The sequence below is a fragment of the Stenotrophomonas sp. PAMC25021 genome (assembly GCF_004795795.1).
GTDB classification, from domain to species: domain Bacteria; phylum Pseudomonadota; class Gammaproteobacteria; order Xanthomonadales; family Xanthomonadaceae; genus Stenotrophomonas; species Stenotrophomonas muris.
The window spans coordinates 4,137,185-4,249,459 of record NZ_CP039255.1 but is presented as its reverse complement, the minus strand read 5'-3'; the positions used below and the strand labels follow the sequence as shown (position 1 = coordinate 4,249,459).

Genomic DNA, 112,275 nt, shown 5'->3' with positions numbered 1-112,275 from the left:
CATGGGGGCGGGGCACACGGCTGCGACCGCGACCCCCACGGGCACCACCGTCGAACGGGTCGCCCAGCAGGCCCTGGGCGGCACGCTGGGACGCAGCAGTGACGGCATGCTCGGCAGCAGCCTCGGTGGCGCACTGGGTGGCCCACTGGGCGCGGTCGGGAACAGCACCCGCGGCATCGGCGATACCGTGCGCGGCGCGCTCGCCCAGTTCCCGTTGCAGGGCCCGGCCCCGGCAGGTGGCAAGTGAAGCGGGCACGTTGGCTGCTGCTGGTCCTGTTTGCCACGCCGTTGATGGCGCAGGCCGACGACTACAGCGGCATGCTCGCCTACCTCGACGTGGCCCGCATCGACGGTCACGCCCTGGCGGGTGCAAACGGCGCCATCGCGTTGAACCAGGCGGCCGGTGACCTCAACCTGCAGGCCAACCTGCATGGCATCGCCACCGGCGAACGCGCCGACGTGTTGATCGGCAACCGGCAACTGCGGGCCGGCAACCGCGTGCTGAGCGCACCGGCGCACGCCACCGCCGTCATCGACGGCAACGCGCTGGCCGGTGCCAGCGGCATCGCATCCATCAACCAGGCCAGCGGCATCGCCAACACGACGCTCAACGTCGTCAGCGCGACGCTGGCTCGACAGGGCATACGCGAATCCGACGATACGGCCTTGGCCGCCGAAGGTTCCGCGTTGGCAGGGGGGCGGGACGACGCCGGTCGCGGCGTCGCGACCGGCACCCGCAGCGCCGGTGTCACCAGCACCGCGCTGCGGGGATTCGACGGGGTCCTGCAACTCAATCAGATCGCGGGCAGCGGCAACGACACGGCCAATGTGCTGGGCCTGGTCGTGCAGGACCGCCCGTGACAACCACCCAACCGATGCACCACCCGATGAGAGAGAGGGCACCATGAAAGCGACCGTCAAACGGACCATGCTCGCCATGGCGATTGCCACTGCCTCGACCGCCGCTGCGGCCAATGGCTGGGACAACCAGAACGCCAACGCGAACATCAACCACAACCACACCGTCAGCGAAACCCGCAACGACACCCACAACCACACCGACAACGACGTACGCAACCGCACCGTCAACGTCAATGTGCAGAAGCACAGCACCATCCAGGCCGACGAGCGCAAGGAAAAGAACAACCACGGCGTCGACGTGAACCTGGAGAAGGACCTGCGCCTCAGCACCGACGTCAATTTCTCCGGCGACCCCACCATCACCGGCGACATCGACCTCGACTCGGCGGCCATTGCGGTGATCGACAACCGCCAGTCGATCAGCAACAACGCCACCAGCAACAGCCTGGTCACCAACAGTGCGTCCATCGGTGACAGCGTGGGTGCCGGCGCCTCCGGCAACCTCGGCTTCAACGTGGTATCGGGGGACAACAACGCCCAGGACAATGCCGCGTCATTGTCCGCTGCCGATGCGTCCTTCAGCTTCGGCATGGCCGACGCCGAGGTGTTCGTCAACCAGGCCGGCTTCGGCAACGCGACCATGAACTCCGGCGTCACCAATGCCGCAGGTCTCGGTGGCAATGCCTTCGGCGGTGCGTCAGGCAACATCGGTGTCAACATTGCTTCGGGCAACAACAACGAGCAGAAGAACGCGCTCGCGGCCTCGGTCGCAACCACGGCGGTGGCGCAGTCGAGCATCAGCTCCAACCAGGTCTCCACCGGCAACACGGTCAGCAATGCCGGCTTCGTGCAGTCCTACACCGATACCGTGCAGGTCGGCCTGCATGGCGGCGTCAGCGGCCTGACGTGGGGCTATGGCGCCGGCACCTACCGCGGCACCGGCAATGCCTACCAGATGGCCAACTATTACCTGGATACGTGGAACGGCGCACTGCCGCACCCGGGTGGCAACAGTACCGGCCACATCGACCTGGACAACGAGATCCAGAACGCCACGATGAACCCCAACCGGCCGGGGGTGGGCGGCCTGGGCTTCGATACGCGTGAAAGCGGCACCAGCCAGTTCGTCGAACTGGGCGTGGCCGATCTGTACGCCAGCCTGAGCGGCACGGTCAGCACCACGCGCTGGGTGAACGTCAACGCCACCAACACGTCGGCCTTGTCCGGCAGTGCCTTCTCCGGCGCCTCCGGCAACATCGGCGTGAACGTGGCGGCGGGCACCGGCAACCTGCAGGCCAACAGCCTGGCCCTGGCCGTAGCCCAGCCCAGCACCGGCGGTGGTGGCGGCAACGGCGAGTAAGTGCACCACCCCGGCCGTCCGCCAATGGCCGGGTTCCCGGGAGCCCCTGTTCCTCCTCCCCCTTGGGGCAGGGGCTCCCTCCTGCTGCTGGAGAACGTGATGATCGGCCACCGTCTCTCGATATGCCTGCTGGCCTGCCTGCTGTTGCTGGGCGGTGCATCGGCGCGGGCGGGCGACGTCGGCTTCGCCAGCGTGCTACCCAATGGCGCACTGCTGCAGCAGAAGGTGGAAAGCATGCAGGAACGGCGCTACCGCAACGTGGTGCGCCAGCACACCGATTACAGCTGCGGGGCGGCCGCACTGGCAACCATCCTGCGCCATGCCTATCACCTGCAGACCGACGAAGCGACGGTGATCGAAGGAATGATGGGGGTGTCCGATCCAGCACTGGTGGCCGAGCGTGGTTTCTCGCTGCTCGACATCAAGCGCTACGTGGAATCGCTGGGCATGCGCGGGCGCGGCTATCGTATCGATGAAACACGCCTGCGCACGCTTCGCGTTCCCGGTCTTGTGCTGATGGACGTGCGCGGCTTCCGCCACTTCGTGGTGCTCAAGCAGGTGCGCGACGGTGTGGTCGAGGTGGCTGATCCCATCCTCGGCAACCGCAGCCTGGCGCTGCCTGAATTCCTCGCTGCGTGGCCATCGCGTGCCGTCTTCGTGGTGATCGGCAGCGATTTCGATCGCAACACGGTTCTGCTGCAACCCAGCGAACGGCCCAGTGCCCGCGCGCTCTACGCGCGACAGGGGCCGATCACCGATGCCGAACTGGTCGACTTCGGCTTCAGCCACGCCGACCTGTTCTGAAGGAGGTTCCGCCATGTTCCGTCACCGCCTGTTGATGGTCCTGCTGCTGGCCTGCCCCGCCCTGCCCCTGCAGGCGGCGGACGCGGCGCCCGGGCGCGGCCTGAAGGAAATCCCGGATCCCGAACTGAACCTGATGCGGGGCCGTTACACCGTGGGCGGCAATACTGTCGCCTGGTTCGGGGTGACGATGGTCTCGCAGTGGCAGGCCAGCAACGGAAGCGTGTTGCAGGGTGCGTTGACCCTGGGCATGGACTTCCGCGGCGGGGGCAGCCCGAAACTGAGCTTCCAGCCCAGCGTGCACGTCACCGCCGCAGATGCGCCGCTGCCGGACACGCAGGGTCGCCGCATCGACAGCAGCGGCCTGGCCAACGCCAGCGGCGTGGTGCAAAGCGTGCAGGTGGCCGGCGATGGCAACGTCGCCCGCAATGCGACCACGCTGGTGGTACGCAATGGCGCGGTGCCGGCCCTGCCGGGTGACGGTGCCCATTCGATCAGCGCACAGGCCGAAGGCGTCTCGGCCTCCGCGGTGCTCGACGGCAACCAGGCACGCCTGCTGTTGCAGGTAGATGGCCAGGGCCTGGTCCAGCAATGGATACGCAACGGCAGCGTCGGCCAGGGCATCGCCCTGGCCGGTGACGGCCAGATCGCCAGCAACCAGCTGCGGCTGGAGCTGGTGCGGGATACCGCGGGCGGCAACCTGCCGTTGAGCCAGAACGTGGCCCAGGCGATTGCGATGAACCGCGGCATGGGGCCGGGCCGGTAGTACCACGGCACGGCGTTGGGGGAAGCGTTCCACAACGCAGGACACGAACATGCACACCCTGATGAGGATCACCCCGTTGGCGCTGGCGGCGCTGGCGGGCACCGCCTTCGCCGCGCCACCCGCGGCGGATGATGGCGCCGACGTGCAGGCGCTGGCCAACCAGCTGGAGCAGCTCAAATCCAACTACGCGCAGGAAGTGCGGCGGCTGCGCGAACTGGACATGCAGGTGCAGGCGATGCAGGCGCGCCTGAGTGGGAAGGTTGGCCCGATGGCCCCGTCTACGACTGCGCCCGTCGAGCATGGCTCGACCCTACAGACGTCACCGGGCAGCGAAGGCTATGCCAGCAGTGCCGCCGAGGCGCAGCAGGCAAAGCAGGAATCGCGGCGCAGCGTGGATGATGTGAAACAGCAGCAGTCGGCGCTGTTCTCGCGCCGCTTCACCGTCGAGAACAGCCTCACCTACGCCCGCTACGACCGCAAGCAGCTCACCCTCAATGGCTTCCTGGCGCTGGATGCGATCTTCCTCGGCAACATCGCCATCGAGAACGTCGAGTCCGATTCGCTCACCTACAATCTGGCCGCGCGCTGGGGCGTCAGCCCGAACCTGACGCTCAACCTGGACGTGCCATACCTGGCGCGGCGCACCGTCTACCAGAAGGGCGGTGCCGGCGGTGCGGCGGCCGCGATCGCGCAGGAAGAAACCAATGGCAACGGCCTGGGCGATATCGGCCTGAGTGCGAATTACCGCTTGTTCGGCGAGCGCGGCTGGCGCCCGGAAGCCGTACTCACCGCCGGAGTGACCGCGCCCACCGGGCGTGCGCCTTACGGCCTGGACTGGAAAGTGATCGAGCGCGATGACGATGACTACATCCGCTTCGCCGTGCCCAAGGAACAACCGACCGGCAATGGCGTGTGGCAGGCCAACGTCGGGCTGTCGATGGTCAAGACAGCCGATCCGGCGATCCTGTTCGCCAACCTCGGCTACGTGCATTCGTTCCCGCGTGGTTTCAGTGACATTGACAGCAACCCCGACACGGTCAACCCGGGTGACGTGAAGCTCGGCGGCTCAGTCTACTTCGGCGCCGGCGTGGCCTTTGCGTTCAACGAGCGCACCAGTCTCAGCCTGTCCTTCAGCGACCGCATCAGCGCCCGCGCTTCCACCCGTTTCCAGGGCGGGAAGTGGATGAAAGTGATTGGCAGCGACGCCAACGCGGCGTCACTGAATCTGGGTGTGACGTATGCGCTCAACCAGCACACCACGCTGGTGACCCTGCTGGGCATCGGGCTGACCCCGGATGCACCGGACTTCACGCTGGCGTTCAAGATCCCTTACATGCTCTGACCCGCCCGATCCGGCGACGCTGTGGCCGACAGCCCCTCGCCGCCGGATCGCGCTGCCCACGCGCAGGCCCTGTGTGTGCTCCAGGGCAACGCGCCAGCGCTGGCGACGACGGCGATGATCATCAGTTCCGCCGTATTCACGCCGCACCTTCACGGTGATCCCACCGCATTCTCCGTCGATTCCGCCAATCCGGCGGCGGCGCCATTTCCTACTCTGGCCCCACGGTGAAGCCCAGGCCGCTGCAGGCAACGCACCGTGACACTGGATACCACGCACTTCCACCCTTTCGCAGGAGCAGGACATGGCATTTCCAACCGCGGTAAACGACCAGATCACCGATTCGGTCACCCAGGCCAACACCAAGGTGCTGGGCGACGCGCCCGCCGTGGCAGTGGGCAATCTGTACCAGGCCACCGCACAGGCGCTGGCCAATGCCGCCCACAACGCCACCAACGCGCAGCAGCAGTCCTACGTCACCGCGCAGTCGGCCACCACCATGGGCGTGGCCACTCTGTACTCGATCGATACCGCCACCGCGGCGGTAGCGAGCAAGGAAATCCTCAGCACCCGCGTCCGCGGCCTGGGCTCCTGATCTGTCGTTCCATCGCTGACCCGCCAACCTCAAGGAGATCGACATGGCATTCCCGACCGCTGTAAACGACCAGATCACCGATTCGGTCACCCAGGCCAACACGAAGGTGCTGGGCGACGCGCCCGCCGTGGCCATGGGCAATCTGTACCAGGCCACTGCGCAGGCGCTGGCCAACGCCGCCCACAATGCCACCAATGCGCAGCAGCAGTCCTATGTGACGGCGCAGGCAGCCACCACCATGGGCGTGGCCACGCTGTACTCGATCGACACCGCCACCACCGGCGTGGCCACCAAGCAGATCCTCGGCGCGTGATGCGCCGGCAGGCAAGGAGCTGAGCCATGGCATTTCCCACGGCCGTCAACGACCAGATCACCGACTCGGTCAGCCAGGCCAACCTGCAGGTGCTGGGCGTGGCGCCTGCCACGGCAATGGGCACGCTGTACCAGGCCACCGCGCAGGCGCTGGCCAATGCCGCCCACAACGCGACGCTCGCCCAGCAGCAGATGTATGTCACGGCGCAGGCCGCGACCACGATGGGCGTCGCGCTGCTCTACGCCGTCGATACCGGCGCCACCGGCGCCGCCACCCGGAAGATTCTCGGCTGATTCCATTGAGTGCCGGCAATCTCCGTTCCTGTAGTGCTGTCCACCCTAGGAGCTTCCACCATGGCATTTCCCACCGCCGTCAACAGCCAGATCACCGATTCGGTCTCGCAGGTCAACACCAAGGTGCTTGGTGATGCGCCGGCCATCGCAATGGGCAACCTGTTCGTGGCCACCAGCCAGGCGCTGTCCAACGCCGCGCACAACGCCACCAACAACCAGCAGCAGTCCTACGTGACCATGCAGGCGTCGACCACCCAGGGGGTGTCCACGCTGTATGCGATCGACACCGCCTCCAACGGCGTGGCCACCCGCGAAATCCTGGGCCTGCGCTGACGTGTCGGCCCGGCGTGACGCCAACCACCGCGCCCCCGCCCAGGGCGGCGTCACGTCGGGCCCCTGATCGATGGCCGCATCGCCTGCCACCGGCTACCTGCTGGCAACCACCAGCGCCGGATCCGGTGTGGCGATCGCCCTTGCCCCCTCGTTCGCGATGTCCGCCACCTACCTGGCGATGGCCGACAGCCTCGGCCTGGCAATGCAGAACGCGGTGGCCAACCAGCAACGCGGCCAGGTGACCGCCGGCGCAAGCCTGGCCCAGGTCCTGGCCCTGATCATCCAGAAGGGAGCCGTTCCGTCATGAGCAGTGAGAACACCGTCAACAGCCAGATCGTCGACAGCGTCAGCGCCGCCTCGACGTTGCTGGTGGCCCAGGGTCCGGCGCAGTCCTTCAGCATGCTGGACATGGTGATGCTGGAGACGCTGGGCACCGCCATGCACAACGCCGTCGCGCGCCAGCAGGGTGCAGGCATGGTCAGCAACGCAGCGGTGACCGCCACCTGCGCGAAGATGATCAACGCTCCCTGGCCGGTGCCGCCGCCCGCTCCGGAACCCCCTCCGCCGCCACCACCGCAGGTCATCCCCCTGCCCGGCCCGGTGCCGGCGCCCCCTTCGCCTGCGGCGGTGATCGCCGCGGCCACCGCAGAAGGAAAGACCGCCATCAGAGTCCTGCAGGCACAGACCCACGGTGCCACTGCCGACGCTGCGGCCGCTACCAGCAGCCTGCATGCACTCCAAACGCTTGCAGGCAATGCGGCAGCGCCCGCGCCCGGTCCTGCGCCCGGCCCCGCGTCCGGTCCGGATCCGGACGCAGGTCCCGCCCAGGATCCCGCGCCAGACTCCCCTTCCCCTTCCCCTTCCCCTTCCCCTTCCCCTTCCCCTTCCCCTTCCCCTTCCCCTTCCCCTTCCCCGGCAGACGACGCTGACGCCGGGGCCTGACAGACTGCAGGCCGCCTGCGGCCCCACCCGCCCATCAAGGAGCCCGTATGGACCCGAGGAACGTCAACGCCCAGATCATCGATGTGATCAACCAGGTGCAGACGGCCACCATGTCAGCGACCGTCGTGACGACCAGTGGTGCCGGCAAGGCCTACCAGTCGGTGGCCCAGTCTGCGGCGATCGCCGTACAGGATGCCGCCGACGCCCTGCGCAATGTCTCAACCATCGCGACCACCGCGGCCGGCGTGGCCATGGCCCAGTACCTGGCGACGGGGGACGAAAAGTACGCGAGGGTGCTCACGCAGGCGCAGAACATGATGCAGGGGGCCACCGCCGACTTCAACCGCGTCGGCAATGCCGCTGCGACCGTCCTCAAGGAATTTCCGGCCCAGTGAGGCCGCCAGGAGATCCACGCATGAGCATTTTCATTGCCGGTCGTTCCATCCCCCAGGCCAACCTGATCAGTCAATCCTGCAGGCAGGTCCTTCAGTTCATCGACGGCGGCGAGCACTGGTTGAAGTGGGCCATGGAATCGCACGAGCACCGCTACGCCTTCTCCGACGAGGGCACGATGCTCGATGGGGTGCAACAGGGCCTGCACGGTTCGCGCATGACATGGTTGCCGCGCACCGGGTTGCAGATCGGCCCGGTCAAGCTGCTCAGCCTTGGTGCCAGCGACCTCGGTGCCCTGCGCAACATGGAGTTTGATGACGAGACACGCCTGTCGCACATCGAGGCACAGCGAGTGCTGGAAAAACACCGGCTGCTGACCAACGCCGAGCTCGGCGCCTCGCGCGCGTTCCTGGCTTCGATCGGCGCGGCCGACGCACCCCTGCTGCAGCAGCTGGACTTTCGCGAATCGGTGGCGCTCCACCAGCTGGCCGGTGAGGTGGGCATGTCCGCCGCAGGGCGCGACGACCTGGCCGACGCTGCCGGCTTCGCGCTGCTGCACGCGCGCAGGCCCATCGAGTTTGCCGACTACTTCCGCTTCTACCAGCGGGTGAGCGCAGGAGGTGGCAGCCGCGAGCATCGGCTGACGCGTGCCACCCGTGCGTTGCAGCAGGTGCTGCCGATCCTGTTCGGCTTCCTGGACGGGCCGCAGCTGCCACAGTTGCCGTCGCCAGAGCAGGTGCGCGAGGCGATCGACGCAAGCCTGGCCGCGCACCGGCAGATCGGCTATGCCCGCATCTCGCTGGCCGCTCAGCAGATGGCGGCCTGCTTCGACGACGAACCCGAACTGCTGCAGGATGACAGCCGGTTGCGCGAGGCCGCGCGGTGGCAGCTGCGCGATGCGCAGGAATTCCTCAACGAACATCCGGTTTCCCGTGGCCGGCTCGGCCAGGACGGTGCCAGCGTGCAGTTCGCGATCGATGGTTCCAGAGCGAAGGCGCTGATACAGGTAGAGGACAATGTGATCACCCTGCAGGATTACCGCCGAACCCGCCGCTACCTGGGCGATGAAGCGCGGGTGGATTATCAGAAGGATGCAGTGTGAACCCGGCTCCGGCGCCAGATGGCGATGGCGTGCAGGCAGCAACAGAGGCCTTTGCTTCGGCAGCCGGCGCGGCCGTTGCTGCCGGACGCCTGGCGGCCCGGCAACAGGCGCAGAAGATCCTGGCCGATGCCCAGGCGGCATTGCGCCACATCCTGGGGGAGCGCAGCGACGGTGTTCCCCCCTCATCCCCAGCAGGAGCACCGACGATGACCTTCCCGACCCCGCTTCCCGGCAAGCCCACTCCCGCCCATCCGGCGGGCAGAACCCCGATGGAGATCGCCCAGGAACTGGCGGACGCCGCAATGGCTGCCAGTGAAGAAGGCATCCGCGCCGCGATGAAGGTTTCGCAACGCGCGGTCGAGGCCGCCGCCGAGGCCGCGCGACGCGCGGACGAAGCGGCCGAACAGGCCGTGCAGCGCGCTGCTGAAGCCAACGCGCGCTGACGCCGCATCTGCCATCCCAACGCCCCGGGCAGGCCCGCGCCTGCACCGGGGCAATGTTTTTACTGGTGCGGGCTTCGCCGGTAGCTACGCGGGCTGACCCCTACCGCGCGCCGGAAGCTCTTTTCGAAGTGGCTCAGGTCACCGAAGCCGACCTGCAGTGCGACATCGGTAATGCGCAGGCGCTGCCCATCCCGCAGCAGCTGCTTGGCGTGCTCGATGCGCAGTTGCTGCAGCAGCAGCTTGAACGTCGTGCCCAGCTCGCTGCGGAACAGGAATCCCAGGTGTGACTGGCTCACATGGGCCTGACGGGCAAGGTCGCCCAGCGTGAGCGGCTCTGCGGCATGGTCCTTCAGGTAGGCCAGGGCGCGTTTCAGACCGTCGTGCAGGCCTTCATGCGCTGCCCGCGGCGTATCCGGCTGCGCGGGCGCAGGACCGACGGTCTGCTCAACCGCGGGCAGCCGTTGCGGGGCGCGCCCGGCATCGCTGGCAACGTGGCCTGCAGCCAGATCCGGCGCGTGGCGTGCAAGATCCTCACGACGGATGCATCGGCCACCGGTCATCACCGCCAGCCGGACCACCACCCGCTCCATTTCCAGCAGATTGCCGGGCCAGTCGTGCGCGCACAGGGCTTCCAGCACATCGTCGCCCAGCACGCGGGGATTGAATCCATGCAGCTCCAGCGAACGCGCCGCCAGCGCGCCGATGTCCTCCACCCGTTCGCGCAGCGGCGGAATATCCACGGTCAGGAACTCCAGCCCGGCCAGCAGGGCGCGCGAGAACTGCTTCTCTCTCACCCGTTGTTCCAGGTCCGCGCTGGTCGACGCGATCACCCGTATCGGGCCGGCCACCAGCGCTTCAGCTTGAGCGGCAGGCAGCCCACGCATGCGATGTGACAGCTGCCCCTGCAGCGGCACCGGCAGTTCGTCGACTTCGTGGAAGTACAGCGTCCCGCCCTGTGCGCGCGCGAACCAGTCGCTGGCTTCGCCCAGCGGGTGAACACAGTTCACTTCGACAAACGGGCCCTGCCGGGAAGGGCCGCCACTGTGCAGGGCGGCGGCCAGCTCCATCTTCTCGGTACCAAACTCGCCGCGCAGCAGGACCGGCAACGGGCTGGCCGCCGCGCGCTCCACGAATTCATCCATCTGCTTCAGCGCCTCGCCGGCGCCGACCAGCAACAGCGGCCGGCTCAATGCCTGTTCGGCCCAGGCCTTGGCTTCGTAGCGCTTGATCAGATGCGCGCAACGCTGGGCAAACTGCTCCCCCAGCGCCAGGGCACTACCATCCAGCCGGCCCTTCTCGCCTTCCAGGTGCAGCTCGCCCAGCACCTCGCCGCCATAGCGGATGGGAACCCGCTGCAAGGAAACCTCTTGCCCGGACGCAGCTGGCAACCCCGCAGCTGCCCCTGCCACCGCACCACGCAACCGCACTTGGCCACCCCGCATCACCTTGTGCTGGGACAGCTCCTTCACGAACGCGCCCAGCAGCTCGGGCAATGACGGATAGGGCCGATAAGCGCGCTGCAGCATCTCACTGACTTGCCTGTGCATCGAAACTCCCCTTTGGAATGGCGACCCGATGCATCTGCAACGGGCGATCTCGCGATGCAGGCCCTCCGGCATCATCGCGGGATGCTGCGACGTCCACGCCGCATGCCGTGCCCGCTGGTCGCACCGCTGGTGCCGTGCACGCTGTCCGCTCCCGCAGTGCCGGGAACTGCCATCGCTGCTGGAGGTCGGCAAGGCGGACGTCGTCCAGGCCGGGGTCGTGCGCCACAGGGCGGCACTGCCTGTGACGCGGCGCTCCCTGTGTTCCGGCCATCGCGTCCCTGGATTATGGGAAACGAGTTTCCAGAAAATAAGCATGATAATGACGTGAATATCTGCGCCGGATATTTGTCGCCCGCGTTTCCGTGCACCGCGCACCGCAAAGCAGGTGAAGGCAAGGCGCCGGGATTCCATCCACGCTGATGATCAACGCGTCTGAGCGAACCAGGGACGGGAACGTATTGCGCCGCCGCGACGGCTGCACCGCCTGCTCGCCCAGGCCCGCAGGCCACCGCGCCTGCCTGCCGCGGCGCCGCCCCCGATCAATGACCCATCGACCAGCAGAAGATTGCGCACCACGCACGGGTGGCATGCCTTCCGCTGCACCTGGCCTGTCGGCATACTCGCGCTCCCGACCGCAGCACGATCAAGGAGATCGACCGCATGGACCGCACCCCGCCACCCGTGCCCCCCAGGAACTACCTGATGTGGGCCATCCTGAGCATCATCGCCGGCTTCTGGCCGTTCGGCATCGTCGCCACCGTCTACGCCAACCGCAGCACGTCATTGGTCGCCAGCGGCCAGATCGGCGCGGCCACCGAGGCTTCGCGCAAGGCGCTGCGCTGGATGATCGCCTCCTTCCTCACCCTGCCACTGTGCCTGGCACTGATGATCGGCTATGCCCTGATCGCGCGCGGCATGGCCTGAAAGCCTGCCGTCGCCGTCGCGCCATGATGAATGGCAGGCGCGCGCGGCGGTGGCGGCGGCCCATCCCGCTCCTCTATAGTCAGTCCAGCTCGGCAGGCATGGTGCCTGCCCTCGAATCACAGGGAGTTGGACATGGGTCTGGTACAGGCGGTGAAGGGTGCGGTGGGTGGTGTGCTGGCCGACCAGTGGAAGGACTTCTACACCGTGCCCACGGGCCTGCCCTCGACGGCGGCCCTGTTCGCGGCGGTACCGCGCGGCACCAATGCCGGCCGCGGCTCCAATACCAGCGGCTCGTCCAACATCATCACCAACGGCTCGAAGATCATCGTGCCGGAGGGCTACGGCCTGCTGCTGTTCCAGGACGGCGCGATCACCGCGTTCGTCGCCGAACCGGGTGGCTACGAGTGGCGTTCGGACGATCTGAACTCGCAGTCGATCTTCGCCGGCGACGGCCTGGTCAGCACGTTCATCAAGCAGAGCTGGGAGCGCTTCAAGTTCGGCGGCCAGCCGGGTTCGCAGCAGGCGGCGTATTTCGTGTCGCTGAAGGAACTGCCGGACAACCGCTTCGGTACCCAGTCGGAAATCTACTGGGACGACGGCTTCCTCAACACCCAGGTGGGTGCGGTCACGCGCGGCTCCTACACGCTCAAGATCGTCGACCCGATCCTGTTCGTGAAGAACTTCGTGCCGGCCAGCTACCTGCAACCTGGCCAGGTGTTCGACTTCACCGACCTGGACAACGCCGCCGCCAGCCAACTGTTCAATGAAGTGGTCGGTTCGCTGGCCCCGGCCTTCAGCCTGTACACGAACGACCCGGGCAAGGGCAACCGCATCACCAAGCTGCAGCAGGATTCGCTGGGCTTTGCACAGAGCCTGTCTGCCGCCGTCGAGCAGGGCTACCAGTGGAAGTCCGACCGCGGTCTGGCCATCGTCAAGACCGCCATCGTCTCGATCGAGTACGACGCCAACACGCGCGAACTGCTGAAGACCGTGCAGCGCGCCGATGCCCTGTCGGGTTCGCGCGGCAATTCCAACCTGCAGGCCAGCGTCGCCCAGGGCATCCAGTCGGCCGGCGAGAACGGCGGAGCGGCTGGCCTGGTCGGTGTCGGCATGGCCTCGGGCATGTTCGGTGTCGGCGGCATGCAGCAGCCGGTCGCCCCGGCTGCCGACGACCCGGTGGCCAAGCTGAAGAAGGCCAAGGAAATGCTGGATCTGGGCCTGATCACCCAGGGCGACTATGACGCCCTGAAGGCCAAGGCACTGGGCCTGTAACAGCAGGACGCACAACGAACATGTCCGATCCCCGAAACGGCCCGCCGCCGCTGCCCGGATCCGCGCCCGCGACGCCGCCGCCCTTGCCGGCGGCGTCGTTGGATGGGCCCGGTTCGCCGCAGGACGTCCCTCCCCTGTCCGGCAGCTTCCCGCTGGACACCTCGAAACTGCCACAGGCCATCCGTGATGAAGTGGAAGCGCCCGACCCGGTGGCCATCGATACGTCGGCCAGCGAGCTGAAGGACGGCCTCAACCGCTGCCCGAAGTGCGGTGCCACCGACATCCGGCCCAAGGCCGGCACCGACATCCTGGTCTGCCTGTACTGCCGTCACGAATGGCATGGCGCACGCGTCGAGGAAGAGTTCGGCCTGGGCGAGGCCATCGACCAGCTGCGCGGTACGGTCATTGCCTCTGGCGCACGTGACATCGACGCCGACACCTCGGCACTGATGACGTTCAAATGCACCGGGTGCGGCGCTGAAGTCACGGTCAATACCGAGAGTACGATGACGGCGCGCTGCCACTGGTGCCGCCATGTGTTCGGCGTCAACGAGCAGATCGCCAACGGCGCGGTGCCCGATGCAGTGCTGCCCTTCCATATCAGGAAGGACGATGCGGTCGCGCGCATCCGCCAGTTCGTCGACAAGCGCCGCATGTTCGCGCTGAAGGCATTCAAGGACCAGTTCACCCCGGAAAACGTGGTGGGCGTGTTCCTGCCCTACATGATCGTCGACAGCAATGTCAGCGCGGCCGTGGCCGGCAAGGGTGAGATCCAGACCCGGCAGTACACCGTGGGCAGCGAGAAGAACAAGCGCACCCTGTACGACGCCGATGTCTACCAGGTCGAGCGCCAGGTCGACTTCACGGTCGATGACCTGCCACTGGAATCCTCGGCCGAGCGCGGGAATCTCGATACCCGCGCCAACACCAACAACATCATCAACACCATCCTGCCGTTCGATACCAAGAACGCGGTGAAATGGAACGCCTCGTACCTGGCCGGCTTCACCTCCGAAAAGCGCAACCTGGATGTGGAAAAGCTGCGGCCGCGGCTGGAAGACCAGCTGCTGTCGATCGCCCGCGCACAGGTGGAAGGTTCGGTGAAGCGCTACAACCGTGGCGTGCGCTGGGAACAGGAGCAGCTGGAGGTGCATGGCACCCGCTGGGTGTCGATGTACCTGCCGGTGTGGTTGTACTCCTACCACCAGCCCGGCAAGAACGGCGGCATGCTGCACTACATCGCGGTGAACGGCCGTACCGGCGAAACCATGGGCAGCGTACCCGTGCAGCAATGGAAGATGCTGCTGGCGGCACTGGCCACCGGCACCGTCATTGAAGCCCTCGCAATTGCCTTCCTGGTGGCATCGACATGAGCGACGACAGTGGCCTCTGGCTGTTGGCGGCAGGTCCGGCCGGCGCAACCGCGCTGTACTGGGCGCTGTACCGCTATTACCGCAACACCGACAAATCGCACTCCTTCGAGCACGAGACCGCCATCGAGGCCAAGCCGGTCACCGGCTCGGACCAGCAGGTAGGCCGGGTTACCGGTACCGAGGAAAAGCGTATCCGCGGTGACAATGTGTATGAGTACCGGAAACGGGTGGTGCGGGTAAAGCCCGACCCGTAGCGCCAGGCTCCGCCTGGCTGCGGGTAGTGCCGGCCGCTGGCCGGCATTCCTTCGGTTTCTGGGCGCCAAGTGGGAGCCGGCCAGCGGCCGGCACTACCCTTCGCTGGGCTGCCGCCGCGCACACCCTCACACCGTCTCCCGCCCCACCGGTTCGATACTCGCGCGGTCCACCCTTCCGAGGATGCTGCAATGGCTGCCGTGCTCGCCCGTACCTGCCTGTCCGCGTTGTGCTGCCTGGCCCTGCCCGCCCTGGCCCAGGACGCCTCGTTCGGCTTCGGCGAACAGACCACCCACACCGACCAGACCACGCAATCCAGCAGCACCCAGACCCAGAGCAGTGGCGCGGTGACCACCCAGACCACCACCAGCGGCAGCTCGCAGTCCGGGTCACGCAGCGAAAGCAAAGAGATCGACGTGGGCTTCGGTTTCCACGACGACAACGACGACTGGGGCCGCGACCGCCACCGTGGCGGCCGCGATGTGCGCGACAGCGATCTGTTCGGCAGCTGGACGCTGGGCCAGGAGAACGGCAACACCTGCTCCATCGAGCTGAAGAACATCGAGTGGTTCGGCGGCTACAGTGCCTACGTGCCCGCCGGCTGCCCGGATGGCTTCTTCTCGGCCAACCGTTGGGTACTGTCGGGCAACCAGCTGCTGCTCACCGACACCAGCAACACCGTGTTCGGGCGCTTCCGCGCGTCAGGCGGTGGGCGCTGGACGGGCTACCGTGAATCGGATGGGGCGCGTTTGTACCTCAATCCCAAGGGGCACTGATCGCGCCGTGCACGCAATGGGCACGCGCTGATCGGGAAGATCAGGCGTCCGCCCCGCCCCGCCGCCGAAATGTCCGCTCCCACCGGTTCCCGTCTGGTCATCTATGCCGCCCTCGCGGGCAACCTGGCCATTGCCATCGCAAAGTTCATCGCTGCCGGCATCTCCGGCAGCTCGGCCATGCTCAGCGAGGGCGTGCATTCGCTGGTCGACACATTGAATGAACTCCTGCTGCTGTATGGGCTGCGCCGTGCCGGCAAGGCGCCAGACCCGGTACATCCATTCGGCTATGGCCGCGAACTGTACTTCTGGAGCTTCATCGTCGCCCTGCTGGTGTTCGCCGCTGGCGCCGGCGTCTCGGCGTACGAGGGCATCCAGCACATCCGCCGGCCGGAGCCGGCCACCAACCACGCGTTGAGCTACAGCGTGCTGGGCATATCCATCCTGTTCGAGGGGGCCTCCTGGTGGGTGGCGCTGCGCGAGTTCCGGCGTACCAAAGGCAAACTTGGCTACTTCGAAGCCTTCCGCCGCAGCAAGGATCCGTCCACCTTCACCGTACTGCTGGAAGACAGCGCTGCGTTGCTCGGGCTGGGCTTCGCGTTGATCGGCCTGGTGGCCGCGCAGGTGCTGGATATGCCGGTGCTTGATGGTGTGGCGTCGCTGTGCATCGCCGGCGTGCTGGCCGCAACCGCCTTCCTCCTGGCCCGTGAAACCAAGGGCCTGCTGGTTGGAGAGCCTGCCCACCCTGCGGTGGCCGAGCGGATCATGGCGGTAGCCGAAACCGATCCGGATCTGCGTCGCGCGAACGGCGTGACCACCATGCAGATGGGACCGGAACAGGTCGTGGCCATGCTCAGCGCCGAGTTCGAGGACGATCGGCAGACCCCACAGATTGAAGCCTGCATCACCCGCATCGAAACGGCGGTAAAGCGCGAGTATCCGGAGCTGGTGGCACTGTTCATCAAGCCGCAGACGCCCGAGGTCTACGCCGCCCGGCGCGCCACGCTGGCGGCACCGCCCGCGCCGGAATGACGCTGCGTCTGCGCCCGTTTCACCAGTCCAATGCCACAGTGCCACCAACATCTGCCCGAACCTGCCTCTACCGTGCCGGATTGGTTGCCCGCCTCTCTCCAGATCCTCCCGCGCAGCTTCTACCGGCGCCCGCCCGTCGAGGTTGCGCCCGAGCTGCTCAACAAACTTCTGGTCCGTGACGATGGCCGAACGGGTCGCATCGTTGAAGTCGAAGCGTACGCAGGCAGCGTCGATCCGGCGGCGCACTCCTATCGCGGGCAGACGCCGCGCACGGCCAGCATGTTCGGTGAGGCCGGCCACCTGTATGTCTATTTCACCTACGGCATGCACTGGGGCAGCAACGTGGTCTGCGGAGAGGTCGGTGAAGGCGTGGCGGTGCTGCTGCGGGCCATCGAGCCGCTGGCGGGCCTTGAGCGCATGCACGAGCTGCGCCCCGCCGCGCGCCGGGATCACGATCTGGCCAGCGGCCCCGGCAAGCTCTCGCAGGCATTCGGACTGGACCGCAGTTTCGACGGCGCCGACCTGGTGACTGGCAGCCATGGCATCGTGATCGCAAGCGATGGGACCCCGCCTCCGTCCGACCCGCTAATTGGTCCACGCATCGGCATCACCCGCGCTGTCGATTTCCCTTGGCGCTGGCACATCCGTGACAATCGTCACGTATCGATTCAGCCACGGCGTACTCCCGCCCCTGCGAGGAAACGATGATGACCCCGCTCGACAAACCACTGCGACGCGAACTGGACATCGATGGCCGGCCCCATACCCTCACCGTGGACCCCGAAGGCCTCAAGCTGGTCGAAAAGGGGCGACGCAAGGGCATCACGCTACGCTGGCAGGACCTGGTATCCGGTGATGCCGCACTGGCCACCGCCCTGCAGGCATCGCTCCAGCAACACTGAGCGGGCGCGGCCACCTCACATCGGCATCACTCTGCCATGGCGATACATAACGCCGTGCGCACTAGCGTAGCGCCAGCCAGCTGCCGCAACCGCCCTCGCTACCCAGCCCTGAAAAGCGCCATGGACGAAGCCGAACGTCTGCTCGAAATCGAACGACTGCACCTGCTGGATACGCCTCCCGAGCCGGTGTTCGATGCCATCGTCGCCGCCGCCCGCGCCGCGACCGGCATGACCATGGGGCTGATCACCGTGGTGGCCGAAGACCGGCAGTGGTTCAAGGCCAATATCGGGCTGGAGGCCGTCACCGGAACGGCCCGCGAGATCTCCTTCTGCACGCATGCGATCCGCCACGACGAGCTGTTCGAGATACCCGACGCGCGCCAGGACCCTCGCTTCTCGACCAATCCCCTGGTGACCGCCGGGCCGCGCATCCGGCATTACGCCGGCATCCCGCTGGGCTCGGCCCATGGTGCACGCATTGGCACGCTGTGCCTGCTCGACCCGATGCCCGGCGTGCTGTCCCCCTCCCAGCGCGAACTGATGGTGCATCTGGCGCGGGTCACCACCCAGGTGCTGGAACAGCGCAGTACCCTGATGGCGCAGGTTGGCCAGGCGAAAGCGCTGCATCGCGAGCTGAAACGCAGCGAAGACTTCCTGGAGCGGACCAACCGCGCCGCCCGGGTGGGCGGCTGGGAGATGGACCTGGTCACCAACGAAGTGCGCTGGACCCGCGAGACCAAACAGCTGCACGGCGTGCGCAGCAACTTTGAACCGACGCTCGACACCGCGCTGTCGTTCTACCGCGAAGACAGCCGCAACATCATCCGCGCGGCCGTGCAGCGTTGCATCGACGAAGGCACGTCCTGGGAGGTGCAGCTGCCAATGACCACCGCCGACGGGCGCGCGATCTGGACCCGGGTGGTCGGCAGCCGGCAACAGGTCGACGGCCATCCGCGCCTGGTCGGGGCGATCCAGGACATCACGGACGAGCGAGCCGCGCTCGACGCGCTGGAAGCGAGCGAGACCCGCTACCGGCGGCTGTTCCACTACAGCCTGGGCCTGATCTGCACCCACACGCTGGACGGGACATTGACCTCGGTGAATCCCGCGGCGGTGCAGTCGCTGGGCTTCGAGGAAAGCCAGATGGTCGGGCGCAGCCTGTGCGACCTGATGCCACCGGAAAAACGCGAGGGCTTCAAGGCCTACCTCGCTCGGATCCAGGCAAACCACACCGACGCTGGCGTGATCGAGCTGATTGCCGCCGACGGTACGCGCCACTACTGGGCGTACCACAACGTGCTCGACAGCGAGGCCAGCCCGCCCTACGTGCTGGGGCATGCACAGGACGTCACCGCGCTGAGGATGCAGGAGCAGCAGCTGCGCGAAATGTCCTTCAAGGATCCGCTCACGCAGTGCTACAACCGGCGTTACCTGCACCGGCTGGATGAACTGATTGATGAGCGCTGGGCCTGCGTGATGTTCGATCTGGACCACTTCAAGCACATCAACGACACCCAGGGCCACCGCCGCGGCGACGCCGTCCTGGTCGAGTTCGCCACCTTCCTGCGCTCGCCGCTGGGCAAGGAGGAGACGGTGGTGCGGCTGGGCGGCGACGAATTCATGGTGGTACTGGTCGCGCCCGCGGATGGCCGGTTGAGCGAACTGGAGCACTGGTACCAGGACCACGCTGCGCTGTCGCCCAGCGCTTTCTCGATGGGTGCAGCCATCAATACGGCCGGTGAGCCCGTGGCCAACACCATCCAGAAGGCGGACAGCCGCCTCTACCGGACCCGCGCGCGCGTGCGCCGCGAGCGGCGCGAAGGCCCCGCCGCGCGTTGATCACGCCGGCCGCACCGTCACCCACGTCGGCGCGTGGTCGCTGGCCTTCTCCTGCAGACGCACCCAACGGTCGACGCCAGCGTCCTTCAGTCGCTCCGCCAGTACGGGATTCAACAGCAGATGATCGATGCGCAGCCCACGGTCGCGCTCGGCATGTCGGCGGAAATAGTCCCAGAAGGTGTAGATCGTGGCGTCGCCGTGCACCTTCCGCAGCGCATCGGTCCAGCCCTGCGCGAGCAGCCGCTCGAAGGCATCGCGAACCTCGGGCTGGAACAGCGCATCGCGGCGCCAGGCCTTGGGGTCGTAGACGTCGGCTTCGGTGGGAATCACGTTGAAATCACCCAGCAGCAGCGCCGGGTGCGGCAGCTCGACCAGGCTGCGCGCGTGCCGGATCAGGCGTTCCATCCAGCGCAGCTTGTAGTCGAACCTGGGCCCGGGCTGCGGGTTGCCGTTGGGCAGGTAGAGGGCACCCACGATGACCCCGTGCACCGCCGCCTCCAGGTAGCGGCTCTGCGTGTCGCTGGGCTCGCCGGGCAATCGGCGGCGGCTCTCGACCGGCGTGGTCCCCCGAGCCAGCAACGCCACGCCGTTCCAGCGCGCCTCACCTTGCCAGAGCGCACCGTACCCAGCCTCCTCCAATGACGCAGCCGGAAACGCCGCGTCGGTCGCCTTCAGTTCCTGCAGGGCAACCACGTCCGGCGATTCCCTGTGCAGCCAGTCCAGCAGCTGTGGCAGGCGCGTGCCGATGCCGTTGACGTTGAACGTGGCAATACGAAGCGTCTTGCGTCGGGCCATGCAGGAAGCCTCCTCGGTGCCGGGAATGAGCATTCACTCTGCGCGCCCGGGCATGCACGGGCCGTGGATGCCACGTCATGATGCGGTGCCATTCGTTTCACGAACCGCTGCCACGCGCGACAGCAGGCTGGTCATCCGTGAACAGTGCCGGAGAAGCCCATGGCGGTGCGTCCGCTGCGCGCCATCTACCAGATCGACCCCTACCTGTTCCGCGACAGCGACGGCCGCGGCTGGGGCACGCTGGATGGCATCACGGAAAAGCTGGACTACCTGCAGTGGCTTGGCATCAGCCATGTCTGGCTGCTGCCGTTCTACTGCAACGCCGGCCGCGATGGTGGCTACGATGTCACCGATCACTACCGTATCGATCCACGCCTGGGCGACCAGGCCGCGTTCCAGCGCCTGGTCGATGCCGCCGACGCATGTGGCATCGGCATCATCGTCGAACTGGTGATGCAGCACACCGCCAGCGCGCACCCGTGGTTCGTCGCCGCGCAGCAGGGTGACCCGGCCTGGCGCCGCTGGTACCTGTGGAGCGACCACATGCCTGACGACGGCCTGCAGCCGATGTTCCCGCCGATCGAGGCCTCTGTCTGGACCTGGGATGCCGAGGCCGGCGCGTTCAACCGGCACATGTTCTACCGGCACGAGCCGGACCTCGACCTGGCCCATGCGCCGGTGCGCGAGGAACTGCTGCAGGTAATGACGTTCTGGCTGCAGCGCGGCGTGGCCGGCTTCCGCGTCGACGCGGTCCCGTACATGGTCGAGCGCGCGCGCCACGCGGACCCGCGCGACGACGGGCTGTGGCTGCTGGAGGCGATGCGCGCCACGGCAGACGCACAGCAGCCAGGGCTGCCGTTGATCGGCGAAGCGGATGTCCGCGCGTCCCGCTACGGTGACTTCCTGTGCCAGGGGCGGCGGCTTTCGCACCTGCTCGATTTCCACCTCAACAATCACTTCTTCCTGGCACTGGCACGCGGCGATGCCAGCGAAGTGGCGCGGGTCATGGCCGAGTACGGCCCGCACGCGCCGCCGGACACACGCATTGCCTGGCTGCGCAACAATGATGAACTGGACCTGGAGCAGCTGGAGCCGGATGAGCGCGAAGCGGTGATGGAACGTTTCGCTCCTGAGCGTGGCATGCGCATCTATGGCCGTGGCGTCCGCCGCCGGCTGGCACCGATGCTGGACGGCGACATCGCATGGCAGGCAATGGCCTGGGCGGCGCTGCTGTCGCTGGGCCAGGTGCCGGTGATCCGCTATGGCGAAGAGATCGGCCTCGGTGATTGCCTGGAGCTGCCCGAACGCAATGCTGTGCGCATGCCGATGCACTGGCATGACGGCCCAGGGGCTGGGTTCACCGACCAATCGCGGCATGCCTGGCGCGCGCCACCGGCGGACGGCCCCTACGGTTACCGCACGGTGAATGTCGAGGCGCAACGCGCGATGCCGGACTCACTGCTGCTGCGGGTGCGCGAGCTGCTGCAGCAACGCAATGCCCATCCCGTGCTGCAGCAGGGGCCACACACGCTCGACCCACCCTCACCCGCGCTGCTGATGCTCCGCTTCGGTGAGGCACCCCATCAGGCACTGGCACTGATCAACTTCGGCGACAACCCGGTTGAGGTGGACGTACCCCTGCACGGCCCGCTGCACACGCTGGTGGGCCACGGCGCCAAACTGCAGGGTCGTCGCTGCTACCTGCAGGGCCATGGCTATACGTGGCTGGCTGCCGAGGGTGCCTGAGTGCGCAGCGCAGGCAGTACGTGTTCGGCGAAGTCGTCGATGAAGCGTTCCTGCTCGCGGTTCACGTTGTGCAGGTAGATGCGATCGAACCCCAGGGACTGCAGCTCCTGCAGCCAAGCCCGATGCTGGCCCAGGTCTGCCGAGACATGCACGTGCTCGCGCACCACCTCGGCGCTGACCGATCGGGCCTGTGCTTCGAACTGTTCGGGCTGGTCCAGGCCTTCGGCCAGTTCCGGCGGCAGCACGTTGGCGCTCCACTGCTCCATCGCGCCTTCCAGCGCCGCCTGTTCGGCGCGCGCGTAGGAGAGCTTGGCCTGCAGGTACATCGGCTTGCCCCTGCCGCCGCCGTCCTCGAACGCCGCCACCACACGCCGCAACTGCGCCAGTGGCTGGCTGATGGTGATCAGGCCATCGGCCCAGCCCCCCATCCAGCGTGCGGTTTCCTCGGTGACGGCCGCCCCCAGCAGCGGCAGGGGAAGCGCCGGGCGACTGTAGAGCCGTGCCTGGCGCACCCGGAAGCCACCGTCGTGGTCGACCTGCTCGCCGCCCCACAGCCGCCGCATCACCTCGGCCGCATCGCGCAATGCCTTCTGCCGCTCGCGCTTGGCTGGCCACGGCTGGCCGGTGATGCGCTCGTTCAGGGCCTCACCGGTACCCAGCGCCAGCCAGATCCGGCCCGGCGCCAACTGCTCCAGCGTCGCCGCTGCCTGTGCCACCAATGCCGGGTGCTGGCGCAGCATCGGGCAGGTCACCATGCCCAGGGTCAATGCGCTCTGCACCGCCAGCGCGCCGGCCCATACCCAGCTGTGGCCGGACTGCCCTTGCGCAGTCGTCCACGGGTGGAAATGGTCCGAGCACATCAAAGCCTCGAATCCCGCCTGTTCGGCGCGCAGCGCCAGGCCCAGCAAGGTGGCGGGCGGGAACTGCTCATGCGATGCGTGGTAGCCGATGGTCATCACGGATTCCGTGCGGGGACTGGACACGATGGCAACACCCCTCCAGCTAAAACGGCGTCATGGAAACGAACACCTCCTGCATCGGGCATCGACGCTGGGCTATCGCCGAAGGCTACATTCCAGCCTGGAGCAACGGCCCGTCGCCGGAGATGCAGAGTCACGAAACCTGCTGCGTCCTCAATGCGGGCAACGAGGACGCGCATGTCACGCTGACCCTCTACTTCGAGGACCGCGATCCTGTCGGTCCCTACCGGATCACCGTGCCAGCACGACGCACCTGCCACCTGCGCTTCAACGACCTGCAGGATCCGGCGCAGGTGCCACGCGGCACCGGCTTCGCCACCCTCATCGAATCCGACCAGCCGATCATCGTGCAGCACACGCGGCTGGATTCACGGCAGCCGGCCAACAGCATCATGACCACGATCGCCCATCCGTTGTGAAGCACCGTGCGCAGTCGTCCACGCTGCCACGACACCGCGCCCTCCGGCCGTTTACCCGCGCCGAGCGAGACTGCCGCCAGGTTCCCTTTCGGAGAGTGACGATGGCCCTGCCCGACTACCCACGTCCGCCCTTCCCGGCGCAGCAGCAATCCTTCCCCGGCAAGACCGCGCAGATGCAGCCCCGGCCGGACCACGGCGAGGACAGCTACCGCGGCCATGGCCTGCTGCAGGGCAAGAAGGCACTGATCACCGGCGGTGACAGCGGCATCGGCGCAGCGGTGGCCATCGCTTTCGCGCGCGATGGTGCCGACGTCGCCATCGCCTTTCTTGATGGCGAGCAGGACGACGCCCGCCATGTGCAGCAGCAGATCGAACAGGCCGGGCGCAAGGCCGTGCTGGTACCGTGTGACATCAGCGACCCGGCGCAGGCGCGCTCGCTGGTCGACCGCGTGGCCAGCGAGCTGGACGGTCTCGACATCCTGGTCAACAACGCGGCCTACCAGCGCTACTACGAGCACTTCGACGACATCACCCTGGATGACTGGAAGCGGACGTTCGATACCAATGTCCATGCCGTGTTCAATCTGACGCGGTTGTGCGTGCCACACCTGCGCGGTGGCGGCGCGATCATCAACACCGCATCGGTCAATTCCAAGCGACCGACCCCGAACATCCTTCCGTACTCTGCGACCAAGGGCGCCGTCGCCAACCTGACGCTGGGGCTGGCGGGCCTGCTGGCCGAGCACCAGATACGCGTCAACGCCGTGCTGCCCGGCCCGATCTGGACACCGTTCATTCCGGCAGGCATGGCCTCCGAAGAGGTCGAGCAATTCGGCTCGCAGACGCCGTTCGGCCGCCCCGGGCAGCCCGCGGAACTGGCCTCGGCCTACGTGATGCTGGCTTCGGACAGCGCCAGTTATACCTCCGGTGCCTTGCTGACCATCTCCGGCGGCGCGGCAACGCTGTGACCGCCCATGGCCGGACTGCCTGGCTGGATCGCGGATTGGCTGCTGGTGGTGGTACCGGTGGCCGAGGTGCTGGTCATTCTCGGGGTGGCCTGGCTGATGGTGCGTGCACTGGCGTGGCTGCTCGTGCAGGCCCGGCAGCGCGGCAGGCTGGCTCCAGAGCTTCATGTGGGCCTGCGCCGCGGCGGTGCATTGCTGCTGTATCTGGCGGCCACGCTGCTGATACTGGAGCGGCTGGGCGTTTCGCGCTCGGTGCTGTGGACCGCGCTGACCGGGTTCATGGCGGTCGGTGCGGTGGCGTTCTTTGCCGCGTGGAGCGTGTTGTCCAACCTGTTCTGTTCGTTCCTGATCGTGGCTACGCGACCGTTCCGCATCAACGACACGATCGAAGTGCTGGAAAGCGTGGACAAGCCGGGCCTGTGCGGCCAGGTGGTGGACATCAACCTGATCTACACCACGCTGAGTGACCGTGGCGAAGGCGCGCGCGGTTGCCTGCTGCGCGTGCCGAACTCGTTGTTCTTCCAGCGCATCACCCGGCACTGGGGTGACAGCGGCTATTCGCAGCTGCCGGGCAGCCTGCCGATAAAGGGCAAGGTACGCTGAGTCGCTGTAGAGCCGAGCCCATGCTCGGCTCGCTGCGCGCAGCGCAGGGTGCGTCGCGGCCGAACGGAGCGCAGCCGAGCGTGGGCTCGGCTCAAGGTGCCACAGCGGGCGACCCTACTCCGCTGCCAATGCCTGGATCGGGTCCAGCCGTGCGGCGTTGCGTGCCGGGAAGTAGCCGAAACCGAGCCCGGTCGCAGACGAACATGCCAGCGCGGCGAGCACCGGCCCTGGCGTGAACAGGAAGGGCACCCCCAGCGACAGCAGGCTGGACAGCGCACCCACGGCGAAGGCCAGCAGTACGCCCAGCACGCCACCGGACAGGCAGATCAGCACCGCCTCGATCAGGAACTGGCGCAGGATGTCGCCCTGCCTCGCCCCCACCGCCAGCCGCACGCCGATCTCGCGCACGCGCTCCTTCACCGACACCAGCATGATGTTCATCACGCCCACGCCGCCAACCACCAGCGCCACCGCCGCGATCGCCGAAACCAGCGCCGCCATGGTCTGGCTGGATTTCATCACCGCCTTGCGGATCTGGTCCGAGTTGTAGATGAAGAAATCGCGACGACCATGCAGGCGCTCCAGCTCGGCGCCCAGCGAGGCCTCGGCAGCATTGGTGGGTACGTTGTCGCGTACGCGCACGGTGATGCTCTCCAGGCGCTGGCTGCCCAGCAGCCGGGAGGCAGCCGACGTATAGGGAACGTAGACGGTTGGCGTGGCCCCACCGGCGAATGCATTGGCACCCACCACGCCGATCACCTCGACCGGCATGCCGCCCAGCAGCACCGTGCTGCCGATAGGGTTGCCAGCGAACAGTGCCTTCGCTGCCTTCTGGTCGACCACGCCCACTGCCCGATGCGCCTCCACCTCGGCATCGGTGAAGAACCGGCCGGCCCTCAGGCGCAGCCCGCGCACGCGCGGCAGATCCGCACCGGCGCCCAGTACCTGCGTATTGGCTCGTCGGCCGCCCTGCAGTGCTGCTACCGAACCGCTGAGGTTGGGGCTGACACTGTCCACGTAACTCAGGGCGGCCAGGTGATCGGCATCGCCTACCACCAGCGTCTCGATCTCCGCCGAGCGCGGGTCACCGAAATCGGCGCCCGGGAAGATCTCCAGCGTGCTGGCGCCCAGCGCGTTTATCTGCGCCTCGACCTGCGCCTGCGCGCCTTTGCCCAGCGCAACCACGGTCACCACCGCGGCCACGCCGATGATGATGCCGAGCATGGTCAGCAGGGTGCGCAGGCGATGGGCCAGCATCGAACGCACCGCCATGCGCGTCGCCTCGCGCACGGCATCGATGCGGGCGCGCCGCTCGGTAGCCGCCGTGGATGTGCGCGCCGGTGCGTCCGCACCCTGCCGCACCGAAGGGCCTCGCTCCTGGCGATCCGCCACCACACGCCCATCGGCGATCTCGATCACCCGTGACGCGTGGGCAGCAATCGCCGCATCATGGGTGACCAGGATCACGGTATGGCCCTGCGCATGCAGGCGCTCGAGCTCGGCCATCACCTGCCTGCCACTGGCATGATCCAGCGCGCCGGTCGGCTCATCGGCCAGCACGATCGCGCCGCCGTTCATCAGCGAGCGTGCGATGGAGACGCGCTGCTGCTGGCCGCCGGACAACTGGCTGGGCCGGTTCGCGGTCCGCTCGCCCAGGCCGAGCGTTTCCAGCAGCAGGCGGGCACGCGTGGTGCGCGCATCGGCCTCCACCCCGGCATAGACGGCGGGCAAGGCCACGTTCTCGGTGGCACTGAGGTTCTCCATCAGGTTGTAGCGCTGGAAGATGAAGCCGAAGTGCTCGCGGCGCAGGCGCGCCAGCTGGTCAGGCGACATCTGCTCGGTCGCAGCCCCCTCCACGCGGTAGCTGCCTTCGGTCGGCCGATCCAGGCAGCCCAGGATGTTCATCAGCGTGGACTTGCCCGAACCCGAGGGGCCGATGATGGCGATGAACTCGCCGGCATCGATGCGCAACGAGACCTCCTTCAGCACCACCACCTCGCCGGCGGCCGAGCGATAGGCGCGCGATACGCCCTTCAATTCCAGCAGTGCGTCGGCCATGCTCACATCCCCAGCAGGCTGGTGGGTTCGGCATCGCCACCGCTGGGCGCCTGGCCGACCACCACGTTCTCGCCCGCTTCCAGGCCAGAGAGGATCTGCACGGCGGTGGCGGTGCGCAGGCCGGTAGTCACAGCGCGCTCGTGGGCGCGGCCTTTCGCATCGACTACCCGCACGGTTGCGCCGTTGCCGTTCTTGTCGTCGGACTCGCTCAGGGCGGTCAGTGGCACCTGCAGTGCATTGGCCACGCGTGCCAGCTGGATCGTCACTTTCACCGTCATCGAAGGCTTCAGCATCAAGCCCGGATTGGCCACGTCGAACAGCCCCGCGTAGTACACCGCTTTCGGCGTCTGCGCCGATCCGCCGCTGTTGCCGCTGGACGCGTCGGCAATCGACGACGGCGCTGGCTCAAGCTGCTGCAGGTGCGATTCATAGCGGCGCCCGCTCGGTCCCAGCGTCGAGAACCACAACGGTTGGCCGGGTGCGATCAGTTCCACGTCAGCCTCGGCGATCTCGGCGCGCACCGTCATCGTGTCCATCTGTGCCAGCATCACGATGGTCGGCGTGGTCTGCATCGAGTTCAGCGTCTGCCCCGCCTTGGTGACGATGGCCACGATGTAGCCCTCGGACGGCGACACGATACGCGTGTAGCCCAGGTTGATGCGGGCGGTTTCCACCTGGGTCACCGCCTGGTCGATCTGCGCCTGCAACGCAGCGGCATCCGCGCGCGCCGCATCGCGCGCCACACGTGCCGCTTCGAAGCCTTCCTGCGAGACCAGCCGCGACGCCACCAGCTGCGATTGGCGATCGTACGTGCGAAGGGCCTGGCGGTAGCGCGCCTGGCTGGCCGCATGTTGCGCACGCAGCGCGTTGGCGGCGGCTTCGGCACTGCGCAGGGCAATGCGCTGCGGTTGTGAATCCACTTCGGCAATCAGGTCGCCGGCCTGCACGTGCTGGCCCAGCACCACATGCAGGCGCGTGACCTGCCCGGAGACCTGCGCGCCCACGGCCACCAGTTCTTTCGGATTGACCCGGCCGACCGCCTGCACGGTCTTTTCCAGACCGGCGACCCTTGCCGGTGCGGTGATCAACGCGGCATCCTCGCCATCGGCAGTGGAGATTGGATGGAGACGCGACCGCCGTTCAGGGACCGCGTCGGCCGCTGAATCCATGGCGCGGCTCCACGCAATCTCGACACAATCTCGACCAAGTCTCCATCAACGGTCGCTAGCCTCGGCGGCCTCGCCGACTGCCAGCCTGCCGTGCCCCTTTCCTACCCGGACCTGCCACCCCTCGATGTGCGCCGTGCCTACTTGGCGTGGTGTGCGCCTTCGCCGTGGTTGATCGCACTGGTGCTGGCATCGACCAGCACATGGATGTGGGTCGCACCGTATCCGCGACTGCCGTTGCTGGCCGGCTTCGGGGCCGCCGCCCTGCTGGGGTTCCGCAGTGACGGGCCCGGACGCACCCGCCGCTCCGGGTCGCTCGCATCGCTGGCCTTGATCGGCCTGGCGTTCTGGTCGGCAACACCTCCGGCCGCCAACGTCAACCTGCATCTGCTGCTTGCGCCCGCCACCGCCGTGGTCGCCGCCCTGCTGGCAGTGCGCCTGCGCGCCATCGTGGGCATGGCCTCGCGGCTGCAGGCCCGGGTGAACGCCACCCCCATGGCCTTGCGCTGGAACGCGCTGCCTGCCGCGGTGTCTACCCTGACGCTGCAGCAGCTGCGCGGCGCGGGTTCGGTGGACCCCAGCCTGCAGCGCTCGCTGGTGCTGGCCACGCTGGCCTGGGCGGCCAACGAAGAGGCGCAGGCCAGGGAACGCCGACGATGACCCCGTCCCTGTCCCGCCCTGCCCGCCCTTGGCCTCGAACCTGCCGCTCGCAATGAAACACCAACTCCGTAACCGACAGCCGCCCTTGGTGCTGATTGCCGAAGATGAGGGCGAGATCGCCGACATCCTCGGTGCCTACCTGGCCCGTTCGGGCCTGCGCAGCGCACGCGCCGCCGACGGTGAGGCGGCGCTTGCCAGCCACCGCCAGCTGCGCCCGGACCTGGTACTGCTGGATGTGCAGATGCCCAAGCTGGATGGCTGGCAGGTGCTGAGCGAACTGCGGCGTCGCGGCAACACGCCGGTGATCATGCTCACCGCGCTCGACCAGGACGTGGACAAGCTGACCGGCCTGCGTGTGGGCGCTGACGACTACGTGGCCAAACCATTCAATCCCGCTGAGATCGTTGCACGCATCCAGGCCGTGCTGCGCCGCAGTGCCCGCAGCGTGGCCGAAGAACCCACCGGGCTGATCCGCCAGGGCCCGTTCGAGATCGACCTGCGCAGCCACGAAGTGACGGTCCGCAACGGCGAGCAGGCGCACGCACTGAACTTCACCCTCACCGAATTCCGGCTGTTGGTGCACATGGCGCGCGCGCCGCGCCAGGTGCATGCGCGGGTGGACCTGCTGCACGCCTGCCTGCCCGAGGGCGATGCGCAGGAGCGCACCGTCGACAGCCACGTCAGCAAGCTGCGGCGCAAGCTCGAGGATGTCGGCGTGATCGGCATTCCCGCCACCATCCGTGGCGTCGGCTACCGCTTCCTGGACTGAATGATGACTGCGAAAGGCAAGAGCATCGGCCGCCAGATCAGCCTGTCGATCACCGTGGCCTCGCTGTGTTCGACGGTGCTGTCGATCAGCGGCTTCTATCTGTTCTACTACCTGCTGGAGGTGTTCTATCCGCGCTGGTATGACGAGCCGAAGTCCATGATGCCCTCCGGGCTGGAGTGGCTGTGGATCGGCCTGACCGCCACCGTGGTGGTGGCGTTGGCCACCCTGATCGCGTCTCGCCTGACCCGGCGCATCATCACCCCGTTGAATTCGGTGGCCGCAAGCCTGCGTCGCGTGGCCAGCGGTGACCTGGAGGCGCGCGCACGCGGCGGCGACACCTCGATGGCCGAGGCCGCCACGCTGGTCAACGACTTCAATTCCATGGCCGAGCGGCTCAGCCGGATGTCCGAGAACCGCGTGTTCTGGAATGCGGCCATCGCACACGAACTGCGCACGCCGATGACCATCCTGCGTGGCCGCCTGCAAGGCATCGCCGAAGGTGTATTCGAGCCGGGCCCCGAGCAGTTCAACAGCATGCTCACCCAGCTGGAGGGACTGACCCGCATCATCGAGGACCTGCGCGTGGTCAGTCTGGCCGAGAGTGGCCACCTGGATCTGCGCCTGCAACGCAGCGACGTCAGCGTGCAGGTGGCGGCGGTGGTGGAGGCGATGTCCGAGGCGCTGACCGAAAGTGGCTTCTCGGTGAGCCTGGACGCGCGGCCGTCGCTGGCGGACTGCGATCCGGCCCGCATCCGCCAGGCGGTGCTGGCATTGCTGGAGAACGCCCGTCGCCATGCCATCCCCTGCCCGCTGCGGGTGCGCGTCACCCTCGCTGAGGGGCACTGCGCGGTGGCCGTGGAAGATGGTGGCCCCGGCGTGCCGGACGACCTGCGCGACAGCATTTTCGAAGCCTTCCAGCGCACCGATGTGTCGCGCTCGCGGCAGAGCGGGGGCTCAGGTCTCGGCCTGGCGGTCGTGCGTGCGATTGCCGTGGCCCATCACGGAACGGCGCAGTGCCGCGCTACCGAGCGTGGCGGCAGTTCGTTCGAGATCCGCTGGCCGGTGCACGTGCGCCGTTGAGGCCGTAGACGCTGCCCTGGTAGCAGCCCACCTTGGTGGGCACCACGCGCGTGGCTGAACGCCGCCGATTTCTCCACGCAATCTCCATCATCCCTCCATGCCCGCTCCAAAGGGCTGCAGATACTGGGCGCGACCCGGCAGATGGCAGGCATCCGTCCCCTGCCCTGTCCCCGAACCCCCCAGGCATCCCATGCAACACCCCCACGATCCAGCGGCCGCCGCCGGCAGCATCGGCCAGCAGAATGCGGCCGCCACGCTCAAGGCCATCCTGCGCACCTACCCCTGGCAGCTGACCGGCACGTTCTCGCTGGTGGCGCTGGAGAACACCCTGCTGCTGGCCTATCCGTTGTTCGCCGGCTTCGCGGTAGACGCGATCATCAGCGGCAACATCGGCCATGCCATCTCCTATGCCGGCGTGGTACTGCTGTTCTGGCTGGTGGGTGCCGCCCGTCGGGCGGTGGATACGCGCACCTTCACCCGCATCTATGCCGATCTGGCAGTGAGCGTGGTGCAGGCGCAGCGCCGGTTGGGCCAGGCGACGTCCACTTCGGCGGCACGCGTGGTGCTGGCCCGCGAGTTCGTCGACTTCTTTGAAAAGCACGTGCCGATCATCGCCACCGCGCTGGCATCGATGTTCGGTGCAGTGGCCATGCTGCTGGCGATCGAGCCGATGGTCGGTGCCGCTGGCCTGGCCACCCTGCTCGGCGCCCTGCTGGTGCTGCCCTGGTTCGCACGTCGCAACGAGCAGTTGCACGGCCGACTGAACAACCGCCTGGAACACGAAATCCGGCTGGTCGACCGGGTCAGCCCCTCGGTGCTGCGCCGCCACTACACCACGCTGTCGCGCCTGCGCATCCTGCTGTCCGACCGCGAAGCCGGCGCCTATGTGGTGATCGGGCTGGCTGCCGCGGCATTGTTCGCGCTGACCATCGGCCGCCTTGCCACCAGTGAAGGCGTTACACCGGGCCACGTCTACGCGGTGATGACCTACCTGTGGACCTTCGTCGGCAGCCTGGACGATGCGCCTTCAATGGTGGATCAGCTTGCGCGGCTGAAGGATATCGGCCGCCGCGTCAGCCCCGGCATGGACGATGCGGACCACAAGGGCGCCGCTTGACCGGTCGCTGCCCACCTTGGTGGGCACCGACGAGAGCAGCGCCAACCAAGGTTGGCGGCTACCAGGCCTGAGCAGTGTTGCCCTGGTAGCTGCCCACCTTGGTGGGCACCGACGGAAGCCAGCGCCAACCAAGGTTGGCGGCTACCGGGCCTGAGCGGTGTTGCCCTGGTAGCTGCCCACCCTGGTGGGCACCGATGGAAGCCAGCGCCAACCAAGGTTGGCGGCTACCGGGCCTGAGCGGTGTTGCTCTGGTAGCTGCCCACCTTGGTGGGCACCGACGGAAGCCAGCGCCAACCAAGGTTGGCGGCTACCAGGCCTGAGCGGTGTTGCCCTGGTAGCTGCCCACCCTGGTGGGCACCGACGGAAGCCAGCGCCAACCAAGGTTGGCGGCTACCAAACCTGAGCGGTGCTGCCCTGGTAGCTGCCCACCTTGGTGGGCACCGATGGAAGCCAGCGCCAACCAAGGTTGGCGGCTACCAGGCCTGAGCGGTGTTGCCCTGGTAGCTGCCCACCTTGGTGGGCACCGACGGAAGCCAGCGCCAACCAAGGTTGGCGGCTACCGGGCCTGAGCGGTGTTGCTCTGGTAGCTGCCCACCTTGGTGGGCACCGATGGAAGCCAGCGCCAACCAAGGTTGGCGGCTACCAGGCCTGAGCGGTGTTGCTCTGGTAGCTGCCCACCTTGGTGGGCACCGATGGAAGCCAGCGCCAACCAAGGTGGGCGGCTACCGGGATCGATAGATACCCATGCGCCGCTTGGCGCTACAGGAACTCCGCCATGCGCTGCAGCTCGTCGTCCAGCGCGCCACGAAATACCTTGTCGCGGGCCAGCGACTTGCCGGCATAGCCCACGCTCGACACCAACTCACCCTCGCGCACGCTCAAGTTGGCCCAGCCCACCACCTGCTCATGCCACAACACCGGCAGTGCGTAGTAGCCGTACTGGCGTTTCGGTGCAGGCGTGTAGGCCTCGAACTTGTACACCCAATCCCACAACAGCTCGAAGCGGCGGCGGTCCCACACCACTGGGTCGAACGGCGCCAGCAGGCGCACCTGCTCATCCGGTGCATGGCGGCGCGAGCGCGGATTCTCGTCCGCCGGCCAGTACCAGGTGGTGCCTTCCAGCGTGCAGCTGGCCAGTTGTTGCTTGGCCAGCGCCAATGCCTTGCGGGTCTGCTCGGCCAGGTGCGGCGCGCCATAGCCCAGCAGGCGCACCAGATAGGTCAGGCTGGCCGAGGGCAGCGGCGCGTACTTGCGCACCACCAGGTCGATCAGGGCGGCGGCACGTTCGATCTGCGCCTGTTCGCTGGAGTCGGGCTCGGCATGATCGGCCACCGCATAGATGCGCGTACCGCTGTCGCGCCGTTGCACCCGCAGCAGGCCGCGGTAGTGCATGCCATCCAGCAGATGCGTGCTGGCGTTGCTGGTGCCGCCCCAGTAGTTGGTCACCCGCCCATGCGCGAACGCCTGGTCGACCTCGCGCGGGTGCACGCTGCCACGCTCGCGCACAAAGGCCAGCACGTCGGCCGCACGGCGATGGGTCTCGGCATCCCACTCGCGCTTGGAAACCCGTGGGTGCATCAGCGCCAGATGCTCGCGCGGCAGGAAGCCGTAGTTCACCAGGCAATCCTCTTCCACCGGCAGACGCGTGTAGCGGCGCTCAAGATCGCCCGCGCGGTAGTCCTTCACCCGGTGGCGCAGGGTCAGGTCCTGCGCGCGAGCGGGTGCGCGGATCGGGTCGGCCTGCACGAAGCCCAACCGCCGGATCGCGGTCAGCAGCGTGGTCGGCTTGAACAAGGTGCGCGCCACCGCGTAGCGGCGAAGGTCATCGAGAGTGGGCGTGGCAGGCATGGCCGCATTGTATTCTCGACACTACGCGATCCGTCCAGTAGAGCCAGGCCACGCCTGGCTGGCGTCATGGTGAACGGCCGCGATCATCCACGCATGGCGTGCATCTACCGAAGCCGCGATACCTCCAGCGAACCGATCACCAGGGCCCGCATGCCCTGCTTGAACTCGGTGATCACCTGCCCTTCTTCGTCATCCGCAATCGCGTAGATGGTGTCGGCACCGGCGATGCAGTAGAACGCGATCGTGGCCAGCAGCCAGCGCGCCTTGTCCACCGGCAGGCCGAACACCTCGGCCACGTGCGCCTGGTGCGAGGCGATCTTTTCCAGCATCGGCGCGGTCGCCACCGTGCGCCGCAGCAGGTAGGGCGGTAGCCCGGGATGCGCCTTCACCACTTCGCACAGCGACTCCACGAACCCCATCAGATAGGCCTCCAGCCCACCCGGTGCGTCGACCGACGCGCGCGGAATCTGCCAGCGCTGGAACACCGCCTCCGCCACCAGGCGCTTCAACGCCTCCAGGTTGGCCACGCGCTTGTACAGCGCTGCCTGGGTCACCGCCAGTTCGGCGGCCACGTTGGCCATGGTCAGGTTGGGCAGGCCCAGGCGGATGCCGATGTCGGCCAGACGCTCCGGGGTGATGGTGGGCGGGCGGCCACGGGTCGGCGCCGTTGGATCGGGGTGCGTGCTCATACGGTGCCTGCTCTTACGGTGCGCGTCCATACCCTGCTGAGGGTGCCAGCAAAGGGACCCTCTTGTCCGCTTCGATTGATTTAGTTTAATTTACTCAACTAATTCGGAAGGCGTCCAGCACGCTGCCCGTGATCGAGCCCATGGCTCACCTCCCGCCAGGTCCCCACCCAGCCAACAACCCTGCGCTGCGCCCTTTCCCCGTGCTTGCCGTCGGCAGCGCGCCAGGCGCGCTCGCGCCTGCGATTCACAGGACTCTGGCATGACCGTTTTCAACTTCACTTCTGCACAGCATCGCGCTGCCGCCGCATCCTCCGGCCTGATGTATTCGCCGGGCATGGTCCGGCGCTACCGGGTGTCCGCCCTCGCGCTGGGGCTGCTGGCCTCGTTCGCCGCGCTGGCCGACGCCGCGCCGTCCACCCTTCCGTCGGTACAGGTGCAGGAACAACGCCGGGTCACTGCAGACTATGCGGGCGGGCAAGTGGCTGCCGGCAGCCGCGTCGGCCTGCTCGGCGACAAGGATTTCATGGACACGCCGTTCAATACGATCAGCTACACCGAGTCCTTCATCCGCGATCGCCAGGCCAAGGACCTGACCGACGTCATTGCCGCCACCGACCCCACGGTGTTCAGCAACGGCGTCACCGGTGCATGGAGCGAGAACTACGCGATCCGCGGCTTTGCCTCCAACACCAGCGACACCACGTTCAATGGCCTCAGCGGCATGGCGCCCTACTACCGCACCTCGCCGGAAATGTTCGAGCGCATCGAGGTGCTGAAGGGACCGTCTGCGCTGCTCAACGGCATGCCGCCGGGCGGCTCGGTCGGTGGCAGCGTCAACCTGGTGCCCAAGCGCGCAAGCGAGCAACCGCTGCTGCGGGTCAGTGCCAACTTCGCCTCCGATGCGCAGTTCGGCACTCACGTGGATATGGGCCGTCGCCTCGGCGCCGACAGGCAGTTCGGCATCCGCTTCAACGGTGCCTACCGTGATGGTGACGGCGCCGTCGGCAAGCAGCGCAAGAAGGTACAGCTCGGTTCGCTGGCACTGGACTGGCGCGGCGAACGTATGCGGCTGTCGGCCGATCTGTACAGCGCCGACGACCGCGTTGACGGCCCGGCGCGTGGCGTCGGCCTGGCACCGGGCGTGGCCATTCCGCGCCCGCCACGCGGCGATACGCTGATCAACCCGGATTGGGCCTACGTGGACAGCCAGGACAAGGGCGCGATGGTGCGCGGAGAACTGGATGTCAACGATAGCCTGATGGCCTACCTCGCGTACGGCACCAGCAGGACCGACTACCGCTACAACGGTTCGATCAGCGCGCAGATCCTCAATCCAGCCGGCAACTTCACCACGGTGATCGGCCAGCTCGCCTTCGACATCAGGAAGCAGTCCGCAGATGCCGGCCTGCGCGGTTCCTTCCACACCGGCAACGTCGGCCACCAGTGGGCCGCCAACGTGACCCACTACCAGCACACCCAGAACGACTACGGCCGGCGCAGCGTACCCGGCTGGGACTGGACCACCAATCTGTACAACCCAGTGTGGGGCCCGGCGGCGCCGTTCGTGGCACCGCACATCTCGCATACCGAGCTGACGCTGGACAGCCTCGGCTTCGCCGACACCCTCGCCTTCGCCGATGACCGCGTGCAGCTGACGCTGGGCGTGCGCCGCCAGCAGGTGGTCAGCGAGACCTTCAACGTGTCCGCGGGTGCACGCACCTCGCGCTACGACGAGAGCGCCACCACGCCGGCAGCGGCCCTGCTGGTGAAAGCCACCGACGCGATCTCCCTCTACACCAACTACATCGAAGGCCTCAGCCAGGGCGCCACCGCGCCGATGACCGCCGCCAATGCCGGCGATGTGTTCGCACCGTTCCGCACCAGGCAGAAGGAGCTGGGCCTGAAGCTGGACCTGGGCAGCTTCGCGCACACCTTCAGCGTGTACGAGATCAAGCGACCGAACAGCTACACCGACCCGGTCACGAATATCTTCTCGTTTGGCGGCGAGCAACGTAACCGGGGCGTGGAATGGGGCTTCTTCGGCGCACCAATGGACGGCGTGCGCCTGCTCGGTGGAGCGGCCTATGTGCAGCCGAAGCTGACCCGCACGGCCGGTGGCGTGAATGAAGGACGCATCGCCACCGCCGTGGCGCAGCGGCAGGCCAAGCTGGGCGTGGAATGGGATGTGCCGACCTTGCAGGGCCTGACCCTGACCGGCAATGCCACGGCGATGTCGAGGCAGTACATCAGTGCCGACAATAGCCTGTCGGTGCCGGGGCGTACGTTGTTCGACGTGGGGGCGCGCTACAGCACCACCGTGGCGGGTCGATCGCTTGCGCTGCGGGCCAGCGTGAACAACGTGACCAACAAGTCGTATTGGGGCATGCCGTTGTTGTCGAGCCTGGCGCTGGGTGCACCGAGGACGGTGCTGGTGTCGGCAACGATGGATTTCTAAGCTGGCGTGGAACCCCTGTAGAGCCGAGCCATGCTCGGCTCCGTTTCGTCCGCTGAGCCGAGCATAGGCTCGGCTCTACAGGACGTCGGGCAATCCGCGAACGGCATCCACGCATGGCGTGGATCTACGTGTCATTCCGGATGCAGGCGATAGATGGCGTGGCTGGTCAACGCCAATGCCGCCAGCTTCAGCCCTTCCATTACGCGATCGCCCACGTACTGTTCCGGGCCGCCATTCTGGCGGGCGCGTTCGGCCGCCAGCAGGATCTCCTGCACGATACGCAGCCCGGCCAGTGCACCGTCGGCGTCGGCCAACGCCAGGCACCGGCCCGGCAGCTGATGGCGCTCGGGCCAGGGCTGGCCGTCGGCAGCCGCGCCCAACCCGATGCGATGCAGCAGGGCCGTCAGGTTGTTGGGATCGGGCGGGATGTCGTGCCCCTCATCGGCATTGGCCGGGGCGCGCTGATGGGGAAACTCCGATGCGTTCATGGCAGGTCTCCGTGCAAGGCATGCGGGACCATCACCCTTAAAAATCAAGGCGGCGGACGGTGCGTGGCTGGAAATCCCGTGAGTCAGTGCTATACCCGGGCGGTGGGCTTGCGCCCACCTCCACGCACCGCCCGCCATGGAACGCGAACGGAATGCCAGCCGACGCCGCGCAAGGCGACGCCGGCTGGCAAGCGTAAACAGCACTTACTCAACGGGGTTTCCAGGCCCCGGCCACCCTTTTTCGGTGGCACCCCATCATGTGCACAACGGGGTGGCAGGCGCCAACAACCCAAGTGCAAAGACAGCAACGTTCACGCAGTGGCCGCATTGTCGCATATCGACAATCGAGCCGAAGATTCAACAACTTGCGCCACGCCAACGGCGGCGTTCCCCACCCGCATCGGCACCACGCGTTCCTTGACCGCATCCGGCTTTCAAGACGCGCGACACGCCAGTTCCGACATTACACAAGCAGATGGGCAATCAACGCCAGCACCGCCAGATGTCCCACGTAGTACCCATAGAACACCCAGCGCCAGCGCGGCAGTTGCCACGGCACCCGCGTCGCCAGCACGACCACCGGAACGGCCAGCAGTGCCCAGCCGTTGTGGTTGGCCCAGCACGCCGCCGCAAGCGCGACCAGCAGCGGCCACCACGCCCGATGCCGGAACGCGATCCAGGCCAGCAGCACGGCGCCAACGCCGGCCCACTGGTAGTCCACGAACATCGGCAGCACACCGGCAGCCAGCAACAGCAGCACAGGCCGATGGCTCGCAAGCGCATGCACGGCCACCGCCGCCAAGGTGAAGGTGAGCAGGATGTTGAGCGGCAGCCAGGAACCGAACGCGAAGGCGTGCAACGGCTGCGCGATCAGCCCCCATAGCGCGAGCCGGCGCATCGATTTGCGCAGGTCGGCGCCCGGCTGGGCCAGGTTGCAGGCCATCACCAGCGCGAACAGCGGGAAGGCGATACGCCCCAGTTCGCTGACCACCGGCACGTAGCCCCCGAACACCACCTTGGCCACGTGGTCGCCGGTCATGGCCAGCAGCGCGATCCACTTCAACAGCTCGCGCGCGCCGCTGCCGAGGCTGAGTTTGAACGTGCACGTCCCGGTCGTGGTCGCTTGCATCGCGGAAGCTTATGCGCATCGGCCAGCGCATTTCCAGCGCCGCGCAGGAGCTCGCCACTGCAAGCCGTAGATGGCGGCGCTATGCTGGCCGCCCCTGCTTGTGAGACACCCGCCATGCGCACCCTGTACCCGGCCATCGAGCCCTACCGCGAATTCGCCCTGCCGGTGAGCGATCTGCACACGCTGCATATCGAAGAGTGCGGCACGCCGGAGGGCATTCCGGTGGTGTACCTGCACGGTGGCCCGGGCGCCGGTATCTCGCCGACCCATCGGCGCTTCTTCGACCCGGCGCGCTACCGCATCGTGCTGATCGACCAGCGCGGCAGCGGCCGTTCCACGCCGTTCGGCGAGCTGCGCGACAACACCACGCAGGACCTGGTGGCGGACATCGAAAAGGTGCGTGAGCACCTGGGCATCGAGCGCTGGCTGGTCTATGGCGGCTCCTGGGGCTCCACGCTGTCGCTGGCCTACGCGCAGGCGCATCCGGAACGCGCCACCGGCCTGATCGTGCGTGGCGTGTTCCTCGGTCGTGAGATCGAGAACCGCTGGTTCGCCGAGGCCGATGGCGGTGCGCGCTGGATCTTCCCGGAGCGCTGGGACCGCTACGAGGCTTATATCCCGGAAGCCGAGCGTGGCGACATGATCGCGGCCTACTGGGCGCGCATGGATGGCCCGGATCAATCAACCCGCATCGAAGCCGCGCAGGCCTGGTTGGGCTGGGAAGACAATGCGGCCACCCTGCAGCACGACGTGGATGCCGAATCCACCGATGATCCGCTGGATACCCTGGCGAAGGCCCGCATCGAAGCGCACTACTTCCGCAACGGCATCTTCCTGGAGCCGGACCAGCTGCTGCGCAACATCGATCGCATCCGCCACCTGCCCGGCGTGATCGTGCAGGGGCGCTACGACATCATCTGCCCGCCGCGCAGCGCGTGGGACCTGGCCAAGGCTTGGCCGGAAGCGCGCCTGGAGATGGTGACCTCCGGCCACAGCGCCAACGAGCCGGCCACGGTCGATGCGCTGGTGCGGGCGACGGATGCCTTTGCCGACCGGTTCTGAACGCCTGGGGTAGTGCCGGCCGCTGGCCGGCACCCCGCAACACACTCCCGCGTGCGACTACGGGTTGGCGTCAAACACCACGGTCATGTTGCCCTCCCAATGCGAGCCTGGCGCCTTCAGCATCTCTGTTACGGCGTCCCGTCCTGCGGTGAACCGCAAGGTCGACCGCCGCTGCATCAGATAGCCATCCGGTGTGAAGCGCGGCGCCTGTTCGTCGTCGGGCGACAGCGGTGTGTCCTGCGCCGGGCGCCCGTCGCGCAGATTGCGCATGCCGGGCAGGGTGACGTCCACATCCACCGGTACAACCTCCCCAAGCGTCTGATTGCGAATGCCGCAGCGATTGCCTGCGTCGTGCTCACAGCGCAGCTTCATGCTGAAGTCCATCGAGCTGGTCAGATGGAATGGCAGCTCCTGATAGAGGCGTATCGGGGCACGGCCCTGATCGGTCCACTGCGCCCAACCTGCCTCCGGCGCCAGGTGCACCTGCGGATTGTCGCTGGGGAACCGTACCTGGAACTGGTGCGACACCGTGAAGCGGAACTTCAACGTGATCGGCTCGGTCGTGACGTCATCACCAAAGTCGATATCGCTGCCCGCGCCTCCCGCACTGTAGGTCAATTCTCCTTCATACACACCGTCGTTCAGCGACAATGGCGACGGCGCGGTTATGAGAAGGCCCAGACCAATCCACGGCATCGCATAGTTGGCCGGCTGTGATAGCGGCTTATCTCCCTGAGAGTTGCACGGCTGCGGCATCTCAGGATTCTTCACTGTCCAGCCGAACCTGATATATGACCCGTAGCTGACCGTCTGAACGTAGCTGCATCCTCCACGCACCGTTCGAGTGAACACTGGATTGGTAACGCCTCCCGGTGTCATTTGACCACTGACGGTAGCAATCGTGATGCGGACCTCCGCTTCGCCACCCGTGGTGGTGTTTTGCAACATGACGTTGCGAGGGGCAGGCAAGCCAAGATAGAAGCGCTTGCGGACGTCGCCGTTATACTCGTAGGTCTTGTTCCACGACATCGGGACATCGACAGAGTAGGCACCATCCTCCGTGCAGAATTCTGGACGCCACGAACAGTAGATGCCAGGCGGCGTCGTGTTCCGGAAGACCATCCGGCCCGGGTCCAGGGCTGACGGGGCAAACTCTGCCGTGACCAGCACTTCTGCCGCACATGCACTTGCGGCCGCGCCAAGCCCAATCACGACCAGCCCTGCGCCTCGCAGCGCCGCCATCAGCGAGCGGATTCTCATTTCGTATGCTCCTCGGTTCTCGCGATCGACGGCGGGCATCCCGTCGCCCCCACCATCAACACATCTCCTTCCCTGGGGTAGCGCCCCTCCTCCATCGTCAGCGTGCAGCTGACCAGGTTGGGGTAGCGCAACTCCACCACCGGCGCACGGGCGCTCAGTTCAAGGGTAAAGAATCCATCCTCCTGGCTGACGCTGCGGCCGGCGTGGTTGATCACCTGCACGCCGCGCACACCGTTGCCGTCTGCATCCAGTACCTGGCCCATGACGGTGAAGGTGCGCAGCACGTCCAGCGTGGCATGCATCACGCCCCCCTTGTTGAGGTGATAGCTGACGACCGAGGGCTGCAGCGTTGCCGACGGCGCATGCCGCCCCTGGAAGTCGAACTGCACGTGGCCTGCGCGATACGCGGCCACCGGGACGAAGTTGCGGCCCGGGCGCAGCGCAACGCCGCCGCCGTGGCTGTCGTCCGCACGCAGGGCAAGATCGGGATAATCGCTGCGGACATCGACAATCAGCCCGGTGTCGGCGCTTCTGCCGCGCCCCTGCCCCAGCACGGCGGCGCGCCCACCGCCAATGACCACGGTGCTGTCGAGGTTGGCGGTGCCGCTGATGCGGCCCGACGCCGCGCCGCGGTAGACCTGCATGTCACCCTCCACAAACGCGCTCTGCAGCGAGGCACCCGCGCCTGCGCCCAGCCCGCCCCGTTCGGCGGTGACCGTGCCATTCACGCTCTGCAGTACGGCGCCGTCCACGCGCTGTGTGGAGGAGGCGGTCACATAGGTATCGCGGCGACCGGCATCGCCGGTGCGGCTGCCCAGACTGCCGCTGTAGCTGCGTTGATCGCTGCCCAGCGAGACGCTCACCGTCAGGTCGATCCCGCGTTGCCGCCGATAGCCCGTGTAGCGGGCGCCGGGGCGGTCATAGGCGGAAACGCGCCAGTTGACATCGTGCTTGCCGAACACCGTCTCCCGGCGCCCGTAAGAGACATCGATGCCGGTCCCGCGGGTGAAGCCCGAACTGCGGGCCACGCGCAGGCTGGCAGTATCACGGTGCCCGAAACGATGCGTGATCGAGACGGCCGTCGTGTCCTGCCAGCCGCCGCGGGTCTCCCAGCGTGGGGCGCCGCTGTCGTCTGCCACGACGCGCTCGCGCTGCTCCACCCAACCGCGCGCATGGTTGGCCACCACCGAGCCGGCACGATAGCGGTACAGGCCCTGCAGGTCCACGCCGCGCCCGGCGTCGCTGGAGGTATAGACATTGGTGTACGTGCTGAAGCGGTCACTGGCCTGCCAGTCCATCGACACACCCGCCGAATGCCGCGCGCCGATCCGCTGCACGGTGGCCCCGGCCACCGCACGGGAGTGCAACAGGTAATTGACCACGGCACCGGCCGCGGCGCCGCCCTCGCGGGCGCTTCCGGCGCTGGCCAGCAACCCGCGCTGCTGCCCTGCGAACGCGCTGTAGCGCCACCGCCGGCTGGGATCCTGCCAGCGGCTGGGCTTGTGGATGGAGGCGCTTTCGCGGGACGCTTCGCGGCCGTCCTGGACCACCCGCAGTTCCACATCGTAGATCCCGCCGGGTAGCCGGCGCGTATCGATTTCCTGGATGCCGGGCTTGACGGCCTGCGTGGACAGCAGGTTCCCGTCACGATAGATCTCCACCACGCCTTCGCCACTGGCGGTGACATAGACGGGATAGACACTGGGGCTTCGCGTATCGGCCAGCAGTACGTCCGAGGATCCGAACATCAGGCCCAGCGCCGTATCGTTCTGCGTACCCGGTGCCCGGGGCTGGCGCACAATGCCCTCGAAGGTGGGCAGGAAGTAGCCGGCGCGAACGAAATGATCGCCCAGTTCGCGCTGGGCATACAGGGCACTGAGGTAGTGCTCGCTGCTGCCGGGCTGGGCGTAGTACTGGTAGCTGCCAACCGTGCTCCAGTGGCCGGCACTGCCGCGCAGTTCGGCGCTGTAGCGTACGGTGGCCTGCTGTTCCTGGCCGCCGTGCACGGCAAGACTGTTGCGCACGATCAGCCCCCGGCTGCCCGCGTCCGGCAAGGCGATGTGGCGCCCCTCCTTCTGCGCGCCGGCAGGCGTCAGTACACTCAGCAGCGAGTTGGACAGACTGTAGTGCAGCGCTGCCATGCCCCGGCACTGATGCCTGCATACGCCCAGCGCCATCGGTTCAGCGAGTTGCTCGCCCCAACGGGCACGCTCGGTCTGTGCCAACCGGCTTTCGTGGCTGTCGCCAAAGCCGATCACCTGCACCCGGTTGTCTTCGTGCAGCAGAACCTCGGCGTCACCCAGATACTGCCCATCCAGCTCCACGCGCACGGTGAGCGGGTTGCCAAACAGGTGCTCGCGGAATTCGGCCGGCATGCGTTCGCGCTGCTGCAGCAGGCTGGGCAGCTCGCCCGGCGCGAGGCCGGCCGCCTGCGTTGACGTGGCAAGGACCACGGCACCGATCGCGGTCGCGAGCTGGGCCAGGCGGAATCGACGTTGGTTGGAGGACGAGAGCATGGGCGCTGTTCCGGCGTCCCCGCCGCGTCATTGGATGCGACGGGGCGCCTGAAAGGACTCAGGGAGTGATGTCGCTTTCGAAGATCATGTGGAACTGGCCACCGTAGCTGCCCTGCTTGTAGCCACCCGACGGCGCGGTCGGCGCGATGGCGAAGGCCAGCGACTTGCCCGCGGCGGCCTGGGACGCGTTGGCAACAGTGATCTTGGCCGCGGCCGTTGCCGGAACCTCCACGTTGTCCAGCTTCACCACCAGGTCCACGACGTCTGCGGCCGACGCCATCTGTGCCGGCGACGTCAGGTAGGCGGTGATGGCAGCCGGCGACTTGATGTTGATGACGCGCCCGGTCAGTTCGCCCAGCGTTTCGCGCGCGGTGTCCCACGGCAGGTTCTGCGGCAGGCCTTCCCAGCCGTCAGGCGTGGACACCTGCAGGCCAGCGGTGTTCGGGACGTCGGCGGTCACGTTGACGGTGATCGACTTGGATTCGGTGGCTGCCAGGCTGACAGCCGGTGCGATGAGGGCTGCAGCGGCTGCAGCCAGGGCGTACTTCTTCAGGGACATGGAAATGCTCCGGGATCGGTGGATGGATACGATGGGATACGACGCCAGGACGAAGACACAGCCTCCCCGCCGGGCGCCTGGCGAACCCGGTGGAGACGTTGCAGAAAGGGGAGATGGGCAGACGATCAGCGGCGCGAGTCGATACTGCGCCGGTCGTCGCCCTCCCTCAGGTCGTAGCGGGCGAACCGGCTGTCGTCGGCCTGCAGCGCATAGGTTCGCCCGGGCCGGACATGGACGATGATGCCGGGCGTGCAGGCATCCGGACTGCTTCGCTCGCAGTACCGCAGGTTGTCCAGCACCACCGTGGCGTTGCCACCGTTGTGCACGTGACCGTCCTGCACACGGGTGTCATAGCGCGTGTTCCGCGGTGCCACGAACAGGATGGTGCCGTAGCCGGTGAACACGCGAACTGCCGAGGTCAGCCCGGTGATCTCCTGCACCTGCGCATCGCTGAGTGAGAATTCCTCGGCGCTGGGCACCACCGGAATGAAGCGGAGCCGGTAGTAGCGCTCCTCATCACGGTCACCGCGATAGACCAGGCGCGTCGCCTGTTGGCCGTTGGCGGCAATGATCAGGCGGCTGGGGCTGGCGATCACCCCGTGCGCGCCAGGTGCATTGCGTACCAGCGCCACGGTGTCCACTGGCGTTTCGACAACCTTGCCGTCTGCATCGAAGTGCATCTGGGTGACCTCAACGCGCACGTATGCGGTCACATCACCGGTATTGCGTATGCGCTTGAGCAGGTTGCTGTGCGCGGGCGCAAGATGATCGAACAGGAGACCCACGTTGATCTGTGGTGTCGTGGCATGAGCGCTGCTGGCGAACAGGGCCAGCAGGAGGAGAAGGAGTGCGCGTTGCATGACGAACCCGCGGGGAGAGGCGAGCGGTTAGTTTCACGGCAGATTTACAATCAGGCCATGCAACAACTTGCAAAAAGGTCAGATATTTCCGACCTCGCAAAGTGGCTCCGGCCAGGTCAACCCGGAAATCCTGTCCGCGCACTCGGCCGCGGCGGTCTGGCCCGTTGCACATCGCGACGGCACGCCCTGGAACAGCATCGGCGGCTGGTACACGCATGGGGCGTGCGGGTGAACGGGCGCCCACCGCCATCTGGCGACCCGGTCGGTTCTTCGCAGCTCGCTTACAGATCCGGGCCGAATATCCGGCCGTGGCCATCCAGACCCATGGCCCGCGTCCCCACTTCTGGAGCCTGTCATGACCGGTATTCGCTACGTTCCTGCTGTCCTCGTCATCACCATCGGCCTGCTGTTGGGCGCCTGTTCCAGAACCCAGGAGGCGAGCAAGGCCACCGCCGCCGAGGACGTCACCGAAGTGAAGCTGATACCGCCGTATGAGTCGCTGGACAAGAACAAGGACGGCATCGTCACGCTGGCCGAAGTGGATGCCGTGGCACCCGACTGGGCCGAGCGCCTGCATGCCTGCGATACCGACCGTGACAAGACGTTGACCCGTGGCGAGTACGACGTCTGCAAGCAGACCAGCGGCGCGCATTGACCCATCACTGAACCCTCGATCGGCACCGCATACGCCCGGCTATACCAAGGTATAGCCGGGCTAACCCACGGGCCTCTAGGCCTGCCCCATTCAGGGGCGGACAATAGCGCCACTGGCCAGGGCAACCCTGGCTGGCACCCTCCCCTCATGGAGACGCAGATGGACCCCGACCCTGCCGGGCGCACCGCGCCCCGGATGACCGCTTGTTGCCTGTTCCTGGCGCCTGCCCGCCGGTCCCTGCCTGCCTGAGTGACGGGGGATCGCCAGGCGCCGCCTGCCTGGAGATCACCCCCATGTCCTACAAGATCCTCTACATCACCCTGCGCCGCCTGATTGGCGAGCGCGATGCTGCCGCCCTGCGCAGCCAGCTGCTGCAGCACGGCCCGGTCATGTTCGGCCGTTCGCTGTCGCTCGGTTCGCCGCGCGTGGTGGCTGACGCGCTGTCGCTGCTGCCGATCAGCGAACGCATCACCGTGCTGCGCCATCTGCCCTACCCGCTGCGCGATGCGATGAAGCCGCTATGCATCGGCGGCAGCCAGCGCCTGCACATGCAGCCGTGGTCGCCGGCGGTGCTGGCCATGCGCCACGCCTGATCTGTCTCACCCATTCCGTTCGTGTTCCGGCTGCGGCCGGCTCTGACATTCGAGGAGCGTCCCATGAGCCTGCTCAACGCCTGGTTCAACGCCTTCCTGCGCAGCCGTCGCGCAGGCAACCTGTTCCGCCGTCGTGCGATGCCCGAAGCCGGCTTTGGCCCGGGCAGCGCCGAAGCGGCGCCGTTCGCGCTTACCACCGGCCTGGTCACCCTTGCCCAGCAGGAAGAAGCCGAGCTGCTGGCCACGCTGGAGTCGCATGCCGATGGCCTGAGCCCGCATGAAGCCGAGGAGCGGCTGGCCACGCTCGGCCCCAACGAGGTGGATCACGAAAAGCCGCTGCCGTGGTGGCGGCACCTGTGGCAGTGCTACCGCAATCCGTTCAACCTGCTGCTGACCGTACTGGCGGCGGTGTCCTGGCTGACCGAGGACATCAAGGCCACGATCGTGATTGGTGCGATGGTACTGCTGTCCACGCTGATCCGCTTCGTGCAGGAAGGCCGCTCCAACCGTGCCGCCGAGCGGCTGAAGGCGCTGGTCGGCAACACCGCGCGCGTGCTGCGCCGCAATCCGGGCACCGAGGCCGCCGATGTGGCCGACCAGTACTTCGGCGCGCACCTGCACAGCCGTCGTCCGGCTCGCCTGCTGGACCTGCCGATCCGTGAGCTGGTGCCCGGTGACCACATCGTGCTGTCGGCCGGCGACATGATTCCGGCCGATTGCCGCATACTGACCGCCAAGGACCTGTTCGTGGCACAGGCCGCAATGACCGGCGAGTCGCTGCCGGTGGAAAAGTTCGCGCACCCCGGCGACGGCCTGGCTGGCCTGCTGGAGCAGCACAACCTGCTGTTCATGGGCACCAACGTGGTGTCAGGCACCGCCACCGCCGTGGTGCTGGCCACCGGCAACCGCACCTACTTCGGCACGCTGGCCCAGCGCAGCACAGCCACCGACCGTGCGCCCACCGCGTTCCAGGCCGGCGTCAACAGTGTCAGCTGGCTGCTGATCCGCTTCGCGCTGGTGATGGTGCCGTTCGTCCTGCTGATCAACGGCTGGACCAAGGGCGACTGGACCGAGGCGTTCCTGTTCGCGCTGTCGGTGGCGGTGGGCTTGACGCCGGAAATGCTGCCGATGATCGTCACCTCCACCCTGGCCAAGGGCGCGGTGCTGCTGTCGCGGCGCAAGGTGATCGTCAAGCGCCTGGATGCGATCCAGAACTTCGGCGCGATGGAAGTGCTGTGCACCGACAAGACCGGCACGCTCACCCAGGACAGGATCGCGCTGGAGCGCCACACCGATGTGTTCGGTCACGATTCGGAAGACGTGCTGAAGTTCGCTTACCTCAACAGCCACTTCCAGACCGGGCTGATCAACCTGCTGGACCGCGCGGTGCTGGAGCACGTGGAGCTGCAGAGTTCGCTGCGGCTGTCGCAGGACTACCACAAGGTGGACGAGATTCCGTTCGACTTCGAGCGCCGCCGCATGTCGGTGGTGGTGTCCGAGCGCGAGGACCACCATGAGCTGATCTGCAAGGGCGCGGTGGAAGAGATGCTGGCGGTGTGCAGCACCGTGCGCGAGAACGGCCAGGACATGCCACTGGACGAGCGCCGCCTGGCGCGGGTGCGGCAGACCACCGAGGAACTGAACGAACAGGGCCTGCGCGTGGTGGCGGTGGCGATGAAGGAGACCGCGGCCAGTCAGAGCGCCTACTCGCAAGCGGACGAGTGCGGTTTGACGCTGGTCGGCTACGTGGCCTTCCTGGACCCGCCGAAGGAGTCGGCTGCGCAGGCGCTGCAGGCGCTGGCCGCACACGGTGTCGAGGTCAAGGTCTTCACTGGCGACAACGAACTGGTGACCGCCCGTGTCTGCGCACAGGTGGGGCTGGACGCGGACACCATCCTGACCGGCCCGCAGATCGAGCGCATGGACGACGGCGCGCTGTCGCGGGCGCTGCACCACCATCGCGTGTTTGCCCGGCTGACGCCGCTGCACAAGGAGCGGCTGGTACGCGAGCTGCGGGCGCAGGGCAAGGTGGTCGGCTTCCTCGGTGACGGCATCAACGATGCGCCGGCGCTGCGCGCAGCCGATATCGGCATCAGCGTGGACAGCGCGGTGGACATCGCCAAGGAGGCGGCCGACATCATCCTGCTGGAAAAGAACCTGATGGTGCTGGAGGAAGGCGTCATCCAGGGCCGGCGCACGTTCAACAACATGCTGAAGTACATCCGCATGACCGCCAGCTCCAACTTCGGCAATGTGTTCTCGGTGCTGGTGGCCTCGGCCTTCCTGCCGTTCCTGCCGATGCTGCCGCTGCAGCTGCTGGTGCAGAACCTGCTGTATGACATCTCGCAGATCGCCATTCCGTTCGACAACGTGGATGAGGAACTGGTACGCAAGCCGCTGAAGTGGAACCCGGCGGACATCGGCCGCTTCATGGTGTTCTTCGGGCCGATCAGCTCGCTCTTCGACCTGAGCTGTTTCGCGCTGATGTGGTACGTGTTCGATGCACGCACGCCGGCCGACCAGGGCCTGTTCCAGTCCGGCTGGTTCGTGGTCGGCCTGCTGACCCAGACCCTGATCGTGCACATGATCCGCACGCCGAAGGTGCCGTTCCTGCAGAGCATCGCCGCGCCGCCACTGCTGCTGATGACCGGCCTGATCATGGCCATCGGCGTGGCCCTGCCGATGAGCCCGCTGGCCGGCTACTTCAAGCTTCAGGCCCTGCCGGCCGGCTACTGGCCGTTCCTGGTGGCGATCCTGTTCGGCTATGCGGTGCTGACCACCGCGCTGAAGAAGTTCTACATCCGTCGTTACGGCTGGCAGTAAGCGCCCGCCGCTTGTCCAGGGAGAAACACAATGGACATCAATCCGAACCTGCCGGCGTTCAACGCCGGCGCCACGCTCAGCTCGCTGATCAGCCTGTCGGTGGCGTTCGTGCTGGGCACGGTCATCGGCCTGGAGCGGCAGCTGCGGCAACGCACCGCCGGCCTGCGTACCAATACGCTGGTGGCGGTGGGTGCGGCAGTGTTCGTTGATCTGGCGGTGCGCTTCCATGACCTGTACGGCGGACCACCCTCGCCGCTGCATGTGGTGGCCTATGTGATCTCCGGCGTCGGCTTCCTCGGCGCCGGCGCGATCATGAAGGACGGCGCGCAGGTGTCCGGCCTGAACACCGCCGCCACCCTGTGGGGATCGGCGGCGGTGGGAGCATGTGCAGGTATCAAGCTGCTGCCGGAAGCGGTGCTGGCCGCCGTCTTCGTGCTGGCCGCCAATACCCTGCTGCGGCCGGTGGTGAACCGCATCCAGCGGCAGCCGCTGCCGGAAGCGTTCAGCGAGGCGACCTATGCGATCAACGTGGTCTGCCAGCGCGAGCAGCAGGCCGAGGTGCTGGACCAGCTGTTGCTGCTGCTTGAGCAGGCGCATTACCCGGTGCGCGCGGTGGACCAGCGCCCGTTCGGTGAGCGCGATGTGGAGATCGAAGCGGTGCTGTATGCCACCACGGTGGATGCCGGCGAACTGGACGCCGTACTTGCGACGCTGGCGACCACGCCCGGTGTGCTGCAGGGATTCTGGAACGCCAGCCTGGAGGAGTAGTGCCGGCCGCTGGCCGGCAACACCGTGCACCGCTTTGGTAGGTGCCGACCTTGGTCGGCAGAGAACCTTCAGAGACCGTGTCCATCCCTGCGGTAGTGCCGGCCGCTGGCCGGCAACCTCATGAGCTCCGGCAACACCGTGCAGTTGCCGGCCAGCGGCCGGCACTACCGGGCATCGTTCTGGCTTGTGCCGACCAACGGTCGGCACCCACAGCAAAAGAGCCTGCCGACCAAGATCGGCATCTGCCGATGGCGGCTTTGCTATCCTTTCACCCCACGCCAGGGAGCCGTCCCGATGCCATCGCTGTCGCCCCGCCGCCCGCTGGTGCTGCTGGCCCTGATCGTCGTGATGGCGGCGATCTTCCTGATCGACACCATCACCGACTACGCGGTTGCTGCTGCCTGCTTCTACGCAGCGGTCATCCTCGCGGCATCGCGCGTGCTGGGCGCGCGCGGGCTGATCACCCTTGCCATCGCCTGCATCGGACTGACCGGGCTGAGTTTCTTCCTGACCCGCTTCGGCACCTACCGCATCGGCCTGGTCAATTCGGTGATCGGCATGCTGGTGATCGGCATCACCACCTACCTCGCCCTGAACATGGAAGCGGCCAAGGCCGCCGTGCAGGAAGCGCAGGGTCGCCTGCTGCGGGTAGCGCGCGCCTCCACCGTGGGCGAACTCACCACCTCCATCGCCCATGAAGTGAACCAGCCGCTAGCGGCCATCGCCAGCAGCGCCGAAGCCTGCCAACGCTGGCTGGCGCAGGACCCGCCGAACGTGGACAAGGCCCGGCAGACCGTAGCCCGCATCCTGGCAGACGCGCACCGCGCCGGTGACGTGATCGCCCGCATCCGCGGCCTGACCCAGGGCGCGGCACCGGAACGGCGCGCCTTCGACCTGAACCAGGCGGTGGAGGAAATGCTGGCGTTGTCGCGCAGCGAACTGGACCAGCATGGCGTGGCCGTGGCCCTGCTGCTGGACGCCGACCTGCCGCCGGTGCAGGCCGATCGCGTACAGGTGCAGCAGGTGATCGGCAACCTGATCCTCAATGCGGTGGATGCAATGGAAGCCGTACCCGCAGGCGACCGGCGTCTGTCGCTGCTGACCCGGCGTGAGGGCCAACGGGTCAGCCTCAGCGTACGCGATCGTGGCGTCGGCCTGCCCGCCGACCATCCCGAGCGCGTGTTCGACGCGTTCTGGACCACCAAGTCGCACGGGTTGGGGCTGGGCCTCAGCCTGAGCCGCTCGATGATCGAGGCCAACGACGGCCAGATCCGCGCCGAACGACCGGCAGGCGGCGGTGCCTGCTTCGTCTTCGACCTGCCCGTCGCCACGGATGTCCACCATGCGTAAGCCCACTGCACCCATCGCCGATCCGGCGCCCATTGTCTATGTGGTCGACGACGATCCGTCGGTGCGCGCGGCGCTGGAAGACCTGCTGGCCTCGATGGGCCTGCAGGTGCGGGCCTTCGCCTCCACCCAGGCCTTCCTCGAACACGACCTGGAAGACGCGCCGGCCTGCCTGGTGCTGGACGTGCGCATGCCCGGCCAGAGCGGTCTTGAATTCCATCGCACGATGGGCAGCCATGGCCTGCAGCTCCCCGTGGTGTTCATCACCGGCCACGGCGACATCGCGATGGGTGTCAACGCGATCAAGGACGGTGCCATCGAATTCCTGACCAAGCCCTTTCGCGACCAGGAACTGCTGGATGCGATCCACAAGGGCATCGAGATCGACCGCCAGCGCCGCCGCGAGGGCGAGGCGCTCGATGCCCTGCAGCAGCGCTGGAACACGCTCAACGCGGGTGAGCGCGAGGTGGTCGATGGCGTGGTGCGTGGCCGCCTCAACAAGCAGATCGCCGGCGACCTCGGCGTCAGCGAGATCACGGTGAAGGTGCGCCGCGCGCAGGTGATGCGCAAGATGGGCGCGCGCACCCTGGTCGACCTGGTGCGCATGTACGACCGCCTGCAGGCGGGGACGCCATGAACGTCCACGTCGCCTTGCTGCGCGCGGTCAACGTCGGCGGCACCGGCAGGCTGCCAATGCGCGAACTGGTGGCGATGTGCGAGGACGCAGGCTTCGCCGATGTCCGCACGTACATCGCCAGCGGCAATGTGGTGTTGCGCAGCTCGCTCGACGAGGCGGGCGTGCGCCAGGCCCTCGGCCAGCGGCTCCAGGAATATGCCGGCAAGCCGGTAGGCGTACTGGTGCGTTCGGCCAGCGAGATCGCAGGCGTGGTGGCACGCAATCCGTTTCCGGATGCCGCCGGCAACCGTGTGGTCGCCCTGTTCCTCGACGGCAGCCTGCCTGCCGACCCGCTTGATGGCGTGACCGGCCGGCGCGACGAACAGCTTGCACTCGGCACGCGCGAGATCTTCATCCACTACGGCGCCGGCATGGCCGACTCGCGCCTGCGCATTCCCGGCTCGGCACAGGGCACGGCGCGCAACCTCAACACCGTCGCCCGGCTCGCGGCGATGGCAGCGGAACTCCGCTAGGGTTCTTCCGGCAGGCTGTAGACCAGCGGGTAGTCATGGCGGCCCTCGCTGATGGTGATCTCCAGCGTGCCGCTCAGGCCGAGCAGTCCTTCACTGCCCGAATCGGGCACCACCACAACGCTCAGCTCCGGCCTGCCCCGGGTCATCAGTCCGTTGTGCTGCAGGGTGAACCCACCCTGGCGCCCGGCCAGCGTGGCCGTTACCCGCTCCATCGCCACATAGCCGGCCGAGCCCTGCACCGGCGTGCGGAAGGCCAGCATCTGGCCGACGCTGCTGCCGTGCAGGTCGCCGGCGAAGGTCTTGTTGATCGACATCACCGCAATCGGGCCGTCATTGCCACCGATCGGCCGCAGATCCACTTCAAACGTACCGTGTGCTTCGCCCTGCATCCTGCTCTCCCCTCTGGTCGGTTGAACGCTGCTACTTCTTCGTGGCCAGCACGATCACCCCGGCCAGCACCAGGCCGATGCCGCTCCACTCCCGCAGGCTGGGCCGCTCGCCCAGCAGAAGATAGGCCAGCACGATCACCAGCACCACGCTGAACTTGTCCACCACGGCCACCTTGGCCAGCTCACCGCTCTGTAGTGCGCGGAAGTAGAACAGCCACGACGCACCGGTGGCCAGCGCCGACAGCACCAGGAACAGCTGGGTGCGCCCCGGCAGCAGCAACGGGTTGGACCATTTGCCGGTGACCACCACCAGCGGCAGGATCACCGCCGCCACCACCAGGGTACGGATGGCCATGGCCAGGTCCGGGTCGACACCCTTGACGCCGACCTTGGCGAACAGCGCGGTCAGCGCTGCGAACACGGCGGACAGTCCCGCCCAGAGCAACCATTGCGGTACGTTCTGCACGAAGCCCTCGCTTGCCGCAACCGATGAGCGTGCGCCAACGCTACTCCACCCTGCCATCGGTGGGGCTTCACCTGCCCATCACCGCCGCTACAATGGGACGGAATCGCCAGGGGGGCGATCTGCAGGGAATGCGCCATGCTTGAACAGGACACCACCCTCGCCCATACCGGGCCGTCGGCCCTTGACCGGGCCCGCCTGTCGTGCGCCGCACGGCTGCCGCTCCCCTTCCCCTTCGTTTCGCAGCAACCTGCCCGTTCCGCGCGGCAGATTCCTCATTGCCTGCCCTGACCGGAGCCGTCGAAATGTCCGAGAACACCCTCCTTGCCACGCCGGCCGCTACCGCGCCGATCAAGTACCTCGACCGCGCCATGGCCACGCTGCGCAGCCTGGGCCTGGCCGCTCCCCAGGACAACAACGCTCCGGCCATCGCGCTGGTCTCGCAGCTGTCCACCCTTGACCAGGGTCGCGTGGTGGCCATTGCCCGCGTGCTGCAGCAGTCCGGGCATTTCAATGCCGTGATGCGTGATGAAATCAGCTCGGCCAAGGTGTCCGACCGCTATACCGAGATCATCCGCGCCTTCGACAGCATCCGTGACGATGCCAGCACCATGGTCGAGCAGGTGCGCGACGGCAGGATCGACATGGGCGAGCGCCTGCAGAACCTGTGGATGAAGGTCACCCGCGGCGACATCCCGAGCCGGTTCGAGAAGATCCGCCGCACATTCCTGGAAGTCAGCCGCGATTCGGCCGAGCAGCTGCAGCGCGAGTCACGCGTGCTGGAGATGTACGGCGACTTCCGCCTGTCGATCAAGGATGCCGAGATCCAGGCCCATGAGCTGTTGAAGCTGCAGGAGCAGGCGCTGGCCGATGCCCGCGAGGCGCTGAAGCAGGCGCAGCAGCGCGTGGAGTCGGCCGATCCGGCCGCCGATGCCGCCGACACCGGCCGCCTGGTCATGGCCCGCGACGAGGCCCTGCGCAACAACCAGGCCGAGGAGTCGCGCTACCAGCTGGCCAAGGACCTGGCCGAGAACCTGCAGGTGAACTACGCCACCTCCGAGGCGATCATGCTGCGCGTGCACCAGTCGCACGAGATCAAGCGCCGCGTCAACGAGCGCTCGGTGGTGTTCTTCTCCACCAATGAAACCAGCTTCACCGCCTTGAACCTGGCCTTCACCACGCAGATGGGCCTGCATGAGTCCACGCAGGCGCTCAATGCGATGACCGAGGGCACCTCCAAGGGCCTGGAAGCGGTGGCCAACATTGGCGATGACGTGCTGCACGAGGGCCTGAAGGCCGGCTACGGCGCCACCATCGGCGTCGATTCGGTGCGCAAGCTGGTCGATGCGGTGGTGCGCTTCCAGGAGACCTCGCTGCAGGAGATCGAGCAGCTGCGCGGCCAGGCGACCCGCGACTCGGCCGAGATCGCCGAGTATGTCGAACAGGGCAAGCAGCGCTTCGCCGCCCTGCTGCAGGCGCCGCCGAGCCCGGAGCCGCGCTGAGGTGAGTGCGACGATGGCCCCTGCCGAGCTGCAGGATGCGCTGCTGACCATGGATGTGGTCGACCAGCTGCGCTACCGCAACGCCGAAATGAAGGCGCTGGCCGACAGCGGCCACGACAAGGCGACGCTGAAGCAGCGCCTGCTTGAGCTGTACCGCTCGCAGGGTATCGAGGTCTCCGACGAGATCCTCGAGGCCGGCATCCAGGCCCAGCGCGAGCAGCGCTACCTCTACACCGCGCCGCGTGGCTGGAAGGCGTGGCTGGCGCGGCGCTGGATCGATCGGGCCCGCCTGTTGAAGTGGGCGCTGCTGGCAGCCTTCCTGCTGCTGGTGCTCGGCATGCTGCTGGTCATGGCGCGCAGCTTCGGAGCGTTCGTGCACGAGAGCAACGTGCAGAAGAACGTGCAGGTGCTGAACGACAAGGTGGCCGCGCAGCAACAGGAGGCTGCTGCAGCGCGCGCCCTGCTGGCCGCACAGGAACAGGCCCTGCAGGGGCTGCTGCCACGTGCCACCGCCAGCGGTGGGCGCCTGCAGCCACTGGCCGAAGGCGCACAGGCCGCGCTGGCCGAAGCACAGCGGCGCTTCGCCGGGGTTCCCGCCGCACTGGCCGCACAGCCGACCCTTGTGCGCAAGGACAAGCTCACCCGGCTCAGCAGTGGTGGCAGTGCCACCGGCGAGCAGGCGGCCGCGCAGGTTGAGCAGCATCGGCAGGCCGCCGCGCAGCTGCTGGCGAATGCCAGGGAAACCCTGCCGCCGCTGACCGAGCGGGTGAACATTCTCGGCCAGGCGATCGAGGCCAGCGAGCTGCTGGATACCACCAACGCCGCTGCAAAGGCGGCACGCCTCGCGCCGGATGCAGAGCAGGCGCGCGCACGCGCCTACACCGGCGGCGACGTGGCACTGCGCGCGGGCGACATCGCCGCGGCCGGCCAGGCGGTAGCGACCCTGAAGGAGCTGATCGGCAGCGCCGACACGCTGGCCGCGCTCAACGAGCGGTTGGCCCAGCTCAAGGCCGACGGCCTCGCCACCGGTGTCGCCGGCGAAGACCGCAAGCGCTTCGAACGTGCGCTGGAGCAGGCCGCCCGCCTGATCCGGGTCGAGACGCTGGCCGAAGCCGGGCCGGCCCTGGACGAGGTCAGCCAGCTGGTGGGGCTGCTGTCGCAGACCCTGGTCTACCGCATCGTCAACCGTGACGATGAACGCACCGGCGTCTGGCGCTACAACGAGAAGGCCAATGGTGGCCGCAACTACTATCTGGTGACCGAAGCGCTGGACGAGGCCGGCAATGCTGCCGAACTGCCGATCCGCAACGAGGAAACCGGCAAGGAGGAACGGGTCTCGGTGTTTGCCGTACGCGTGCCCGAGGCCACCTACAACCGGGTTGCCGCCGACAAGCAGGACAACGGCATCATCGAAGACGACCAGATCGGCAGCAAGCCGCGCGGCAGCCTGTCGCCGCGGTTCCGCATGCCCGCCACCGGTGGCTACATCACCCAATGGTGATGGGTAAGGAACTGACATGAGAGACCTGAACGACGCGATTGCCGATGTCGAAACCGATATCGGCCAGGTGCAGGCACAACTGGCCGCGCGTGGCGACCAGTGCCGGGAGCTGATCAAGGAACAGGAAGCGCTGCACGGGCGGGTCCGCGACGACTTCAACGCCCTGGCGCGCCTGCAGGCCGAGGCCGCCACCGATGCGCCGCCGATGCTGGCCCGGGACCTGCTGCAGCAGTCCAGCGCCGATCTGCAGCGCCGTGACCGCAAAGCGGCGGTACTGGACGGCGAACTGCAGGCGCTGCTGGACATCGAGCAGTCCTTGCAGCAGCGGTCGCAGGAGGCCGTTGCCGCACGCGACGCCGCCGGCGGACGCTGGCAGGCCCTGCAGGACCAGGTGGACACCACGCTGGAAGCGGAACCTACCTACAGGGCGCTGCAGGACGACCTGCAGCTGGCCGTGGCGCGTGCCGACACGGTCGAGCGCATGGCTTCCTCTGCCCAATCGGAGCATGACGCCAAGGCCGGCGCCTATCAGGCCGACCCGATCTTCATGTACCTGCACCGGCGCAGCTACGGCAGCACGGCCTACCGCGGCTGGCCACTGGTGCGCACCGTCGACGGCTGGCTGGCCGAACTGTGCGGCTTTGACCGTGCCCGTCGCGAGTACGCCACGCTGGTCGAGCTTCCGCCCTATCTGCAGGAACATGCCCGACGCGCCCGCGACGACGTGGAGGCGGCCCGCCAACCGGTACAGCAGGCCCGCGATGCCGCCCTCGCCCGCGCCGGTGGCGACCCGCTGCGCCAGCAGCTGCAGACGGCACAGGGCGCAGTAGCGCAGGCGCTGCTGGCCGAGCAGCTGCATCGTCAGACCGTGGATGCCAAGCAGGCACAGATCGACGGCTTCCGCAGTTGGACCGATGCCGAAGGCAGCGCCCTGCTCACCGCGCTGGCGCGCACGCTGTCGGCCAAGAGCATGGACGACCTGTACCGGCGCGTGGCCGCCACCGCCTCCGGCGAGGACGATGCCGTGCTCGAGCGCATCCATCGCAGTCGCCTGCGCCTGGGCGAGATCGATGGGATGGTAGGCGAGCACACCCGCGAAATGGCCGTGCTGAAAAAGCGCCTGGACAGCCTGCAGGCGGCGCGGAGGAGCTACCAGGCGGCAGCAGACATCGAGCGCCAGGCCTACGAGGCGCCGAGCTACCGGGCCGCCGCGCCGGCCACCGTCGCCGCATCCTTCTTCAGCACCACCAGCAGCCGAAGCACCACCCGCTCCTCTGGCGGCCTGTTCGACCTGCTTTCGGGCGGTTCCAGCAGTTCCGGCTCGGGTTCGAGCTCCAGTTCGAGCTCCAGCTCCAGCTCCAGCTCCAGCTCCAGCTCCAGCTCCAGTTCCAGCGGCAGCAGCTTCCACAGCGGCGGTGGTATCAGCGGCGGCGGTGACTTCAAGACCGGCGGCGGGTTCTAGCCCGGCAACGGCCGGGTGCGCCGCTTCAGCCGCGCATCCAGCAACCCCACGCCCAGCAGCACCAGGCTGGTCAGCCATCCGGCGGCCAGCAGGTGCATCCAGGGCAACACCAGGCCCAGCATCAGTAGTGCGGCGGCGCCCAGCAGGTGCGAGCGCGGCGCGCGCCCATAGACCACGTGCTTGTACAGGGCACTGCCCAGCAGATAGATCAGCGGGCCCGCCACCATCACCGTGGCGTACACCGTGGTGACGGCCGCCGCCGGATGGTCCATGACCAGATCGTTGCCCACCGCGGTGGCGATGATGCCGGCGATCAGCAGGGCATGCACGTAATGGAAATTGGCGCCCATCCGGCCCGGGTCTTCGGCGTGGGTGATGGCCTCTGTGGCATCGCGGCTGGAGATGCCGAAGTACAGCCACCACATGGCAATCGTGCCAGCGAAGGTGGCCAGCACCGCCGAGATCACCTGCAGGCTCCAGTGCTCGACATCGCTTAGCACGCCCCCGGTGGCCAGCAACGTCTCGCCCAGTGCGACGATGACGAACAGCTGGCAGCGTTCGGCCAGGTGACCGCCCTCGATGGTCCAGTCGCGGGTGTGCGACCGGCCCATGCCCGGGAACGCGAAGCCGAACATCGGCGAGATGTATTCGCAGGCCGCCGCCATCGCCCACAGTGCCAGCCGCAGGTGGCCCTCGGCCGCCGCGCCGGCCAGCCAGAAGCAGGCCGACACGCTGACCCAGGCCAGCATGCGGCGGAAGTTCGGCGCCAACGTATGGTTGCGGCCGACTTCCAGCAGCACGAACGCGGTGCGTCCGACCTGCATCGTGGCGTACGCCCCGGCGAAGATCCACGCACGATCGGCGAACGCCTCGGGAATGGACGAGGACATCAACAACGCCAGCAGCATGGTGGCGAACATCAGGCCCCGGATGCGCGGCGCCTCCGGGTCGAACCAGTTGCTGACCCAGCACGCGTACTGCCAGCCGAGCCAGACCGCGAACCACAGCACCAGGGTCTGCAGCACGCCGGCCAGGTCCAGGTGGTGCAGCAGATGGTGGCTGAGCTGGGTGACCGCAAACACGTAGACCAGGTCGAAGAACAGTTCTTCGTAAGTCACGCGGGCATGATGGCCATCGCGGTGGCGCAGCGCGGGCAGGCGCAGTCGGGTACTCATGGAACTCCTTCAGCGCGCCAGGCGCCAGTACAGGAAACCGGCAAGTAGCGCCGGCATGGCGAATACCAGCAACAGGATCGGCAGCTCCTCGCGTACCGCGTAGCCGGCCTTGCTGATCCCTACCCACATGTTGGCCACGGCCACCAGCAGCCAGGTGGCGATGAAGGCGATCAGTGCCGTGGGCAGCTGCGAGGTGCCCGTGCTCCAGAGATGGCCAAACAGCACGAATACCCCCAGCAGCAGTACGCCACCCAGCATCACCATGAGCACGTGCATGGTCCACCTCCTTGAGCCTGGTAGCAGGCTAGCCCCGGCCGATTCTGCGCTCCAGCCCGTGGAGGTGGATTCACAATCCATGGCCAGCGAACAATCCCTGGGCAGTCTGCGGCGCACCTTATCGCAGCCATGAATTATTCGCGAAACGGTCCGCGCGGCCCGCGTGGTAGTTTCATCCGACCCTGCCCAGACACCTCTCCGCCATGCGCCTTTGCCTGACGACCCTTGCCCTGACTGCCACACTTGCCTTTGATGTGACTGCCGCCGACGCACCGCTGCCGCAGCTGCAGGCCTACACCGTGGACGCCTCGTGGCTGCAGCCGATGGCACCGCTGCAGATTGCCGACCACACCTGGCAGATCGGCACCGAGGACCTGACCGCGCTGCTGGTGCGGACCGCCGACGGTGCGGTACTGCTCGACGGCGGCATGCCGCAGATGGCCGGTCACCTGCTGGACAACATGAAGGCACGCGGGGTGGCAGCACAGGATCTACGGCTGATCCTGCTCAGCCACGCACACGCCGACCATGCCGGCCCGGTGGCGGAGCTGAAGCGCCGTACCGGCGCCAGCGTAGCGGCCAACGCCGAATCGGCCGTGCTGCTGGCGCGCGGCGGCAGCAACGACCTGCACTTTGGCGACAGCATCACCTTTCCGCCGGCCAGCGCCGACCGCATCATCATGGATGGCGAAGGGGTCACCGTAGGCGGCATCGCGTTCACCGCGCACTTCATGCCGGGGCACACCCCAGGCAGCACCGCCTGGACCTGGACCGATACCCGCGATGGCCAGCCGGTGCGCATCGCCTACGCCGACAGCCTGAGTGCGCCGGGCTACCAGCTGCAGGGCAACGCTCGTTATCCACGCCTGGTCGAGGACTACCGGCGCAGCTTCGCTACGGTGCGCGCCCTGCCCTGCGACCTGCTGCTGACGCCGCATCCGGGCGCCAGCAACTGGAACTATGCCGCGGGTGCAGAGGCCGGAGCCAACGCCCTGACCTGCAAGGCCTACGCGGATGCGGCCGAGAAGAAGTTCGACGCACAGCTGGCCAAGGAAACAGCCACGGCACGCTGATCCTGTAGAGCCGAGCCCATGCTCGGCTTGCCGGCCAAACACAGCCGAGCATAGGCTCAGCCCTACACAAGACGCGTCGAAGGGTGCCGGTCAGGACGACCGGCACCCGCCTTCCATCAGCCACCCTGCCCGTGCTGGGCAAACGGCTCGGTGCTGCCGTCGGTCCGCACCAGCTCGACGGTGTACGACTGCACGTAACCATCCGGCATTTCCATGCCCGGCGAACCGGCCGGCATGCCGGGCAGCACCAGCCCGCGTGCGGCCGGGCGTTCGGCCAGCAGGCGCTTGATGTCCTCGGCCGGGATGTGGCCTTCGACCACATAACCGCCGATCTCGGCGGTATGGCAGGAGGCCTTGCCGACCGGCACGCCCAGGCGGACCTTGATCGGATTCATGTCATCGGTATCGCGCACGTCCACCTGGAAGCCCGCGGCCTTCAGATGGTCGACCCAGATACCGCAACAGCCACAGCTGGCGGTCTTGTGCACGATGGCCACCGGCAGGGCCGGATCGACCTTGGCCGGGCTGGCCTGGATCGGTGCCACCGGAGCCTTGCTGGCGACCGGTGCGGCGGCGGATTCTTCGGCGGCACGTGCACAGGCGGTGGTGGCCAGCACGGTGCCCAGCAGCAGGCCGAGGGAGAGAGAACGGTTCATTGAGTGATTCCTTTGCTGAGGCGGGCAACGCGGCCCGCCGCCCGCGCATCGAAGGCGCAGGCAGAGGCGAGAAAGAGCCGAACAGTCATGGCGGGCGCTTGAGCGCCTGCAGGACATCACACGATGGGGGGACGCAACGGGTCCGGCATCGGCGGCGATGCGCGTTGCTGGGAATGAGCAGCTACAGGCGCCTCACGCCACGGCGAGGCGGGCGTTCCACTCAACGTGGCCAGCATGCCAAGGCAGGCTGGCGGGCATTCGCACTCACCGCTCTGGCAGGCCGCCCGGGCCGCATCATCGCAGCAGCCGGCTGCCGCCAGCGCAGCCGCGTGCGGTGCAGCGCAGTGATCCTGGTTGGCCGACCCGCCGTACGAAGACGAGCCAAGCGCCAGCGCCGGTGCATTCAGCACCAGGGCAACGAGCAGCATCCATCGCAGCAGCAGGCCAGGCAGGTTCACCCGCCGATGATAGCCGATGCGCGTCACGCAATCGCCGCCGCCATCGCCCGCATCCGCACCGGGATCGACTTCGCTGCGGGTGTGCCGCTGATCCGGTCGTAGTAGTCCAGCGGCAGCAACGGGTTCAGTTCCGGGTAGTAACCGGCCAGCGCGCCGCGCGGCATCGGGTAGTCCAGCACCGTCAGGCCCTCGATGCGGCGCTGCACGCCATCGCCGCTGATCGTCTCCAGGCTGACCAGCGCTTCCTTCTCCAGCCCGCGCGCCAGCCGGTCCTCGATATTCATGAACAGCACCATGCGATCGTTGTACACGCCGCGATAGCGATCGTTGTAGCTGTAGATGGTGGTGTTGTACTGATCATGCGAGCGCACGGTGGCCAACCGCAACGTGTCCGGATCGTGCACCGGATCGTCCACGTCCAGGCCGGGCATCACCAGGATGTTGGCCTTGCCATTGGGCGTGGGCCACACCCGGCGGCGCGGCGGAATGTCCAGATGGAAACCGTGTGGCTGCTGGATGCGCTCGTTGAAGCCGGTGTAGATCTCCGGATACACCGCGGCAATCAGCTCGCGGATGGGCGCGTAGTCGTGCATGCAGCCGGCCCAGTCAACCCTGCTGTCGGGCAGCGTGGCCAGTGCCATCCGGCAGACGATCTCGACCTCGGGCAACACCTCGGCACTGACCGGCTCCAGTACCCCGCGCGACGCGGTGACATTCGACATCGCGTCTTCGATGGTGACGAACTGCTCGCCGGCGGGCGTAACGATGCGCTCCGAGCGCGCCACCACCGGCAGGATCAGTGCATCGCGGCCATGGACCAGGTGCCCGCGGTTGAGCTTGGTGGCAATGCCCACGGTGAGCTCCAGGCCACGCATTGCCTCATACGCACGCGGGGTATCGGGCACGGCATGGATGAAGTTGCCACCCAGGCCGATGAACACCTTGGCGCTGCCGTCCAGCATCGCCTCGATGGATTCGACCACATGGTGGCCATGCTCGCGCGGCGGGTCGAAGCCGAACACCTGCTGCACGCGGTCCAGATAGGCCGGCTTGGGCTTCTCGTCGATGCCGACGGTGCGGTCGCCCTGCACATTGGAATGCCCACGGATCGGTCCGATGCCGGCGCCGGGCTTGCCGAAGTTGCCACGCAGCAACAGCAGGTTGGCGACCTGCTGCAGCAGGCGCGAGCCGTACTGGTGCTGGGTCAGCCCCATGCCGTAGCAGATCACGGTGGCCTTGGAACGGATGTAGATCTCCGCACAGCGGCGGATCTGCGCCTGCGAAATGCCGGACACCTGCACGATCTGGTCCCAGTCCTGCGCCATCACGTCTTCGCGCAGCGCCTCCAGGCCCACCGTGTGTTCCGACAGGAAATCATGGTCGAGCACGCGCTCGCCCTGTGCCTCACGCTCGAACATCACCTTCATCATGCCCTTGATCAGGGCCAGGTCGCCGCCGATGCGGATATGCACGAACTCGCTGGTGATCTCGGTCGAACCGAACGTGGCCATCTGCACCACGTCCTGCGGCTCGGCGAAGCGGATCAGCGCACGCTCGGGCATCGGATTGACCGCCACGATCGGGATGCCGCGTTTACGCGCCTCGACCAGGTTGCTCATCATCCGCGGTGAATTGGTGCCGGTATTCTGGCCGATCACGAAGATCGCCTCGGCATGCTCGAAGTCCTGCAGCACGATGGTGCCCTTGCCCACCCCGATGGCCGGCGGCAGGCCACGGCTGGTCGGCTCGTGGCACATGTTCGAGCAGTCCGGGAAATTATTGGTGCCGAACTCGCGCACGAAGATCGAATACAGGAACGCGGCTTCATTGGGCGTGCGGCCGGAGGTGTAGAACTCGGCCTGGTGCGGGCTGTCCAGCGCCTGCAGGTGGCGGCCGATCAGCGCGAAGGCATCGTCCCAGCTGCACGGCACGTAGTGGTCGGTGGCTGCGTCGTAGCGCATCGGCTCGGTCAGCCGGCCCTGCATCTCCAGCCAGTAGTCGGTCTGCGCCATCAGTTCGGTCACGGTGTACCGGGCGAACAGTTCGCGGCCGGCGCGGAACTGGGTGGCTTCCCAGGCCAGTGCCTTCGCGCCGTTCTCGCAGAACTCCAGCTTCTTGCGTTCGTCGGCATCGGGGAACGCGCAGCTGGGGCACTTGAAGCCACCGGGCTGGTTCATCGCCAGCAATGCCTTCGATCCCTTGCCGATCACACTCTGCTGCAGCAGCACCTTGGCCGTGGCGCCGGCGGCACCCCAGCCTCCGGCGGGCTGGTTGTAGGGCTTGTAACGCGGCGGTTTCTGCTCGGACATGTTCGGGAACCTGGCAGTAGGAACACAACAACGAACGGCACAACGCGGTCCGGCGGTGCATTCAGTGGCACGACCAGCCGCACAGTCAAGCACGGCCCACGGCGCTTCGCCAGAGGGCACAGGCTGATTTCAGCACAACCTGCCATGGCAACGGTTACAGCCGCGTCTGCGCGCGACCACTGCGCTATCCTCGAAACCGCAGGCGGTGGCCCGCCCGCGTTTCTCCCTTGTCCGGACGCGCTGCATGCCTGATTCGATCCCGCCGCACACCCCGCCTGCCGGCACCGCCCAACGCCCGTTGCAGCGCTGGCGCGGCGGCACGCAACAGCAGCAGGTCGACGTGGTGGCCGAGGAAGTGCCGATGGCGCTGCGCTACAACGATGCCGCCTTTGCCGTGATGATGGCCACACCCTGTGATCTGGAGGACTTCGCACTCGGATTTTCGCTCAGCGAAGGCCTGATCAGCGCGCCCTCGCAGCTGCTGTCGATCGATATCCACCCACAGCTCGAAGGCATCGAGCTGCAGATGACCGTGGACGAGGCTGCGCCCGGCGCAAACCTCGACCCCGACAAGGGACGCCTGCTGCCCGGCCGTGGTGGCTGTGGCCTGTGCGGCACGCGCCAGCTGGAAGAAGTGCTGCGCCCACTGCCGCAGATCCGCGAGCGCCGCAGCTATTCCGCCACCGCCCTGCAGCGGGCGTTGGCCAGCTTGGCGCAGCACCAGCCGATGAATGCGGCAAGCGGCTCGATCCATGCCGCGGCCTGGGCCGACGCCAGTGGGCGCATCGGCTGGGTACGCGAGGACGTCGGCCGCCACAATGCACTGGACAAGCTGATCGGCGCCCTGCACCACAACGAACACGCCATCGAAGGCGGCCTGCTGGTGATTTCCAGCCGGGCCAGCTACGAGATGGTGAGCAAGGCAGTGCGCGCCGGCGCCAGCGTGCTGGCGGCAGTGTCCGCGCCGACCGCGCTGGCGATCGATCTGGCCCGCAGCGCCGGCCTGTGCCTGGTCGGGTTCGCGCGGGAAAGCGGGTTCAATGTGTATACCCATCCGGAGCGGCTGCAGGCGCACGACGGCCACGCCCGCTGAGGATGGCCGGGAGCACTGCGTCCCCCGGCCCGGTACACCTCAGCGCAGCGCGACCTTCGGGAAGTCCACCGGCACGTCGAACGCCACGTTGACGTAGTTGGTGAACAGGTTGAGCGCCACATGCGCGAGGATCTCGACGACCTGCTCATCATCGAAGCCGGCCGCGCGCAGCGCCTGCACGTCGCCGTCGGCGATCTGCGCACGCTGCTCGACCACCTTCAACGCGAAGTCGAGCGCCGCCGCAGTGGCCGGGTCGCTGGACTGGCCGATCCGCGCGGCAGCCATCTGCTCACCGCTGGCGCCGGCCTTGCGGCCCAATGCCGTGTGCGCGGCCAGGCAGTACTCGCAGGCGTTGCGGTTGGCGATGGCCACGGCGATCTGCTCGCCCAGCAGCGGCGACAGGCGACCGCCGCCCAGCGCGCCGAACGAACCCCACATGCTCTGCAGGGCAGCCGGCGAGTTGGCCACGGCGCGGAACATGGCCGGGGTGGCGCCGAAGGCAGCGTGGACCTGGCCCAGCAGGGCCTGGCGGTCGGCGGTGGTGTTGGCGGCATCGATCAGGGGGACACGGGACATGGTGGATCTCCTTGGGAAAGCGCCCGGGATTGGACGACCCGCTCATCCTAGGTAGACTCCCTGGACGCAACATCCTCAATTCGCCACATATGTTGTCCATACGTCCATGAGCATGCGCACGGCCACCCCTGCGCCAGATCGACTCTCCTCGCTGCTGGAACGCTTCCGGGTGCAGGCGGCGCTGTTCCACAGTGGCCCGCTGTGCGGGCAGCATGTCTTCGAGCCGCAGCCCGGTCGTGCGTTCCTGCACATCCTGCGCCAGGGTGAGATGGAAGTCCGTCATCCTGGGGGCGATAGCGCGCTGCCCCGGTTGAAGATCGATACACCCAGCCTCCTGCTGTATCCGCAGCCGCTGCACCATGTGTTCTTCAACGCTCCGCTGGACGGCCCGGATTTCACCTGTGCCACGCTGGATTTCGATGGTGGCGCGCGCAATCCGATCGTGCAGTCGCTGCCACCGGTGATGGTGGTGCCGCTGGCCGCGATCACCGAACTGGATGACACCCTGCAGCTGCTGTTCGCCGAAGCCGATCGCCAGCGCTGCGGGTCACGGCTGCTGACCAACCGACTGTTCGAGGTGGCGCTGATCCAGATCCTGCGCTGGGTGGTCGACCACCCGGATGCAGCCGGCGTCAGCCACGGGTTGATGCGGGGGCTGTCCGATGCGCGGCTGGCACGCACGCTGGTGGCGATGCACCAGGCACCGCAGGACGAATGGACGCTGCCGCGCATGGCCGCGACCGCCGGCATGTCGCGCAGCGCGTTCGCGGCCGTGTTCAAGGACGTGATGCAGGCAACGCCAGCCAGCTACCTGCTGGACTGGCGGCTGAGCCTGGCCTGCGCGCAGCTGCGGGCCGGCGTGGCGGTCAAGCAGGTGGCGATCGAGGTGGGGTTTGCCGATACCGCATCGTTGTCGAAGGCGTTCCGCAAGCGGTTGGGGGCTTCGCCGAGGGCGTGGCTGGCCGCGGGCGCCGCGCAGGCTGGGTAAAGGTGAGGGAGTAGAGTCGACCGCTGGTCGACCATCGCGCGACGCGCGGGAGGTTCGTTGTCCGACCGAAGGGCAGTCGACTAACGATCGACTCTACCGATGCGGCATTTTCGTGATCTGACCGAAGAGCAGCCGACCAGCGGTCGGCTCTACCACGGGCGATCGAAGCGGCATTTTCGTGATCTGACCGAAGGGCAGCCGACCAGCGGTCGGCTCTACCACGGACGATCGAAGCGGCATTTCCGTGGCCTGACCGAAGAGCAGCCGACCAGCGGTCGGCTCTACCACGGGCGATCGAAGCGGCATTTCCGTGGCCTGACCGAAGGACAGCCGACCGGCGGTCGGCTCTACCACGGGCGATGTCGGCGCGCCGGCTGCCCGCTCAACTTGACGTTCCATCGGGCTTCGCCAGCAGCCCGGCGATCCGTTCGGCCACCTGGGCGCGCACGCTTTCATCCAGCTGCCCCTCGTACATCGCCTCGTAGATCCACAGGCCGTCGGCGGCCAGCCGTGCCACGAAATTGTCGAGCGCGGCCGGGTCGCTCTGCCCGGTCGACGGCGGCAACGGCGCCCAACGCCGTACCGCCGGCCCCCACGGGCGCTCATCGGCGTCCGGGTCGGCCGATTCGAGCATGAACATCAGCTCGGCACGGGTAGCGCTCTGCGCCGAGACGCGCACGAAGGTCTGGTAACGCTCCAGCGCCGAGGCTTCGTCTGCACGCTTGCCCAGCAGCGTTTCCATCGACGTCTCCCAGGCCCGCACCAGGTGCTCGTCGATGCCGCGCAGCAGCGCCTCGCGCGACGGGAAGTGGTACAGCAGGCCGCCGCGGGTCAGCTTGGCCTCGGCCGCCACCGACTCGAAGGTCACTGCGCGCACGCCATCACGATTGATCACGTTGACGGCGGCGTCGAGGATGCGGTCGCGCTTGCTGGTTCTCATCGCGTCATTTTACGCGATCGGCCGCACCCACGCGGCTGCCGACGCGCCCGCGCAGCAGGCGCGCGATGATCGAAGCGCCCAGCGCCAGCACCACCGTGATCACCAGCAGCACGATCTGGTAGCCGCGGTCATACGCGGCCATGGCCAGTGCGAACCACTCGCCCTGCCCGCTTTCACGTGCCACGTGCAGCGCCTGGGTGAAGCCTTCCCGTGCAAGCGCGGGCATGTCGGCCGAGACCGGCAGGAATGCGCCATACACCGCCGCGCTCAAGCTGCCCAGCATCGCCACCGCCAGCAGGCCACCGAACTCGTAGGACACCTCTTCCACCGACGAGGCCATGCCCGCACGGTGCGCCGGTACGTTGTTGAGGATGGCGGTGGACGCCACCGAGATGGCCGAACCCATGCCGAAGCCGGTGATCGCCATGCCGGCGACCACCCAGCCGAGGCCGTGCGGGAAGCCGAATGCCACCACGCCGACACCCAGCGCACCTGCGGCCAGGCCGCCACAGATCAGCGGGCGCAGGCCCACCCGGTGCAGGATGCTGCCGCCCAGCAGCGCACTGGGCAGGCTGCCCAGCGCGGCCACCGACACCAGCAGGCCCGCCTGCAGCGGCGAAAAGCCCGCCACCAGCTGGAAGCGCTGGGTGGTGACCAGCTGCAGGCCGGCCATCGCAAACAGGGTGAACACCGCCGACAACGTGCCGGCCAGGAACGCCGGATTGCGGAGGATTGCGAAGTCCAGCAGCGGGTACGGCAGCTGCTGCTGGCGGCGCGCGAACGCCGCACCACTGATGGCGGCCAGCAGCAGCGCGCCTGCACCCAGCGCATACGACGGCGGCGTAGCGATCAGCGACTTGATCGCCAGCACCAGGCCGGACAGTGCAGCCAGAGCCAGCAGCGACGAAACCAGGTCCCACGGTCGCGAGGTGTCGCGCTGGCCTTCCGGTGCCAGCAGCAGCGTGGCCACGAACGCGACCACGACCACCGGCACGTTGATCAGGAACACCGAGCCCCACCAGAAATGCTGCAGCAGCCAGCCACCGATGATCGGGCCAAGCGCTGCACCGACGATCGCCACCGAACCCCAGATCGCGATGGCGATGTTGCGTTCGCGCGCTTCGTGGAAGCTCAGGCCGATCAGCGCCAGCGTGGCCGGCATCATCGCGGCCGCGCCGACCGCCAGGAAGGCGCGCGCGGCAATCAGCAGCCCTGCGGTGTCGGCGAACGCCGCTGCCGACGATGCCACGCCGAACACCACCAGGCCGATCAGGAACATGCGGCGGTGGCCGATGCGGTCGCCCAGCGTGCCCGCACCCAGCAGCAGGCCGGCCATCACAAGCGGATAGGCGTTGATGATCCACAGCGCCTGGCCGGCACTGGCCGAGAGTTCTTCGGTCAGCGTGGGCAGGGCGGTGTAGAGCACGGAGTTGTCGAGCGTGACCAGCAGCAGGCCGGCGGCGACGGTGAACAACAGTGCCCAGCGACGGGCACGCGACAGGGCCGGAGCACCGGCCAAGGGCTGGGACGAAGCCATGAGAGAACCTGGTGGGGGTGGATTACGGCGATAACTATACAGGATGTCCTGTATAGTTATGAAGGCGGCGACAGCGGCTCAGATTGCGGTCCGGGCAATGTTCATGTTGCCGTGCCCCTCATGCCCGGTCTTGGCTGGTGTCCGGGATCATCACCGGCAGTCTTCCGGCAGCGCAGCAATCGCCGCTACCACCGCCGCCTGCATGCCCTGCCCCACGGCCATGTCCAGCTCCCCGCCCGTTGCCCCGTGCTGGCGCCGCAGCTCGTCCTCGCACAGGCCGCGCACCCGCGCGCGGGCATTCGCGCGCAGGCTGCTGCACCGCCAGTCGGTGCCACCCAGCGGCAGCACCGAATACACCACGCTGTTGCAGGCGTTGCCAGCGCGCTGCTGCAACGACCGTCCACCAAAGTCCCGGGGTTCACTGCTGCGCTGCGGGTCGAAGTAGCTGTCCGGGAAGGTGCGCGCGTACTGTTCGATGTCCAACGCCATGCTGCGCCCACCGGCCAACGGCATCTGCAGCGGCTGGCCGCACTGCGTCGCGTCGGCGCGGTGCTGGATGTACTGGTAGATCGGCCGGTCCAGCGATGGATCCTGCTGGGTCACCGCACTCACCGCCGCCAGCACCGGCAGCGACGCACGATTGGCCATGCGCGCCAGCAGCCCCGCCTGCGCTGGCTGGCAGCGGTCGCGCACTGTTGCCGCAAGCAGGAACAGCACGTCGTTGCGGAACGCGTGGTCGTCACCCAAACGCTGTTCGATGCGCTGGCTGGCGTCGGACGCCGGTGCTGGAAACGCGACCAACGGCGGCGCGGTGGGTGCGCGCTGCCGCTGCCACCACACCAGCAGCACGACTGCGCTCACCAGCACCCCGGCAGCCAGGATCCAGCGCATGCGCATCAGTCGTGGATCGCCGTCAGCGTGGCCGCTGCGGCATCGTAGGACGCGCTGGCAATGTCCGCATCGAAGCGCTTCACCTGCAGGCGGCCGGCCAACCGGTACGGGTCCCAAAGATCGCCCAGCGCGATCGGCGTGGCCAGGGTCACATGGATGATCTGGTTCGGTGGCGGCGGCGGCACGTGGATGCACGCACCGTAGAACGGCACGAACAGCAGCTCATCGACCAGGCCGGCATCATTGGTGCCCAGCGGTACCACGTAGCCATCCAGATCCACCGCGCGACCGTCGACAGCGTCGACCACGCGCGAAGAGCCGAACTGCTTGGCGCGATCCGGGCTGGAATGGTCGATTTCCTGCCCCGGTGGCGTGCCCGAGCCGATGTCGTCGATCAGGCCGCCCACCCCGTCCATGCCATTGCGTGACAAGCCGATCTGCGGGGGCGGGCGCTGATAGGTCACTTCGTCCGGCCGCAGCGCGTCCCAGCGGTCGATAGGCGTTTCGGGCGCGGCGGAGGGCAACGGCTTGTCGCGCGGCGTGGCCACCACGGCATCACCGCCAGGTGACGTGCAGCCTGCCAACCAGACGCATCCAAGCAGCAACACAGTGCTACGGTTCATAGGGCCTCAGCTGGGCATCGCGCATGGTGTAGGCGGAACCGGCCAGATCATCATCCAGCCGCTCGTCACGCAGGGTGCCGGCCAGGAAGAACGGCGAGTACATGTCCGGCATGGCGATCGGGCGCGGCAGCACCACGTGCACGATCTGGTTCGGTGGCGGCGGTGGTACGTGGATGCAGGCGCCGTAGTACGGCACGAACAGGAATTCGGTCAGGCGCCCGTCCTGCGCAGTGGCCAGCGGCACCATGTAGCCGGGCAGGCGCACCGGACGCTGCAGCACCGTATCCACGGTACGGAACGTGCCGAATTGCGGCATGCGCCGGTTGCCGTTGTGCTCCACCTCCGGGCCCTCTCCGCGCTCCAGCGCGGCCAGCTCGTCCTTGGGCATCATCTGCAACCAGTCCAGTTCCTGCTCCGCCGCATCCGCAGCGCCAGCGTGGTCGACAACCGGCGGAGGTGGCAACGCCTGCACACCGGTATCCACCGGCCGCTCGCAGGCTGCCAGCGCCAGTACCATCGGCAATGACAGCATCCAGCGCATGCTCAGCCTCCCGGCGACAGGCCATCGGCCAAGGTGCGCCGGTAGGCCAGCAACGCCGGCACCAGCCCGGCCACCGCGCTGATCGCCAACACACCCGCCACCCAGGCCAGCTCGCGGCCATCCGGCCAGACATGGGTGATGGACAGGCCGAAGGTGGCCAGGGCCCAGCCGCGTCCGGCCATGCTGGCGGCCACCAGCAGCGCCAACGCCAGCACGCAGGCCACGGCACTGGTCGCCACCGCTTCCACTACCAGCAGGCCGGCGATGTAACCCGGCCGCGCGCCGGTCGCACGCAGGATCGCCATCTCGCGCCGCCGCTGCTGCAGCGTCGAGACCAGCAACGCCACCAGCGAGACCATGCCCAGCAACACCACCAACGCGCTGATCAGCTGCAGGGCGCGCTCGGCCGTGCCCAGCGACTGCCACAGCTGCTGCAGCGTCACCCCGGGCAGGATCGCCAGCATCGCCTCTTCGGGATACTCGTTGATCCTGCGCTGCACCGAAAAGGTGGCGATGCGCGAGTTAAGGCCGAGCATGAAAGCGGTGATGCTGGTCGGGGTCAGATCGAGGTGGCGCGCCTGCTCGGCACTGACGCTCTGGCTGCGCAGCTGCACACCCGAGCGCCAGTCGACGTGGATGGCCTCGATCGCCGGCAGCGAGACCAGCAGCGACGAATCCACCGGCGTGCCGCTGCGCTGCAGGATGCCGGAGACCCGGAACGGCTTGTCGGCATGCGTGGCCAGCGTCACCGCGCCGGTGCCGTGCGCCAGCACGATCTCGTCGCCGAGGCCGACCTTCTGCGCGCGTGCCACCTCCGCGCCGATCACCGCGTCATACAGATCATCAAAGGGCCGCCCCTGTGCAAAGGCAAGCGCATGACCGGAACCATAACGATAGTGTTCAAAGTAGCCGCCAGTGGTACCCACTACCCGGTAGCCGCGCCAGGAATCGCCCAGCGACAGCGGCACCGCCCACTTCACCTGCGGCATGGCGGACAGCGCCTGGTAGGACTGCCAGGACACGTTGTTGGTGGGGTCACCGATATGGAACACCGCGTACAGCAGCAGGTTCACCGGCCCCGAACGCGCACCGACAATCAGGTCCGTGCCCGACACCGTGCTGGCGAAGCCTTCGTGCGCCTGCGTGCGCACACGCTCGACACCCAGCAACAGCACCACGCTGAGGGAGATGACCAGCACGGTCAGGCCCACGCTCAACGCGCGGCTGCGCAGGCTGGCCCAGGCAAGCTCAAGCATGGCCGGCACCTGCCTGGTTGATCTCGGACAAGGCGATCGTGCGGTCGAACAACGACTGCAGGCTGTCGTCATGGCTGACCACCAGCACCGTGGTGCCGGCCGCCTCGCATTGCGCCGACATCAGCTTCAGGAACGCGGTCGCCGCGTCGCGGTCGAGCGCCGAGGTCGGCTCATCAGCCAGCAGCAACGCCGGGCTGCCGATCAGCGCGCGTGCCGCCGCCACGCGTTGTTGCTGGCCGACGCTGAGCGTGCCGGCGCGGCGCTGCATCAGCCCGGGGTCCAGCTGCAGGGCCTGCAGCAGTCGCGCGATCTCGGCATTCAACGGCCCGCTGATGCGCGCACTGCGCAGGCGCGAGAAGCGCAGGCCCAGTGCGATGTTGTCGCGCACGCTGAGAAACGGCAGCAGGTTGAACTGCTGGAAGATCACGCCCAGGTGGTCGGCGCGGAAGCGATCCCGCGCGGCACCACGCATCGCCTGCAGCGCGTGGCCGGCGACCTCGATGCGGCCCTTGCCGGGCAGCAGCACGCCCGCCAGCAGGCCCAGCAGCGTGCTCTTGCCACCGCCACTGATTCCGCGCAGCAGCACGCTGCTGCCCTGCTCGATCCATAGCCGCGGCACGTCCAGCACCAGCCGCCGGCCATAGCCGAACTGCACGCCATCCAGCATGATCACCGGTCGCATCCTCACGGTGCCAGCACCACGCGCAGATTGTCCGCGGTCAACACGCTGCGGTTCTGGCCATGGGCGGTGGTGCTGTTGACGATCACTTCGTGCAGGCCCGGGAATACTGCGGGCAGGCGCACGACGATGGCCCGCAACCCGGCAGGCTTGGCGCACTGGTACCGCAGGGTTGCGCTGAACCCTGCGTGGCGATGCTGACCGGGCGGCGGCGCGGCAGCCATCGCACCGAAGCCCTCGGCCCTGGCATCGTTCGCGATAAGGCGGCAGCCCGCGGCGGTGGGCAAGGTGACCCAGCTGCCGCCCTGCAGCAGCGCAGTCGCACGCGCCAGCGCGGCCTGCTCGGTTGCATTGGCCGGCGGCCGCTCGAAATCAAGGATGCCGATGCCGGGCGCCTGCAGGGCGAATTCCAGCGTCTGCTGGTCAAGCGCAAGATCAACGGTGGCCTGGCCGTGTACGTGCGCACCGAGCTGGCGGACATCATGGGCCTGTGCAGCGCTGGCAGCCAGCAGCAGGAAAAGAGCAGCAGAACGCTTCATGGGAGAGGCTCCAATTGTTACTATGTAACATTATGGACCACATCCCCACGACGCCTTGCAAGGGCCCTGGCCCAGCCGCCAGCTTCGGCACGCTGGCACCCCCGCTTCGATCTAGCCGGGGCCTGGCTGTCCCTGGCCTGCGCCGCCCATTGCATCGCCCTGCCCCTGCTGTTGGCCTTCGTGCCGGCAGCGATGATGGCGCTGCGCTCGTTCCAGCACCCCGGCCATGGCGCGATGACGTTTCTGCTGATGATGTCGCGCTGGGAATGGCTGTTTGCGCTGCTGGCCTCGTCGCTGGCCTTGGCGAGCACCTTGGCCGGGGTTCACCGGCATGGGCGCTGGCGACCTGCAAGGCTGGCCTGCGTCGGCGCCCTCCTGCTGTTGCCGGCCTCGCTATACCTGCCGCTGAAGGAATCACTGCTCTGGCATGGCGTGGCGACAGCTGGTGGTGGCGTGCTGCTGGCATGCGCGCACATCGGCAACCGGCGCGCGCTGCACAACCGCCGGTAGTGCCGGCCGCTGGCCGGCAGCTGCGGGATCCCGGCAGCCGGCCAGCGGCCGGCTCTACCCCCTCCATGCATGGGCCACGCATCAGGTGATACACAGCTGGTAGTGCCGGCCGCTGGCCGGCAGCCCCAGAGACCCGGCAGCCGGCCAGCGGCCGGCTCTACCCCTCCATGCATGGGCCACGCATCAGGTGATACACAGTTGGTAGTGCCGGCCGCTGGCCGGCAGCCCCCGGGACCCGGCAGCCGGCCAGCGGCCGGCGCTACGCCGCCTTATTCGTCAAACGGACGCTGGCCGAGCGTCTGCGTCACGTGGTCGACGAAACAGGTGATGCGCGCGGCCAGCGCGGTGTTGCGGTAGTACACCGCGTTGATCGGCTGGCGCACCTCCTGCGTCTGCTTGGCGAACAACTGCACCAGGCGGCCGTCACGCCGGTCCTGGCGGGTCAGGAAGTCGGACAGGCAGGCGATGCCCAGCCCGGTCACCGCCATCTGCCGCAGTGTCTCGCCACTGGACGAAGCAATCGCCGGCTCAATCACGAAAGGGCCGCCATCGGCATCCTGCAGCGGCCATTCGTTCAACGAACTGGGCTGGGTGAAGCCAAGCAGGTCGTGCTCGCGCAGCTGCTCCACCCGCGTGGGCGTGCCACGCCGGCGCAGGTACTCGGGGCTGGCCACCACGCGGATGCGGCTGTGGCCGATGGGCCGCGCATGCAGGGTGGAATCGCGCAGCACGCCAATGCGGAACGCTACGTCGGTGCGCTTCTCGATCAGGTCGGTGATGCCTTCATTGGAATTCAGCTCCAGCTCCACCTGCGGGTAGCGCTCGCGGAAGCCCTCCAGCAACGGCACGATGACGTGCAGCATGAACGGCGTGGCGGCGTCTACGCGCAGGCGCCCGACCGGCTGCAGCCGCCGCGCGGCCATCTGTTCCTCGGCCTCGTCCACCGTGGCCAGGATCGTGCGCGCGTACTCCAGGAATGCGGCTCCCTCCTCGGTCAGCTCCAGCCGCCGCGTGGTCCGCCGCAGCAGCGTGGTCTGCAGCTTGTCCTCCAGCCGCGCCAGGGTGCGGCTGGTGGCGGAGATGGTCAGCTCCAGCTCTTCGGCCGCGGCAGTGATCGAACCGCTGTCGACCACGGCCACGAAGGCCTTCAGCTCATCCAGGGTGGTTTTCATTTTTTACCTCGGCGCAAAAGCGTTTCCCGTATACACGGCTTAATCAACAAATGTAAAGCGCCCACACTTCGCCCTGTCCCGAGCCCACCGGCTCTCAACGAAGTCCCTGGAGTCCATCATGAGCGTTCCTTCCTTTGGCGTCGGCACCTTCCGCCTGACCGGCCAGATCGTCATCGATTCGGTGCGCAACGCCCTCGACGTCGGCTACCGTGCGATCGATACCGCGCAGATCTACGGCAACGAAGCCGAGGTCGGCCAGGCCATCGCCGAATCCGGCGTCCCGCGCGACGAGCTGTTCCTGACAACCAAGATCTGGGTGGACAACTACGCCGCCGACAAGCTGATCCCGAGCCTGCGCGACAGCCTGGCCAAGCTGCGCACCGGGTACGTCGACCTGCTGCTGATCCACTGGCCGGCGCCGGGCAATGGCGTTGAACTGCGCGAGTACATGACCGCGCTGGCCGAAGCCAAATCGCTGGGCCTGACCCGTCAGATCGGTGTGTCCAACTTCAACATCGAACTGACCCGGCAGGCCATCGAGGTGGTCGGCGCCGGCGAGATCGCCACCAACCAGATCGAACTGAGCCCCTACCTGCAGAACCCTGCATTGACTGCCTTCCTGCAGGAACAAGGCATCATCGTCACCTCCTACATGACCCTGGCCTACGGCAAGGTGCTGAAGGACCCGGTGCTGGCCGCCATCGCCGACAAGCACCAGGCCACCGTCGCCCAGGTCGCGCTGGCGTGGGCGCTGCAGCGGGGTTACTCGGTCATCCCGTCCTCGACCAAGCGCGAGAACCTGGCCAGCAACCTGCTTGCCCAGGACCTGCACCTGGATGCCGATGACATGGCCGCGATCGCCGCGCTTGACCGCAACGGCCGCGAAGTCGATCCGCCGGGCCTGGCCCCGGCCTGGGACTGAGGAGCCTCGCCATGGGCAACGCGTTGACGCGGCTGCAGGCCGGTGGTTTCAGCATCGGCATCGAAGCACCGCTGGACAATGACTGGACGCCGCTGGGCGAACAGGCACGACACGCCGCGCGACGCCTGCCCGGCGAACCGGACCTGCAGCGCCATGCGGAGCTGGCACGGTTGGCCGACCGCCTCGGCTTCCGTGCGCTGTGGGTACGCGACGTGCCGGTGTACGACCCGGCCTTCGGCGATGCCGCACAGGTGTTCGAGGTGTTCAGTTACCTCGGCTACCTGGCCGGCATCACCGAGCACATCCTGCTGGGTACCGGCGCAGTGGTGCTGCCGATCCGCGAGCCGTTGCTGACCCTGAAGTCGGCACGCAGCGTGCAGCGGCTGAGCGGTGACCGCCTGCTGCTGGGCGTGGCCAGTGGCGACCGCCCGGTGGAGTACCCGCTGTTCGGCCGCGACTTCGACAGCCGTGGCAGCCGCTTCCGCGAGCAGATCGCACTGCTGCGCGAAGGCGCCGCCGCGCACCTGCCGCAGGGCTTGGACGTGCTGCCCGCGGATGGCCCGGCCCTGCCGCTGTTCGTGGCAGGCCTGGCCCAGCAGCAACCGGCGTGGATCGGCCAGCACATGGATGGCTGCCTGGCCTACCCGGGCACGCCGCAGGACCATGTACAACGCGTGGCGGCCTGGCGCGCCGTGGCCGGCAACAAGCCCTATGCCAGCTTCATCCACCTGGACCTGGTGGCCGATGCCGATGCTCCTCTGCAGCGCTGGCGCTTCGGCCTGCGCGGCGGCCGCAACGCCCTGCTGGCCGAGTTGCACGCCATGCGGGCGGCCGGTGTCGACCACATCGGCCTGCAGTTCCGCCGCAACGAACGGCCGTTGGCCGAAACCTTCCACGAAATCGCCGAGTACGTGCTGCCGCACTTCCCGGCCCACGCCGGCGCCGCTGCGCCGCATGCCCCGCTTGCCGCCCCCGCGACGGCCTGACAATTACCGGAGCTTTGCCATGAAGATGAAGACCCTGGCTGCCCTAGCGCTGGCCACCCTGCCGCTGTCCTTCCAGGCCACCGCCGAGGACTGGTACCCCTCTGCCTACGGCGCCAACGACGAGATTGGCGCGGCCAACCTGCTGACCGCCGACGTGGTCAAGCACGCGGTCTCGCTGGTCAGGACCGGCAAGACCTATCCGCTGGCGGTGCCGGTGGACAAGAACCTGCCCGCGTTCCGCCACCGCAGCTTCCGCCTGTACAACGTGCAGGTCGGCCAGCAGGCTGGCAAGTCGCTGGGCCCCAACAAGTTCACCTTCAACGATGAACTGGTGAACGCCTGGACCGGCGTTGGCACCCAGCTCAACGGCATCGGCCATATCGGCATCGACAACGTCTACTACAACGGCAACAAGGCCGCCGACTTCGTCACCGTGGACGGGGTGCGCAAGCTTGGCGTCGAGAAGGTGCCGCCGATGGTCACCCGTGGCGTCGTGCTGGACATGACCACGTACTACGGCAAGGCGATCGTGCCCGGCGGCACCGAGTTCACCGTGGCCGACATCCAGGCCGTGCTGAAGAAGCAGGGGCTGCGCCTGCGCAAGGGCGACGTGGTGCTGTTCAACACCGGCTGGCTGGAACTGATCGGCAAGGACGACAAACAGTTCCTGGAAGTGGAACCGGGTATCGGCATGGAGGCGGCGAAGTGGCTGGGCGACCAGGGCATCGTCGCCTTCGGTGGCGACACCTGGGCCTCGGAGGTCTACCCGAACCCGAACGGTGCCGAGGAGTTCCCGATCAACCAGTACATGCTGGCCAAGCGTGGCATCTACAACCTGGAGCTGATCGACAGCCGTGCCCTGGTGCGCGACAAGGCCTGGGAATTCCTGTTCGTGCTCGGCCAGCCGCTGTACGTCGGTTCGACCCAGGTCAACATCAACCCGGTGGCGATCCGATGAACACTGCCCCCGCCTTGCCGTTGTTCGCCGGCCGCCGCTTCCGCGTCAGCTATGACGGCCTGGCCGCCGACAATGTCTACAGCGCCGATGGCCGCCACGTGCAGTACGCCATCGTCTCCGGCGCCTATGCCGGTGCGCAGGGCGAAGCCGCGTGTGAGTGGCAGCGGATCAGCGACGGGGTCTATGCCATTTCGTGGCAGGAAGCCGATGGCGCTACGGTCGTGCATGTCGATGACTTCGCGGGCGGGCATTCGCTGGCCTGGTTCACCGCCACCGATGGCAGTTTCCATCGCATGCAGGGGCCGCTGGCAGCGCTGTGATGCCGGCCAGCGGCCGGCGGACGAAACATTACAGATCGGTAATGCAGGGGTCAGGGCAGCGAAAGGCGCTGCCCTCCACCCTGTGGGCCATGTCTTCCACAGGTGTCCCACGCATGGCCCGTCCCCTGCTCCGCTCCACCGCCCTTGTTGTCCTCGTCTCCGGCCTCGCGGTTGCGCCGCTGGCCCTGGCCCATCCCAGCCTGGTGCGCTCGACGCCGGCCGCCGACGCGACCGTGGCGCCGGCCAGCCAGATCGAGCTGCAGTTCAGCGAGAAGGTGATGCCGCGTGCCACCCGCATCGAACTGAGCATGGACCATGGCCGCATGAAGATGGCCATGCCCACCACTGCGCAGGAGCTCTCCGAAGATGGCCACACCCTGCGCGCACGCTTCGCCAAGCCCTTGCCGGCAGGCAGCTACGCACTGCAGTGGCGCGCGGTGGGCCAGGACAGCCACCCGATCACTGGCACGTACCGTTTCACCGTGAAGTAAGGCTGCCGTCGTGGCCCAGCTCTCGCCGTATGCGCTGCGGCTGGCACTGTACCTGGTGCTGATGCTGCTGTTCGGGCGGATGCTGTTCGTCCGTCCGGGGCTGCCGCGCGGCGTCTCGCTGGCGCTCGCCCTGATCGCGGTGGCCGTGGTGGTCACCGATGCCATCACCCGCTTGACCGGTGTGCTCGGCATCGCGCCGGCCGACATCGACCCCGCAACGGCGCACTGGTTCCTCACCGGTACGCCGGTGGGTAAAGCCGGCCTGCTGCGTACCGTGGCGGTGCTGGCGATGCTGCCCCTGCTGGCATTCGCCACGCCGCTGCCGGGCCCGCGCCGCGTGGCCCTGCTCGCTTTGTCTGCCACGGCGTTGGCCAGCCTGTCCTGGAACGGCCACGCCGCTGCGGGCGATGGGTTCGGCGGCACCTTGCGGCTGCTGGCCGGCATCGTGCACCTGCTGGCCGCCGGTGCCTGGGTCGGCGCGATCGCCGCCATCCTGCAGTTGGCGCTGCGTCCACAGGGCCTGCGCCTGCGCGAGCGCACCTACGAGTTGTGGCGGGCCGCGCACAGCTTCGCCCTGCCGGGCACGGTCATCGTCGCCCTGCTGGCAATGACCGGCACCTATACCTATGTCGATCTCGGCGGTTCCGTGCAGACCCTGACCGGTACCGCGCATGGGCGCTGGCTGCTGCTCAAGCTGGCCCTGGTGGTCGGCATGCTGGGGTTGGCGGCGCTGCATCGCTGGCGATTGGTACCGGCCTTGGCCACCTCCATCCGCGACGGCTGGCAACCGCGGCCGCTGCGTTCCCTGCGCCACAGCCTGGCCTGCGAGTCGGTGCTGGCCGTGCTGGTGCTGGCCTGCGTGGCGGTGCTTGGTACGCTGGACCCGTTGGCGTGAGCCTGCGCAGCCAGCCCACGTGCAAGCTGCGATGATGGGCGCATCATGAAACTGCTGATCGTCGAAGACGAACCCAAGACCGGCAACTACCTGCGCCAGGGCCTGATCGAAGCCGGCTACGTGGTCGATCTCGCCTGCAACGGCGTCGACGGGCTGCACCTGGCCGGCAGCGGCGAGTACCAACTGATCATTCTCGATGTGATGCTGCCCGGCCTGGATGGCTGGAACGTGCTGTCGCGGTTGCGCGACGGAGGGTGGCAGACACCGGTGCTGTTCCTGACCGCGCGCAGCAGCATCGCCGACCGCGTGCAGGGCCTGGAACTGGGCGCCGATGACTACCTGGCCAAGCCGTTCGCCTTCGCCGAGCTGCTGGCGCGGGTGCGCACCCTGCTGCGTCGCGGCCAGGCACAACCGCAGGCCGAGCGCATCATCATCGCCGACCTGGTGGTGGATACCCTGCGCCGCCGGGTCGAACGCGGCGGCCAGCGCATCGCCCTCAGCCAGAAGGAATACACCCTGCTGGAGCTGCTGGCGCGTCGCCAGGGCGAAGTGCTGCCACGCTCGCTGATCGCCTCGCAGGTGTGGGACATGAACTTCGACAGCGACACCAACGTGATCGACGTGGCGATCCGCCGCCTGCGCGCGAAGATCGACGATGACTTCGATGCCAAGCTGATCGTCACCGTGCGCGGCATGGGCTATGTGCTGGAGGCGCCGGACGACGGTGCCGTGCACAGCGGATGAGCCTGCGTCGTTCCATCGCGGTACGGCTGACACTGCTGTTCGCCATCGTGGCCACGCTGGTGCTGGCCGCATTGGGCGTGGCGATCTATGCCAGCGCCCGCCATGATCTTGTTGCCCAGGACTTCATCGAACTGGAAAACAAGGTCGCGTTGATCCGCGACCTCGCTGACAATGGGCCTGCCGCCGCGCGCGGACCGCGGTTGGCAGAGGCGCTCGGCCATCATCCGGATATCGCCTTCCACATTGTTGATGGGAGCGGAACCGTACTGTTCTCCACTGCGCCGGCACTGCTGCGCGAGCATGCACGCAGCCAGCCCATCGACGCCGCGCCACGGCGGCACGACTGGATCCTCACCGATGGTCGCTGCATGCATGCCCTGCACCTGCGCCAGACGCTGGCCGACGGCAGCCAGCTGGTGACCCTGCTGGCCATTGATGACAACCGTCACGCCGACTTCCTGGAGCGCTTCCGCCACCTGCTGGCAATCGCCATCATCGGCGCCGCGGTGGCCAGCAGCCTGCTGGGCGGCTACGTGGTGCGGAGCACGCTGCGGCCGCTGCGCACGCTGGCCGATGAGGCAAGGCAGATCACCGCTGGCCGGCTGCAGCGCCGCCTGAGCGCGCGCAGTGCACCGGCCGAACTGGAGCAGCTGGCGCAGACCCTCAACGGCATGCTGGCACGCCTGCAGCAGGACTTCGCGCGGCTGACCGAATTCTCCGGTGATCTCGCCCACGAGCTGCGCACGCCCATCACCAATATGCTCACCCAGGTGCAAGTGGTGCTGGCGCACCCGCGCAGCAACGAGGCCTACCGCGAGACGCTGGCGTCGTGTGCCGAAGAACTGCAGCAGCTGGCACAGACCGTGGGCGACCTGCTGTACCTGGCGCAGGCCGAAGCACCGGGCGCGCTGCCTTCGCGCGAGCCGGTGGCGCTGGATGGGGTGGTGGATTCGCTGCTCGAGTTCTACGAGCTGCTGGCCGAGGACCGGCAGTTGACCCTGCGCCGCGAAGGTGTGGCGAGCGTGGAAGGCAACCGCTTGATGCTGCACCGGGCGATTGCCAACCTGCTGTCCAACGCGTTGAAGCACGCCGCTGCCGGCAGCGAGGTGCGGGTACGACTGGCCGAGGCCGATGGCGTGTGCAGGGTCAGCGTGCACAACGTCGGCACGCCGATTTCCGCCGAAGCGCTGCCGCGCCTGTTCGATCGGTTCTACCGCGGCGAGCGTGGCCGACACGAAGGTGCGGGGCTGGGCCTGGCGATCACCCGCGCGATTGCACAGGCGCATGGCGGCAGCGTGAGTGTTGCGTCCGATGACACCGGCACCGTGTTCGAGCTGGTGCTGCCGAGCGCCGCAGCCCGGTAGTGCCGGCCGCCGGCCGGCACTACCGGGGTACATCAAGCGCATTGCGGTTGCCGGCCAGCGGCCGGCACTACCCCCTGCGGTCGGACAGCTTCGCGTGCCGCTCCGGTAGTGCCGGCCGCTGGCCGGCACCCCCGGCCTGCTCGAACACCCCGGCCACCCAGTCGATGAACACCCGCAAGCGTGGGGACGGCGTGCGGTTGCGCGGGTAGACCAGGCTCAACGGGCTTGGGGTCGGCGGCGCGTCCGGCAACAGCTCCACCAGCTGCCCGCGCGCGATATACGGGTCCATCCGGTAGCGCGGAGCCTGGATGATGCCCAGGCCCGCCAGCGCGGCGCCGAGGAACGCATCCGCACCGGACACACGCACCCGCACCGGCAGCGGCACGTAGCGCACCTGCCCGCCCTGCTGGAACTCCAGCGGAATCAGCTGGCCGGTGGCGCTGGAGCGATAGCCCACCATTTCATGGCCACCCAGCAGGGACTCGATGCTGCCTGGCACGCCCTTGGCCTGCAGGTAGCCCGGCGCGGCCACCGTGACCTCGCGCAGCATCGCCAACCGGCGCGCCGCCAGATCGCTGTCGGCCAGCGTGCCCACCCGCAGCGCCGCATCCACGCCTTCGCGCAGCAGATCGACATAGCGGTCGCCTTCGCTGACCTCCAGTTCGATCTCCGGGTAGCGCTGCAGGAACTCCGGCAGATGGGGAAACAGCAGGTGCCGGCCCAGCGTGCCATGCACCTCAATGCGCAAGGGGCCGCGCGGCGGCGCGTCACGGAAGGCGGCCTCGGCGTCGTCCATGTCGGCGATCAGGCGCAGACAACGGCCATAGAAGGCCTCGCCTTCCAGCGTCGGCACCACCAGCCGCGTGGTCCGGTGCAGCAGGCGCACGCCCAGCCGCTGTTCCAGCGCCTTGATCGCGTCGGTCACCGTGGCCCGCGGCAGGCCCAGGTCCTCGGAGGCCCGGGTGAAGCTGCGGCGCTCGACGATACGGACGAAGGCGCGCATGGCCGTGAAGCGGTCCATTGTTCGGCTATCCGGATGATGTTGGCGGATTATGCAGGATTATCCGAAAGCGCGATTTCGCGAAGATGGCGCTGCGCCACTTCGGCGTGTCCCCGTGGAAGTCACCATGACCCTCTCCCCCGCCCGCTCTGTCGCCCTGGTCACCGGCGGATCCCGTGGCATCGGTGCCGCCATCTCGCGTCGGCTCGCCGCCGATGGCCACGCGGTCGCGATCAACTATGCGGGCCGCCGCGACGACGCCGAAGCCTTGGCGGCCGAACTGAACGCCGCCGGCGCGCAGGCCATCGCGCTGCAGGCCGATGTGTCCGATCCGCAGGCGGTGCGCCAGCTCTTCGACGCCATCGAAGCCCGTTTCGGCGGCATCGACGTGGTGGTCAACAGCGCCGGGGTGCTGCAGCTGGCACCACTGGCCGATACCGACGACGCCCTGTTCGAGCGGGTGATCGGCATCAACCTCAGGGGCGCCTTCAACGTGCTGCGCGAAAGCGCGCGACGGGTGCGCGACGGTGGCCGGCTGATCACCCTGTCCACCAGCGTGGTCGGCATCCGGCTGGAGAACTACAGCGTGTATGCGGCCAGCAAGGCGGCGGTGGAGACGATGGGCGCAATCCTCAGCAAGGAGCTGCGCGGGCGCAACATCACCGTGAACGCCGTGGCGCCGGGCCCGACCGCCACCGATCTGTTCCTGGATGGAAAATCGCCCGAGCTGATCGAGCGGTTGGCGAAGATGAACCCCCTGGAGCGGCTGGGCATGCCGGAGGACATCGCCGGCGCGGTGGGGTTCCTGGCCGGTGCCGATGGCGGATGGATCAACGGCCAGGTGCTGCGCGCCAACGGCGGAATGGTGTAGATCGCACAGGTGGCATCCACGCATGGCGCGACGCCCTTGTAGAGCCGAGCCCATGCTCGGCTGCTCTTCGCGCAAAGGCCAGAAGCAGCCGAGCGTGGGCTCGGCTCTACAGGTAGGTCAGGCGATGCGCGCCTCGCGGCGGCGATGCACCCAGTAGTACATCGCCGGTGCAGTGGGGTTCCTGGCAGGTGCCGATGGCGGATGGATCAACGGCCAGGTGCTGCGCGCCAACGGCGGGATGGTATAGATCGCACAGGTGGCATCCACGCATGGCGCGACGCCCTTGTAGAGCCGAGCCCATGCTCGGCTGCTCTTCGCGCAAAGGCCAGAAGCGGCCGAGCGTGGGCTCGGCTCTACAGGTAGGTCACGCGATGCGGGCCTCGCGGCGGCGATGCACCCAGTAGTACAGCGTCGGCAACACCAGCAGGGTCAGCAGCATCGCCGACAGCAGACCACCGATCACCACCACCGCCAGCGGCTTCTGGGTCTCGGCACCGATCGCATGCGAGGTGGCCATCGGCAGCAGGCCGAACATCGCCAATAGTGCGGTCATCAGCACCGTGCGCAGGCGCTGCAGCGAACCCTGCACCACCGACTGCAGCAGGTCCATGCCCTGCTCGCGCAACTGGGCGAAGCGGCTGAGCATCACCACGCCGTTCAGCACCGCTTGCCCGAACAATGCAATGAAGCCGATTGCCGCCGACACCGACAGCGGAATGCCGGTCAGCCACAGGGCCAGGATGCCGCCGATCATCGCCAGTGGCACGTTGGCCAGGATCAGCGCGGCGCTGCTGATGTCCTTGAAGGCATCGAACAGCAGCACGAAGATGATCAGCACCGACAGCGGAATCACCCAGCCCAGCCGCTTCATCGCACGCTGCTGGTTCTCGAACTCGCCGGACCACTCCAGCCGATAGCCTTCCGGCAGCTGTACGCTGGCATCCACGCGCTTGCGCATGTCAGCCACCACGCTGCCCATGTCGCGGCCGGCGATGAAGATGCTCACCGCCTTCACCCGCTGTGCGTTCTCGCGCGAGATGTTGATCGCGCCGCTGGCCATGCGGAAGTCGGCCACGTCGGACAGCGTCACCGTGTGGCCATCGCCGATGCCAACCGGCACCGTACGCAGCCGCTGCAGGTCACGATCGGCATCGTCCAGGCGCAGGGTGATGGGGAATCTGCGGTCACCCTCCCACAGCTCGCCGACCTGGCGCCCGCCCAGTGCGGTCTCGATCACTTCGTCGACGTCGCGTACGTTCAGGCCATAGCGCGCGGCGCGGTCGCGGTCGATCTCGATCTGCAGCTGCGGCAATGACCCGTCGCGGTCGATGAAGGCGCTCTCCACGCCCTCCACGCCGCGTACCTGGCCGAGGATCGCCTGCGCCTGCTGGTTCAACACGTCCAGATCCGAGCCGCTGACCTTGATCACCACCTGGCCCTTGATCTGCGAGATGCTCTCCAGGATGTTGTCGCGCACGGGCTGCGAAATCGAGAACTCGGGGCCCGGAATGCGCTGCTCCAGCGTGCGCTGCAGGTCGCTCACCAGCTGTCGCTTGCCCACGCCTTTCGGCCATTCCTTCTCCGGCTTCAACGCCACCAGCGCCTCGATCTGGTTGGCGCCCTTGGCATCGGAGCCGTCTTCCGGGCGTCCCAGCTTGGCCACCACCGTCGATACCTGCGGAAAGCTGCCGACCAGCTCACGGATGCGCCGCGACTGCTGCTGCGCTTCGCCCAGGCTGGTGCTCGGGTCGAGCGTGGCCGTCAGCCAGATCGATCCTTCGTCCAGCTCGGGCAGGAACTCCGAACCCAGCCGCGTGCCCAATGCCAGCGTGCCGACCAGCAGCGCAATCGCGGTCAGCACTACCGCACGCGGGCGGGCCAGTGCGCGCTCCAGGACCGGCCGGTACCAGCCGGTCAGGCGGTCCATCAGCGGATTGCCGTCGCGCATGCGGTCGCGCCGCAGCCACCAGTAACAGAACAACGGCACCACGGTCAGCGCCAGGATCAGCGCGCCGATCAATGCCGAGGTCACCGAGTACGCCATCGGCGCGAACATGCGGCCTTCCTGGCGCTGCAGGGTGAAGATCGGGATGTGCGCGGCGATGATGATCAGCATCGAGAAGAACGTCGGCCGGCCCACTTCCGACGCTGCCGAAAGAATGGTCGAGAACCGTGTCTTACGGTCGGCCGCAGGTGGCAGCTTCGACAATCGCGAGACGATGTGCTCGGTCACGATCACCGCGCCATCGATGATGATGCCGAAGTCCATCGCACCCAACGACAGCAGGTTGGCCGGCACGCCCCACAGATGCAGGCCAAGGAAGGTCGACAGCAGCGCAAGCGGCATCATCGCCGCCACGATCAGCGCGGCACGGGCGTTGTACAGGAACAGCCACAGCACCAGGAACACCAGCACCGCGCCTTCCAGCAGGTTGCTGAAGACGGTTTTCAGCGTGGTCGAGACCAGCCACGAGCGGTCGTAGAACGGCTCGATGCTGACCCCGGCCGGCAGCTGGTTCGCTTCGATCTCGGCGATGCGCGCATGCAGGGCGTCGAGCACGTCGGACGGGTTCTCGCCCTTGCGCATCAGCACCATGCCGAACACCGCATCGTCGTTGTCATCCTGGCCGACCAGGCCCTGCCGGGGCAGGCCGGTATCGGCGATGCCGGCCAGGTCGCGCACCAGGATCGGCGTGCCACTGCGCTGCGCGACCACCACGTTGCCGATGTCGGCCGGCGAACGCATCAGACCGACGCCGCGGATCAGGAACTGCTGCTGGCCACGTTCCACGTAGCCGCCGCCTGCGTTCGAGCTGCCCTTCTCCAGCGCCTCGGCGAACTCAGCCAGGCTGATGCCGCGGTCACGCAGCTTGTCCAGGTCCGGCTTGACCTGGAACGTACGCGCGAAGCCGCCGAAACTGATCACATCGGCTACGCCCGGCACGGTGCGCAGGCTGCGCTCCATCGTCCATTCCTGCACGGTGCGCAGCTGGGTCGGTGTCAGGTGCGGGCCTTTCAGCACGTACCGGTAGATCTCGCCCACCGCCGAGCTCATCGCCTCCAGCTCCGGCGTCACCCCTTCCGGCAGCTCCACGCCCTGCAGGCGTTCCAGCACCTGCTGGCGCGCGAAGTAATCGTCGGCCTTGTCATCGAAGGTCAGGATGATCATCGACAGGCCGAACTGCGTATGCGAGAACACCCGCACCGAATGCGGGATGCCGGACAGTGCCACTTCCAGCGGCATCGTCACCTCGCGCTCCACCTCCTCCGCGGCCCGGCCCGGGTGCAGCGATACCACCGTCACCTGGGTGTCGGACACATCCGGAAAGGCTTCCACCGGCAGCACGCGGAACGCGGCAATGCCAGCGCCGATGAACAGCAGCAGCGCCAGCATCACCATCAGCGGCTGGCGCAGGCAATAGGCAATCAGGCGATCGATCATGGCGCGGCATGCCCCGTCCCGGTGCTGGCGGCTGCGGGCGCACTGTCGACCAGCTGCTGCAGCAACAGGCCCCCTTCGACCACCACCCTGGCGCCCTGGGCCAGGCCCTCGCGCACCCACAGGCGGCCATCGCCCAGTTCCTCGGCACGCACGGCGCGGCGCGCGAAGCGGCCCTTGGCCTCCTCCACGAACACCACCTGCTTGCCGTCGATGAGCAGTACCGCAGCATCGGGCAGCGAGACACCGCCCCCGGCCGGCACTGCCACCTGCGCACGCACGTACTGGCCCGCCTTGAAACCGCGCGCACGGTTGTCCAGTTCGGCGCGCGCCTGCACCACGCGGCGTTCGCTGTCGACGAAGTCATCCACGTGCTGCAGGGTCGCCTGCTGCGGCTGCCCATCGGCGCCGGGCACGCTCACCTGCATGCCCGCCTTCAAGCGTCCGGCCAGGCTCTCCGGTACATCCAGCAGCAACCACAGGCGGTCAGGATCGCCAATCATCGCCAGCGGCTGTTCGCTGTCGGGGCTGACTGCCATGCCCGGGCTCATCCGCCGCTCCACCAGCACGCCATCAATGGGTGCGCGCAGCGGCAGCCGTTGGTCGACGTGCTGGCCGTTGCCATACGCCCTGGCGAAGGCGGTCGCGCGCGCGTGATCGGCCTGGCTGCCGGCGAAGCTGGCCTCGGCCTCGTCCAGTTCACGGCCCGACGCCACCCCTGCCGCGTGCAGTTCGCGGGTGCGGTCCAGTTCCCGGCGTGCCAGCTGCAGCTCGGCACGGCCACGCACGCCCTCCGCCTGCGCCTGGCCGAACTCGGGCGAGGTGATCCAGGCGATCACCTGGCCGGCCTTCACCTTCTGCCCCGGTTGTGCCTCGATGCGCGCCACCTGCCCCGCCAGCGGGGTGCGCAGCGCGCTGGAGCGGGTCTCGTCCCAGACCACCCGGCCCGGCAGCTGCAGGCTGGCGCTGGCACCGGCGGTCACCAGCTCGCTGCGCAGCACATCCAGCTGGCGGCTGCCGGCCGGAAACAGGATCTGGCCGGCACTGACCTGCGGCGCATCCTCGGTATACGACGCCGGTTCGCGACCGCAGCCGCCCAGCAGGGCCAGCGCCAGCAGGGCCGGCAGCATGGCATGTCGCGCCCGCGGGCGATGGGCGACGGTGGACTTCATCGGGACTCTCCTTCAGCAACGGATGTGGCCGCTTCCCAGCGCGCCAAGGCAATGGCATGGTCGGCACGCGCATCAATCAGCGCGGCCTCGAACTCGCGCCAGCTGCGGCGCGCGTCGAGCAGATCGGTCAGGCTGGCGGCGCCCCGGCGATAGGCCAGTTCGATGCCCTCCACCGCCTTGCGCGCAGCGTCGGACTGCAGCCCCTCGTAATCGCTGCGGCGCTGCGCGGCGGACTGCACGCTGGCCTGCAGCTGGTCCAGTTCAGCGTGTGCTTCGCGCTGCAGAAGCTGCAGTTCCAGCGCGGCGCTGTCCCGGTCGGCCTCGGCACGCTGGATCGCGCCGCGTGCGCGCGACGGGCCGCCCAGCGGAATGGTCAACGACACGCCCCAGGTGACACCGCTGATATCGGTGGGCTCGCGCTCGGCCTCCACACCCAGCTGGATGTCGCGGTGGCGCTCGCTACGTGCCAGGGCCACGCCAGCGTCGGCGGCGGCCAGGCGCGAGCGTGCCGCGCGCAGATCGGCACGCTGCTGCGGATCGAACGCGCGCACCTTGGCCACGCTGCTGGCATCCGGCCAGGGGTCATCGGCACTAAGGTCGCGGCTGTCATCGCTGCCGAGCAGCAGGCCCAGCGCATGCCGCGCGTCACGCAGATCCAGGGCCGCCTCGCGCGCCGCATCGGCCACCGCCAGATGGTCCACCGCCATCCGCGCGCGATCCACCGGCGCCATCGCCCCGGTGGCCACCTGCTTGTCGGCCGCCGCCATCTGTTCGGCCGAATTCTGGCGGTTGGCCTCGGCAATCTGCGCCCGCTCCTGCGCGCCCTTCAGGCCAAAATAGGCTTCATGCAGTGCCACCTGCTGCCGGCGCCGGGTATCGAGCATGTCCAGCCCGGCCACTTCCAGCAGCGCGTCCGCCTGGCGGATGCGCAATGCGCGCTTGCCGCCGCGCTCCCAGGTCCAGCCCAGGCCCAGCGTGCTGTCTACCCGCTTGTCCTGCCAGCGCCCCGGGCCGATGCCGTGCTTCGGGCTGATCTTGCTGCTGCCGATCGACAGCTCGGCAGCCGGCCGCAACGCAGCGGTCAGCGCATCGCCCTGTACCCCACGCAGTTCCAATGCCGCCGCGCGCAGGTCCGGGTTGTGCGCTTCCATTGCACGCTGTGCATCCTGCAAGGACAGCGCCGAAGTCGCAGGCGCGCACGAAAGGGCGGCCAGCAGGGCCGCAAGACGACGGGAGAAATTCATGCACGTCACGGTAAGGTGACGCACTTGCGCCAAACTTGCCCCAACCTTGCACGAAGCTTGCAATGCGAATCCTGCTGATCGAAGACGACGCCGCCCTGGCCGATGGACTGATCCGCGCCCTGCAGGGCGCCGGCCATCTGTGCGACCACCTTTCGCGCGGGCTGCACGCGCCGGCTGCACTGGCCAGCGCGCCGTATGACGTGATGGTGCTCGATCTTTCATTGCCCGACGTCGATGGCCTCGACCTGCTCTCGCGCCTGCGCAACGACGGCGTCACCCTGCCGGTGCTGATCCTCACGGCGCGCGATGGCGTGGAGGACCGCATCCTCGGCCTTGACCGCGGTGGCGACGACTATCTCGCCAAGCCGTTTGCACTGGGGGAACTGGAAGCCCGCCTGCGTGCGCTGTCGCGTCGCCGCAGCGACGCACCGGCGCAGAAGCGGTTGGGCCGGTTGTGCTTCGACAGCATCCGCAATGAAGTGCAGGTGGAAGGCCAGCGCATCGAACTGACCGCGCGCGAGCTGTCGCTGGTCGAGGCACTGATGCAGCATCCTGGCCGCACCGTCACCAAGCAGCGCCTGTTCGACGCGCTGTACAGCTGGGATCACGAGGCCAACCTGTCAGTGATCGAAGTGCATGTCAGCCGCCTGCGCCGCAAGCTGGAACAGGCGCGCGCCGGCGTCGGCATCCGCATGCTGCGTGGCCTGGGCTATCGGCTGGAAGCCGGTGGTGACTGAGCGTGTGCACAGCCTGCGTGGCCTGCTGCTGCGCCGCCTGTGGCTGCCCCTGCTGGTGCTGCTGCTGTGCAGCGCGATCGGTTCATTCGCGTTGGCCCGCTTCTATGCCGGCCAGGTCTATGACCGCTGGTTGCTGGACTCGGCGATGTCGTTGTCCGAGCTGGTGAAGGTGCAGGACGGGCGTGCCTCGATCGAGATCACGCCCGCGGTGTCGCGCATGTTCACCTGGGATACCGCTGACGAAGTGCATGGCGAAGTGGTCGACGCTGCCGGCGGGCGCCTGTATGGGGACCTGCCCGAAGCGCTGCCCCGCCCCGCGATCGCTGCCGGCAGCGACGATGCCGTCTACTACGACGCGCGCCTGCGTGGGCAGCCGGTGCGCATGGTCGAGGTCGTGGTCAGCGCTGGGCCGGGCCACGATATCCGCCTGCGCGTGGCCGAGACGCTGCGCAAGCGGCACCGGCTGGAGCGCAAGCTGCTGCTGGCCAGCATCCCGTTCCAGGCCGCGATCCTGGCGCTGGCCGCGTGGCTGGCCTGGTCCGGTACCGGCGCGGCTGCACGCCATGCCAACCAGGTGGCGCGGCGGCTGGCCAGCCCGCGTCCGGACCCGCTGGCGCCACTGGAGCCCGCGCAGGAAGCCCCACGCGAACTGTGGCCGGCGGTCGAAGCCTACAACGCACTGCTGCAACGGCTGGACGCGATGCAGGCCGCGCAACGGCGCTTCGTCAGCAATGCGGCGCACCAGCTGCGCACGCCGCTGGCGGCAATGCAGGTGGAGCTGGAGAGCTCACTCCGCCAACAGAATCCGCAGGCCCAGCAGCTGGCGCTGTCCGGCACGCTGGCCGGGCTGGCACGGCTGCAGCACCTGGTCAACCAGCTGCTGATGCTCAGCCGCTCGGAAGATCCACAGGGCAGCGCACTGCCGCTGCAGCCGCTGGATCTGGCCGCGTTGGCACGGGGCGTGGTCGAGCGCTACGCCGACCGTGCGTTGGTGGCGGGCGTGGACCTGGGTTACGACGGACCCGACGACGGCGTGAAGGTACAGGGTGATCCGCAGTTGCTGCGCGAGGCGCTGGGCAACCTGCTGGACAACGCGCTGCGCTACGGCGCCGTGCCCGGTGTGATCACCCTGGGACTACAGCGGGATGCCGAGGGCGTGCAGGTGTGGGTGGACGATGACGGTACAGGTATCGCCGAAGCCGAGCGCGCGCGCGTCACGGAACGGTTCTACCGGGCCAGCAGCGAGGGAGATGGCTGCGGGCTGGGGCTGGCGATCGTGGCCGAGATCGCGCAGCGGCATGGCGCGATATTGATGATCGAAACGGCGCCGCTCGGTGGCGCGCGCGTCGGGTTGCGTTTCCGTTGACCTTTGTCGAATTGCCCTTGTAGAGCCGAGCCCATGCTCGGCTAAGGCACCGTGCCAAAAGCAGCCGAGCATGGGCTCGGCTCTACAGGTTCCAGGTCACCCGTGAAGCGTGCCGGCCAAGGTCGGCACCTACCACGTGCGCATCACCGGCTCATCGAATACGGCGCCTGCGCGCCCTGCCCCGGCCAGTCCTTGTTCGGCTCGGCCTGCATGCTGAAGCGCAGTTCGCCGCCAGCCAGGATCTCGTCATGGCGCAGGAAGGTGCGCTGCAGCGGCTTGCCGTTGAGGCTCACGCGGCCCACATAGGTGTGCTTGTCATCCAGGCCCTCGGCCACGATGGTGAACGTCTTGCCGTTCGGAAGACGCATCGCGGTCTTCGGCAGGAACGGACGGCCCAGGATGTACTCGCCCGAGCCCGGCGCCACCGGGTAGAAGCCCAGCGCGGTGAACACATACCAGGCCGACATCTGGCCAACGTCATCATTGCCGGCCAGGCCATCGGGGCGGTCGGCATACTGGGTGTCCATGATCTGCTTCAGCCGCGCCTGGGTGCGCCATGGCTGGCCCGCGTACGAATAGAGGTAGGCCACGTGGTGGCTGGGCTCGTTGCCGTGCGCGTACCAGCCGATCAGGCCGGTGATGTCTTCCATGTGCTCGAAGATCGATGGATCCACCTTGGCGTTGAACACCTCGTCCAGGCGCGCGAGCAGCTTGTCGCTGCCACCGTGGGCTGCCGCCAGGCCGGCAACGTCCTGCGGCACGTACCACGAGTACTGCCAGGCGTTGCCCTCGGTGTAGTCGGTGCCGTAGCCGCTGGCGCTGGGGTCGAACGGCGTACGGAAGCTGCCGTCGCGCTTGCGCGCGCGCATGAAGCCGGTGTCCTTGTCGAACGCGTTGCGCCAGTTACCCGCGCGTTTGTCGAAGGTGGCCGCGATATCGGCCTTGCCCATCGCCTGCGCCATGCGTGCGATGGTCCAGTCATCAAAGGCGTACTCCAGCGTCTTGCTGGCCGCTTCGCCTTCCTCGTCGATCGGCACATAGCCCAGCTCACGGTACTGCGCGATACCGTCATACGGGCCGTAGTTGGCGGTCTCGACCATCGCCTTCAATGCCTTGTCGGCGTCGAAGCCACGAATGCCCTTCACGTAGGCATCGGCGATCACCGGCACGGCGTGGTAGCCGATCATGCACCAGTCTTCCAGGCCATGGAACGACCACACCGGCAGCATGCCGTACGGACTGTGCTCATGGTGGGCCAGCATCGAATTGACGAAGTCGCTGTTGCGCTTCTCCGGCTGCACCAGCGTCAGCAACGGGTGCAGCGCGCGGTAGGTGTCCCACAGCGAGAACGTCGAATAGTGCGTGAAGCCGTCGGCCTTGTGCACCGCGTTGTCCGAACCGCGGTACTGGCCATCGGCGTCCATGAACAGCGTCGGCCCCAGCATCGTGTGGTACAGCGCGGTATAGGCACTGCGCCGCGCATGCTCGGGGGCATCGATATCGAGCACGGACAGTGCCTGCGTCCAGTCCTGCTTCGCCTGCGCACGCACCCGATCGAAGTCGAAGTCGGCCACTTCAGCGTCGAGGTTGGCGATGGCACCGGCCTCACTGACCGGCGAGATGGCCACCTTCACCACCAGCGGTGCGTCCAGCTTGCCGAAGTTGAAGGTGCCGACCAGCTGCCGGCCTTCGATCTGGGCGCGCTGGGCCGGATCCTTCTCGCCCGGCGGCGGGAAGCCCTTGTAGACGATGTCCTGCTCGGTGTTGTGCAGCTCATGGCCGGCCAGCGGCCGCGAGAAACGCATCGCGAAATACAGCTGGCGACCCGGCGCCCAGCCGCGCGTCTCGCGGAAGCCGGTCACCGTGCCATCGGCGCGCACCCGCACCCGCGACCACAGCACCTTGCCAGGGTAGTCGTACATGCTGGTACGCATGTCCAGCAGCACCTTGGCGTCGGTGCCTCTGGGGAAGGCGTAGCGATGCACGCCCACGCGCGCACTGGTGGTCAGCTCGGCACGCACCTTGTAGTCGTCCAGGGTGACCGCGTAGTAGCCCGGCTCGGCCTTCTCGTCAGCGTGGCGGAACCGTGAGGCGTAACCGCTGCGCGGCTTCTCCGGATCGCCGCGCTCCAGCCCGGGGTTGCCGGTGAACGGCATCAGCAGGATGTCGCCCAGGTCCGAATGACCGGTGCCGGAAAAATGCGTGTGCGAGAAACCGACGATGCTGCTGTCGTCGTAACGGTAGCCCGCCGCCCAGCCATAGGCCTTTTCGCGCGGCTGGATGCGCGTGTCCGGGCTGAGCTGGACCATGCCGAACGGCACCGTCGCCCCCGGGTAGGTATGGCCTTCCCCGCCGGTACCGATGAACGGGTCGACCGAGCCATAGGCGCGTTCGGCGGCGGATTTCGACGGAGCCGCCAGCACCGCCCCGGAGGCAAGCATGGCGGTCGCGACGAAAGCGATCAGGAGACGACGGTCCAGCGTGGGCATCGGCATTTGGATCGATTCAGGTGGTAGTCGGATCCTAGCACCGGCCCTGCCCTGTCGCATGCTGCAGTGCGGCCGCCGGAACCGGCACGATGCTTTGCACGTAATTGCATGGCCGCACGACGAATCACCTCATAGCCTTCCGGTCTCCCGCGTCCCGATCGGTGCCGATACGGCAATGGATGTCCAGACATGCACTTCTGAAAGACCGCGCCTTCCGAACGGGACAAAGCGAGACAAACCATCAATTGGTGCGCAGCGCCTCGATCTGCCCAGGATTGCGCCGCAGCGGACATCCCGCTGCCGGGATTGGAACCCCCGAATGAAACTGAAGATCTGCCTGTCATGACTATGGCGGGCGCTGCGTGTGGCCGTCTGGCCATCGGAGTTCTTCTTCAGTCTCTCCGGGTTCCAAGCACGCATCGCCCGCCACCCTTGCGGTGGCCCTCGCACCCAAGGAGTTCCCGCATGAAACACACGCGTCCGCTCAGCCCGGCCATGGAGTCGCCCTTCCAGCGCATCGAACACGCCCTCAACAGTGCAGAAGGCATGGCCATCCTCATCGGTGAACAGTACGGCCCCGAGCCGAAGCCGCCCGCACCGATGGGCTACAACGCCAGAGAGATCGCCAATGCGATGGTCATGCTGAGCCAGCATGGCCGGTCGTTGTTGCAGAAGCTGCGTGCGGAAGCGGAAAAGGTGACCTATCACTAGCCCGCCCTGCAGCCGAGCCCGCTCGGCGCCGTGCGCACCGCACGCAGTGATTGCTGCCCTCAATCTGGCAATGCGCCCTGCAAGGTGACGAGGTCGGCGCTGTCGACCGGCCTCACCACGCGCGCCACTTCCTGGCCGTCATGCAGCAGCACCACGGTGGGCCACAGTTTTACCTTGAACGCACGCCCCAGCGGCTTTCCCTTGCCATCCTCGATCTTCCAATGCACAAGATCGTGGGCGTCCACAAACGCCTGGAGTGCGGGCTGCGCGGCCTGGCAATGGCCACACCAGGGTGCACCGAACTCCAGCAGCTGCCAGCCCGCCTGAGCTTCCACGTCCGCGCCCGCAGGCTCCGCCGCCGGGTAGTCACGCATGAACGGCATGCCGGTTACGCCGCCAGCGCTTTCTGGATATCCGCCAGCGGGGCGTTGGTCAGGTCCTTGGCGATATCGCCCAGCAGACGCGCCTGGACCTCCTTGTGCAGCAGCGGGCGGATACGGCCCAGCGTGGTCGGGTCTGCCACCAGCACCAGGTGTGCATAGCGGTTGTTGAGCGCATCTTCGTTCAACTGCTCCGCCACCTGCTTGGCGAACGTCGCCTCGTTGAGCTGCGCAATGGACATGTCCTTCGGCACCGCGCCGGCCGGGCCCTGACCAGAGACGCCCTGCTCGCTGATGTCCTGCAGGCGCAGCTCACCTTCCTGCTTCAACGCCAGCTGACGTTCGCTGCCGACGTTGGTGAACACGCGGGCCGAACCGCCATCGGCGACGATGATCAACGTGCCTTCGGGAATGCGACGGGTCATGCGATGCTCCTTCTCGATTGCGTCCAGCGCTACCGTAGACAGCGTCGCGTGAGCGCTGCGGCCAGAGTTCGTTCAACACTTGTCATTGCATGCCGCGCGGATGAACAGGCGCGATGGAACACAGCGTGCAGATCAGTCCGCTTCGCTGCATGCTCACGCCGATGCCGCTATGATGAACGAATGATCGACACGACCCACTACGTGACGGGCGCACCTGTTACGTGGGAAGCACTGCCGACCGGCGCTTCGCTTGCCACGATGGCTCCCGCCCTGCCGTTCCACCGCCTCGCGCTGGATCCTGGCGGATGACGCCCGCAGGCCCTCGGCCTGCACTCCCCACGCTGCTGTGACCGCCGGCCGCTGATTGCGCGACCGCTGTGATTCCGTTGCTGCGTTTCCGCCATTGCGGCGGTGCTTTGCCGTGCGCGTGGCGTCGTGCCTGCACACACTCCCCGGCCCCCACGCCACTCACCGATGCCCCTGCGCCACCTGCGCCTGCATCGCCGTTTCCGATTTCCGGGACCTACCTCACCGCTCATTTCCCCTCTTCTGCCTACAAGGGAGCCCCCATGCAGGACACCCCCGATGCACATGCCCATTTCGGCTGGTTCAAACGCCGCCGCCACCTGAAGGTCGATGAGATCACCGTCGTCGACAAGCCCATGCTCAAGCGCGCCGTCGGCGCGGCCGCACTCGGCAATGCCATGGAGTGGTTCGACTTCGGTGTCTACGGCTATCTGGCCGTCACCATCGGGCAGGTGTTCTTCCCCTCCAGCAACCCCACCGCGCAGGTGATCGCTGCGTTCGCCACCTTCACCGTGGCGTTCCTGGTGCGGCCACTGGGCGGCCTGGTATTCGGCCCCCTGGGGGATCGCTACGGCCGCCAGAAAGTGCTGGCGTTCACCATGATCCTGATGGCGCTGGGCACGTTTGCCATCGGCCTGATTCCCGCCTACGAGCGCATCGGCATCTGGGCGCCGGTGCTGTTGCTGCTGGCGCGCGTGGTGCAGGGCTTCTCCACCGGCGGCGAATACGGGGGCGCGGCCACCTTCATCGCCGAGTATTCCACCGACCGCAACCGCGGCCTGATGGGCAGCTGGCTGGAGTTCGGCACGCTGGGCGGCTACATCGCCGGCGCCGGCACCGTCACCGCGCTGCACATGCTGCTGAGCAGCGAGCAGATGCTGGACTGGGGGTGGCGCATTCCGTTCCTGGTGGCCGGCCCGCTGGGCCTGCTCGGCCTGTACATGCGCATGAAGCTGGAGGAAACCCCGGCGTTCCGCGCCTTCGCCGAGGAAGCCGAGAAGCGTGAGCACGAGCGGCCGGGGCTGGGCGCGCTGTTCCAGGTGCATGGCCGCCAGCTGCTGGTGTGCATGGGCCTGGTGCTGGTGTTCAACGTGACCGATTACATGCTGCTGACCTACATGCCCAGCTACCTCAGCGTCACGATGGGCTATGCCGAGAGCAAGGGCCTGCTGCTGATCATCATCGTGATGCTGGTGATGATGCCGCTGAACATCGTCGGCGGGTTGTTCAGTGACCGGCTGGGCCGGCGCCCGATGATCATCGGTGCGTGCATCGCGCTGCTGGTGCTGGCCATTCCGTGCCTGCTGCTGGTCGGTAGCGGCAACGACGGGCTGATCTTCCTCGGCCTGATGCTGCTGGGGCTTGCGCTGGTGTGCTTCACCAGCTCGATGCCGTCCACGCTGCCGGCGCTGTTCTACACCCCGGTGCGCTACAGCGCGCTGTCGATCGCCTTCAATGTGTCGGTGTCGCTGTTCGGTGGCACCACGCCGCTGGTGACCGCGTGGCTGGTGGAGCGTACCGGCGACCCGCTGGTGCCGGCCTATTACCTGATGGGCGCGGCGGTGATCGGCCTGGTAACCATGCTGTTCGTGAAGGAAACCGCCGGCCTGCCGCTGCGCGGTTCACCGCCAGCGGTTGGCAGCGACAAGGAAGCAGCCGCGCTGTTGAAGAGCGATGTGCCGGTGACGGTGGACCCGACCTTGCCGCCGCTGCCGGACGTTGCCGAGCCCGAGCAGGCGAAGCCGGCGTTGTAGAGCCGAGCCCGTGCTCGGCTGACTTCCAGGGGATCAGCCGAGCATGGGTTCGACTCCGCACCCCGTGCGGCATCAATCACCCGGGGTGTCCAATTCCATCGCGCGCATCACGATGGGCTTGGCCCAGCCCGGCGTGTGCAACAGGTCGGCCACTGCGACCGGGTAATGCAGCTGGCCTGCAGCCATGGCCAATACCGGCAGCGGCACCACGCAGCCGTCGGCATGGGCCGGCGCGCTGTTGTCGTAGACATGCAGCTCGGCCAGGTGCGGCATCAGCTCCAGCAGGTTTGCGCGCGCCGAATCGAAACGCGCGTGGATCTTCTCCACCGGAATATCGTGGCCACCGGCGGCCACCCGCGCGGCCACACGGGCGACGTGCAGCCCGACATCGGCCAGCCCACAGAACCAGATCGCCACCTGGTGCCGCTCGCAGGCCTCACGCAGCAGACGCGGAATGGTGTTGCCACCGAGCGTGGTCTCGAAGGCGAAGTCGGTGCCATCGGCCATGGCCTGGCGCAGGCGGCGGGTGCCTTCCTGCCAGGCCTCGGCATTGGCGTCCGGCAGCGGCCAGCCGGCGTCGACCAGGCGGCGGGTGAACGAGTCCGGGTTGAACCAGCTCAGCCCTTCGGCGTCCAGCCAGGTGCCCAGCAGCGAACTCTTGCCGGCGCCATTGACACCGGCCAACGCCAGGATGCGTCCCATCGATCAGAGCGGACGGCCAAGGGTGACCTTGCGGCCGCGCCGGATCGGCTGGCCCAGCACCTTGCCCAGCCCTTCCCCGCGCTGCAGCCCGGCCAGGGTCTGGTCGAACTCGCTGCGCAGGCGCTGCAGCTCCTCGCTGCGCTCACCGGCATCACCGCCGGCGGCCTTGGCCAGCAGTTCCTGGTAGGTGCGGATGTCCACGATCACCGCTTCCGGGTGGTTGTGGTTGGTGATGACCAGCGCCTGCTTTTCGCGCACGGTGCGCATCAGGCTCGGCCAGCCCCGGGTCTTCACCGATGAGGCCGGGGCCTTCTCGAGGCCAGGCAGATCCAGCGGCAGGGTCATGGCACGGCTCCAGGCGGGGTGGATGATCGACACTATACCCAATTTGGCCAAATTGGGGATAAATCCCCTTTTACCGCAGGGGCCCGGCGTCCGGAGCGTCGGTCTGCAGCAGGCTGTCGCGTTCGCGCAGCGGGAAGCGGATCCACGCATCCAGCCCCTGTGGGCCAAAGTGCAGCTCGCCGCTGCCAGCCAGCTCGTAGGGCACGCGCTGCTCGATCAGCGCCCGGCCCAGGCCGCGCTGGCGTGGCATTTCCCAGCCCTCCACGTCGGCATGGCGCTCGCACCAGTGCAGGCCCAGCCACGGTTCGGCGTCCTGCACCTGCAGATGCCAGGACACCTCGATCCGCCCCGCCGCGCGCGCGGCCGCGCCGTAGCGCAGCGCGTTGCTCGCCAGCTCATGGATGGCCAACGACAGCACCTCGGCCGCTTTCGGTGGCAGCAGCACGTCCTCACCGTGCAGCTCGCACAGGCCCGTGCCCGGCATCTGCGCCGACACTTCCTCTTCGATCATCCCGCGCAGGCAGACCCCGGCATTGCCGCCGCGGGTCAGCAGGCTCTGCGTGCGCGCCAGCGACATCAACCGCCCGCACAGCCGCTCGGCGTACTCGTCCACGCTGGCCACGGTACTGCGCGTCCGCCAGGCAAGGGCATGGATGGTGGACATGATGTTGCGGACCCGGTGCTGCAGTTCGGCCAGCAGCACCGCCTGGCGCTCGGTGGCGCGCTTGAGGTCGTCGATATCCACCGCAATGGCGAACACCCCGGTCACCTCGCCGCCTGCATCGCGCAGCGGCGCAGCGGCGACGCGTGTCCAGCGGGCGCGCCCGTCGTCATGGATGAACTGGAACTCCAGGCCAGGGACCACCGTCTCCCCCCGCAGGGCGCGGGCGATGGCGAAATCATGGGGCTCGATGCGCGAGCCGTCGGGGTGCCATCCCTGCCAGCGGTAGTGGTTGGGACGATCGGTGGACGGCACCTTGCCGGTGGGCAGATAGGTCCGCATCCGGTCATTGGACAGTTGCAGTCGGCCTTCGGCATCGACAATGCAGACGCCCACCGGCAGCACCTTGAATGCCAGCGCCAGGCGCCGGTCGCTCTCACGGCGCTTCTGCTCCTCGCGCTCGCGGGCCGCCTGCGCGACATGCGCGGCGGTCGTTTCGAACATGGTGACAAGCACGCCGTTGATGCGCCCTTCCTCACCGCGGATGGGGCTGTAGGTGATGGTGAACCAGACATCCTCCAGCCGCCCCCGCCGCGCCAGCGGATAGAGCTTGTCCTCATAGGTGATGGTCTCGCCCTGCCACACCCGCTGGTAGATCGGGCCGTTGATGTGCCAGACCTCAGGCCAGCACTCGCGGGTGGGCTGGCCAAGCCCGCCCGGATGCTTGTCGGCGAGGATCTCGGCATAGCCATCGTTGTAGAGCTGCACCAGCTGCTCGCCCCACAGCACGATCATCGGGAAGCCGTGGGCCAGCATCAGGTCGACAGTGGCGCGCAGGTGCGGCGGCCATCGCTCGATCGCACCCAGTGGCGTGCCTGACCAGTCGTGGCGGGCAATACGGGCGGCCATGCCGTCATGGCGTGCATGCGCCTGCAGCGGCGGCGGCATGCCCGCCGGGCGCTCAACGGCCGGGAGACCCTGAATGCGGTGTGACATGCCGCGCAATCAGGCGATGCCCGCAGCAGCCTGCGGGCCTGCCACCAGCCGTGCCAGCTGCTGGACCAGTGCCTCGATGTGATAGGGCTTGGTACAGCGGGGCGCGCCAGCGAAGCGGCTGGGCAGATTGTCATCGTAGCCGGAGGTCAACATGAACGGCGTGCCGGCGTCCGCCAAGCGGTCGGCCAAGGGGTAGACCAGTTCACCCCCCAGGTTGATGTCCAGCAGGGCGACATCGATGGGGTTCTCATCGACCAGACGCCCCAGCGCCTGCAGGTCACCGGCCGGTCCCACCACCTGCGCGCCCTTCAGTTCCAGATAGTCCACCAGGAACATCGCGATGGCGAATTCATCTTCCGCCACCAGCACCCGCAGCCCTTTCAGGCCCTCTGGCTTGTTGCCCGCTTCCAGCACGACCCGCGCTCCTCGATACACGCGGCGCACCTCTGCCGCAACGCCTGCAGGATGCGCGAAACGGGCTACAAGGGCGCGTGATGATCGATGAAGATCGCCGCCACGGCCCGTTCACCCGGGCATTGCAGCGACGCGTTCAGAACGCACGCTCCCATTTCAGGCTGAGCAGGCTGCGGTCGTGGCTGTACAGCCAGCCGACGTTGCTGTCGATGCGGGCGTAGCGCAGGCCCAGGCTGGGCACCAGCCCGGCCACCGCCAGCCGCTCGCTGCGCACGATGGCGATCAGGTTCTGTTCGTCGTCCTGCCTGCGCGCCTCCAGCAATGGACTCCAGGCGTCGTAGTCGCGGCGGCGCAGCGACACGAACACCGTGGCCGTGGTGCCGCTCCACTGCCGCGCCGCGCCCAGCCGCAAGCCGCGCTGGCGGTAGCCGTTGGCCGGGTCGGCAGCGCTGCTGCCGGTGACATCCAGCCCGGCGAAGACCGTCCAGCGCGGATTGAGCGCACGGAACCAGGTGGCATACACCGATACCAGCTCGCCGTCATAATTGCTGGCCAGGCCCTGCTGGCGATACCGCTGGCGCTTCCAGTCGGCCTCCAGCTTGAGCAGGCTGCGTGCATCCAGGGCGTACTGCCATTCGCCGTGCACGCCACTGCCGCCCTGCAGCGCACGGTTGCCCAGGCCCTGGACGTCATAGCTGGGGGCAAGCAGCACGGTCTGCCGCGCACTGCGCCAGCTGTAACCTGCCTGCACATTGGCATTGAGCTCGTTGTAGGCACGGTGCCCGCGCCATGCCTGACCGAAGGCGAGACCGCGCACGTACAGCCCATGATGCCCGTCGAGGACCCAGCGCCGTTCCAGGCTGGCGTCGTAGTCGAGGCCCCCTGCGCGCTGGGCGTCGGGCAGTTTCCGTTCGATGATGCAGGCGTCGCCTACGCCGAACAGGCAGGTGCGGCTGGCCGAGCTGCGGTTGATGTTGTCACTCCATGCGGGGCCGGCGGACAGCGCGCCTTTCCAGCGCTGGCGCGCCTGCAGGGCACCCAGGTACCCGTCCACGCGCGCGCGGACGCCGGCCGTGGCCGGATCATCAGCATTGATGCCTGCAGCGATGGCCGTGAACAGCGCGACCGCATCGCGATCACGCTGGTCTTCCGCATAGACACGTGCCAGCTCGAGACGGGCCGGCAGGAACTCCGGCTGCGCCGCCAGCAGCGCTTCGTACTCCTTCGCCGCGCGACGATGGTCGCCGGCCACGCGGGCCAACGCCCCCTGCGCGTAATGGCGCAGCAGCGGGTCATGCCCCGGCAGTTCGATGTACTCCTCGAGGAACGCCGCGGCGGCCCGCCATTGCTGATGCTGCAGTGACAGGTAGAGGGCCTGGCCGAGATCGTCAACGGTGCGCTCCACGCGCAGCGTCCTGCCGTCGATGGTGATGGTCGGCCGCTCCGACTCGGCCTGTTGCAGGCGCTGCCGGTCCTGCTGCTGGTGGCGCAGTTCGCTGCCCTGTTCAAGCACGCGGCGCAGATCGTCCTGCTGGGCGCGCACATCAGCGGCAGCCAACAGCAGTACGACAAGGAAGGTGGAATGGCGCATGGTCGATCCGTGGTGGTGCATGCAGCGGCCGAAGCAGGGACTGGCGGATCGCGGCTTGTCCCTGCCCTGCCCCGTCAGGGGCGTGGCGATCAGTTCTTGCTGCCGCCGAAGGCGGTGTCGTACTGGCTGTTGCCGGCGAACGTGGCGATACCGGCGAGCGTGGCCGCATTGGCGCCGAAGAACTGGCCCTGGCTGTTGCCGGTGACCGAGCCGTTGGCCACGGCGGTGCCGGCGAAGGATGCATCGGCGCTGTTGATGTTGGCGCTGATCGCCAGGGTCTGGCCACCACCGGTCAGGCCGCCGGTCAGCTTGCCAGTGCCGAAGTTCGCCGCGAAGGTACCGCTGAGCAGGTTGCTGCCATTGAACCGGTTCAGGCCGGCCACCGCGTAGGTGGCGGTACCGCTGGGCAGGGTGGTGCCGGCGCGGTCGCCAGCGAAGTACACCTGGCGGTTGTTGAAGCCACCCGCAGCGCCGTCCTTGGACCATTCGCCGAACCACACATCGCCACTGCCCACCTTGACGAAGTTGAAGTGGCCCATGCCGGAATGGCTGCCCGGCGTACCGGTGATCGGCATGGCCAGGGTACGCACGGTAACGCCGTTGACGGTGGTCGGGGCCGAATAGGCCGCCAGCCCCTGGAAGTCGACCGGCTTGCCATTGGAGACGGTGCCGACGCCGATGCCGGCCTTGCCTGCGCTGTGCGGGCCGCCGTTGACTTCGGAGGCACCGACCTTGACGTACAGCTGCGAATCGGTGGCCGGGCTGGCCGCACCGACGATGTCGGCGGCCTGGGCGGCACCGGCCAGGGCGAAGGTGGCGGCCATGGCCAGTACGGAACGGGAGATCATCTTCATGGAACTACTCCTTGGGTTGAGGGAACAACGGGTACAACAACGAGGCAGGTCATCAGAAGCGCGCAGTGACACCGAGCTTCAGCGTGCGCCCCGGCGCCGGCAGCGTGGAGCGCGTGGCCGGGTCGACGTAGTAGCGGTTGCCGAGGTTGGTGCCGACCAGCTCGACGCTGGTGTGGTCATTGAAGCGCCAGCGCGCGTAGGCATCGACGGTGGTGATGTTTCCCCAGGTGAACGGCACGTTCTGCCAGATCAGGCCACCGCTGCCGGCGTACAGGCGATCACGGTAGGCCTGCAGGTCCGGGTTCTGGTGGCGCCGGTAATGCACGATGCGGCTGCCCAGCTCCAGGCGCTCATCGAACAGCCGGGTGCCCAGCGACACGTTCACCGACAACCGGGGAATGGCCTGGGTCAGCAGGTAGCCACTGACGAAGCCGTCCTGCACGCAGTTGGGCACCTTGCCGGCCAGCGCATCGAGCTGCACCGCCATGCTTTCGTCGCAGACCTTGTTTTCCAGCGTACGGGTGATGCCCAGGTCGGTGAAGAAGCGCCGGTTGTCGAACCGCGCCTGCAACTCCAGGCCGCGGATGCGCTGCTTGTCCAGGTTGTCGAACAGGAAATTGCCGTCGCGCTCGATTACGTTGCGGGTCTTGTGCACGTAGTAGGCCAGCTTCACGTCGGCATCGGCGGTGTTGCCGAACAGTGCGGACAGGTTGTGCACATAGCCCACTTCGTAGTTGTAGGCGTGCTCGGGCTTGAGCGGGTACAGCGGGTTCAGGCTGCTGGAGAACGCGATGGTGCTCTCGAACATGCTGGGGAAACGCACCGCCTCGCTGTAACGCGCATAGGCGCGCGCATTGGGCGAGAAATGCGCGGTGGCCGAGAAGGTCGGCAGCCAGGCATGGTCGCGCCTGCGCTCGTTGCGCCCGGCCACCGTCTGCGGCCGCCCGTTCTGGATGCTGCACAGGATCTGCGCGCCCTGCACCGGCAACAGCCCGGGAATGGCCGCCACCTGACCATTCAGGCACGGGTTGCTGGCACGGCTGTAGTTGCCGTCCGCATCCGGCAGCCACGGAATGCTGTGGTCCACCGCAACCGGCGTCTCATACCTGCTGAGCAGGCCCTTGAGCAGATCATCAACGATGAAGCCCATGCCGATGCTGTCCCAGAACGCGCGCTGCGCCTCGATGGCGTCGATCTCGCCCTGCAGGCTGGCCGGGCGCTCAGGCAGTTCGTTGACCCGGTAGCGGGCCTCCTTGGGGAACACAGAGGTGGTCATCAGTTCCGGGTGTTCCTGCAGGAAATCATCGAAGGCCCAATAGCGCGCGTAGCGCACGCCGGCGCTCAGGGAGAGGAAATCCACCGGCCGCCAGTCCAGCACCAGATAGCCCTCGCCTTCCTGGCGGCGCCCGGCGCGCGGGTACATGCGCCAGCCATCGCTGACGCCAAAGTACGGGTCCGCCGAGCGCAGTTTCTCGAACTGCCAGTTGCCGCCCACCGTCAGGTCCAGGGTGGAATGCAACGCGAAGCGGTTGCTCAGGGTCAGGCCGGTGCGGTCGTTGCGGGCATTGGCCAGCGCGGTATTGCGCAGGATCGGGCTGCTGCCGGGGTTCCAGTCGGGGTTGCTGGCAAAATTGGGGAAGCCGCCAGCGGTGTAGGTATCGCTGGTGGTTTCGGTGCGCCACAGGTTGGCACGCAGATCCAGCCAGCGGCTGCCGGCAGGCTGCCAGTGGTATTCCAGGTTCCAGGCATCTGCATCGACGCGGCTGAGCGGCCACTGGATGCGACCGTAGTCGGGCGCGGACAGGATGCGCGAGGGCATGATCTCGCCGTAGTGGGAGAGCGTACGCCGCCAGGTGGCGCGCAGCTGCTGGTCATCGTTGATCTGCCAGGTCGCCTTCAGCAGCCACGATTCCTGCTCGCTGGAGGTGTTGGGCACCTCGTCGCCGGGCTTGAAGTAGCGCGCCAGCGTGGTGATGTAGTCCAGGCCCTTGTACTCGAACTGCTCGCGCGGGTCCTGGTCGTAGTACGCCGTGCCCTGGGTGCCGGAGAAGTAGTTGCCGCGCTTGCGCCAGGCATACGCGGCCATCAGGTCCACGTGTTCGCCGCGCAGGCCCAGCGCCAGCCGCCAGGCCTGGTCCTCGCCGGCGAACACATTGGCTTCCGAACCGCGCGACTTCACCGGCACCAGCAGCGTGCTGTCGGCATACGGTGCCGAGGGCGAGCCCTGCGGGAACCCGGGCACCGTGCGGTAGTCCTCGCCGGTATGCAGCCGCGGCAGGCGTGGTGCCACCGCATTGCTGCTGCCTTCGATCTTCAGCTCCCCGCCGAAGCGCTCACCCGCTTCCACGATGTCATCGACGTCGATGGTCTTGATCACCAGCGCGCCACCGATCCCGCTGTGCACATCGCGCACCAGCCCCGGCCCCTTGATGACCTGGATGCCACCTATCAGGTTGGGATCGATGTAGTTGCGGTTGCTGACGCCGTTGTAGCCGCGCCAGACCGTAAGTGCCTGCTCGCCGCCGTCGATGCTGACCGGCACCCGCCCCGGCCCCTGGATGCCGCGGATGTTGATGTCCAGCGCGCCACTGTTGCGCGCATCGCCGCTGAACACACCGACCAGATCCTTGACCACGTCGGCCGGATTGGAGCCGCGGTAGCGCTCCACCCGGTCGCGCCCCGAATACGCCGTGGCCATGTCCAGCGCGAACACATCATCGTAGCCGCGCCGATCGCGGGCCTCGCCCCCTTCCGACTGCAGGCGACCGGCCACGTCCAGTGTCTCGGTCACCCGCACCCCTTCCCCTTCACCCGTCTCCGCTGCGGTACGCAGGCTCCAGGTGCCGTCCATGCCACGCTGCGCGCGCACGCCGCTGCCACGCAGCAGCAGCTGCAGGGCCTGCATCTGGCTGTACTCGCCGCTCACCGCGCTGGAGCGACGGCCTTCCACCAGGTCACTGCGGAACACCACCTGCACATCGGCCTGGCGGCCAAAGGCACGCACGGCGTCGGCCAGGGGCTGTTCCGGAATGGCGTACTGGCGCAGCGGCGCGACGACCGCCGGTTGCGCCTGCCCGGCCGGCACCCAGGCCAATTGCAGCAATGCGGTGGAAACAGCCAGGGCCAGAGCGGTGGCGCGACGATGACAGGCGGATGCCGTGGACGGCATGGACAGGAACTCCTCAAGCGGGGCGGGACCACGGACACGTCCGGTGCCCGGTGGTGTGTCTGGCTTGAGAAGAAACGCTGTTTCGCTCTGGCTATACCTCTATAGACAGCGGGCTGCGACGACTGCCCACGGTTTTTTCATGTTTTTTTCATGCGACCGGTTCGTCCATGTTCCGCGGGTGCTTCACCACAGCAGCAATGCACCACCGGGCAAGCGCTGCACGCGCAGTCCCGCCTGCGCGGCCACGGCGACGATGGCCGTGTCCGGTTGCTGCAGGTGGAACAGGCCACTGACCCGTATGCGTGCGCCCTGCCCGCCCAGTACCCAGACCGGGGCACGACGGTAGCGCGCCAGGTCGGTGATGGCCTGCGCAGCGGGCAGATCGTCGATGACCACCTCACCGCGACGCCACGGCGCCATGCTCTCCGGATCTTCCAGCTGCGCCGGCTGCAGCCAGTGCCCGTCACGGAACGCGCGTGCCTGTCCGGCATGCAGGCGCTGCACGCTGCCATCGCCCGGGCGCACATCGACCACACCCGCGCTGACCTGGGTGGTGACCGTGGTATCCAGCATCGACACGCTGAAGGCAGTGCCGATGTCACGGACCAGGCCGCCCGCTGCCTCGACCTGGAACGGGCGAGCCTCGTGCGCTACCTGGAACCAGGCCTGGCCGCGCAGCAGGCGCAGGTGGCGCTGCCGGTCATCGAACGAAAGTGCCAGCGCGGTGCCGGCATCGAGTACCGCCGTGCTGCCATCGGCCAGCTGCACCACTCGTGGCGCATCGCTGCTGCGCACATCACTGCGCGCCAGCAGCAACGCATGCGGAGCGGCCGCGACCATCAGCACCACGGCCGCAGCCGATGCCAGCAGCCACGGCAGGCGACGGCGCGGTGCGATCGGCCGCAGCCCCTGGCGGTCGGCGGTCAGCTCGGGCAGCGCGGCCAGCACCTCGGGCCCAGCAGCGTCCAACCGCTGCCAGAAGGCCTGCTGCTGGCGCCAGGCCAGCGCATGGCGCGGATCGGACTGCAGCCAGCGCTGCAGGGTGCGTTGCTGGCGTTCCGGCAACGGGCCTGCACTGCACCGTATCACCCAGCGCAACGCCTGCCTGGCCTGACGCGGCGAGGGTTCGGACGTGGTCATGGTTGTGGCCTGCCGCACCGCGAATGGGTGCGCTTTCCTGTTGTGACAACGGCGGGCACGATCTGCCCACGGCAATCGCCGCTCATCGGCCCATTCCCCGCTGCTGTTGCTGGATCAGCAGCGCTGCGCGCAGCACATGCTTGCCGACCAGGCTCTTGGAGATCCCCAGGCGCGCGGCAATCTCGCGTTCGCTCAGGCCCAGGTAGCGGTTGAGCACGAAGCACTCGCGTACCTGGGCCGGCAGGGCCAGGATGGTCTGGGTGATCTCGCGCAGCTGCGCCTGGTCCAGCGCCTGCGCCTCGCCGTCGTGGCCTGCCTCGGCCATGCCGGTGGCGTACTCGGCCATCGCGCGCCGCTCGCGGGCGTCGGCCTGGCTGCGGTTGAGCGCGTGGTGGTAGGCCATCCGGTACAGATAACCGCGCGGCTCCAGGATCGGTGGATCACCGGGCACGCTGCTGGCCTTCAGGTAGAGGTTCTGCAGGGTGTCCTCGGTGCTGGCCGGGTCGAGGTAGCGCGCGACGAAGCGGGACAACGCACGGCGCTCGCGGATCAGCAGCTCGACCAGCGCCAGGGCATTGGGAGACATAGGTGCCAAGGCCGGACCGGGGAATGATGGGCGTGATGGCGACGGTCCGGACGTGGATTGTGGGCTGCGGGGCCGCAGGCGGCAAGCCGCGCCACGAAAGCATCATCGACGCATGGCGTGGATGGAGGATCTACGGTTCCTCCAGCGCCTCGAAGCGTTCGGCGAGGTAGTCGATCAGCGCACGCACCGCAGGCAACAGGCCGCGTCGCGACGGGAACACCGCGTGCACGATGCCGTGCTTGGGCACCCACTCCGGCAGTACCGGCACCAGCGCGCCACTGGCCAGCTCGTCGCTGATCATCATCCGCGGCAGCATCAGCAGGCCCACCCCGGCCACCGCGGCGGTGCGCAACGCGATCATGTCATCGCTGACCAGCCGCGGGCGATGGTGCACGCTGGCCAGCACATCGCCCGGCCCGGTGTATTCCCAGGCATGCTGCTGGCTGGGCGATGCCAGATCCACGGTCGGCATCATCGCCAGGTCGGCCGGCACCTGCGGCGTGCCCAGCCGCTGCAGCAGCGCCGGGCTGGCACTGGTGCACCAGACCCGGCGCGCCAGCACGCGTACCACCAGGTCACTGTCCTCCAGCGGCGGCGGCCGCACGCGGATCGCCACGTCCACACCCTCGCCCACCACATCGACGCGCCGGTTGGTGGCGTCCAGCTGCACCGTCACCTGCGGGTGCAGGGCCAGGAAATCGGCCAGCATCGTGCCAATGCGCGCGTGCAGGATCGCGATCGGGCACGCCAGGCGGATTGTGCCGCGCGGCTCGGCACGTGACATCGCAATGGCTTCCTCGGCCGCTTCGGCTTCGACCAGCATGGCCTTGCAGTGGCGGTAGTAGTCCTGGCCGATCTCGGTGACCGAGAAACGCCGGGTCGAACGCTGGATCAGGCGCACGCCCAACCGTTCCTCCAGCAGCGCGATGCGCCGGCTCAGTTTCGACTTCGGCATCGCCAGCGCCCGGCCGGCCTGCGAGAAGCCGCCATGCTCGACCACCATGGCGAAGTAGAACAGGTCGTTGAGGTCACAACGGCGGATATCTGCGATGAACACGGGGCGATCTCCTGCGGCCACGGCCTGCAGACATTGTTCACCAGATAGGACTATGACGGCAAATACTGGCGTCTACCGGCCTTATTGTCACGGCGATATCGTCTTCGCAACGAAGAACAGCGGCCGGCAGCCCCGGCCAGGAGATCGCCATGAAGCGTGTCACCGGTACCTACAGCGCCCCCCGCCCGCACTGGGTGGGCGACGGATTCCCCGCCCGCTCGATGTTTTCCTACAACACCCACGGCCAGCACCTCAGCCCGTTCCTGCTGCTGGATTACGCCGGCCCGTACACCTTCGCCCCCAGCAATACGCCGCGTGGCGTCGGCCAGCATCCGCATCGCGGATTCGAGACCGTCACCATCGTCTACGAGGGTGAGGTCGCACACCGCGATTCGACCGGGGCCGGCGGCACCATCGGCCCGGGTGACGTGCAGTGGATGACGGCTGCCTCCGGCATCCTCCACGAGGAATTCCACACGCCGGAATTCAGCAGGCGCGGCGGCACGCTGGACATGGTCCAGCTGTGGGTGAACCTGCCGGCGCGCGACAAGATGGGCGCACCGGGCTACCAGACCCTGCTCGACGCAGAGATTCCCTCGGTGGATCTGCCCGATGGCGCCGGCCGCGTGCGGGTCATCGCCGGCCGCTTCCACGGTCATGCCGGCCCGGCGCGCACCCACACGCCGATGGATGTCTGGGACATCCGCCTGCAGCAGGGCCACCACACCGACCTGCCGGTGGCCGAGGGCCGCACGCTGGCGCTAGTGGTGCTGAAGGGCACGGTGCGGATCAACGGCGGCCAGCCGGTCGGCGAAGCGCAGCTGGTCACCTTCGACCGCAGCGGCGAGGACGTGTTCGTCGACGCCGACAGCGACGCCACCGTACTGCTGCTCAGCGGTGAGCCGATCGACGAGCCGGTGGTGGGCTATGGCCCGTTCGTGATGAACAGCCAGGCCGAGATCGCGCAGGCGGTCAACGATTTCAACAGCGGCCGCTTCGGCCAGATCGCGCACTGATCGTTTCAAGCGGCGGGCGATGGCCCGCCGCACCCTCCGGGCCATCGCCCGCTTTTTCCAGGAGACTGACCATGAGTACCCCCGCCAACTTCAACGGTGCCCGCCCGGTGATCGATCCGGACAACGCCGCGATGCTGCTGATCGACCATCAGAGCGGCCTGTTCCAGACCATCGGTGACATGCCGTTCACCCGCGTGCGCGCCCACGCCACCGCGCTGGCCAGGATGGCCACGCTTGCAAAGATGCCGGTGATCACCACTGCCTCTGTTCCGCAGGGCCCGAACGGCCCGCTGATCCCGGAGATCCACGACGCAGCCCCGCATGCCCGGTACGTGGCGCGCAAGGGCGAGATCAACGCCTGGGACAACCCGGAATTCGTTGCCGCAGTGAAGGCCACCGGCCGCAGGCAGCTGATCATTGCCGGCACCATCACCAGCGTGTGCATGGCCTTCCCGTCCATTGCCGCCGTTGCCGATGGCTATCAGGTGTTCGCGGTCATCGATGCCTCGGGCACCTATTCGAAGATGGCCGAGGAGATCACCCTGGCCCGGGTGGTGCAGGCCGGCGTGGTGCCGATGGACACCGCCGCGGTGGCCTCGGAGATCCAGCGCAGCTGGAACCGCGACGATGCCCAGCAATGGGCCGAGGTCTACACGAAGATCTTCCCGAACTACCAGCTGCTGATCGAAAGCTACCTGAAGGCGCAGGACGTGCAGAAGAACCACGAGCCGCTGGATTCGCAGCGCAGCTGACCTACGCCCGGGGTGCCGGCCCGCTGTCGGCACGCCTCTCAACCGGAGACCCATCATGTCCAGTGAACCGATCCGCGACCCGGCCAGCGATCATCTGCTGACCCCGCAGAACTCCGCGTTCATCATCATCGACTACCAGCCGGTGCAGGTGAACTCCATTGCTTCGATGGACCGCCAGTTGCTGGTCAACAACATCGTCGGCACTGCCAAAGCCGCAGTGGCTTATGGCCTGCCGATCGTGCATTCGACGGTGAACGTCAAGACCGGCCTGAACAAGCCGCCGATTCCGCAGCTGCGCCAGGTGCTGGGTGACTATCCGACCTACGACCGCACCACCATCAATTCCTGGGAAGACGTCCAGTTCCGCAGGGCGGTGGAAGCCACCGGCCGCCGCAAGCTGATCATGACCGCGCTGTGGACCGAGGCCTGCCTGACCTTCCCGGCCTTGGATGCGTTGAAGGAAGGCTATGAGGTGTATGTGGTGGTCGACGCCGTCGGCGGCACCTCGCTGGCCGCGCACGATGCCGCGCTGCGCCGCATCGAACAGGCCGGCGGCCAGCTGATCAGCGTGCCGCAGCTGTTCTGCGAGCTGCAGCGCGACTGGGCCCGTTCGGAAACGGTGCCGGCCTTCATGAACCTCTTCATTGAAACCGGCGGTACGGCGGGCATCCAGTTCTCGTACGATCGTACCGAGTAACCGGGTGGCGGCGCCGGTCCTGGCTGGCGCCGCCTTTGGGGAGCCGTCGAGCATGGCTCGACGCTACAGTGTGTTTAATCGAGCGTGGCTCGACGCCATGGATAGATGGAGAATGTGATGGCCTACGCACGCATTGTTTCGACCGCCGACAATTACCTGCACCACATCAGCAATGGCAGCGTCGATGTGGATGCGGACGAGCCCGCCTCGTTGGGCGGCCAGGGCAAGGGCTTCGCGCCGTTCGACCTGTACCTGGCCTCGCTGGCGGCGTGCACCGCCATCACCCTGCGCATGTACGCGCAGCGCAAGGGCTGGGACCTGGGCGAGTTCCATGCCGAGCTGCGCTCGGAACGTGATGAGGACGGGCGCCTCCACGTGCACCGCGTGCTGCATGCCAGTGCCGAGCTGAGCGATGCGCAGTGGCAGCGATTGCTGGAGGTGGTGGAAAAGACCCCGGTGACCCTGGTGATGCGCGAAGGTGCACGCATCACCAGTGAGCGTGGGGCGGCGGCGTAACAGAGGGCTCAGCGCCGTGAATGCAGCACCGTGCGCTGGCGCATCGCGTTGAATTCCTGCTCCACCTGCTGGATGTCTTCGGCCTGGAACCCGGCGGCATCCAGCAGCTGGTCGGCGGCCGCGGCCGCCAGCGGATCATCGTCACGCTGGCGCCAGCAGCGCGCCGGCAGGAAGTAGCCCACTTCGCTGCGCCCGCGCATGATCACCACCGGCCGGCCCGCGTACAGCAGGAACTCGGCCAGGTGCTGGCGCAGGCCCTCCACGGAAACATAGGCCGGTCCAACACCCAGCATCTGGCTGGACGGTTCGGGACTCTCGAACAGCTTGCGACGGCTCATCCACTCCTCCTTTTGAACAACGCGTGGTCTCCTTTCCCTAGACGGGCGCATCGCTGCGCCCCCGCCACGCACTACGTGATCCGCATCACGCCGTCACTCAGAAGCCGGTATTGAACTCCAGCTGGAACACGTCGATCGACAGCGGCGCACCGGACACTTCCTTGGCCGCCATCCACTTGCCGCTGATCCAGCTGCGCGCATCCAGCGCGTAGGCACCGCCCACGTAGTAGCCGCGGGCGTTGGT

At 67.6% G+C, this 112,275-nt stretch carries 112 protein-coding genes and 2 pseudogenes (2 of these 114 only partly in view); 66 read left to right on the top strand and 48 right to left on the bottom strand.

The genetic code is table 11. The features are described from left to right. From E5790_RS19695 to E5790_RS22125, 15 genes are all read left to right on the top strand, one after another. On the top strand, positions 1–247 hold the final stretch of the coding sequence (locus E5790_RS19695) for a hypothetical protein (RefSeq protein WP_032957577.1). The gene continues 284 nt to the left of window position 1, outside the view; the window shows 247 of its 531 coding nt (coding positions 285–531); its start codon lies beyond the left edge, outside the window; it ends in the stop codon at positions 245–247. 44 nt (positions 248–291) lie between these two features. Next, positions 292–861 carry a hypothetical protein gene (locus tag E5790_RS19690; protein WP_049439918.1) on the top strand — a complete coding sequence of 190 codons (570 nt, stop codon included), beginning with the start codon at positions 292–294 and terminating at the stop codon, positions 859–861. A 43-nt stretch (positions 862–904) separates the two neighbouring features. Next, positions 905–2,221 (top strand): hypothetical protein, encoded by a 1,317-nt coding sequence (locus E5790_RS19685; RefSeq protein ID WP_046430796.1) that lies wholly within the window; start codon positions 905–907, stop codon positions 2,219–2,221. Between the two features lie 99 nt (positions 2,222–2,320). After that, positions 2,321–3,025, top strand: a complete 705-nt coding sequence (locus E5790_RS19680; RefSeq protein ID WP_046430798.1) for a C39 family peptidase — start codon at positions 2,321–2,323, stop codon at positions 3,023–3,025. Between the two features lie 13 nt (positions 3,026–3,038). Continuing rightward, the gene (locus E5790_RS19675; protein ID WP_111207017.1) at positions 3,039–3,788 is read left to right on the top strand and encodes a hypothetical protein; all 750 of its coding nucleotides are present in this window, start codon (positions 3,039–3,041) and stop codon (positions 3,786–3,788) included. A 49-nt stretch (positions 3,789–3,837) separates the two neighbouring features. Further along, positions 3,838–5,130 carry a transporter gene (locus E5790_RS19670; RefSeq protein ID WP_046430801.1) on the top strand — a complete coding sequence of 431 codons (1,293 nt, stop codon included), beginning with the start codon at positions 3,838–3,840 and terminating at the stop codon, positions 5,128–5,130. A 301-nt stretch (positions 5,131–5,431) separates the two neighbouring features. Next, positions 5,432–5,722, top strand: a complete 291-nt coding sequence (locus tag E5790_RS19665; RefSeq protein ID WP_111207018.1) for a RebB family R body protein — start codon at positions 5,432–5,434, stop codon at positions 5,720–5,722. A 43-nt stretch (positions 5,723–5,765) separates the two neighbouring features. After that, entirely contained in the window at positions 5,766–6,035 is a 270-nt protein-coding gene (locus E5790_RS19660; RefSeq protein ID WP_005416649.1) for a RebB family R body protein, read from the top strand. Between the two features lie 26 nt (positions 6,036–6,061). Next, positions 6,062–6,328, top strand: a complete 267-nt coding sequence (locus tag E5790_RS19655; RefSeq protein WP_006446865.1) for a RebB family R body protein — start codon at positions 6,062–6,064, stop codon at positions 6,326–6,328. A gap of 60 nt (positions 6,329–6,388) precedes the next feature. Next, the gene (locus E5790_RS19650; protein WP_005416651.1) at positions 6,389–6,661 is read left to right on the top strand and encodes a RebB family R body protein; all 273 of its coding nucleotides are present in this window, start codon (positions 6,389–6,391) and stop codon (positions 6,659–6,661) included. Between the two features lie 70 nt (positions 6,662–6,731). Then, positions 6,732–6,968 carry a RebB family R body protein gene (locus E5790_RS19645; protein ID WP_032957589.1) on the top strand — a complete coding sequence of 79 codons (237 nt, stop codon included), beginning with the start codon at positions 6,732–6,734 and terminating at the stop codon, positions 6,966–6,968. Beyond that, on the top strand, positions 6,965–7,603 hold the full coding sequence (locus E5790_RS19640) for a RebB family R body protein (protein ID WP_136191790.1): 639 nt from the start codon (positions 6,965–6,967) through the stop codon (positions 7,601–7,603). Before E5790_RS19645 ends, E5790_RS19640 begins: the two co-directional genes overlap by 4 nt. A 47-nt stretch (positions 7,604–7,650) precedes the next feature. Continuing rightward, on the top strand, positions 7,651–7,998 hold the full coding sequence (locus tag E5790_RS19635) for a hypothetical protein (RefSeq protein ID WP_014647257.1): 348 nt from the start codon (positions 7,651–7,653) through the stop codon (positions 7,996–7,998). Between the two features lie 20 nt (positions 7,999–8,018). Then, positions 8,019–9,098 (top strand): hypothetical protein, encoded by a 1,080-nt coding sequence (locus E5790_RS19630; protein WP_111206937.1) that lies wholly within the window; start codon positions 8,019–8,021, stop codon positions 9,096–9,098. Next, positions 9,095–9,541 (top strand): hypothetical protein, encoded by a 447-nt coding sequence (locus E5790_RS22125; RefSeq protein WP_229653700.1) that lies wholly within the window; start codon positions 9,095–9,097, stop codon positions 9,539–9,541. Before E5790_RS19630 ends, E5790_RS22125 begins: the two co-directional genes overlap by 4 nt. 59 nt (positions 9,542–9,600) lie before the next feature. Here the strand turns inward: E5790_RS22125 and E5790_RS19620 are convergent, their stop codons facing one another. Beyond that, positions 9,601–11,088 (bottom strand): helix-turn-helix domain-containing protein, encoded by a 1,488-nt coding sequence (locus tag E5790_RS19620; RefSeq protein WP_111206936.1) that lies wholly within the window; start codon positions 11,086–11,088, stop codon positions 9,601–9,603. A gap of 660 nt (positions 11,089–11,748) precedes the next feature. Between E5790_RS19620 and E5790_RS19615 the strand changes: the two genes are divergently transcribed. The 9 genes from E5790_RS19615 to E5790_RS19575 all read left to right on the top strand — a co-directional run bounded on the left by E5790_RS19615 (position 11,749) and on the right by E5790_RS19575 (position 19,455). Next, positions 11,749–12,012 (top strand): CD225/dispanin family protein, encoded by a 264-nt coding sequence (locus E5790_RS19615; RefSeq protein ID WP_041863485.1) that lies wholly within the window; start codon positions 11,749–11,751, stop codon positions 12,010–12,012. Between the two features lie 132 nt (positions 12,013–12,144). Then, positions 12,145–13,284, top strand: a complete 1,140-nt coding sequence (locus E5790_RS19610; RefSeq protein ID WP_014647262.1) for an SPFH domain-containing protein — start codon at positions 12,145–12,147, stop codon at positions 13,282–13,284. Positions 13,285–13,304: 20 nt separating this feature from the next. Beyond that, a complete protein-coding gene (locus tag E5790_RS19605) occupies positions 13,305–14,657 on the top strand; it encodes a TFIIB-type zinc ribbon-containing protein (protein ID WP_111206935.1) in 1,353 nt (450 codons plus the stop codon). Further along, positions 14,654–14,911: a hypothetical protein gene (locus E5790_RS19600; protein ID WP_014647264.1), complete on the top strand. Its 258-nt coding sequence runs from the start codon at positions 14,654–14,656 to the stop codon at positions 14,909–14,911. The genes E5790_RS19605 and E5790_RS19600 overlap by 4 nt, the downstream gene beginning before the upstream one ends. A gap of 189 nt (positions 14,912–15,100) precedes the next feature. Beyond that, entirely contained in the window at positions 15,101–15,685 is a 585-nt protein-coding gene (locus E5790_RS19595) for an AprI/Inh family metalloprotease inhibitor (RefSeq protein WP_049439612.1), read from the top strand. Positions 15,686–15,754: 69 nt separating this feature from the next. Beyond that, complete coding sequence (locus E5790_RS19590; protein ID WP_049439609.1) at positions 15,755–16,714, top strand: cation diffusion facilitator family transporter; 960 nt, start codon at positions 15,755–15,757, stop codon at positions 16,712–16,714. 72 nt (positions 16,715–16,786) lie between these two features. Next, on the top strand, positions 16,787–17,422 hold the full coding sequence (locus tag E5790_RS19585) for a DNA-3-methyladenine glycosylase (RefSeq protein ID WP_049439916.1): 636 nt from the start codon (positions 16,787–16,789) through the stop codon (positions 17,420–17,422). Continuing rightward, positions 17,422–17,616 carry a hypothetical protein gene (locus E5790_RS19580; RefSeq protein ID WP_014647268.1) on the top strand — a complete coding sequence of 65 codons (195 nt, stop codon included), beginning with the start codon at positions 17,422–17,424 and terminating at the stop codon, positions 17,614–17,616. Before E5790_RS19585 ends, E5790_RS19580 begins: the two co-directional genes overlap by 1 nt. Before the next feature lie 120 nt (positions 17,617–17,736). Then, positions 17,737–19,455 (top strand): PAS domain S-box protein, encoded by a 1,719-nt coding sequence (locus E5790_RS19575; RefSeq protein WP_136191789.1) that lies wholly within the window; start codon positions 17,737–17,739, stop codon positions 19,453–19,455. On the opposite strand, the gene xth is transcribed toward E5790_RS19575, so the two are convergent. Next, complete coding sequence (gene xth, locus E5790_RS19570) at positions 19,456–20,250, bottom strand: exodeoxyribonuclease III (protein ID WP_049439606.1); 795 nt, start codon at positions 20,248–20,250, stop codon at positions 19,456–19,458. It lies immediately after the preceding gene. Positions 20,251–20,409: 159 nt separating this feature from the next. On the opposite strand from xth, the gene E5790_RS19565 reads away from it, so the two are divergent. Continuing rightward, positions 20,410–21,996, top strand: coding sequence for an alpha-amylase family protein (locus E5790_RS19565; RefSeq protein WP_111206934.1), 1,587 nt, complete (start codon positions 20,410–20,412; stop codon positions 21,994–21,996). On the opposite strand, the gene E5790_RS19560 is transcribed toward E5790_RS19565, so the two are convergent. Continuing rightward, complete coding sequence (locus E5790_RS19560) at positions 21,966–22,952, bottom strand: TIGR03885 family FMN-dependent LLM class oxidoreductase (protein ID WP_049406852.1); 987 nt, start codon at positions 22,950–22,952, stop codon at positions 21,966–21,968. The genes E5790_RS19565 and E5790_RS19560 overlap by 31 nt on opposite strands. A gap of 59 nt (positions 22,953–23,011) precedes the next feature. Here E5790_RS19560 and E5790_RS19555 point away from each other — a divergent pair, with 59 nt between their 5' ends. The 3 genes from E5790_RS19555 to E5790_RS19545 all read left to right on the top strand — a co-directional run bounded on the left by E5790_RS19555 (position 23,012) and on the right by E5790_RS19545 (position 24,963). Next, positions 23,012–23,395: a sensory rhodopsin transducer gene (locus tag E5790_RS19555; protein WP_111206933.1), complete on the top strand. Its 384-nt coding sequence runs from the start codon at positions 23,012–23,014 to the stop codon at positions 23,393–23,395. A gap of 101 nt (positions 23,396–23,496) precedes the next feature. After that, complete coding sequence (locus E5790_RS19550) at positions 23,497–24,363, top strand: glucose 1-dehydrogenase (RefSeq protein WP_111206932.1); 867 nt, start codon at positions 23,497–23,499, stop codon at positions 24,361–24,363. A gap of 6 nt (positions 24,364–24,369) precedes the next feature. After that, positions 24,370–24,963: a mechanosensitive ion channel domain-containing protein gene (locus E5790_RS19545; protein WP_111206931.1), complete on the top strand. Its 594-nt coding sequence runs from the start codon at positions 24,370–24,372 to the stop codon at positions 24,961–24,963. A gap of 114 nt (positions 24,964–25,077) precedes the next feature. Here the strand turns inward: E5790_RS19545 and E5790_RS19540 are convergent, their stop codons facing one another. Further along, positions 25,078–27,021 (bottom strand): MacB family efflux pump subunit, encoded by a 1,944-nt coding sequence (locus E5790_RS19540; RefSeq protein WP_111206930.1) that lies wholly within the window; start codon positions 27,019–27,021, stop codon positions 25,078–25,080. Positions 27,022–27,023: 2 nt separating this feature from the next. Next, the gene (locus E5790_RS19535; protein WP_247594917.1) at positions 27,024–28,190 is read right to left on the bottom strand and encodes an efflux RND transporter periplasmic adaptor subunit; all 1,167 of its coding nucleotides are present in this window, start codon (positions 28,188–28,190) and stop codon (positions 27,024–27,026) included. Positions 28,191–28,280: 90 nt separating this feature from the next. On the opposite strand from E5790_RS19535, the gene E5790_RS19530 reads away from it, so the two are divergent. The 4 genes from E5790_RS19530 to E5790_RS19515 all read left to right on the top strand — a co-directional run bounded on the left by E5790_RS19530 (position 28,281) and on the right by E5790_RS19515 (position 31,813). Next, on the top strand, positions 28,281–28,847 hold the full coding sequence (locus E5790_RS19530) for a hypothetical protein (RefSeq protein WP_181454212.1): 567 nt from the start codon (positions 28,281–28,283) through the stop codon (positions 28,845–28,847). 52 nt (positions 28,848–28,899) lie between these two features. Beyond that, positions 28,900–29,616: a response regulator gene (locus E5790_RS19525; RefSeq protein WP_111206929.1), complete on the top strand. Its 717-nt coding sequence runs from the start codon at positions 28,900–28,902 to the stop codon at positions 29,614–29,616. Between the two features lie 3 nt (positions 29,617–29,619). Next, positions 29,620–30,696 (top strand): ATP-binding protein, encoded by a 1,077-nt coding sequence (locus E5790_RS19520; protein ID WP_049406889.1) that lies wholly within the window; start codon positions 29,620–29,622, stop codon positions 30,694–30,696. Between the two features lie 190 nt (positions 30,697–30,886). Next, positions 30,887–31,813 (top strand): ABC transporter six-transmembrane domain-containing protein, encoded by a 927-nt coding sequence (locus E5790_RS19515; protein ID WP_111206928.1) that lies wholly within the window; start codon positions 30,887–30,889, stop codon positions 31,811–31,813. Positions 31,814–32,572: 759 nt separating this feature from the next. On the opposite strand, the gene E5790_RS19510 is transcribed toward E5790_RS19515, so the two are convergent. Together E5790_RS19510 and E5790_RS19505 are read right to left on the bottom strand one after the other, a co-directional pair. Further along, positions 32,573–33,661, bottom strand: coding sequence for a crosslink repair DNA glycosylase YcaQ family protein (locus tag E5790_RS19510; protein WP_049406620.1), 1,089 nt, complete (start codon positions 33,659–33,661; stop codon positions 32,573–32,575). A gap of 104 nt (positions 33,662–33,765) precedes the next feature. Beyond that, positions 33,766–34,350, bottom strand: coding sequence for a TetR/AcrR family transcriptional regulator (locus E5790_RS19505; protein ID WP_014647283.1), 585 nt, complete (start codon positions 34,348–34,350; stop codon positions 33,766–33,768). A 259-nt stretch (positions 34,351–34,609) separates the two neighbouring features. On the opposite strand from E5790_RS19505, the gene E5790_RS19500 reads away from it, so the two are divergent. After that, complete coding sequence (locus E5790_RS19500) at positions 34,610–36,805, top strand: TonB-dependent siderophore receptor (protein WP_111206268.1); 2,196 nt, start codon at positions 34,610–34,612, stop codon at positions 36,803–36,805. A gap of 131 nt (positions 36,806–36,936) precedes the next feature. Here E5790_RS19500 and E5790_RS19495 read toward each other — a convergent pair whose 3' ends face one another. Together E5790_RS19495 and E5790_RS19490 are read right to left on the bottom strand one after the other, a co-directional pair. Beyond that, a complete protein-coding gene (locus E5790_RS19495; RefSeq protein WP_032962681.1) occupies positions 36,937–37,293 on the bottom strand; it encodes a hypothetical protein in 357 nt (118 codons plus the stop codon). Positions 37,294–37,756: 463 nt separating this feature from the next. Beyond that, complete coding sequence (locus E5790_RS19490; RefSeq protein WP_111206272.1) at positions 37,757–38,422, bottom strand: TraX family protein; 666 nt, start codon at positions 38,420–38,422, stop codon at positions 37,757–37,759. A gap of 114 nt (positions 38,423–38,536) precedes the next feature. Between E5790_RS19490 and pip the strand changes: the two genes are divergently transcribed. Further along, positions 38,537–39,484: a prolyl aminopeptidase gene (gene pip, locus E5790_RS19485; RefSeq protein ID WP_111206274.1), complete on the top strand. Its 948-nt coding sequence runs from the start codon at positions 38,537–38,539 to the stop codon at positions 39,482–39,484. A 57-nt stretch (positions 39,485–39,541) separates the two neighbouring features. Here the strand turns inward: pip and E5790_RS19480 are convergent, their stop codons facing one another. The 4 genes from E5790_RS19480 to E5790_RS19465 form a co-directional block, all read right to left on the bottom strand. Next, complete coding sequence (locus E5790_RS19480; protein WP_136191788.1) at positions 39,542–40,744, bottom strand: hypothetical protein; 1,203 nt, start codon at positions 40,742–40,744, stop codon at positions 39,542–39,544. After that, a complete protein-coding gene (locus tag E5790_RS19475) occupies positions 40,741–43,260 on the bottom strand; it encodes a TcfC E-set like domain-containing protein (RefSeq protein WP_111206278.1) in 2,520 nt (839 codons plus the stop codon). Before E5790_RS19475 ends, E5790_RS19480 begins: the two co-directional genes overlap by 4 nt. Positions 43,261–43,318: 58 nt before the next feature. Further along, a complete protein-coding gene (locus E5790_RS19470) occupies positions 43,319–43,819 on the bottom strand; it encodes a CS1 type fimbrial major subunit (protein ID WP_014647290.1) in 501 nt (166 codons plus the stop codon). A 125-nt stretch (positions 43,820–43,944) separates the two neighbouring features. Next, positions 43,945–44,679 carry a CS1 fimbrial subunit B flags: Precursor gene (locus E5790_RS19465; RefSeq protein WP_111206280.1) on the bottom strand — a complete coding sequence of 245 codons (735 nt, stop codon included), beginning with the start codon at positions 44,677–44,679 and terminating at the stop codon, positions 43,945–43,947. Between the two features lie 355 nt (positions 44,680–45,034). On the opposite strand from E5790_RS19465, the gene E5790_RS19460 reads away from it, so the two are divergent. The 7 genes from E5790_RS19460 (at position 45,035) to E5790_RS19430 (ending at position 52,014) form a co-directional block, all read left to right on the top strand. After that, positions 45,035–45,334 (top strand): hypothetical protein, encoded by a 300-nt coding sequence (locus tag E5790_RS19460; RefSeq protein WP_049439579.1) that lies wholly within the window; start codon positions 45,035–45,037, stop codon positions 45,332–45,334. 293 nt (positions 45,335–45,627) lie between these two features. Next, positions 45,628–45,927 carry a hypothetical protein gene (locus E5790_RS19455; RefSeq protein ID WP_111206282.1) on the top strand — a complete coding sequence of 100 codons (300 nt, stop codon included), beginning with the start codon at positions 45,628–45,630 and terminating at the stop codon, positions 45,925–45,927. Positions 45,928–45,990: 63 nt separating this feature from the next. Next, positions 45,991–48,750: a magnesium-translocating P-type ATPase gene (gene mgtA, locus E5790_RS19450; RefSeq protein ID WP_111206284.1), complete on the top strand. Its 2,760-nt coding sequence runs from the start codon at positions 45,991–45,993 to the stop codon at positions 48,748–48,750. A gap of 30 nt (positions 48,751–48,780) precedes the next feature. After that, positions 48,781–49,518 (top strand): MgtC/SapB family protein, encoded by a 738-nt coding sequence (locus E5790_RS19445; RefSeq protein ID WP_012511185.1) that lies wholly within the window; start codon positions 48,781–48,783, stop codon positions 49,516–49,518. 294 nt (positions 49,519–49,812) lie between these two features. Continuing rightward, the gene (locus E5790_RS19440; protein ID WP_111206326.1) at positions 49,813–50,868 is read left to right on the top strand and encodes an ATP-binding protein; all 1,056 of its coding nucleotides are present in this window, start codon (positions 49,813–49,815) and stop codon (positions 50,866–50,868) included. After that, positions 50,861–51,502, top strand: coding sequence for a response regulator transcription factor (locus tag E5790_RS19435; RefSeq protein WP_014647295.1), 642 nt, complete (start codon positions 50,861–50,863; stop codon positions 51,500–51,502). The genes E5790_RS19440 and E5790_RS19435 overlap by 8 nt, the downstream gene beginning before the upstream one ends. Then, positions 51,499–52,014 (top strand): DUF1697 domain-containing protein, encoded by a 516-nt coding sequence (locus E5790_RS19430; protein ID WP_014647296.1) that lies wholly within the window; start codon positions 51,499–51,501, stop codon positions 52,012–52,014. Before E5790_RS19435 ends, E5790_RS19430 begins: the two co-directional genes overlap by 4 nt. Here E5790_RS19430 and E5790_RS19425 read toward each other — a convergent pair. Both E5790_RS19425 and E5790_RS19420 read right to left on the bottom strand, forming a co-directional pair. Beyond that, complete coding sequence (locus E5790_RS19425; RefSeq protein WP_136191787.1) at positions 52,011–52,403, bottom strand: DUF3224 domain-containing protein; 393 nt, start codon at positions 52,401–52,403, stop codon at positions 52,011–52,013. The two genes, E5790_RS19430 and E5790_RS19425, sit on opposite strands and share 4 nt — an antisense overlap. Before the next feature lie 31 nt (positions 52,404–52,434). Further along, positions 52,435–52,926 (bottom strand): EamA family transporter, encoded by a 492-nt coding sequence (locus tag E5790_RS19420; protein ID WP_229653702.1) that lies wholly within the window; start codon positions 52,924–52,926, stop codon positions 52,435–52,437. Between the two features lie 245 nt (positions 52,927–53,171). Here E5790_RS19420 and E5790_RS19415 point away from each other — a divergent pair, with 245 nt between their 5' ends. From E5790_RS19415 to E5790_RS19405, 3 genes are read left to right on the top strand one after another with little or no spacing between them, the layout of a single operon-like run. Continuing rightward, a complete protein-coding gene (locus E5790_RS19415) occupies positions 53,172–54,368 on the top strand; it encodes a cell surface protein (RefSeq protein WP_075076982.1) in 1,197 nt (398 codons plus the stop codon). 13 nt (positions 54,369–54,381) lie between these two features. Further along, positions 54,382–55,869 carry a DUF6384 family protein gene (locus E5790_RS19410; protein WP_075076983.1) on the top strand — a complete coding sequence of 496 codons (1,488 nt, stop codon included), beginning with the start codon at positions 54,382–54,384 and terminating at the stop codon, positions 55,867–55,869. Between the two features lie 16 nt (positions 55,870–55,885). After that, positions 55,886–57,331: a hypothetical protein gene (locus tag E5790_RS19405; RefSeq protein WP_111206288.1), complete on the top strand. Its 1,446-nt coding sequence runs from the start codon at positions 55,886–55,888 to the stop codon at positions 57,329–57,331. Here E5790_RS19405 and E5790_RS19400 read toward each other — a convergent pair. Continuing rightward, positions 57,328–58,506: a low temperature requirement protein A gene (locus E5790_RS19400; protein ID WP_046430856.1), complete on the bottom strand. Its 1,179-nt coding sequence runs from the start codon at positions 58,504–58,506 to the stop codon at positions 57,328–57,330. The genes E5790_RS19405 and E5790_RS19400 overlap by 4 nt on opposite strands. 9 nt (positions 58,507–58,515) lie before the next feature. Beyond that, the gene (locus E5790_RS19395; RefSeq protein ID WP_111206290.1) at positions 58,516–58,782 is read right to left on the bottom strand and encodes a hypothetical protein; all 267 of its coding nucleotides are present in this window, start codon (positions 58,780–58,782) and stop codon (positions 58,516–58,518) included. A gap of 203 nt (positions 58,783–58,985) precedes the next feature. Between E5790_RS19395 and blaL1 the strand changes: the two genes are divergently transcribed. After that, positions 58,986–59,855: a L1 family subclass B3 metallo-beta-lactamase gene (blaL1, locus tag E5790_RS19390; RefSeq protein WP_111206292.1), complete on the top strand. Its 870-nt coding sequence runs from the start codon at positions 58,986–58,988 to the stop codon at positions 59,853–59,855. Between the two features lie 116 nt (positions 59,856–59,971). On the opposite strand, the gene E5790_RS19385 is transcribed toward blaL1, so the two are convergent. Continuing rightward, positions 59,972–60,511 (bottom strand): DUF411 domain-containing protein, encoded by a 540-nt coding sequence (locus tag E5790_RS19385; protein WP_014647305.1) that lies wholly within the window; start codon positions 60,509–60,511, stop codon positions 59,972–59,974. Positions 60,512–60,992: 481 nt separating this feature from the next. Continuing rightward, the gene (locus E5790_RS19375; protein ID WP_136191786.1) at positions 60,993–63,278 is read right to left on the bottom strand and encodes an FdhF/YdeP family oxidoreductase; all 2,286 of its coding nucleotides are present in this window, start codon (positions 63,276–63,278) and stop codon (positions 60,993–60,995) included. Positions 63,279–63,522: 244 nt separating this feature from the next. Between E5790_RS19375 and fdhD the strand changes: the two genes are divergently transcribed. After that, positions 63,523–64,371, top strand: coding sequence for a formate dehydrogenase accessory sulfurtransferase FdhD (gene fdhD / locus E5790_RS19370; RefSeq protein WP_014647308.1), 849 nt, complete (start codon positions 63,523–63,525; stop codon positions 64,369–64,371). Between the two features lie 39 nt (positions 64,372–64,410). On the opposite strand, the gene E5790_RS19365 is transcribed toward fdhD, so the two are convergent. Continuing rightward, entirely contained in the window at positions 64,411–64,947 is a 537-nt protein-coding gene (locus E5790_RS19365; protein ID WP_049439559.1) for a peroxidase-related enzyme, read from the bottom strand. 106 nt (positions 64,948–65,053) lie between these two features. Between E5790_RS19365 and E5790_RS19360 the strand changes: the two genes are divergently transcribed. Next, a complete protein-coding gene (locus E5790_RS19360; RefSeq protein ID WP_111206294.1) occupies positions 65,054–65,935 on the top strand; it encodes an AraC family transcriptional regulator in 882 nt (293 codons plus the stop codon). Positions 65,936–66,317: 382 nt separating this feature from the next. Here the strand turns inward: E5790_RS19360 and E5790_RS19355 are convergent, their stop codons facing one another. The 8 genes from E5790_RS19355 to E5790_RS19320 form a co-directional block, all read right to left on the bottom strand. Next, the gene (locus tag E5790_RS19355; protein ID WP_111206296.1) at positions 66,318–66,875 is read right to left on the bottom strand and encodes a TetR family transcriptional regulator; all 558 of its coding nucleotides are present in this window, start codon (positions 66,873–66,875) and stop codon (positions 66,318–66,320) included. A gap of 4 nt (positions 66,876–66,879) precedes the next feature. Next, positions 66,880–68,412, bottom strand: a complete 1,533-nt coding sequence (locus E5790_RS19350; protein WP_111206298.1) for an MFS transporter — start codon at positions 68,410–68,412, stop codon at positions 66,880–66,882. A gap of 150 nt (positions 68,413–68,562) precedes the next feature. After that, positions 68,563–69,309 carry a hypothetical protein gene (locus E5790_RS19345; RefSeq protein WP_049439550.1) on the bottom strand — a complete coding sequence of 249 codons (747 nt, stop codon included), beginning with the start codon at positions 69,307–69,309 and terminating at the stop codon, positions 68,563–68,565. After that, positions 69,309–69,926 carry a DUF3299 domain-containing protein gene (locus E5790_RS19340; protein ID WP_111206300.1) on the bottom strand — a complete coding sequence of 206 codons (618 nt, stop codon included), beginning with the start codon at positions 69,924–69,926 and terminating at the stop codon, positions 69,309–69,311. The genes E5790_RS19345 and E5790_RS19340 overlap by 1 nt, the downstream gene beginning before the upstream one ends. Further along, on the bottom strand, positions 69,916–70,467 hold the full coding sequence (locus E5790_RS19335; RefSeq protein WP_111206302.1) for a DUF3299 domain-containing protein: 552 nt from the start codon (positions 70,465–70,467) through the stop codon (positions 69,916–69,918). Before E5790_RS19335 ends, E5790_RS19340 begins: the two co-directional genes overlap by 11 nt. A 2-nt stretch (positions 70,468–70,469) precedes the next feature. After that, entirely contained in the window at positions 70,470–71,723 is a 1,254-nt protein-coding gene (locus E5790_RS19330) for an ABC transporter permease (protein WP_049439546.1), read from the bottom strand. Continuing rightward, a complete protein-coding gene (locus E5790_RS19325; protein ID WP_181454194.1) occupies positions 71,716–72,405 on the bottom strand; it encodes an ATP-binding cassette domain-containing protein in 690 nt (229 codons plus the stop codon). Before E5790_RS19325 ends, E5790_RS19330 begins: the two co-directional genes overlap by 8 nt. A gap of 2 nt (positions 72,406–72,407) precedes the next feature. Continuing rightward, positions 72,408–72,941: a DUF2796 domain-containing protein gene (locus E5790_RS19320; protein WP_049439542.1), complete on the bottom strand. Its 534-nt coding sequence runs from the start codon at positions 72,939–72,941 to the stop codon at positions 72,408–72,410. 32 nt (positions 72,942–72,973) lie between these two features. Here E5790_RS19320 and E5790_RS19315 point away from each other — a divergent pair. Then, positions 72,974–73,451, top strand: a pseudogene (locus E5790_RS19315) (MerC domain-containing protein). Positions 73,452–73,720: 269 nt separating this feature from the next. On the opposite strand, the gene E5790_RS19310 reads toward E5790_RS19315, so the two are convergent. Next, a complete protein-coding gene (locus E5790_RS19310; RefSeq protein WP_111206306.1) occupies positions 73,721–74,623 on the bottom strand; it encodes a LysR family transcriptional regulator in 903 nt (300 codons plus the stop codon). Between the two features lie 118 nt (positions 74,624–74,741). Here E5790_RS19310 and dkgB point away from each other — a divergent pair, with 118 nt between their 5' ends. From dkgB to E5790_RS19270, 8 genes are all read left to right on the top strand, one after another. After that, positions 74,742–75,545 carry a 2,5-didehydrogluconate reductase DkgB gene (dkgB, locus tag E5790_RS19305; RefSeq protein WP_111206308.1) on the top strand — a complete coding sequence of 268 codons (804 nt, stop codon included), beginning with the start codon at positions 74,742–74,744 and terminating at the stop codon, positions 75,543–75,545. An 11-nt stretch (positions 75,546–75,556) separates the two neighbouring features. Next, on the top strand, positions 75,557–76,531 hold the full coding sequence (locus tag E5790_RS19300) for a TIGR03571 family LLM class oxidoreductase (RefSeq protein ID WP_111206309.1): 975 nt from the start codon (positions 75,557–75,559) through the stop codon (positions 76,529–76,531). Between the two features lie 19 nt (positions 76,532–76,550). Then, positions 76,551–77,489 (top strand): cyclase family protein, encoded by a 939-nt coding sequence (locus E5790_RS19295; RefSeq protein WP_111206310.1) that lies wholly within the window; start codon positions 76,551–76,553, stop codon positions 77,487–77,489. Next, complete coding sequence (locus tag E5790_RS19290; RefSeq protein ID WP_046430889.1) at positions 77,486–77,809, top strand: adenylate cyclase; 324 nt, start codon at positions 77,486–77,488, stop codon at positions 77,807–77,809. The genes E5790_RS19295 and E5790_RS19290 overlap by 4 nt, the downstream gene beginning before the upstream one ends. 113 nt (positions 77,810–77,922) lie before the next feature. Further along, the gene (gene copC / locus E5790_RS19285; RefSeq protein ID WP_032962626.1) at positions 77,923–78,300 is read left to right on the top strand and encodes a copper homeostasis periplasmic binding protein CopC; all 378 of its coding nucleotides are present in this window, start codon (positions 77,923–77,925) and stop codon (positions 78,298–78,300) included. Between the two features lie 10 nt (positions 78,301–78,310). Further along, positions 78,311–79,195, top strand: coding sequence for a copper homeostasis membrane protein CopD (gene copD, locus E5790_RS19280; protein ID WP_111206312.1), 885 nt, complete (start codon positions 78,311–78,313; stop codon positions 79,193–79,195). Positions 79,196–79,240: 45 nt separating this feature from the next. Then, positions 79,241–79,939 carry a heavy metal response regulator transcription factor gene (locus E5790_RS19275; RefSeq protein ID WP_014647327.1) on the top strand — a complete coding sequence of 233 codons (699 nt, stop codon included), beginning with the start codon at positions 79,241–79,243 and terminating at the stop codon, positions 79,937–79,939. Beyond that, a complete protein-coding gene (locus tag E5790_RS19270) occupies positions 79,936–81,303 on the top strand; it encodes a heavy metal sensor histidine kinase (RefSeq protein WP_111206314.1) in 1,368 nt (455 codons plus the stop codon). Before E5790_RS19275 ends, E5790_RS19270 begins: the two co-directional genes overlap by 4 nt. A 67-nt stretch (positions 81,304–81,370) precedes the next feature. Here the strand turns inward: E5790_RS19270 and E5790_RS19265 are convergent, their stop codons facing one another. Further along, positions 81,371–82,324 (bottom strand): LysR family transcriptional regulator, encoded by a 954-nt coding sequence (locus tag E5790_RS19265; protein WP_111206316.1) that lies wholly within the window; start codon positions 82,322–82,324, stop codon positions 81,371–81,373. A 106-nt stretch (positions 82,325–82,430) separates the two neighbouring features. Between E5790_RS19265 and E5790_RS19260 the strand changes: the two genes are divergently transcribed. Beyond that, complete coding sequence (locus E5790_RS19260) at positions 82,431–83,174, top strand: SDR family oxidoreductase (RefSeq protein WP_049439529.1); 744 nt, start codon at positions 82,431–82,433, stop codon at positions 83,172–83,174. Between the two features lie 160 nt (positions 83,175–83,334). Further along, positions 83,335–83,421: pseudogene (locus tag E5790_RS19255) on the top strand (3-ketoacyl-ACP reductase); the annotation flags it as partial. Between the two features lie 117 nt (positions 83,422–83,538). Here the strand turns inward: E5790_RS19255 and E5790_RS19250 are convergent. From E5790_RS19250 to E5790_RS19240, 3 genes are read right to left on the bottom strand one after another with little or no spacing between them, the layout of a single operon-like run. Further along, a complete protein-coding gene (locus tag E5790_RS19250; RefSeq protein ID WP_111206318.1) occupies positions 83,539–86,616 on the bottom strand; it encodes a CusA/CzcA family heavy metal efflux RND transporter in 3,078 nt (1,025 codons plus the stop codon). Then, complete coding sequence (locus tag E5790_RS19245) at positions 86,613–87,785, bottom strand: efflux RND transporter periplasmic adaptor subunit (RefSeq protein WP_014647332.1); 1,173 nt, start codon at positions 87,783–87,785, stop codon at positions 86,613–86,615. Before E5790_RS19245 ends, E5790_RS19250 begins: the two co-directional genes overlap by 4 nt. Further along, on the bottom strand, positions 87,782–89,029 hold the full coding sequence (locus E5790_RS19240; RefSeq protein WP_049439525.1) for a TolC family protein: 1,248 nt from the start codon (positions 89,027–89,029) through the stop codon (positions 87,782–87,784). Before E5790_RS19240 ends, E5790_RS19245 begins: the two co-directional genes overlap by 4 nt. A 62-nt stretch (positions 89,030–89,091) precedes the next feature. Between E5790_RS19240 and E5790_RS19235 the strand changes: the two genes are divergently transcribed. Continuing rightward, complete coding sequence (locus E5790_RS19235; RefSeq protein WP_032962610.1) at positions 89,092–89,766, top strand: response regulator; 675 nt, start codon at positions 89,092–89,094, stop codon at positions 89,764–89,766. Further along, entirely contained in the window at positions 89,759–91,132 is a 1,374-nt protein-coding gene (locus E5790_RS19230; RefSeq protein ID WP_136191785.1) for a sensor histidine kinase, read from the top strand. The genes E5790_RS19235 and E5790_RS19230 overlap by 8 nt, the downstream gene beginning before the upstream one ends. A 143-nt stretch (positions 91,133–91,275) precedes the next feature. On the opposite strand, the gene E5790_RS19225 is transcribed toward E5790_RS19230, so the two are convergent. After that, positions 91,276–93,627: a GH92 family glycosyl hydrolase gene (locus tag E5790_RS19225; protein WP_049439523.1), complete on the bottom strand. Its 2,352-nt coding sequence runs from the start codon at positions 93,625–93,627 to the stop codon at positions 91,276–91,278. 459 nt (positions 93,628–94,086) lie between these two features. Here E5790_RS19225 and E5790_RS19220 point away from each other — a divergent pair, with 459 nt between their 5' ends. Then, positions 94,087–94,332, top strand: a complete 246-nt coding sequence (locus E5790_RS19220) for a hypothetical protein (protein WP_049439521.1) — start codon at positions 94,087–94,089, stop codon at positions 94,330–94,332. A 59-nt stretch (positions 94,333–94,391) separates the two neighbouring features. On the opposite strand, the gene E5790_RS19215 is transcribed toward E5790_RS19220, so the two are convergent. Both E5790_RS19215 and E5790_RS19210 read right to left on the bottom strand, forming a co-directional pair. Continuing rightward, positions 94,392–94,715, bottom strand: coding sequence for a thioredoxin family protein (locus tag E5790_RS19215; RefSeq protein WP_014647338.1), 324 nt, complete (start codon positions 94,713–94,715; stop codon positions 94,392–94,394). A gap of 5 nt (positions 94,716–94,720) precedes the next feature. Continuing rightward, positions 94,721–95,137, bottom strand: a complete 417-nt coding sequence (locus E5790_RS19210; RefSeq protein WP_049439519.1) for a host attachment family protein — start codon at positions 95,135–95,137, stop codon at positions 94,721–94,723. A gap of 569 nt (positions 95,138–95,706) precedes the next feature. Between E5790_RS19210 and proP the strand changes: the two genes are divergently transcribed. Continuing rightward, the gene (gene proP, locus E5790_RS19205) at positions 95,707–97,197 is read left to right on the top strand and encodes a glycine betaine/L-proline transporter ProP (RefSeq protein ID WP_046430926.1); all 1,491 of its coding nucleotides are present in this window, start codon (positions 95,707–95,709) and stop codon (positions 97,195–97,197) included. 72 nt (positions 97,198–97,269) lie between these two features. On the opposite strand, the gene E5790_RS19200 is transcribed toward proP, so the two are convergent. The 10 genes from E5790_RS19200 to E5790_RS19155 all read right to left on the bottom strand — a co-directional run bounded on the left by E5790_RS19200 (position 97,270) and on the right by E5790_RS19155 (position 108,712). Continuing rightward, on the bottom strand, positions 97,270–97,899 hold the full coding sequence (locus E5790_RS19200; RefSeq protein ID WP_111206320.1) for a hypothetical protein: 630 nt from the start codon (positions 97,897–97,899) through the stop codon (positions 97,270–97,272). Between the two features lie 3 nt (positions 97,900–97,902). Continuing rightward, a complete protein-coding gene (locus E5790_RS19195) occupies positions 97,903–98,244 on the bottom strand; it encodes a type II toxin-antitoxin system prevent-host-death family antitoxin (RefSeq protein WP_014647343.1) in 342 nt (113 codons plus the stop codon). 70 nt (positions 98,245–98,314) lie between these two features. Beyond that, the gene (locus tag E5790_RS19190; RefSeq protein ID WP_049439515.1) at positions 98,315–99,901 is read right to left on the bottom strand and encodes a PAS domain-containing protein; all 1,587 of its coding nucleotides are present in this window, start codon (positions 99,899–99,901) and stop codon (positions 98,315–98,317) included. Positions 99,902–99,910: 9 nt separating this feature from the next. Further along, positions 99,911–100,315, bottom strand: a complete 405-nt coding sequence (locus E5790_RS19185; protein ID WP_014647345.1) for a response regulator — start codon at positions 100,313–100,315, stop codon at positions 99,911–99,913. A 136-nt stretch (positions 100,316–100,451) separates the two neighbouring features. Continuing rightward, positions 100,452–101,906 (bottom strand): porin family protein, encoded by a 1,455-nt coding sequence (locus tag E5790_RS19180; protein ID WP_111206322.1) that lies wholly within the window; start codon positions 101,904–101,906, stop codon positions 100,452–100,454. Between the two features lie 89 nt (positions 101,907–101,995). After that, a complete protein-coding gene (locus E5790_RS19175) occupies positions 101,996–102,760 on the bottom strand; it encodes a Slam-dependent surface lipoprotein (RefSeq protein ID WP_014647346.1) in 765 nt (254 codons plus the stop codon). A gap of 52 nt (positions 102,761–102,812) precedes the next feature. Next, positions 102,813–105,929: a TonB-dependent receptor gene (locus E5790_RS19170; protein WP_049439511.1), complete on the bottom strand. Its 3,117-nt coding sequence runs from the start codon at positions 105,927–105,929 to the stop codon at positions 102,813–102,815. A 183-nt stretch (positions 105,930–106,112) separates the two neighbouring features. After that, positions 106,113–107,069 (bottom strand): FecR domain-containing protein, encoded by a 957-nt coding sequence (locus tag E5790_RS19165; RefSeq protein ID WP_049439509.1) that lies wholly within the window; start codon positions 107,067–107,069, stop codon positions 106,113–106,115. 82 nt (positions 107,070–107,151) lie between these two features. Next, entirely contained in the window at positions 107,152–107,655 is a 504-nt protein-coding gene (locus E5790_RS19160) for an RNA polymerase sigma factor (RefSeq protein WP_014647349.1), read from the bottom strand. Positions 107,656–107,785: 130 nt separating this feature from the next. Then, positions 107,786–108,712 carry a LysR family transcriptional regulator gene (locus E5790_RS19155; RefSeq protein WP_111206324.1) on the bottom strand — a complete coding sequence of 309 codons (927 nt, stop codon included), beginning with the start codon at positions 108,710–108,712 and terminating at the stop codon, positions 107,786–107,788. Between the two features lie 149 nt (positions 108,713–108,861). On the opposite strand from E5790_RS19155, the gene E5790_RS19150 reads away from it, so the two are divergent. From E5790_RS19150 to E5790_RS19135, 4 genes are all read left to right on the top strand, one after another. Further along, complete coding sequence (locus E5790_RS19150) at positions 108,862–109,728, top strand: pirin family protein (RefSeq protein ID WP_014647351.1); 867 nt, start codon at positions 108,862–108,864, stop codon at positions 109,726–109,728. Positions 109,729–109,799: 71 nt separating this feature from the next. Continuing rightward, on the top strand, positions 109,800–110,480 hold the full coding sequence (locus E5790_RS19145) for a hydrolase (protein WP_014647352.1): 681 nt from the start codon (positions 109,800–109,802) through the stop codon (positions 110,478–110,480). Positions 110,481–110,535: 55 nt separating this feature from the next. Further along, positions 110,536–111,177 carry a hydrolase gene (locus E5790_RS19140; RefSeq protein ID WP_032962577.1) on the top strand — a complete coding sequence of 214 codons (642 nt, stop codon included), beginning with the start codon at positions 110,536–110,538 and terminating at the stop codon, positions 111,175–111,177. A gap of 117 nt (positions 111,178–111,294) precedes the next feature. Next, entirely contained in the window at positions 111,295–111,693 is a 399-nt protein-coding gene (locus E5790_RS19135; RefSeq protein WP_014647353.1) for an OsmC family protein, read from the top strand. A gap of 8 nt (positions 111,694–111,701) precedes the next feature. Here E5790_RS19135 and E5790_RS19130 read toward each other — a convergent pair whose 3' ends face one another. After that, positions 111,702–112,031 carry a hypothetical protein gene (locus E5790_RS19130; protein ID WP_005409871.1) on the bottom strand — a complete coding sequence of 110 codons (330 nt, stop codon included), beginning with the start codon at positions 112,029–112,031 and terminating at the stop codon, positions 111,702–111,704. A gap of 97 nt (positions 112,032–112,128) precedes the next feature. Next, on the bottom strand, positions 112,129–112,275 hold the final stretch of the coding sequence (locus E5790_RS19125) for a putative porin (protein ID WP_111207007.1). Its footprint extends 1,599 nt past the window's final position; only the last 147 of its 1,746 coding nucleotides appear in the window; the start codon falls outside the window, past its right edge; it ends in the stop codon at positions 112,129–112,131.

Coding starts and splice junctions, on each gene's coding strand:
- E5790_RS19690 (WP_049439918.1), top strand. CDS start 292: ATGGCGCAGGCCGACGACTACAGCGGCATGCTCGCCTACCTCGACGTG.
- E5790_RS19685 (WP_046430796.1), top strand. CDS start 905: ATGAAAGCGACCGTCAAACGGACCATGCTCGCCATGGCGATTGCCACT.
- E5790_RS19680 (WP_046430798.1), top strand. CDS start 2,321: ATGATCGGCCACCGTCTCTCGATATGCCTGCTGGCCTGCCTGCTGTTG.
- E5790_RS19675 (WP_111207017.1), top strand. CDS start 3,039: ATGTTCCGTCACCGCCTGTTGATGGTCCTGCTGCTGGCCTGCCCCGCC.
- E5790_RS19670 (WP_046430801.1), top strand. CDS start 3,838: ATGCACACCCTGATGAGGATCACCCCGTTGGCGCTGGCGGCGCTGGCG.
- E5790_RS19665 (WP_111207018.1), top strand. CDS start 5,432: ATGGCATTTCCAACCGCGGTAAACGACCAGATCACCGATTCGGTCACC.
- E5790_RS19660 (WP_005416649.1), top strand. CDS start 5,766: ATGGCATTCCCGACCGCTGTAAACGACCAGATCACCGATTCGGTCACC.
- E5790_RS19655 (WP_006446865.1), top strand. CDS start 6,062: ATGGCATTTCCCACGGCCGTCAACGACCAGATCACCGACTCGGTCAGC.
- E5790_RS19650 (WP_005416651.1), top strand. CDS start 6,389: ATGGCATTTCCCACCGCCGTCAACAGCCAGATCACCGATTCGGTCTCG.
- E5790_RS19645 (WP_032957589.1), top strand. CDS start 6,732: ATGGCCGCATCGCCTGCCACCGGCTACCTGCTGGCAACCACCAGCGCC.
- E5790_RS19640 (WP_136191790.1), top strand. CDS start 6,965: ATGAGCAGTGAGAACACCGTCAACAGCCAGATCGTCGACAGCGTCAGC.
- E5790_RS19635 (WP_014647257.1), top strand. CDS start 7,651: ATGGACCCGAGGAACGTCAACGCCCAGATCATCGATGTGATCAACCAG.
- E5790_RS19630 (WP_111206937.1), top strand. CDS start 8,019: ATGAGCATTTTCATTGCCGGTCGTTCCATCCCCCAGGCCAACCTGATC.
- E5790_RS19620 (WP_111206936.1), bottom strand. CDS start 11,088: ATGCACAGGCAAGTCAGTGAGATGCTGCAGCGCGCTTATCGGCCCTAT.
- E5790_RS19615 (WP_041863485.1), top strand. CDS start 11,749: ATGGACCGCACCCCGCCACCCGTGCCCCCCAGGAACTACCTGATGTGG.
- E5790_RS19610 (WP_014647262.1), top strand. CDS start 12,145: ATGGGTCTGGTACAGGCGGTGAAGGGTGCGGTGGGTGGTGTGCTGGCC.
- E5790_RS19605 (WP_111206935.1), top strand. CDS start 13,305: ATGTCCGATCCCCGAAACGGCCCGCCGCCGCTGCCCGGATCCGCGCCC.
- E5790_RS19600 (WP_014647264.1), top strand. CDS start 14,654: ATGAGCGACGACAGTGGCCTCTGGCTGTTGGCGGCAGGTCCGGCCGGC.
- E5790_RS19595 (WP_049439612.1), top strand. CDS start 15,101: ATGGCTGCCGTGCTCGCCCGTACCTGCCTGTCCGCGTTGTGCTGCCTG.
- E5790_RS19590 (WP_049439609.1), top strand. CDS start 15,755: ATGTCCGCTCCCACCGGTTCCCGTCTGGTCATCTATGCCGCCCTCGCG.
- E5790_RS19580 (WP_014647268.1), top strand. CDS start 17,422: ATGACCCCGCTCGACAAACCACTGCGACGCGAACTGGACATCGATGGC.
- E5790_RS19575 (WP_136191789.1), top strand. CDS start 17,737: ATGGACGAAGCCGAACGTCTGCTCGAAATCGAACGACTGCACCTGCTG.
- xth (WP_049439606.1), bottom strand. CDS start 20,250: ATGGCCCGACGCAAGACGCTTCGTATTGCCACGTTCAACGTCAACGGC.
- E5790_RS19565 (WP_111206934.1), top strand. CDS start 20,410: ATGGCGGTGCGTCCGCTGCGCGCCATCTACCAGATCGACCCCTACCTG.
- E5790_RS19560 (WP_049406852.1), bottom strand. CDS start 22,952: ATGACCATCGGCTACCACGCATCGCATGAGCAGTTCCCGCCCGCCACC.
- E5790_RS19555 (WP_111206933.1), top strand. CDS start 23,012: ATGGAAACGAACACCTCCTGCATCGGGCATCGACGCTGGGCTATCGCC.
- E5790_RS19550 (WP_111206932.1), top strand. CDS start 23,497: ATGGCCCTGCCCGACTACCCACGTCCGCCCTTCCCGGCGCAGCAGCAA.
- E5790_RS19545 (WP_111206931.1), top strand. CDS start 24,370: ATGGCCGGACTGCCTGGCTGGATCGCGGATTGGCTGCTGGTGGTGGTA.
- E5790_RS19540 (WP_111206930.1), bottom strand. CDS start 27,021: ATGGCCGACGCACTGCTGGAATTGAAGGGCGTATCGCGCGCCTATCGC.
- E5790_RS19535 (WP_247594917.1), bottom strand. CDS start 28,190: ATGGATTCAGCGGCCGACGCGGTCCCTGAACGGCGGTCGCGTCTCCAT.
- E5790_RS19525 (WP_111206929.1), top strand. CDS start 28,900: ATGAAACACCAACTCCGTAACCGACAGCCGCCCTTGGTGCTGATTGCC.
- E5790_RS19520 (WP_049406889.1), top strand. CDS start 29,620: ATGACTGCGAAAGGCAAGAGCATCGGCCGCCAGATCAGCCTGTCGATC.
- E5790_RS19515 (WP_111206928.1), top strand. CDS start 30,887: ATGCAACACCCCCACGATCCAGCGGCCGCCGCCGGCAGCATCGGCCAG.
- E5790_RS19510 (WP_049406620.1), bottom strand. CDS start 33,661: ATGCCTGCCACGCCCACTCTCGATGACCTTCGCCGCTACGCGGTGGCG.
- E5790_RS19505 (WP_014647283.1), bottom strand. CDS start 34,350: ATGAGCACGCACCCCGATCCAACGGCGCCGACCCGTGGCCGCCCGCCC.
- E5790_RS19500 (WP_111206268.1), top strand. CDS start 34,610: ATGACCGTTTTCAACTTCACTTCTGCACAGCATCGCGCTGCCGCCGCA.
- E5790_RS19495 (WP_032962681.1), bottom strand. CDS start 37,293: ATGAACGCATCGGAGTTTCCCCATCAGCGCGCCCCGGCCAATGCCGAT.
- E5790_RS19490 (WP_111206272.1), bottom strand. CDS start 38,422: ATGCAAGCGACCACGACCGGGACGTGCACGTTCAAACTCAGCCTCGGC.
- pip (WP_111206274.1), top strand. CDS start 38,537: ATGCGCACCCTGTACCCGGCCATCGAGCCCTACCGCGAATTCGCCCTG.
- E5790_RS19480 (WP_136191788.1), bottom strand. CDS start 40,744: ATGAGAATCCGCTCGCTGATGGCGGCGCTGCGAGGCGCAGGGCTGGTC.
- E5790_RS19475 (WP_111206278.1), bottom strand. CDS start 43,260: ATGCTCTCGTCCTCCAACCAACGTCGATTCCGCCTGGCCCAGCTCGCG.
- E5790_RS19470 (WP_014647290.1), bottom strand. CDS start 43,819: ATGTCCCTGAAGAAGTACGCCCTGGCTGCAGCCGCTGCAGCCCTCATC.
- E5790_RS19465 (WP_111206280.1), bottom strand. CDS start 44,679: ATGCAACGCGCACTCCTTCTCCTCCTGCTGGCCCTGTTCGCCAGCAGC.
- E5790_RS19460 (WP_049439579.1), top strand. CDS start 45,035: ATGACCGGTATTCGCTACGTTCCTGCTGTCCTCGTCATCACCATCGGC.
- E5790_RS19455 (WP_111206282.1), top strand. CDS start 45,628: ATGTCCTACAAGATCCTCTACATCACCCTGCGCCGCCTGATTGGCGAG.
- mgtA (WP_111206284.1), top strand. CDS start 45,991: ATGAGCCTGCTCAACGCCTGGTTCAACGCCTTCCTGCGCAGCCGTCGC.
- E5790_RS19445 (WP_012511185.1), top strand. CDS start 48,781: ATGGACATCAATCCGAACCTGCCGGCGTTCAACGCCGGCGCCACGCTC.
- E5790_RS19440 (WP_111206326.1), top strand. CDS start 49,813: ATGCCATCGCTGTCGCCCCGCCGCCCGCTGGTGCTGCTGGCCCTGATC.
- E5790_RS19435 (WP_014647295.1), top strand. CDS start 50,861: ATGCGTAAGCCCACTGCACCCATCGCCGATCCGGCGCCCATTGTCTAT.
- E5790_RS19430 (WP_014647296.1), top strand. CDS start 51,499: ATGAACGTCCACGTCGCCTTGCTGCGCGCGGTCAACGTCGGCGGCACC.
- E5790_RS19425 (WP_136191787.1), bottom strand. CDS start 52,403: ATGCAGGGCGAAGCACACGGTACGTTTGAAGTGGATCTGCGGCCGATC.
- E5790_RS19420 (WP_229653702.1), bottom strand. CDS start 52,926: ATGGCAGGGTGGAGTAGCGTTGGCGCACGCTCATCGGTTGCGGCAAGC.
- E5790_RS19415 (WP_075076982.1), top strand. CDS start 53,172: ATGTCCGAGAACACCCTCCTTGCCACGCCGGCCGCTACCGCGCCGATC.
- E5790_RS19410 (WP_075076983.1), top strand. CDS start 54,382: ATGGCCCCTGCCGAGCTGCAGGATGCGCTGCTGACCATGGATGTGGTC.
- E5790_RS19405 (WP_111206288.1), top strand. CDS start 55,886: ATGAGAGACCTGAACGACGCGATTGCCGATGTCGAAACCGATATCGGC.
- E5790_RS19400 (WP_046430856.1), bottom strand. CDS start 58,506: ATGAGTACCCGACTGCGCCTGCCCGCGCTGCGCCACCGCGATGGCCAT.
- E5790_RS19395 (WP_111206290.1), bottom strand. CDS start 58,782: ATGCACGTGCTCATGGTGATGCTGGGTGGCGTACTGCTGCTGGGGGTA.
- blaL1 (WP_111206292.1), top strand. CDS start 58,986: ATGCGCCTTTGCCTGACGACCCTTGCCCTGACTGCCACACTTGCCTTT.
- E5790_RS19385 (WP_014647305.1), bottom strand. CDS start 60,511: ATGAACCGTTCTCTCTCCCTCGGCCTGCTGCTGGGCACCGTGCTGGCC.
- E5790_RS19375 (WP_136191786.1), bottom strand. CDS start 63,278: ATGTCCGAGCAGAAACCGCCGCGTTACAAGCCCTACAACCAGCCCGCC.
- fdhD (WP_014647308.1), top strand. CDS start 63,523: ATGCCTGATTCGATCCCGCCGCACACCCCGCCTGCCGGCACCGCCCAA.
- E5790_RS19365 (WP_049439559.1), bottom strand. CDS start 64,947: ATGTCCCGTGTCCCCCTGATCGATGCCGCCAACACCACCGCCGACCGC.
- E5790_RS19360 (WP_111206294.1), top strand. CDS start 65,054: ATGAGCATGCGCACGGCCACCCCTGCGCCAGATCGACTCTCCTCGCTG.
- E5790_RS19355 (WP_111206296.1), bottom strand. CDS start 66,875: ATGAGAACCAGCAAGCGCGACCGCATCCTCGACGCCGCCGTCAACGTG.
- E5790_RS19350 (WP_111206298.1), bottom strand. CDS start 68,412: ATGGCTTCGTCCCAGCCCTTGGCCGGTGCTCCGGCCCTGTCGCGTGCC.
- E5790_RS19345 (WP_049439550.1), bottom strand. CDS start 69,309: ATGCGCATGCGCTGGATCCTGGCTGCCGGGGTGCTGGTGAGCGCAGTC.
- E5790_RS19340 (WP_111206300.1), bottom strand. CDS start 69,926: ATGAACCGTAGCACTGTGTTGCTGCTTGGATGCGTCTGGTTGGCAGGC.
- E5790_RS19335 (WP_111206302.1), bottom strand. CDS start 70,467: ATGCGCTGGATGCTGTCATTGCCGATGGTACTGGCGCTGGCAGCCTGC.
- E5790_RS19330 (WP_049439546.1), bottom strand. CDS start 71,723: ATGCTTGAGCTTGCCTGGGCCAGCCTGCGCAGCCGCGCGTTGAGCGTG.
- E5790_RS19325 (WP_181454194.1), bottom strand. CDS start 72,405: ATGCGACCGGTGATCATGCTGGATGGCGTGCAGTTCGGCTATGGCCGG.
- E5790_RS19320 (WP_049439542.1), bottom strand. CDS start 72,941: ATGAAGCGTTCTGCTGCTCTTTTCCTGCTGCTGGCTGCCAGCGCTGCA.
- E5790_RS19310 (WP_111206306.1), bottom strand. CDS start 74,623: ATGAAAACCACCCTGGATGAGCTGAAGGCCTTCGTGGCCGTGGTCGAC.
- dkgB (WP_111206308.1), top strand. CDS start 74,742: ATGAGCGTTCCTTCCTTTGGCGTCGGCACCTTCCGCCTGACCGGCCAG.
- E5790_RS19300 (WP_111206309.1), top strand. CDS start 75,557: ATGGGCAACGCGTTGACGCGGCTGCAGGCCGGTGGTTTCAGCATCGGC.
- E5790_RS19295 (WP_111206310.1), top strand. CDS start 76,551: ATGAAGATGAAGACCCTGGCTGCCCTAGCGCTGGCCACCCTGCCGCTG.
- E5790_RS19290 (WP_046430889.1), top strand. CDS start 77,486: ATGAACACTGCCCCCGCCTTGCCGTTGTTCGCCGGCCGCCGCTTCCGC.
- copC (WP_032962626.1), top strand. CDS start 77,923: ATGGCCCGTCCCCTGCTCCGCTCCACCGCCCTTGTTGTCCTCGTCTCC.
- E5790_RS19275 (WP_014647327.1), top strand. CDS start 79,241: ATGAAACTGCTGATCGTCGAAGACGAACCCAAGACCGGCAACTACCTG.
- E5790_RS19270 (WP_111206314.1), top strand. CDS start 79,936: ATGAGCCTGCGTCGTTCCATCGCGGTACGGCTGACACTGCTGTTCGCC.
- E5790_RS19265 (WP_111206316.1), bottom strand. CDS start 82,324: ATGGACCGCTTCACGGCCATGCGCGCCTTCGTCCGTATCGTCGAGCGC.
- E5790_RS19260 (WP_049439529.1), top strand. CDS start 82,431: ATGACCCTCTCCCCCGCCCGCTCTGTCGCCCTGGTCACCGGCGGATCC.
- E5790_RS19250 (WP_111206318.1), bottom strand. CDS start 86,616: ATGATCGATCGCCTGATTGCCTATTGCCTGCGCCAGCCGCTGATGGTG.
- E5790_RS19245 (WP_014647332.1), bottom strand. CDS start 87,785: ATGAAGTCCACCGTCGCCCATCGCCCGCGGGCGCGACATGCCATGCTG.
- E5790_RS19240 (WP_049439525.1), bottom strand. CDS start 89,029: ATGAATTTCTCCCGTCGTCTTGCGGCCCTGCTGGCCGCCCTTTCGTGC.
- E5790_RS19235 (WP_032962610.1), top strand. CDS start 89,092: ATGCGAATCCTGCTGATCGAAGACGACGCCGCCCTGGCCGATGGACTG.
- E5790_RS19225 (WP_049439523.1), bottom strand. CDS start 93,627: ATGCCGATGCCCACGCTGGACCGTCGTCTCCTGATCGCTTTCGTCGCG.
- E5790_RS19220 (WP_049439521.1), top strand. CDS start 94,087: ATGAAACACACGCGTCCGCTCAGCCCGGCCATGGAGTCGCCCTTCCAG.
- E5790_RS19215 (WP_014647338.1), bottom strand. CDS start 94,715: ATGCCGTTCATGCGTGACTACCCGGCGGCGGAGCCTGCGGGCGCGGAC.
- E5790_RS19210 (WP_049439519.1), bottom strand. CDS start 95,137: ATGACCCGTCGCATTCCCGAAGGCACGTTGATCATCGTCGCCGATGGC.
- proP (WP_046430926.1), top strand. CDS start 95,707: ATGCAGGACACCCCCGATGCACATGCCCATTTCGGCTGGTTCAAACGC.
- E5790_RS19200 (WP_111206320.1), bottom strand. CDS start 97,899: ATGGGACGCATCCTGGCGTTGGCCGGTGTCAATGGCGCCGGCAAGAGT.
- E5790_RS19195 (WP_014647343.1), bottom strand. CDS start 98,244: ATGACCCTGCCGCTGGATCTGCCTGGCCTCGAGAAGGCCCCGGCCTCA.
- E5790_RS19190 (WP_049439515.1), bottom strand. CDS start 99,901: ATGTCACACCGCATTCAGGGTCTCCCGGCCGTTGAGCGCCCGGCGGGC.
- E5790_RS19180 (WP_111206322.1), bottom strand. CDS start 101,906: ATGCGCCATTCCACCTTCCTTGTCGTACTGCTGTTGGCTGCCGCTGAT.
- E5790_RS19175 (WP_014647346.1), bottom strand. CDS start 102,760: ATGAAGATGATCTCCCGTTCCGTACTGGCCATGGCCGCCACCTTCGCC.
- E5790_RS19170 (WP_049439511.1), bottom strand. CDS start 105,929: ATGCCGTCCACGGCATCCGCCTGTCATCGTCGCGCCACCGCTCTGGCC.
- E5790_RS19165 (WP_049439509.1), bottom strand. CDS start 107,069: ATGACCACGTCCGAACCCTCGCCGCGTCAGGCCAGGCAGGCGTTGCGC.
- E5790_RS19160 (WP_014647349.1), bottom strand. CDS start 107,655: ATGTCTCCCAATGCCCTGGCGCTGGTCGAGCTGCTGATCCGCGAGCGC.
- E5790_RS19150 (WP_014647351.1), top strand. CDS start 108,862: ATGAAGCGTGTCACCGGTACCTACAGCGCCCCCCGCCCGCACTGGGTG.
- E5790_RS19145 (WP_014647352.1), top strand. CDS start 109,800: ATGAGTACCCCCGCCAACTTCAACGGTGCCCGCCCGGTGATCGATCCG.
- E5790_RS19140 (WP_032962577.1), top strand. CDS start 110,536: ATGTCCAGTGAACCGATCCGCGACCCGGCCAGCGATCATCTGCTGACC.
- E5790_RS19135 (WP_014647353.1), top strand. CDS start 111,295: ATGGCCTACGCACGCATTGTTTCGACCGCCGACAATTACCTGCACCAC.
- E5790_RS19130 (WP_005409871.1), bottom strand. CDS start 112,031: ATGAGCCGTCGCAAGCTGTTCGAGAGTCCCGAACCGTCCAGCCAGATG.